The following is a 115,343-nucleotide window of genomic DNA, read 5'->3' on the forward strand; positions in this document are numbered from 1 at the left end:
GGAGGTCGCTACACACTCGGTCGTCGCCTCGGAAGCGGCGGTTCTGGGGCGGTCTACGCCGCGCGTGACGACAAGCTCGGTCGCGACGTCGCCATCAAGCTCGTGCGCGTCGGCGGCCTCGATGGCTTCGATGACTCGGCCTCCGAGGGTCGACTACGCCGCGAGGCGAGAGCCATCGCGCGTCTCGCCCATCCGAACATCGTCGCGGTGTTCGATCTCGGTCGCTACGACTTCGGCGAGCTCGGCTACGAGCTCGCCGACGCTCCGGCGCGCGGCCTGTACCTCGTCATGGAGCTCGTCGACGGTGGTGACCTCGCCGGGTGGGCGGCCTCGGGGGCGAGCTTCGCCGCGCGCATCGAAGTCTTGATCGGCGTCGCCCGCGGTCTGCACGCAGCTCACGGCGCGGGCCTGGTCCACCGCGACGTCAAGCCGGCGAACGTCATCATCGCCCGCGACGGGACGCCGAAGCTCGCGGACTTCGGTCTCGCGCGCCCCCCGGCGGAGACGACCCGAGATGCCGGGTCAGCGGACGATGACGAGGCGCCGCGCGACGACGTGACGGCACACGGCACGGTCGTCGGAACGCTGCCGTACATGGCGCCCGAGCAGTTCGGCGGCAGCTCGAGCGCCGCAAGCGATCAGTACGCGTTCTGCGTCACGGCGGTGGAAATCCTGCTGGGTGAACGGCCGTTCGTCGGTGACGCGAGCGAACAACTCGCGGCGAAGCGCGCTGGCCGAGCCCCCGCGCTCGAGCGACTGCCGCCGCGACTGCGCGCTGCGCTGCAACGCGGCCTGTGCACGGATCCCGCGGATCGATTTGGGTCGATGCTCGAGCTGAGCGAAGCGCTCGCCCCGGCGCCACAACGGCGCTTCGCACTCGTCGGCGCCGCGGCGCTCCTCGGCATCGCACTCGCAGGGTGGATCGCCACCCCCGACGACGCCTGTGCACCGCTCGCGCGGGCCGCCAGTGCGGTCGAGCGCATGCCGTCGGCGGCCGCACTCGCCGCGACACTCGAAGACGAGGCATCGCGCCTTCGCGCCACACATGCGGCCTGCCTCACCCTCGACGACCCGGACACGCGCGCGTGCATGGGCCAGCGTGGTCGTCAGCACGAGCGCCTGCTCGCGAGTCTCGGCGACATCGATGCCCCTGCGATGCTCCGAGCGTTCCACGCGCTACCCCCCGCCGACGAGTGTGTCGCGCTGCGTGCGGTCGCGTCGGCACCGCCCGAAGCGCTCCGCGACGGTGTCGATGCCGTGCACGAGTTCGTCGTCACCGCACGAGCACTCGCCGACGCAGGCGAGCTCGAATCTGCAGCGGTCCAGGCGGGTCACGCCATCGCGACCGCACGGCGCCTCGACTGGCCGCCGGCGCTCGTCGAGGCCAGCATCGTGCACGCGCACGTCGAGTTCGGCCTCGGCCGGGTCGACGCCGCAGAGATCGAGCTCGTCGACGCCTACTGGTCGGCGGTCGAGCTCGGCAATCTGCCGGAGACCGAGCGCGCGGCTGAGCATCTCGCCCACCTGCACGGCCGTCCTGGAGGCGACCGCGGCGAGGCGGAGCGCTGGGAGAAGCGCGCGAATGCCTCGCTCGACGGCATGGGCCGACCACCGTTCGTCGAGGCTCGCCTCGCCGCGATCCGCGGTGCGAACCGCAACGCGTGGCACGACGAGCCGGCAGCCATCGTCGAGTTCCGCCACGCGCTCGCACTGCTCGAAGCGCAGGGTCTCGACTACCGTCGACAGATCGCGACCCTGTCGAGCAACCTCGGCGAGATGCTCACACGGACTGGCCAGCACGCCGAGGCGGAGCGCATGCTGCTGCGTGCGATCGAGCTCGGCGACCCGGAGGGCATCGCATCGGTTCCCGCCCTGATGCACCTCTCGACCCTGCGACGATCGCAACAACGCCTCGACGAGGCCGACGCGCTGATCCGCGACGCGATTGCGCGGCTCGACACGGCGGCACCTGCCGGCCATCCATGGCGCGGGCAGATCTTCAACAACCTCGGGGTCATCGCAACACTGCGGCCGGACTTTGCGTCCGCGGCCGACGCGTTCGCGACCGCGGTGCGATCGCACGAGCAGCTCGGCCTGCGCGACGCAGCGTGGGCGGGGTACCACAAGAACTGGGCCACCGCGGCGGCGCGCATGCACGAGTGGAGCACGGCGATCGAGCACTTCGAGATTGCGCTCGCGGTGCTCACGAGCGCCGACCCTCGCCGCGACCAAGCGCTCGTCGGCCTCGCCGAAGCCAACCTCGAACTCGGTGACGTCTCGGCCGCCGCGACCCGCCTGCGCGAGGTCGACCCGTCCCTGCTGGCCCGCGATGCGAGCATGGTGGCCGAAGTCGACGCGCTGCGCGCTCGCATCACCGCCGCCGAGGCCGAGCGGATAGGATCCCCCGAGTGACGGAGATCGGTGACGAAGCGCTGCTCGCGGCATGGCAGGCCGGCGACAAGGCTGCCGGCGACGTGCTCGTGCGACGCTACTTCTCGCTGCTGTTCCGATTCCTCAAGCCGCGTGTCGCCGAGCACACGGCCGACCTCGCGCAGCGCACGTTTCTCGCCATCTCGCAGTCACACGAGCGGATCCCTGCGGGCGTCAGCTTTCGCGCCTGGCTCCTGGGGGTCGCGCGCAACCAACTGCTCGCGTTCGGGCGCGCGAGCGCAAGGCGCTCTCTCGTGGTCGGCGGCGCGCCGATCTCGGGGGTCGCAGGCGACGCGACGCCCAGCGAAGTCGTCGCGCACCGCGAGGAGCAGCGCGTCTTGCTTCGCGGACTGCGAACCCTCCCGATCGAGATGCAGCTCGTGATCGAGCTCTTCTACTGGGAGAACATGTCGCGGGAGGAGATCGCGGCGGTGCTCGGCGTCGAGACCAATACCGTCAAGTCGCGACTGCAGCGCGCCAAGGATCGCCTGCGCGAGCTGCTCCCGCGGCTCGATCCCGTGACCGGCAGCGTGACGGCGGCCGATCTGGAGCGCTGGGCGCAGTCACTGCGTCCGCCGGATTCGGCCTGACGCGAGTCCGTCGACGCCGCGAACCACTGCGCCCCCGTTGCGAGTGTTCTCCTCCGGCCGCACCCGACGGTCGGGACACCGGTCGAACGATCGTCCGCTGCGCGCTACCGATCGATCACGCGACCTCGGGTTGCATGCCCCGCGTCGTCCGGCACCCTGTCCGCGTTGTCGAACGAGACCACCGCGGTGCGCAGCCTCGTTCCCGCGCGGATGGACCGCCTGCCGTGGAGCGGGTTCCACTGGCGGGTCGTCATCGCGCTCGGCATCACATGGGTGCTCGACGGCGTCGAGATCGGTCTCGCGAGCGCGATCGGTGACACGCTGCGCGACGAGCAGACGCTTGGCCTCGACGCCCAGACCATCGGCTTCAGCGCGGGGTTGTACCTCGCGGGTGAGGTCACCGGCGCACTGTACTTTGGTCGCAAGGCCGACGAGCTCGGCCGCCGGCGATTGTTCATCGTCACGCTCGCGCTCTACCTGCTCGCGAACGCACTGACGGCGCTGTCGTGGACGACGTGGTTCTTCGTCGCGACGCGCTTCTTCGCGGGCATGGGAATCGGCGGCGAGTATGCGGCGATCCACAGTGCGATCGACGAGCTCACGCCCGCGAAGTACCGAGGCCGGGTCGACATCGCGATCGCCGGCACGTACTGGGGCGGCGCACTCCTGGCCGCGACGGCGCAGCTGCTGCTGCTCGATCCCGAGCTCATTCCGATCGACCTCGGCTGGCGCCTCGCGTTGCTGCTCGGTCCCGTGATCGGCCTCGCGATCTGGCCGCTGCGCAGGTTCATCCCCGAGAGCCCGCGCTGGCAGCTCACACACGGCTACGAACAGGAGGCCGAGGCCACCGTCGCGCGCATCGAGGCCGGCCTGCGCGACGCGGGCGTGCAGCTCGACGACGTCGATCCCGCGCACGCCATCGTGCTGCAGCGCCACGACCTCGGCCTCGTCGAGGTGGGCAGGATACTCGTGACGAAGTACCTGCGACGGTTGTGGCTCGCCGCGACGCTGATGATCACGCAGTCGTTCCTCTACAACGCGATCTTCTTCACCTACGTGCTGATCCTGCGCGACTTCTACGACGTGCCGAGCGCATCCGTCGGCTGGTACATCTTCGCGTTCGCCGGCGGGAATCTGCTGGGCCCGTTCGTGCTCGGGCCAGCGTTCGACACCATCGGGCGACGCAAGATGATCGCGGCGACCTACTGCACGTCCGCGCTCTTGCTCGCGATCACGGCGTGGCTGTTCGGCCGAGGCATGCTCACGGCGCAATCCCAGACGGTGCTGTGGTGCGTGATCTTCTTCATCGCATCGGCCGCGGCATCGTCGGCCTATCTCACCGTGAGCGAGATCTTCCCCGTCGAGATCCGCGCGCAGTCGATCGCACTCGTGTTCGCCGTCGCGCAGGGGGTCGGCGCCACGGCACCGGCGATCTTCGGGGCAATCATCGAGGCGGCAAAGGACCCCGCGACCGGTGCGGTCGTCTCACGTCTGCCGCTGGCGCTGGCGTACCTCGGCAGCGCGGCGATCATGGCCGGTGGTGGCGTGGTGGCGTGGCTGTTCGGCGTCGATGCCGAGCAGCGATCGCTCGAAGACATCGCGCCGCCGATCACCTCGGTCGCGGTGTCGCATGCGACAGCCGCCGATGCGCCGGCCGGTCCGCCTCCGCCCGGCACCGTCTGATCGCCCGCATCCGGGGTGGCGCGATGCCCTCAGCGTGGGCGATCGTGTCGATGCACCCGGTGCGGCCGATGCCGCCCCGGCGGCTGCGCGCTCGCTTCGGCGACCGCGTCCTCGGCGAGGAAGCGTTCGGCCACGTCGACGTGCTCGTCGAAGTACTGCTTCTCCTGCGGAGAGCAGAACGCGAAGGTCTTGCCTGCCAGCGTCGAGGTCAACGTGGGATCGGCGTCCATCCAGCACAGCGGGCACTTCGGTGCGGCCGAGCCGGCATCGGGCATGCGAGCGTACTCGCCGTTCGACGCAGCGTCGTGCCACCCCGGCCCTTGGTACTCCATGCCATCGGCGATCGAACGAGCGCTGGACTCTCCGAGATATCTTGCGACCACGCGGAGTGCGAGGTCGATCCCCGACGAGATTCCGCCGGACGATGCGAGGTTGCCCGACTCGGTGAAGCGCGCCCCCCGAAGCACGGAGACCGCTGGAAAGTCGCCTGCCAGGCGAAAGTAGCCCCCGTGATGCGCCGTCGTCGCCTTGCCGTCGAGCAGTCCCGCGCGGGCGAGCACGAAGGCACCGTTGCACACCGACATCGTGACGTCGGTCTCGGGTGAGACGGTGCGGAGCCACTCCAGCATGTCGGGCGTCTCGCCGGTCAACGCGGGGATCACGACGACCTTGGGTGGCGGCGCGTCGGCGAAGGTGTAGTCGGGGATCACCTGCATGCCGCCGAACACACGCACCGGATCGCGCGTCTGCGCGACGAAGTACGGCTCGAAGAGCGGATGTCCATCCTCCGTCCACGCCGCCGCGAAGACCTCGAGTGGCCCCGTGAAGTCGAGCACTTCGGCGTCGGGCCCGAGCACGATCGCCAGCGGCAACTCGCCGCCGGGCGGGACCGGCAGCGGCGAGGGGACCTGCGTGGCCGCTCGCGCGACCGGCTCGGCCGCCGCGTCGAGCGGTGCGTGGCGATCCGATGGGCCGCGCGCGCACGCGACGACAGCAAGTGTGAGCGCGAGCCTCATTCGCCCACGCCAGACGTCGATCACGGCGCCACCGTGAGTGTCACGTCTCGCAGCTGTGGGTCGGCTGCAATGTCGACCTCGCGGAAGGGGAAGTCGAACCACTCGCCCAGCGTCGAACAGAGCTTCGGTACGCACACGAGTCGTCTCACGCGATCGACATAACAGGGTCCGAACTCGACGAGGTGTGGTGAAACTTCGCAGCGTCACTTCGCGGCGGCCCGCAAGCAGCCCCCGCGCGAAAGCACCGCAGGTGCAGCCGCTCGACGCCCCAACGACGCCGCGGGTAGTGTCTGCGCGATGCTCGATGCGTCGTTGCGGATCGTTTGGATCGCGCTGCTCGCTGGTGGGTGTGCAGGCGCCATCCCGCCGCGCGAGCGCACAGCCCCGCCACCGCGCGACGAAGCCGACACGGCGGCAACCATCGCACGCACGCACGCGCTGTTCGACGCCATCGATCGCGGAGACACGGGCGCGGTCGATCGGCAGCTGGCTCCCGGCTTCTTCGTGCTCGACCGCGGCCGCCGCTTCGATCGACCGCTGTTCCTGACGGGGGTCGACCGGCACGACCGAGCCCCCACGAGCCCGCGAAGCTGCAGCCAGGAGGAGGTCCACACCCATGGCTCGACGGCAGCCTACGTCGCCGAGTGCAGCGAACCCGGTGCGCACTCCGATGGCCTTCGAGCGAGCCATCGCTACACCCTGCACTGGTCGCGCGACAGCGGCACGTGGCAACTGCTGAGCCTCCAGCTCGAGCGCGGCGGGGTCGAGGACGCGCGCGAGCTTTGGAATGACATCTTCTCGCAGCGAGCTGGCTTCTCCACCGAGCCCAACGCGCTGCTCACGAGCACCATCGCTGGGCGCACTCCCGGTCGAGCGCTCGATGTGATGATGGGACAGGGCCGCAACGCGCTCCAGCTGGCGGCCGCGGGCTGGGACGTGACCGGGATCGACATCTCCGACGAAGCGCTCCGGCAAGCCACCGAGGCCGCGCAGGCGCGCGGCCTCGCACTGCAAACCGAGCTCGTCGACACCTCCAGCTTCGACTTCGGCCACGCTCGATGGGACCTCGTCGCGCTGATCTACGCCGGCGTCGAGCCCGAGCTGTTGTCTCGCGTCGAGCAGGCAGTCGCACCCGGCGGCATCGTGGTGATCGAGTACTTCGCGAGCGAGTCCGTGGTCGGCGACAACCTCGGTGGCGCGACGCCAGGCCAGCTTGCGCGGGCGTTCCGCGGCTGGAGCATCATCCGCGACGAGCGCGCGGAGGACGTTGCGGACTGGGGTCTGGGTCGGACGCTCCTCGCGCGCTTCGTCGCCCAGAAGCCGTCGCCACCGCCACCGAGTTCCGGCCTTGGCGCCCCCACCGACCGCACGCACGGGGTGCGGCAAGATTGATCGCGTCGGCGAACGCGCGGTCGTGGTAGCGATCGAAGCATGCCGTTGCTCGCCCTGCTGCCGCTCCTGCTCGCCGCCGACCACGAGCTCTTCGGCAAGCCCGTCTTCCGGCCCGCACCGCCCGAGCAGCAGACCCTCGAGACGCGACGTGAGGGCTTCGAGCGCATGCTCGACGAGCGCGGCTGGGTGCAGATCGACGATCAGGTGCGCCCCGCCGCCGAGGACGGCAGCTTCGCGCAGCCGATCATGCCGCAGGCGGCGTGGAGCTCTCCGCCGCACCGCTCGACGATCTTCCTCAACTTCTTCGGCACCGAGAGCCTCAAGCCGGGCACGAACTCCGACCTCGACGAGTCGTCGTGCCTGCAGGGCGAGATGCCGTGGCCCGGGTTCGGCGGGACCGAGCAGCAGGCGCTCGCGCTCATCGAGATCTTCGAGGTCAAGATGGCGCCGTACGGCGTGCGCATCGCCTATGACGAGCGTCCGCCATCGCATCTGCCATACGCGATGGTGATGATGGGCGGCTCCCCCAACATGCTGGGCCTCGGCAACGGTGTGCTGGGCGTGTCGTGCAGCTCGGACTGCGGCGACTTCTGGTGGCGTGACACCACCTTTGCGTTCACCGATGCCATCAACCCCAACAACGCCGATGTGCTCGGCACCACGGCACTGCACGAGGCTGCCCACGCATTCGGTCTCGCTCACATCGACGATGCCACGCGGATCATGAATCCATTCGTCGGTAGCGGTGACGTCGATTGGGCCACCACGTGCACGCCCTACAACGACGCCACCGGCGGCATCAATTGCCAGCCGACCCACGACGAGTTCTGCGGCGGTGGTGCGCAGAACTCGGACGCCGAGCTCCTGGCCTACTTCGGCGAGAACAGCCCCGACATCGAGCCTCCGGTGGTCGAGATCCTCTCCCCGGCCGATGGCACCGAACTCGAGGTCGGTGGCAGCGTGATGGTCGAGGCCGAGATCACCGACGATCACGAGGGCGTGGGCTGGAAGCTCGTACTCCCCGAGGTGGGGCAGGAGTCGGTGGCGTATCAGTTCGAGAAGAGCTGGCCGCTCGGCAACCTCCCCGCCGGCGTGTACACGCTGCGCGTCGAGGCCATCGACCACGATCGCAACGAAGCCTTCGACGAGGTGACGATCTACGTCGGCGTGGATGCTCCAGCCGGGACCAGCGGCAGCGGTGGCGACTCGGAGGGCGGCGGCGTCGACTCGAGCGGGAGCGGCGGTGGTGAGGACGGCACCGGCTCGTCGGATGCAGGCGCGACCACCGACGTCGACGGCGGCAATCAGGATGCCAGTACCGTGGACAAGGAGGGCTGCGCGTGCGCTGCCACGACGCCCTCGCCGCGGACCCCCTCCGTGCTGCTGGCGGCGGGCTTGCTGATGCTGCGCCGCCGCCGACGCTCGTGCGTCGCGGCGCGGTAGCAGCGTCCGCGCGATCGAGCGTTGCGGCACCTGAGGCGGCGACGCATGCGTCCTCTCGCAGCCGGCTGCGGTGAATCACCACGGTCGTTCGACTCGCCCGCGCCATCAGAGGCTGCTAGACCGCCGTCGACCATGCGACGCACGCGGACCTCCGAGGATGCACACGACCAGACTCCGAACGCCGCTGCGCGCGATGCAGACCAGCCCCCCCGCGTCTCATCGCGGGTCCTCGCACGCATGGTCCCGATCGCGCTGGTGCTGTGCGCAGCGCTCGCGGGGGGCACGGCGATGTTCCTGCGACACTATCGTGCCGAGGCCAGCGATGCCGATCGATTCGCCTCGCTGCATGGCGACCACGCGCGTCTCGAGTCGCTGTGGTCACTCCCGCCGTTCCAGCTGCGAGACCAACACGATCGCCCGTTCGGCCTCGCGGCGCTCCGCGGCCGCCCGTTCATCGCCGATTTCATCTTCACGCAGTGCACCAGCGTGTGCCCCACGCTGACCTCGAACATGCTGCTCGTGCGAGATCGACTGCACGACCGCGATGTCCAGTTCGTTTCGTTCTCGGTCGACCCTGCCCATGACACACCGGCCGTGCTCTCCGACTACGCCGCACGCTGGGGTGCCGTCGGCGACGACTGGACGCTGCTATCGAGCTCGTCGGCGCAGCTGAGCGACGTGCTCGCCGGGTTCCGCGTCGCTGCGCGCCCCACCGACGATCCGAGCGAACCGATCGTGCACACCAACCTCTTCTTCCTGGTGGACGCCACCGGCACCGTGCGCGGCATCTACCACAGTGACATGACGTCCGATCTCGACGCGCTGGTCGAGGACGCCCGCGTACTGGCGGCACCGCGGGTCGGCAGCGACCCGGCCCCGCGCACCATCGCGAGCCTCGGATGCACCGGCTGTCACGCCTCACCCGCCATCGCACCACCGCTGGGAGGGTCGCTCGGCGAAACACGAATGACCGATGACGGACGACGGGTCACGGTCGACGCGGCGTACCTGCGGCGAGCGCTGCTCGATCCGCGCGCGGACGTCGTAGCGGGGTATCCCGGCGTCATGCCGAGCTACGCCGGTGTCCTCAGCGATGCGGAGGTCGACGAGATCCTCGACCAGCTGCGGTCCATGACCGACGCGGCTCCGCCAGCGACGCCAGCCGCCCTCGCGATCGATCCCGTGTGCGGCATGAAGGTGCGCGTCACCCCGGACGCGCACCACGCTCGCCACGACGGCGAGGATGTCTACTTCTGCGCCGAGGCGTGCAAGGACGCGTTCCTCGCTGCGCCGGCGCAGTACGAACGACACCGGCAGTGACGTTGGCGGCCTGACGTTCCGCATCCGACGGGGTGCGGTGTCGCGGCGGGCCCGTCAGATGCGCGGCCGACGGATGCAATGGTTTGCACGGCCCATGGCGTTCACGCGAAAGTTCATCCTCGTCGTCGTCGCGCTGGCGGTGGTCGCCGCGACCTGGATCGTCACGATCTGGCCGCGCGCGCGCGAAACGGAGCCCGACGGTCCTGCGCCCGTCGTGCGGCAGGAGCCGCGGAGCGCAGGCATGCACGGCACGACCGACGCCCACCCGCGTGCGAAGTCGGCCGCGCCCATCAGCCCAGCCGAAGCCGAGGCGCGACGCGTCGCGCGTGCCCGCTGGGAGGAGCGACGGGCCCGCATCCTCGCCGCCCACGCGACGCCGGCCGAGCGCGACGCAGCACCGGAGACACCGAAGTGTGTCGGCGAGGATTGCCCGCCCGATCCGGCCGACTTCGGCGGCGACGTCGTGTTCGCGTCGTTCGTCGGCGAGACCCAGACGCTCACACGTGGCTGCGAGGAGCTCATGGGTGAGAAGCCGCAGTCGGTGCGGATCAACGCGCGGCTCGTCGGCGCGCCCGGGGTCGGCACCATCGTCGACAATGTCACCGTCACCGGCCCCGGCGAATCCATGGACGAGCTCACCCAGTGCCTCCAGCAGGGCATGTACACCCTCGAGCTCGGCGACGCCGCGGCGAACTTCGAACGCGACGCGACGCTGGTGCTCGGCCTACTCGACGAGGTCGCCGGTCAGCAGTGGCTGTCGCCGGAGGAGCTCGCGGGGATCCGGCAGCAGATGATCGATGGCGGACTCGACCCGGCCGCCGATCCGATGGTCTCGGTCAACGCCGGCGAGCCCGCCGCCGAGCCGTGAGTGCCACGCTCGGCGCTTGGCCTCGCCTTCGCAGCGCGGGCGCGCCGCGAAGGCCGGGTCCGCATCTGCACTGCCCCCTTCCCGCGATTGGCGAAGTGCACGTATCCTCGATCTCGATGGTAGGCAGGACGTGGATGGTAGGGGTGTGCCCACTGCTGGTGATCGCATGCGGTCCGGTGGTCCTGGCCGGCGACGACTCGACCACCGGTGTGATCGAGACGACCAGCAACAGCGCCGGCCCGTCGACATCCTCCGATGCCCCGCCGACGACGACGATCGGCAGCACGTCGAGCGCAGACACCTCGGCGTCCGCGACCTCCGGCGTCGAACCCGACACCGGGCTCGACAGTGCCGACTTCCTCATCGAGTACGACGTCGCCCGGCCGATCGAGTGCGACCTGTGGAACGATGATTGCCCGCGCGGCGAGAAGTGCATGCCGTGGGCGAACGATGGTGGCAACGCTTGGAACTCGACCCGTTGCTCCCCGGTGGACGAAAATCCCCACGCGGTCGGCGAGCCCTGCACGGTCGAAGAATCGCCGGTCAGCGGGATCGACGACTGCGTGGCGAACGCGATGTGTTGGAACGTCGAGGCCGGGACGAACATGGGCACGTGCGTCGGCTTCTGCACCGGCTCGCGTGCGCAGCCGCTGTGCCCGGATGGCTCCTCCTGCTCGCTGACGGGCGACGGCGTGCTGATCCTCTGCATCCCCACCTGTAACCCCCTCGCAAGCGATTGCCCGGATGATCAGGGTTGCTACCCGTACGTCAACGGCGAGTTCGCATGCTTCCTCGACGAGTCCCATTTCGAGGGTTGGCCGGGCGCAGCGTGCGAGTACATCAATGCGTGTCAACCAGGCTTGTTCTGCGCCGACGGCGAGCTCGTACCCGGCTGCGCCGACACGGGATGCTGCTCGCCCTACTGCGATCGGAGCGACGGCATGGCGGACGCGACGTGCGATGCAGCGCTGCCGGGCACCACGTGCACCGCGTGGTACAGCGAGGGCGAGGCCCCACCCGGCCTCGAGAACCTGGGCGTGTGCGTGCAGGGCTGACGAGCTCGGCGCACGATTCGGGTCAAGCCAGCAGGCACCCGCCGAGCCAGTCGCCGTCGAGGACGCACGTCGTCGTCGGGTCGTCGCACGAGGACTCGTCTGCACCCGAATTCGTTGGCGCCCAAGTCACTCCTCGAAGTCGTCCACGCGAAAGGCTTCGCGCGCGCGCACCTTCTCCGCCACCCCCGGCGACAGCTCCACCGCTCGCGAGTACACCCGCGAGTCGCTCATGCAGCTCGCCGACTCGTAGCTCAGCTCGGCGATCCCGACGCCGGTCGCGTCGTCGACGAACACGCCCACCACCGCAGGGTCGCTGCGATCCAGCGTCATCTCTGGTTCTTCGCCGCGCCAGCCCGGCATGCGCGTCGACTGCAGCACCTGTGCACCCCGCACCCGCACGATGAAGTGGCCGCCGTGGTACAGCGCCTCGGCGGCTCGCTGGCCGGGCTCCGGCAGCTCATCGACGGGCGGCAGCTCGGGGCCGCTGCCGCGGTACCAGTACGGCTGCAGCGGCAGCGCTTGCATCGGTCGCCAGCCGATCGCGAGCTCGGCGTTGATCGACGCAATCCGCTGGGCGATCTGCTCCCGCTCGTCCCGGCACGGCCGACCCCAGGCCCCCTCGGTCGCCTCGTAGATCGCTTCGCCGTCGAGCACGATCGAGCGCGAGAGCACCGACTCGTCGCGGCGTCGCAGCTCGATCGCCAGCTCACCGACGAAGTCGGCGTTGCCACCATCGTCGCGGTCGACGGCCGCGATCGCACCGCCATCCAACCGCACCGCCGGAAAACCCTCGGCGAAGACCTCGTGCTCGCAGTCGCCGCTGCCGGCGGTTCGCGGCTCCAGCCGCAGTCGCGGTGCATCATCGGACGGGCGGATCGAACCCAGGGCGTCGATCACGTTGCCGTCGTCGTCGGGGATCGCAGCGCGCCGGACGGCGAGCTCCGTCGCCCGCGGCGCGACCTCCGGCGGCTCGTAGTGCGCCTCGACGGGCGGCGCCATGCAAGCACTGGACGAACCCAACACGAGCAGCACAGAGATCCGCCTCGGCATCGTCATCACTCGATGTGCCCGACGCGCGACCTGGCCGCTCGGATTCCCAACCCGCGCCCGGCCCGCGCAGCGCCGCACCGGGCGCTGGATTCACAGCGGCGCGCAGCCGTCGATGGCGCACGCGAGGCGCCGCCGCACCGACTTCGCCTGCACGGCCTCGTAGCTGTGATCGCCGGCCCGCGTGGTGCGGAAGCCGTCGATCGACAGGGCGCTGCCCGCGAAGCTCCCGTCGGCCTTGCCCGGGTAGACGTAGAGCACCTGCGAGGGGTGCACGGTCACGAGATCCGCACGACCGTCGCCGGTGACGTCGAGCGGCGCCAGCACGTCGAAGCCCTCGCCGTCGAACAGCGAGGTCGGCATGGTGCCGGCGAAGCTCTCGACGCGGGTGCCGAACACACCGGTGGTGGTGCCGAGGTACACGTAGGCGGTGCCGTCGGTGTGCAATGTGACGAGGTCGGCCTTGCCGTCGCCGTCGACGTCGCCGAGGCCGATCGGCTCGAAGCCCTCGCCGTCGGGCAACGCGGGATTCATGGTGCCCGCGAACGATTCCACCGCGCTGCCGAAGGTGCCATCGGGCTTGCCGGGGAACACGTAGGCGCTGCCGCTGGTGTGCAGCGTGACGAGGTCGGCGCGGCCGTCACCGGTGACATCGGCGACATCGATCGGGAAGTGCCCTTCGCCGTCGAAGGTCGCGGAGTCGAAGGTGCCGGCGAACGAGCTGCTCGAGCCGCCGAACCGCGCGTCGGCGAGGCCAGGGTGCACGAACACGGAACCGCCGCGGGCGCTCACGAGATCGCCGCGGCCGTCGCCGTTCACGTCGGCGACGGCGATGGGCTCCCAGCTCGCCGCGTCGGTCAGGCTCACCGGGTACGTGCCGGCGAACGACGAGACGCCGCTCGCGAAGGTGCCACCTGGTCGGCCGGGATAGACGTACGCGCTGCCGTCGTCGTATGCGGTGACGAGGTCGGCGAGCAGGTCGCCATCGACGTCCGCGACGTCGATCACCAGGTGACCGGGCCCGCCGAAGATCGCCGTCGGCATGGTGCCGCCGAAGCTGGGTGGCGCGGGCAGCAGCACGCCATCGGGCGCGCCGAGGAACGGATACGCCGTGCCGTCGACCAGCGTGACGACATCAGCGATCTGATCGCCGTTGATGTCGCCGCGGGTGGCCTTCGACGGTGAGCTGCCGGCGTGGCAGTTGCCGCTGGCCTGGCTGTACGAGTTGCTGCCGACGAAGAGGTTGCCGAAGAAGTAGCGCTGGATGATCGCGGTGCCGGCCCCCTGCGACTGTCCGAAGCAGTTGTCGTCGATGTACGCCCCGACCTTGGGCTTGCCACGGATGACGATGCCCTGCTCGGTGCCGAGGAAGGTGTTGTGGTGGATGTCGATCACGTCGCCGGCCCACGGCGAGCCGTCGCCGTCGGCCTCGTCTTGGCCGTGCATGTCGAGCGCGTGGCCGTTGCGCGTGGCGCCGATGTGATTGTGGCGAGCCTCGTACGAGATGCCGAGCCGGCCGGTGCCCGCGATCGAGTGGCGATTGGCGTTGTACTCGTTGTACTCGAAGATGCCGTCGGCCTCGTGTACGAGCACGGTGCCGTAGCCGAGGCCCGTGCGTCGGTTGTGGTGGATCGCGTCGTGGTCGACGCGCGCCCGCACGGCGTAGTCGAGCAGGATCGCGGCGTGCGACCAGCCCGAGAGCTCGCTGTGGTCGACGCGCAGGCCATCGGCATGCATCGCGCGCACGGCCCGACACAGTGGCTCGCCATAGGCCGACGCCCCGATGTCCTGGTCGGGGCCGAGCAGTCGCACGCCGGTGACGCGCACACCGTCACCCCCGGCGTCGAACAACGACGGCGTATCCTGGGTGTTGGTGCGAAGGATCGCTCCGCCTGCGCCGCCGTTGCCACCGCCGCCCGACAACGTGACCTGCGGCGGGATCACCAGACCACTCTTGCCGCTGAGATCGAGATCGGCACCGGCCTCGATCTCGATCACCGAGCCCGGGGTCGCGATCATCAGCGCGCTCTCGAGCTCGGCGACGGTGCCGACCGGGAGCACCACGACCTCCGACGGCGGTGGCTCGACCGGCGGCAGCCCGGCGTCGCCGGTCGACGCGTCACCACCGGAGCTGTCGGCCGCGGTGCCGACGTCGCTGCCCGAGCTGCCCTCGATGCCACCGCTGGTGCCGTCGGCGGCGGAAGATGCCTCGCCGGCGCCCGTGCTCAGACCATCGTCGGTGCTGCCGGACGACCCGTGCGCCGGCGCATCGGCGCACGCGACGAGGAGCGCGGTCGGAAGCAGGATGACGAGCGATCGCACGCGATCACGCTGGCACGCTCGCGACGCCGCCAACAAGCCCGCGGCCTACGCAGGAATGCCGAGCGCTCCGTCTTCGGGGCCGGCGTCGCGCGTCCACGCGCTCGGCGACCCGATGAACGGGTGAGCCCCGCCGCGCTCAGGGCAGCGTGTGCTCGGCAAAGAAATCGAGCATGCGCTCGGTGGCGTCGACGGTGTCACTGTAGGGGCCGATGAACGAGTAGCACATCTCCGGCGTGCGGCCGGGCCAGCAGTGGCCCATCGGATCGAGGGTGCACATGCGGACGTCGCCGTCGCCGTCGCAGTCGGTCCACGTGCGGCAGCTGCCGCCGTCGAGCTCCTCGACGATCGGCTCGGGATCGCAGCCGTCGATCTCGACCCAGCGATCGATCGTCGCGTTCGCGGCGGCGATCGGCACCAGGGGATCCTGCACGCCATTGAAGGCAAACACCGGCATCGGTCGCTCGGGTGTGCAGGTGTCGAGGGGGATCTGGAGCGACCCGACCACCGGCGCCACGGCGGCGAAGAGATCCGCGGCCTCGCAGGCGAGGCGGTTCGACATGAAGCCGCCGTTCGACAGCCCCGTGGCGTAGATCCGCTGGGGGTCGACGCACGCGGCCGACGCGATGTCGGCGACCACGGCGCGGATGAAACCGACATCGTCGACGCCGCCCGCCGACGAGTTGCCGCAGCACGCACCGGCGTTCCACGAGTTGTTCAACCCCTCGGGATGGGCGACGACGATGCCGCGAGGATCGGCGGCGTCGATCATCTGCGACCACTGCGACTGCATCGTCGGGTTGGACAGGAAGCCATGCATGTTGACGATGAGCGGCGCCGAGGACTCGGCGGTCGGCGAGACGTGGAGGTAGTAGCGTCGTTCGACACCGTCGAAGTCGAGCGTGCGCTCGTAGTCGCCGGGCGCCAGGGGCAGCTCCACGTCGCAACCCGCCGCCGGCGGGCCGCTGTCCTCCGACGAGCTGCCGTCGCTGTCGCCCGCGCCGTCGGTGGTGTCGGCCGTGGTGGGCTCGGCCGTGGTCGCGCCGCCGGTGGTCACGCCACCCTCGGTGGAGGAACCCGCAGTGCTCGCCCCGGCCTCCGAGGAGCCGGAGCTGCCGGAGCTGCTGCCGTCTTCGCTCCCGCCGCCCGAACCACCCGTCGAGCCACACGCACCAAGCACCAAGCAGATCGATCCGACGAGAGTCCGCATGAGGGTGCGCTTGGGTTGGATCCGAGGCGCGCGAGGTTCCGGCGATGCCCGCGACCACGGGCGACGCCGGCTCGGACCGCGTTCGTCGAGGCTTGTCCGGGGCGAGCGCAGTGCGATCGGGCACCGCGTCATCGCAGGCGCTTGCTCGCCTCGAGGCGCTCGCTCGCGTAGCCCCGCTGCAGCAGCCCGCGCACGAGCCGACTCCGGTAGATCCCGCTGCCGACCAGCACGTCCATCGCGTCCTGCACCGCCAGCCGCATGGCGCTGGGCACCGCGATGTCGGCGAAGCGCCGCCGCTTCATCTGCGCGAGCGCGGCCGCGGTGCCGCCGTGCAGCGCGGCCTCACCCGCGAGCATGCCGGTGTGCAGCGCCTGCCAGATACCCTCGCCCGCGAGCGGGTCGACGTTGTAGCCGGCGTCGCCGGCCACCAAGAGTCCGGGCACGGTGTGCGGCGCCGGTGGGACCGCCAGCGGCAACGCCCAGCTGCGCGTGCGACCGACCAGCTGCGCGTGTGCGAAGCGATCGCGGTGCGTGGCCTTGAACGCCTCGAACAACGCGACCAACGAGCGGCCGTGGGCGTGGAATCGATCCGCGCGCTGGTACACGCCGACGTTCGCGACGCCATCGACAGCTGGGAAGATCCAGCCATAGCCCGCCCGCAGATCGTGCTCGAAGAAGTGCTCGGCGGCGTCGGGCCACGCGCCCGGTTCCACGCCCGTCATGTACGCCGTGAGCGCGACCGCGAGGTGTCGGCCGCGACGGTACGGCTGCCCGAGCGCGCTCTGGGCCAGCGAGCCCGGCCCGTCCGCCGCGATCACGACGTCGGCATGCAGGCACTCGCCGCCGGCGAGCTCGACCCCGGTCACGCGCGCGCCGATGCGGCGCAACCCGGTCGCGCGGACCCCCTCGCGCAGCTCCGCGCCAGCGCGCTCGAGCCCGCCGCGCAGCGCGTCGTCCAACGCGAGCCGCGGCACGATGTAGCCCGGCCGCGCGCCGAAGCTGCGGACGATCGCACCGGCCTCGGGCAGCAACGCGACGCCGGTGTCGACCCGTGCGTGGGGCACGGCCGCCAGCGCGCTCGCGGCATCGCGTGCGCCAGTGAACTCCGCGAACAGCTCGGCGGCGCGGTTCGAGATCGCGTCGCCGCAGGTCTTCGGCCGCGGAAATCTCGCGCGATCGATCACGATCACGCGCGCGCCGGCGCGCGCGACCACCGTGCCCGCCGCGCAGCCGGCCGGCCCGGCGCCGATGATCACGACATCGATGGGCATGCGTCAGCGGGCCGCCACGCCGACGAGGCGATCGTTGGCGGTCGTGCGGTAGATCCACCGGTTGTCGGGGGTGGTGAACGACCAGATGCGCGTGGGGTCGTGGCTCTCGTCGAGCTCGCGCACGCGCGCGTTGACCTGGCCCTGGGCGCCGAAGATCGCGGCGTCGGTCACCAGCAGGTGGCCACCGGCGATGCGATCGGCGTCGCCGGCGAAGATCACCTGGAACGGTGGCTCGTCGTCCTCCCACGCCACGCTCGCGGTCATGCCGACGTCGTCGAGTGCGTAGCGGACCGCACGGGTCTCGACCGCCAGCGGCGAGATGTACGGGTTGCCGTTGCCGTTGTCGAACAGCAACAGCGTGCCGTCGTCCTGCCACTGCGGCGCGTGCTGGTGGAAGAACCACGTGTCGCCACCATCGAGGGCGAAGTCGCCTTCGTCACCCAAGCGCCACAGCACGTCGCCGGTCGCGTAGTCGATCGCGATGATCCAGTCCTGGTGACGCAGGGACATCGTGATCACACCGGTGGTCTCGTCGAGCAACACCGCGTTGGCATGGGTCCAGTCGAGCGCACTCTCGCCATCGACGGGATTGACGATGAGGTCCTCGCCGTTCTCGCGGCGCCGCTGCGGATCGAGGTGATCGAACGAGTTCCAGCTCCACACCACATCGCCGTCGAGGGTGAACTCGACGATGGTGTCACCGACGGTGTAGCGGGTGCCGAGGTCGGGGTAGTCGACGTCGCGGAAGTCCTGCGAGATGGCCATGAAGTTGCCGTTCGACAGCTCGATGACGTCGTGGTGCAGCGTCGGCAGCCCGAGGTCGACGGCGTGGATCTCGGTGAGCACGTTGCCGAGCTCGTCGCGGATCCAGAACGTGTCGCCGCTGATGCCGAGGATCGTGCCGTCGGCGCGCAGCCGCACGGCCACCCACACCGCCGGCGGACCCACCAGGGTCGTGGGCGCCGAGAGGTACCAGCGGGTGATGCCGGCCGGATCGATCATGATCGCACCCGCGAAGTCGCCGGCCGGCCACGGGTTCCAGTCCGACATGCGAAAGAGCGGCGCAGGCTCGACGTCGCTGGTCTCGAGCGCGAAGGCGCCGACGAAGCCGTTCAACGCCGCCGGCGTCTCGAACTCGACCTCACCGCTCGTAGCCGCGCCGCCCTCGGTGGCCGCGACCTCGAACTGCAGCGTGTGCATGGTCGCCGGTGCCAGGCCACGCACGCGGAAGTGCAGGTGCGTGTCGTCGCCGCCCTCGGTCGCCGCGATCACCACGCCCTGATCGGTGGCGTGTGCGACGCTCGCCGAGCCGGCCGCGCTCAGCGTCAGCACGAGATCGGCGACCATCGGCTGGCCGTCGTAGGTGGTGATCTCGGCCTCGACCTCGATCGGCACCACGCCGCTCGAGCTGTCGGCCGCGCTGCTCGAGCTGTCGGCCGACGTGGTCGTCGCGCTCGTCATCGTGGTCGATGCAGTGGTGGTCGCGGTCTCGCTGCCGCCGTCACTCGACGACGACGACGACGCGCCGGCCTCGTCGGCGGCGGCACCATCGTCGGCGCAGCCGGGGGCAAAGGGCACGAGCGCGAGCGAAATCCAAGTCTTCGTCAGGGCCTTCATGGGGGCCCTTGGAGCCTGCCACATCGGCGCGTGGCGAGCGTGGGACGGCGCTCGTGCGTTCTCACCCACCCTCGTCGATGCGTTCGTGGCACGGAACCACTGGTGTCGCGGCCAAGGCTACGAGCCTGCGTTGCAGCGACCCAGCACGCAGCGCGCCCCCGAAGGGCAGCCAGCATCGACGACGCACTCGCGGTCGCCGGACAGGCACGCCCCGACCTCGCAGCGGGTGCCGCCGGGGCAATCGCCGTCCTTCCAGCAGTGGCGCGCGCCGCCGAGGCAGCGACCGAACTCGCACCGCGCCTCGCCCTCGCAGTCGAGATCGCGCTCGCACTCGCGCTTGCCGGTCGCGCAGCGGCCCATCTCGCAGCGACGCTCGCCGCCGCAGTCGCGATCGACCATGCACTGCCTCGTGCCCTCGGTGCAGCGATTGAACTGGCACCGCTTGCCGGCGGCGCAGTCGGCATCGCGCAGGCAGTCGCGACCGCCCTCGACGCAGCGACCGAACACGCAGCGACGCTCGTTGCTCGCGCCGCAGTCGACGTCGAGCAGGCACTCGCCCGCGGTCGCGACACAGGCCCCGAACATGCACAGCTGATCGCTCTCGGGGCACGCTCGTCCGTCGCCGCAGCTGCGCACACCTGGCAGGCAGGTCGATTGCTCGCAGCGCGCAGCGGCGCCGCAGTCGTCGTCCTTCTCGCAGTTGTGCTCGCCGTCGACGCAGAAGCCCCCGTTGCAGCGCTCCCACGGACTGCACTCCGCATCACGCTTGCACGTGGTCAGCACGATCTCGCCGCCACCACCGGGCCCCGGTGGCAGACGGATCTCGTGGGGCAGCTCGGGCGGAGGTTGGGTTGTCGTCGCGTCGGGCGTCCCCTCGGATGCGACCGTGGGCGGCTTCGGACGCGGCGTCACGGGGCCGGGCGTCCGCGGCGGAGCGGGTCGCTCGACCCGCACCGCCGGCGTGGTCGTGCGCGGCCGGACCACGACCCACGCAGTGGTCCCGACCACCGTCGTCGCCGCCGCCACCAGGGCCCATCCGACCAGACGCATGCAGGTGAGCACGATGGTAGTGCATCGAGTGCGCCGTTGCGAACCCAACGCCCGGGCGTGGGTGCTCGCGATGCCAGTGTCACTGGTGTCGTTTGGGGTGTCGCTCGGGGCATCGCTCGGGGCGTCGCCTGGGGGTGCTACGATCGCGCGCCATGTCCGGTTCCGATCGCGTCCTTCTCACCGTGACCGAGCACGTCGCCCACGTGCGACTGAACCGCCCCGACAAGCGCAACGGTCTCGACTTCGCGATGTTCGACGCGTTGGTGCGCACGGGGCTGTCGCTGCGCGATCGCGGCGACGTGCGGGCGGTGGTGCTGTCGGGCGAGGGCAAGGCCTTCTGCGCCGGGCTCGATTGGATGGCGTTCCTCGGCGGTGATGCCTCGCGCCGCGCCGAGCTGTTGCTGCGCGACGACGACAGCCCGGCCAACCTCGCCCAGCGCGCGTGCTGGATCTGGACCGAGCTCTCGATGCCGGTCATCGCGGTGGTGCACGGCGCGACCTTCGGTGGCGGCCTGCAGCTGGCGCTCGCGGCCGACCTGCGGCTGCTCGCCCGCGACGCGCAGCTGTCGGTGATGGAGATCCGCTACGGCCTCGTGCCCGACATGACCGCGTCGCAGACGCTGCTCCGACTGGTGCGAGACGACCTGGCGCGCGAGCTGGTCTACACCGGCCGCGTGGTCGAGGCCGAAGAGGCGGTGCGCCTGGGGCTCGGCACCCGCGTGTGCGACGATCCGCTGGCCGAGGCACTGGCGCTGGCGCGCACCATCGCGGGCGCGTCGCCCTCGGCGATGCGCAGCGCCAAGCAGCTGTGCACGACCTCACCGCAGCTGTCGACCGCCGACGCGCTGCGGCTCGAGACCGAGCTACAGCTGGGCCTGCTCGGCACCGCCGAGCAGATGGAGGCGGTCAGCGCCTCGATGCAGAAGCGCGTGCCGGTGTTCGAGTAGCGACGGCGCACGCGGCCGAGCCTTCGGCCCGTGCTCAGGCCGGGCGCAGCAGCTCGACCGCGAACCACTGCCGCTCGTCGGTCCACGCGCGATCGACCCGCAGGCCCGCCGCGCGGGCCATCAGCGCGAAATCGTGGGGCCGGTACTTGTGCGAGTACTCGGTGACGATCGACTCGCCGTCGCGGAAGCGGAACCGCTGCCCGGCGACGGTGACGATCTGCGCGCAGGTCGATACCAGCGTCATCACCACCCGCGACTGTGCATCGTCGACGAACGCGCGGTGGCGGAAGCGCATCGGCTCGAAGTCAGCCCCGAGCTCGCGGTTGATGCGATGCAGCAGGTTGAGGTTGAACTCCGCGGTCACGCCGGCGGCGTCGTCGTAGGCGGGCTCGAGGATGGTCGGCGACTTCATCAGGTCGATGCCGATGAGCACCGCACCACCGGGGCCGGCCATGTGACGCATGCTCTCGAGCAGGGCGATGGCCCGCGGGCGCTCGAAGTTGCCGATCGTCGAGCCGGGGAAGTAGACCACCCGCGGGGCCGGCACCGCGGGCAACGGCAGCGGTCGCATGAAGTCGCCCGCGACCGGGAGGATCTCGATCGCGGGGTACTGTCGCCGCAGGCCGACCGCGGTGGCCTCGAGGTGCTCGCGCGAGATGTCGACCGGGACGTAGCTGCGCGGCCGATCGAGCGCATCGAGCAGCAGCCGGCTCTTGGTCGAGCTGCCGCTGCCGAGCTCGATGATGCTCGCGCCGGGGCCGATCGCATCGGCCATCGCGCCGGCGTACTCGGCCATCAGCGCCAGCTCGGTGCGAGTGACGTAGTACTCGGGCAGATCGCAGATCGCGTCGAACAGCGCCGAGCCGCGCTCGTCGTAGAAGAACTCGGTCGGCAGGCGCTTGTCGGGCCGCGCGAGCCCCTCGAGCACGAGCGCACGGAAGCGGTCGACACCGGCGAGCGCGTTGGCGGGCTCTTGATCGAGCACCGCCGTGGAGTCGGCGAACGCGTCGTCGCGGTCGAGGCCTTGCCGCGCGGTGCGGGGCGATGCTGGACGTGTCATGGATCCCTCACGAGTCGAATGCCCGAGAACTGCCAGCGTGCAGCCGGGTCGAAGAAGTTGCGGTACGTCGGGCGGACGTGCGAGCCCGGTGTGACACAAGATCCACCACGCAGCACGAACTGGTTGCACATGAATTTTCCGTTGTACTCGCCGAGTGCACCGGCGGGCGCGCGGTATCCGGGGTAGCCCCCATACGCGCTGGCAGTCCACTCCCAGGCATCGCCGAACAGCTGGGCGGGAAGCGAGGTCGCGGTGTCGCAATCCGTCACGGGGCACGGATGCAACCCGCCCACCTCGACGAAGTTACCGACCATCGGAGCGCCCGCCGCGATCGACTCCCACTCCTGCTCGGTCGGCAGGCGTGCGTCGGCCCAGCGTGCATAGGCATCGGCCTCGAAGTAGCTGACGTGGGTCACCGGCGCCGCGAGCTCGAGCGGGCGCTGGCCGGCGAGCGTGAACTCCTCGAAGCCATCACCGGTCGCGCGCCAGTACGCGGGCGCGTCCCAGCCGTGCGTCATCACGGTGTCGTAGCCGATCGACAGCCACAGCTCGGGCCGGCGATAGCCGCCGTCCTCGACGAATGCGAGGAACTCGCCGTTGGTCACCAGCCGCGAGGCCAGCGCGAACGGCTGCAAGAACGCGCGGTGACGCGGGCCCTCGTTGTCGAAGGCGAAGCCGCGGCCGTCATGGCCGATCTCGACCACGCCGCCGTCGTCGGGCAGCCATCGCAGCGGTGTCGTCGCGACCGCTGGCCGCGTCGGCTGTTCGCGGTACACCGGCGCGATCTGGTTGCACGCGAACGCATGCAGCAGATCGGTGAGGATCAGCTCCTGATGCTGCTGCTCGTGGTGCAGCCCCAGCTCCACGATCGCGAGCACTGCAGGCGGCAACGTGCCGGCCGCGAGCGCCCGATCGATCGCGTCGTCGACGTGGGCGCGGAACGCCAGCACATCGGTGAGACCCGGACGCGAGAGCACGCCGCGGGACGGCCGCGGATGGGCCGGACCGACCGACACGTAGTAGGAATTGAACAGCGCGGCGTAGCGTTCATCGAGCGGTCGGTAGCGCGGCACGTGGGGCCGCAGCACGAAGGTCTCGAAGAACCACGCGGTATGGGCGAGGTGCCACTTCACCGGGCTGGCGTCCGGCATCGACTGGATCTGCATGTCCTCGGGCGACAGACCTGCGGTCAGCGCCGAGGTGGCCGAGCGCACCGCTTGGTAGCTCGCGCGGGGATCGTCGGCGAAGGCCTGCGTGAGCGCGCGAGGAGGCGGCACGTGGGACGCATTCGTCATCGGGGCCCGCGAGGTTACCGACCGCAGTCGAAAGCCGGCGCAGCAATCGACCCCGCGAACACGAGCACGCTCACGGCGAGCGGTGCGATCCTGCCCTCGGCGCGATCACGGTTACACGCGTGCAACACCATGGCGGTGGACGTGGCGCGATCATCGACGCTCGTCGGCGTGCTCGTGCTCGCAGCCTGCGTGCCGCTCGTGGACGGCACGGTCGCGCAGTCCGAGCCGCAGAGCACGGGTGAGCTCGGCGGCGACGCGCTCGACCCCTCGGCCACGAACGCCGAGTCCGGCGCCACCACGCCGCCCGATGCCAGCACTGGCGATGGCACCGACGGCGCCGGCACCACCAGGGGCTCCGACGCCGAGGGCAGCACGGGCGTGCACGCCACCGACGGCTCCGACGGCAGCAATGACAGCAGCGGCAGCAACGGCGAGACGAGCGACCCCGACGGGTCGTCGTCGACCACCGCGTCGCCGCCCGCCGAGCTCGCGCACTATCGCATTCGCATCGACAACACATGGTCGGAGCGCACCCACCCCGGCACGGATCCCAGCTTGGTGCCCGAGTACGCGCACTTCTCGTGGCTCGGCGGCGCGACCCACGACGACGGCGCGGATTTCTGGGAGCTCGGTGCGCTCGCGAGCCCGGGCATGGTCCAGATGGCCGAGAGCGGCCTGACGCTGGTGTTGATGGACGAGGTCCAGGCTGCGATCGACGGCGGCCATGCCGACGCCGCACTCAGCTGGCAGCAGTGGTTTTGTCCGCCCGCGACCGACGTGCCCGGCTGCGGCGAGCCCGAGGTCGAGATCGACGTCACGCAGGCCTTCTCCCGCGTGACGCTGGTGAGCATGCTGGGACCGAGCCCCGATCTGTTCATCGGTGTCGACGGCCTGTCGCTGTTCGTCGACGGCGCGTGGGTGCAGACCCTCGTCGTCGACCTGCACCCCTACGACGGCGGCACCCGGAGCGACCACGACTTCACGATGGATGGCGCGCTGCAGCTGCCACCGCTGCCGATCAGCGTCATCGCGTCGACCGACGACCACATCCTGGGCCCCGGCTCGCTCGGCACGATGACGTTCGAACGGCTGTGGTGATGGCCCCCGCACGCGGGGATGGTTTCGAGCGGGCGCCGGCGGCACATCGTTTGGGTCGATCGCGGGATTTCTCGACCTCGACGGGGGCAACGACGCGTCGTCGGTGATACACCTCGGCCCACGATGGGGGGTTCGAGCAAGCTTCGCCGCACACTCGCAACGCATCGCTCGCAGGGCCGTGGGTCCACGCGCGGGTTCTCGCCGTGGCGCACGATGTCGATGGCGTTCGCGTTCGCGTTCGCGCTCGCTGGCCACGCCCATGCGGGCCCCGCGACCCCGGCGACCCCGTCCGAGAAGGCGGAGCAGGAGCCGATCGCCGCGCCCGACTCGCCGCAGGCGGTCGTCGACGCGTTCCTCGAGCTGGGCGATCGCGGCGAGTTCGAGGAGGCTGCTGCCTATGTCGATCTCGGGCGTGGCGACGCAGCTCAGGGCCCCGAGCTCGCGCGACGGCTGCACGCGGTGCTGTCGCGGTCCGCCTCGATCAACCCCGAGCTGCTGTCGGGCAAGCCCGAGGGCGATGTTGCCGACGGCCTGCCGCGCACGGTCGAGCGCATCGGGGAGATCGTCCCCGAGGGCGGCGACGAGGCCGAGGCGGTCGACGTGCTGCTGCAGCGTCGCAGCCGCGGGACCCCACGCTGGGTGTTCTCGCGCAAGACCGTGCAGAACGTCGATGCGTGGTACGAGTCGCTGCACGATCGCTGGCTGATCGACAACTTGCCCGAGCCGCTGCTGCGCACCGGCTGGGGCGGCCTCGCGTACTGGCAGTGGCTCGCGCTGCCGGGCTGGCTCGCGTTGGCGTGGTTCGCCGGCTGGGCGCTGGGCCGCATCACGCGACGCATGGTCGGACCGCTGGTCGCGCGCACGCGGACCGAGGCCGACGACATGCTGCTACGGCGGTTCTCTGGCCCGCTCACGCTGCTGTGGACGCTGGCGGTGTGCCGCGTGACGCTGCCGCTGCTGTCGCTGCTGCCGCGCCCGGAGGCGCTGATGCACGAGATCTTCGGCGCGGTGCTGGTGCTGCTGGTGTTCTGGGGGGCGCTGCGCGCGGTCGATCTCCTCGCCGACATGGTCAACCGCTCCAGCTGGGCCGCGGCGCGCAGCGGCACCAAGGCCCTGCTGCCGCTGGCCTCTCGCATCGTCAAGGTCGTGGTCGGTGCGCTCGCGATCGTCGCGGTGTTCGCCAAGCTCGACTACCCCATCGCGAGCCTGCTCGCGGGCCTCGGCATCGGCGGTCTCGCGGTCGCTCTGGCCGCGCAGAAGAGCTTCGAGAACCTCATCGGTGCGTTCGCGATCGGGGCCGATCAGCCCTTCCGCGAGGGCGACTTCGTGCGGGTCGAGGACTTCGTCGGCACCGTCGAGGCCATCGGCCTGCGATCGACCCGGTTTCGCACCCTCGATCGTACCGTCATCACGATCCCCAACGGCAAGCTCGCCGACATGCGACTCGAGACCTTGGCTGCCCGCGATCGCCTGCGCCTGGCGTGCACGCTCGGCCTCACCTACGGCACCACCGAGGCGCAGATCCGCGAGATGCTCGAGGGCCTGCGCACGATCCTCGCCGAGCACCCCAAGACGTGGAAGGACAACATCATGGTCCGCTTCGTCGGCTTCGGCGCCTCGTCGCTCGACCTCGAGATCATGGTGTGGTTCGCGACCTCGGACTGGAACGAGTTCGTCGCGCTGCGCGAGGACGTGCTGCTGGCGTTCATGGGCGTGGTCGAGCGCGCGGGCAGCTCGTTCGCGTTCCCGACCCGCACGGTGCACCTCGTGCACGATGCCGTGGGCGAGCGACCCGCCGGCCCGGGCTGACGACGACCCTCGCGGACGGCACGGACCGGCGGGCCCGGCTCGGGCACGGTTCTCCCGCTGGGTCACGTAGCCAGCGCTCACGTCGGTCGCGGAGTCGACGATGCGTCAGCCGGTCATGTCCGTGCGATGCATCGACGCGAAGGGTGCAACGAAGCGCCATCGCGAGCCGACCCGGGTTGCCGCAGCGGGACGACCCGCGCGGAGGATCCGTGATGAAGACGCGAGAGTGGTTGCTTGGAGGTCTGTTGGTCGTGCTCGGTGCGTGCGCGAGCGCGGGCGCGGAGGACAAGGTCCGGCATCAGGCGGGCTACGATCTACAATGTGAAGAGGCGAGCATCGAGCTCACCAAGATCAGCGACGATCACAAGTTCATGGGCGTGAAGAACGCCACGTGGGGTGCACGCGGCTGTGAGCGGCAGGCGTCGTACAAGACGTCGTGTGGGCTCGGCTCGTGTACCGTGCTCACGCAGTCGCAGGCCGCCGACATCGCCCACTGACCAATCACGGTGGGACGCCGGCAGCGCGCGGCCCACTTTGCATCGACGGCGCCGCTACGACAGCGCGAGCATGCGGTCGATCGGCGCCTTGGCGGCCTCGCGCAGCGCGACCGGCATGTCGAGCTCGGGCGACATGTCACGCAGGCACACGTAGAGCTTCTCGAGCGTGTTGAGCCGCATGAAGGGGCACTCGTTGCACGCGCACTGGGCCTGCGGCGGCGCGGGCACGAAGGTCTTGTGCGGGGCCTGCTTGGTCATCTGTGTGAGGATGCCGGCCTCGGTCACGACGATGAATGTGGCGTGCGGCGAGTTCACGGCGTACTCGAGCAGCCTCGTGGTCGAGCCGATGAAGTCGGCCATCGCCAGCACCTGCGGCTCGCACTCGGGGTGCGCGATGACCTGGGCGGTCGGGTGCTCGGCCTTGAGCGCGATCAGCTTTCGCTCGCTGAAGGTCTCGTGCACGATGCACGAGCCCGGCCACAGGATCATCTCGCGGCCGGTCTGCTGCATGAGCCAGCGGCCGAGGTTGCGGTCGGGTGCGAACAGGATCGGTGTGCCCTCGGGCACCGAGTTCACCACCTTCACTGCGTTCGACGAGGTGCAGATGATGTCGCTGGCGGCCTTCACCTCGGCGGTGCAGTTGATGTAGCTGATGGCGACCGCACCCGGGTGGCGCTCGCGCCAGGCCTTGAACCGATCGCCGGGGCAGCCGCTGGCGAGCGAGCAACCCGCGTCGAGGTCGGGCAAGAGCACCGTCCGCGTGGGATTGAGGATCTTCGCGGTCTCGGCCATGAAGTGGACGCCGCAGAACACGATGACGTCGGCGGTGGTGTCGCGCGCGGCCTGGGCCAGCTGCAGCGAGTCGCCGATGAAGTCCGCCAAGCCCTGGATCTCGCTCTCCTGGTAGTAGTGCGCGAGGATCACCGCGTTGCGCTCCCGCTTGAGGCGCAGGATCTCGTCCTCGAGATCGAGCCGTGGATCGACGTAGGGCTGTTCCATCTGCGCGGGCAGTGTACTACCCGCCGGGCACGCGGCCATGCGATCACACACGCGACGGCTCACCTCGTCGGGCGGTGGCGGGCGGGCGACTACGGATGCCCGTGGTTCAGCCGGCGCGGTGCCAGCGGCCGGTGACCCGACGCGCGACCGCAGCGCCCCGCTCGAAGGCCCGCGCGCACGGGAACCGTCCGGTATCGGCGCACGAAACATCCGGTCGCTCACCTCCGTACCTCGTCACGCGGCACGAGCGCGACTTGACGGGCAGCGTCGCTACGCTAAGGATTGACTGACCGTTCAACCAAAAACCCCCGCGCCATGCCCCGCTCCACCAAAGAGAACGCCGAGCTCCGTGAGGTGCGTCGCCGCCACATCCTCGATGCGGCGCTGCGCGTGTTCGCAGCCAAGGGCCTCGCACGCGCGAAGGTGGCCGACATCGCCCGTGAGGCGAACTTCAGCCACGGCCTGCTGTACCACTACTTCGCCGGCAAGGAGGCCGTGTTCGAGGCGCTGGTGGCCGAGGTCATGGAGCGCATCGACGCCGATCTGGCCCCCACCACCGAGCGGGCGATCGATCGCATCACGGCCTCGATCACGCGGCGCTGCGAGATGCTCGATGGGCCCGACCCGGTACGGGTCGTGATGCATGCGGTCTTCCAGGGCGAAGTCGGCACCCCCGAGCTCCGCGCGCGCCTGAGCAAGCACATGGTTCGCCTCCGTCGCCGCCTTCGCGACCTCATCGCGCGGGCGCAACGCGAAGGTGACATCGATCCGAACATCGACGCCGACGAGATCGGCCGACTGCTGATGTTCCTCTTCCGCGGCCTGTCGATCGACGTGCCGCACCATCCGCTACCGCGCCCGGCCGCGGAGACCATTCTGCACCTGCTGGCCCCCGGCCGGCGCGGCGCCCCGCGCTGGGCCGCGCAAACCACGACTCGTTCACGGCGAACCGGAACATGACACGCACGTTCACCCTCGCGAGCGCAGCTCTGCTGACGACGCTCATCCTCCCGCTCGGCGGCTGCACCAAGGCGAAGACCGCCGAGGTGGTCCAGCGCGACGAGGCCGCGCCGGTCGACATCCACGTCGCGGCGGTGCGCAAGATCATCCGCCCGGCCGAGCTCGTGCTCGACGGTACCCTGCTCGCCGACGAAGAGTCGCGTGTGACTTCGGTGGTCTCGGGCCGCGTGGTCGAGGTCTTCGTGGAGCGTGGCAGCCGGGTCGAGGCCGACGCGCCGCTCATCCGCCTGCGCGACGTCGACTACGAGCTCGCGGCCAAGGCCGCGCGGGACCAGCTCGCACAGGCGCGCGCGCGCCTCGGCATCAAGGCCAACGGCGGCGCCCCCTCGCCCGAGACCCTGCCCGACGTGCAGGCGGCCAAGGCCGAGGCCAAGCTGGCACAGAGCGAGCTCGAGCGCAGCGAGAAGCTCGTCACCAGCGGCGCGGTCTCGGCCAGCGATCTCGATCAGCTCCGCACGCGCGCGGCGTCGGCACAGGACCGCTACCAGAGCGCGCTGAACTCCGCGCGCGCGCAGGTCGCCGCGGTCTCCGCCGCCAAGACCTCGCTCGAGCAGGCGCAGACCCAGCGCGACGAGGCGCTGGTGCGAGCCCCGTTCGCGGGCGAGATCGCCGACCGCCTGGTCTCGGTCGGCGAGTACGTCTCGCCGCAGACCGCGTTGGTGCACCTGGTCCGCGTGCAGCCGCTACGCATCGAGCTCGCGGTCCCGCAGCAGCACCTGCAGCAGGTACAGCCCGGTCAGAAGGTGACACTGCGCATCGACGCGATCGCCGAGCGTACCTTCGAAGCCACCGTGCGCTACGTCAGTGCGTCGGTCGAGCGCAACACCCGTGCGCTCACCGTCGAGGCGGTGGTACCCAACGACGACGGCGTGCTGCGCCCAGGCCTGTTCGCCACCGCACGGCTGCAGACCGGCGAGCGGCAGACCGTGAGCGAGCTGCCCGCCGAAGCGGTCCGTACCGCCGCGGGCGTGTCGCGGGTGTTCGTCGTCAACGGCAGCAGCATCACCGAGCGTGTGGTCTCGATCGCCGATCGCGTCGGCGACAAGATCATCATCGCCGAGGGCCTCGGCGAGGGCGAACGCGTGGCGATCGACGGCTTCGACAAGCTGGGCGATGGCGTCGCGGTGAACGTGCTGGACGCGGAGTAGGAACCGAATCATGCAGTGGCTCGCACGCATCTGTGTTCGGCACCCCGTGTTCACGTGGGTGCTGGTGCTCGCACTCTCGGTGTTCGGCATCGCCAGCGTCTCGGAGCTCGGCGTCGACCGATTCCCCAAGATCGACTTTCCCGCGATCGTGGTGACCACGGTATTGCCCGGCGCGTCGCCGGAGCAGATCGAGACCGAAGTCACCGAGCGCATCGAAGAGCAGCTGAACTCGATCGCCGGTCTCGACGAGCTGACCTCGAACTCGTACGAGGGCTTCAGCGTCGTGATGGCGCGCTTCGACCTCGAGAAGAGCCTCGGCGAGGCCTCCGAGGAGGTCCGCGACCGCGTCGCCCGCGTGGTCTCGACGCTGCCCGAGGGTGTCGAGCAGCCCCGGGTCGAGCGCATCGATCCCGACGCGGCGCCGGTCATGTTGGTCGCCGTCCGCAGCACCCGCTCGCTGCTCGAGGTCACCGACTACGCCGACCGCGTCATCCGCCGACGCATCGAGTCGCTCGGCGGCGTCGGTGGCATCTCGCTCTCGGGCAGCCGTGAGCGCGAGATCCAGGTGGTGGTCGATCCGCGCAAGCTGGCCGGCGTCGACCTCACCGTGCGCGACGTCCAGCGCGCGCTGGCAGCCGAGAATGTCGAGATTCCCGGCGGCAACGTCGACCAGGGCGAGCGCACACTGCAGCTGCGCGTGGCCGGCCGCATCGCCGATCCCCGCGAGTTCGAGGCCATCCCGGTGGCGCTGCGCGGTGGCACCGTCATCCGCATCCGCGACGTCGCGGCGGTGCGTGACGTCGGCCGCGACCCGGAGTCGTTCGCCACCATCGACGGCGAGTCGGTGGTCGTGCTGAACGTGCGCAAGCAGTCGGGCGCCAACACCGTCGCGGTGGTCGAGGCCCTGCGCGAGCGCATCGCCGAGGTCGAGCGCGAGATCCCGCCGAGCTATCGGCTCGAGATCGTGCGCGACGAGAGCGAGTTCATCTCGAACTCCATCCACGCCGTCGAGGAGCACCTCGTCATCGGCTCGATCTTCGCGGCGCTGGTGGTGTTGGCGTTCCTGCGCAACGGTCGCTCGACCATCATCGCGGCGCTGGCGATCCCCATCTCCATCATCTCGACCTTCACGCTGATCAACGCGCTGGGCCTCACGCTCAACATGATCACGCTGCTGGGCCTCACGCTGTCGGTCGGTATCGTCATCGACGACGCGATCGTGGTGCTCGAGAACATCGTGCGGTTCATCGAGGAGAAGGGCTACTCCCCCAGTCGTGCTGCGGTCGTGGCGACCCAGGAGATCGGGCTCGCGGTGCTGGCGACCTCGCTGTCGCTGATCGCGGTGTTCCTGCCGATCGCGTTCATGAGCGGCATCATCGGCCGCTTCATGGGCAGCTTCGGCTTCACGATGTCGTTCTCGATCCTGGTGTCGATGTTCGTGTCGTTCACGCTGACGCCGATGTTGTGTGCGCGCTGGCTCAAGGGGCCCGTGCGTCCGCAGCACCCCGCCGGCGAGGCCGCACCGATGGCACCCCACGACGTCGGCCATCCCGTCGCCGCTGCGGTCACGGTGCCGCTCGACGACGACGACATGGGCTTCATCCCCGACCCGGCCCCGGGCGATCGCAAGCTCGAGCGGGCGGAGTTCCGCGCGTGGGCCCGAGGTGAGCGCACGGTCGCGCAAGTGCTCGCCGCCGGCGGCCACCAGGAGCACAACGGTCGCTTCTATCGCTTGCTCGAGACCGGCTACCTGCGCCTGTTGGCGTGGTCGATGCGCTATCGCTGGGCGGTCGCGATCGTGCTGGTCGCGGCCATGGCCTCGCTGGGCCCGCTCATCAAGGCCACGCCGAAGAACTTCCTGCCGAACGAGGACGAGTCGCGCTTCGAGATCACGATCCGCGCCCCCGAGGGCACCGCGCTGGCTCAGACCGCGCTGTTCGGTGAACGCCTGGCGCGGGCGGTGAAGACCCAGCCCGAGGTCACGACCACCGTGCTCACCGTCGGCGCACCCGCAGGTGACCTGTCGGGTCGCGGGCCCAACCAGGCTTCGCTGTACGTTCGCATGATCCCGGCCGACCAGCGCGAGCTCTCGCAGGACGAGTTCATCGTGAAGGTCCGCGAGGAGGTGCTCGCGGGCGTGCTGCCCGACGACGTGACCGTGCTGATCTCGCCGATCGCCCCGTTCGGCGGCTCCGGCCAGCAGGCCGCACCGGTGCAGTACATCATCTCGGGCCCCGACATCGCGAAGCTCGACGAGTACACGCAGGAGATGCTGCGCCGCGTGCGGGAGATCCCCGGCGTGAGCGAGGCCAGCACGTCGCTCATCACCGGCCGCCCGGCGTATGCGGTCCGGGTCGACCGTCGGCGCGCCGCCGACCTCGGGGTCTCGATCGCCGAGGTCGCCAACGCGTTGCGTCTGCTGGTCGGTGGCCTCGCGGTCAGCGACTTCAGCGAGTCGGGCGAGCGCTACGACGTCATCGTCCGTGCCGAGCTCGGCGCGCGCGGTCGGCCCGAGCAGATCGCCCAGATGACGGTGGCGTCGCAGACCGGACGTCCGGTGCGACTGTCCGACGTCGCGACCATCGAGGAGACCACCGGCCCGGCGGTCATCACCCACTTCGGCCGCGAGCGGCAAGCGACGATCTTCATCAACACCCTGCCCGGCTCTTCGGAGCAAGACATCATCGACGCGCTCGAGCGCATCCGCGTCGAGCTCGACCTCGAGCCCGGCTACCGCGGCCAGCTCTATGGTCGATCGCGCGAGCTCGGTCGCGCGATGCAGAGCTTCTTGGTGGCGGTGATCCTGTCGTTCACCTTCATGTACCTGGTGCTCGCGGCGCAGTTCGAGAGCTGGCTGCTGCCCGTCACGATCATGGCCTCGCTACCGCTGACGCTGCCGTTCGCGGTGTTCTCGCTGCTCGTGCTCGGACAGTCGCTGAACCTCTACTCGATGCTCGGCGTGATGGTGTTGTTCGGCGTGGTGAAGAAGAACTCGATCCTGCAGATCGATCACATGCGGACGCTGCGTCGCAAGGGCCTCTCCCGCGCCGACGCCGTGATGATCGGCAACCGCGATCGACTGCGGCCCATCCTCATGACGACGATCGCGTTCGTCGCCGGCATGGTCCCGCTGCTGGTCTCGAGCGGCGCGGGCTCGGGCACCAACCGTGCGATGGGCTCGGTCATCGCCGGCGGCCAGACGCTGTCGCTGCTGCTCACCCTGGTCGCCACGCCGGTCATCTACAGCTGGCTCGACGACCTCGCGCACTCGCGGGTCGCCGGCTGGATCGGCACCGGGCTGAGCTGGCCGTTGGTGCAGATCGATCGCCTGGTGAGTCGCAAGCCACAGCCGCACCCGGTGGTGACGCAGACGAGCAAGACCGTGCCGGCTCCCGCGGCCCCGCGGACGCGGGCGCATCGCCCCGAGCCAGACGATCGCGACGGCTAGCAGCGAGAAGCGGCGAGCGGCCGCGCGCTGCTAAGCCTTGCGCTTGCGGAAGATCGCACCCACCGCGGCGACGATGCCAGCGCCCAGCAGCAGCAGCAGCTTCTTGCCCGCGAGCAAGACCTTGAAGAGGCCCGCGAGCAAGCCGGTCTTGAGCAGCACCTTGCCGGCGATGAGCCCACCGATGCCGTACGCCGCGACCTGGTCGATGTCGGGATCGAAGTCGTCGTAGCGCGCGCCCTGCTCGAAGGTGACCTTGGCCAGCAGCGTCTCCATCGCGGGATCGATCTGCTCGAGCTGGTCCATGGTGCCGACCGCGTTCAGCGACAGCACGCCGGTGCGACCGAGCACGCGCACGTCGTAGTTGAGCGTCGCGGGTGCGTCGGGCGTGTGCAGCTCGCGGGCCCAGTACAGCCGGTGGTGCTCGGCGTCGTAGTGCGGCGTCTTGGCCCAGCCGGCGAGGGTCAGGGACGGCAGGCCGGCGGCCTCACGCGCGCGGTTGTCGGCGGCGTCCTGCGTGCGCATCTGTGCCAGGAGCTCGTCGTAGTCGATGTCCTCGGCGTCGTCGTCGTCGACGTGGCCGTCGGCGACGTAGGTCACGACCACGCCGAAGCCGTCGCGCGCCGACACACCCATGCCCGCGGGCACGATCATCCCGAGCGGCTTGGCGTCCGACGGCGGGTTCGACCACGCCTCGGTCAGCACGCGCTCGGCGTCGTCCGGCCCGAGGAAGCGAAAGCCCTCGCCGAGCTCGAGCGTGGCGCCGGCATCGGGCAGCGCGATGCTGCCGTGCTGGTAGCTCAGCTGGGCCTCGAAGGCAGCCCCGGCGGCGGCATCGAAGGCCTCGAGCAGCTCGCGGTCCTCCGGGCTCGCGGCGGCAGGGCCCTGCTCGATGAGCGCCTGCAACCGCGGCATCGGCATGGCCTCGATGCGGGCACGCAGCGGGGCCGGGAGCTGGGTCACCAGCGCAGCGAGCTCGGGGTTGGCACCGGCCGCCTCACCGACCGTCTGCACCGCGGTCATCAGCGCCACGACGGTCTCCTGCTCGTAGGTCCGGCTGTGCTCGGGCGTCATGAACGCGGCGTCGAAGGCCTCGGTCGTCATCGCCTCGATGCGCGTGCGCACCTCGGCGTCGAGCCGCGCGAGCTGTGCGGCGAGCACCGGATCCTCCTTGGCCGCCGCCGCGATGGTGCCTGCGGCGGGCTCCGGGGCCGCCTCGACGACCTCGGCCGGTGCCTTCGAACGCTTGGGCTTGGCCTGCGCGAGCGAACCCGCGGCGAGCACGAGGGAACAACCGACCATCCAGGTCGCGACGTTGCGCATGGTGCCGAGCATGGAGGATCGCAGCGGGCCTGACAACCTGACCCCGCGCGAACGAGCGAGGAACGTGGTCGACACGCACCCGTTCGTGTTCCAACCGAAGTCACGCGCGCGTCGGCCCCGGCTCGCGGTGTGGACAGTCGCCCGCGCGGGCGCGTAGCGTGCGGGACGTGCGTCTTGCCTCGCTCGCACTCGCTGCCCTCGCGCTGGTCGCCTGCCACCGCGCGACGGCGTCCCCATCGACCACCACGCCGTCGAGCATGGTGGTGGCCATGCCAGCACGCGCGACGGTGGACCCGACGCCGGCGCCCACCGACGCGACGCCGCAGCCGATCCGCGTGGCGATCACCGTCGACGATCTGCCCTCGCACGGCCCGCGTCCCCCCGGCGTCACTCGGCTGCAGGTGCACGAGCGATTGCTCGCGGCGTTCGCGGCCCACCACGTGCCGCAGGTGTACGGCTTCATCAATGGCGGTCGCGAGGCCGACGGCGACGACGAGCGCGCGTCGCTGGCCGCGTGGGTCGCCGCCGGCCAGCCGCTTGGCAATCACACCTTCTCGCATCCGCGGCTGCGCGACATCGGCCTGGCGGCGTACCTGAAGGAGATCGACGCCAACGAGGCCGTGCTCGCGCCGCTCATGGGCGACGATCGCTGGCGGGTGTTCCGCTATCCCTACCTCTTCGAGGGCACCGATCGCGCCACCACCACGGCGATCCGCGAGCACCTCGCGAAGACCCGGCATCGCGTCGCCGAGGTCACGATCGACTTCTACGACTGGGCGTTCAACCCGCCCTACGTGCGCTGTCTGGCCAACCACGACGACACCGCCGTGCAGGCGCTGCGCGACACGTTCCTGCGCCACGCCATCCGCGTGCTGCAGTGGAACGAGGCCGCGAGCCGAGAGATCTGGGGCCGCCCGGTGGCGCACATCCTGTTGCTGCACGTCGGCGCGTTCGATGCCGAGATGATCGAGCCGCTGCTGCAGGCGTACGAGGACCTGGGCGTGCAGTGGATCTCCCTCGACGAGGCGCTCGAGGACCCCATCTACGCGCACGTTCCGACCGCCGACGGCGTCACCCAGGGCACGCTGGTCGATCTGGCCATCGAGGTGGAGCACGCGCCGCATCCACCATGGTTCGAGCACCCCGATGCACTGCTGGCTGCGCTGTGCAAGGAGCCGCAGCCGCCCCAGCCGCGACCCTCGAGCCGGCGTCGATGAGCCCAAGCGCGGGGCTACGGCGCGTGGTCGGGATCCCCGGCGCCATCGCGATGGGCCTGGGCTCGATCGTCGGCACCGGCATCTTCGTGAGCATCGGACTGGCCGCCGAGATCGCCGGCGCGGCGGTGCTGCTCGCGGTGGTGCTGGCTGCGTGCATCGCCGCGGCCAACGGCCTCTCGAGCGCGCAGCTGGCCGCGGCCCACCCGGTCAGCGGTGGCACCTACGAGTACGGCCATCGCTACCTGTCGCCCGCCTGGGGCTTCACCGCGGGGTGGATGTTCCTGTGCGCCAAGTCGGCGAGCGCCGCCGCGGCTGCGCTCGCGCTCGCCGCCCACGTGCTGCAGCGACTCGGCCACGACGGCGCGCTGCCCCGCAGCGGACTCGCGCTCGGCGTCGTCGCGCTGCTGACCTTCGCGGTCGCCGGCGGCATGCGCCGCTCGAGTCGCATCAACGCGGTGATCGTCGGCACCACCGTGTTGGCCCTCGGAGCACTGGTCGCCACCGGCACGCCGGTCGCGCTCGCGCGCGGCGTCCATCCCGGCGTGCTCGACGATCTGCGCGCCGGCTCGGCGGCGTCGCTGCTGCACGCCACCGCGCTGATGTTCGTCGCGTACACCGGCTACGGCCGCATCGCGACCCTCGGCGAAGAGATCCGAGAGCCGGCGCGCGACATCCCGCGGGCGATCCTCGCGACCCTCGGGCTGTCGGCGCTGCTGTACACCGCCGTCACCTGGGTCGCGATCGCCACGCTCGGGGCCCCGGGGCTGGCGGCACACACCCGCGACACCGCGGCCCCGCTCGAGGCGGTCGCGGCCGCGATCGCACCGGCGTGGCTACCCACGGTGGTCGCCGTCGGTGCGGTCGCGGCGATGGCCGGCGTGGTGCTGAACCTGCTGCTCGGCGTGTCGCGGGTGGTGCTGGCGATGGCGCGGCGCGGCGATCTGCCGACCGGGCTCGCCGCGGTCGAGGGCGTCCACGCATCGCCGGTGCGGGCGGTGCTCGCCACCGGGTCCGCGATCGCGGTGCTCGTCGCGGTGGGCGATCTGCACGCGGCGTGGAGCTTCAGCGCGTTCACGGTGTTGGTCTACTACGGCATCACCAACCTCGCGGCACTGCGGCTGCCAGCCCACGAGCGTCGGTTTCCGCGGGCGATTGCGGTGTTCGGCCTACTCGCATGTATCGGTGTCGCGGTGTTCATCCCGTGGCACACCTGGCTCGTCGGCGTCGCGCTGCTCGGCCTGGGTGCGCTCGGTCGTCGACTCGCCCGTCGCACCTGACCATCCGATCATTTGACCCCGCGGGTCCGGCCGCGCGAGGCTTGGTGCAACCTGGGCATGGACGCACCGCGAACACTGCGATCACTCGCGAAGGACCTCGGGCTGGAGTGGATCGACGGGCCCGCGACCGCCACGCTCGAGGCCGACATCGCCCGCGCGAATCGAGCGTTCGACAGGAACGACCACGAGAAGATCGGCTTCGGCGCCAGGGATGTCAGCACGGCCGGTGCGCTCGTGGGCGCGCTCGCGTCGCTGGTGCGCAAGCCCAACCTCGCGCCGATGCTCGCGCGCGTGCGTGCTCGCGTCGACGAGGTCACGCCGGCCGAGGGCGAGCCCACCATCGACGTCGGCGTCGGCGAAGCCATCGCCCGGGCCGCCCGCGACGACACCGACCGCGTCTTCGACGACCTCTTCCTCGCCCGCGCGCTCCTCGAGCAACCCGGCGAGCTCGTGCACGGCGGTCTCGCGCCGTTCGGGCTCTCGGCCGAGGCGCTACGGCGCGGGCTGGACGATGCACTCGCGCTCGAGCTCGACGGCGAACGCGATCGACCGCTCGCCGACAACCAACGCGAGCTCGACGACGCGGTGTTCCGTGCCGCCGGCCGTCGGCTCGGCGACCTCGGCGAGGCCGCGCGGTGGCTCGAGCGCGGCCACGACGGCGACGAGGCGATGTACGCCGCCGGTAGCCCGAGCGCGCGACGCATCGGCTCGCACCGCGCGCTGCGACGACACGCGCGCAGCAACGGTGAGCTCCGCCTGGTGCCGCGGTTGCTGGCCGATTTCGCGTTCTCGGACGCGGCCCGCGAGGTGCTGGGGCTGGCCGATCGCTTACGCGGCGATGCTCGACACGTCCACGTCGAGCACCTGATGGTCGCGCTCTACGACGCCAAGGCGAGTCCCGCCCGCGCGGCGTTCGATCGAGCCGGCGTCTCGCGCGACGCCATGCTCGCGCGGCTGCACGGCAGCGAGCTCGCCGAGCAGCGCTCGGCAACCTACGTCGCCAGCGAGCGCGTACCGCCGCTGTCGTCCCATGCCGCGCTCGCGCTGGTCCACGCCGCGCGGCACGCCGCGAACCGCGGCGATGCGACCCTCCGCGGTCGCGATCTGCTCACCGGCGTGTTCGCGGTCGAGGGCTGCCACATCGTCGAGAAGTTCACCGACGTCCGCGTCGCGCTGGCCAGCGGACCCGCGCCCGCGCGCGAGCCCGACGAGACTCGGACCCCCGCCGCGCCGCAGCATCCGATGGTCGTCGCGTCGAGCGTGGCGCGCTTCGGCGGCGACGGCCTCGACGGCCCCGACGTGCTCGGCTTCACGCTCGAGGTCGATGCGCTCGCGCGCTTGATTGCCTCGGAGGGCATCGATCCGCCGCTGTCGATCGGGCTCTTCGGTGAGTGGGGCTCGGGCAAGAGCTACTTCATGCGACGCCTGCGCGAGCGGATCGAGCAGCTCGCGGCCGCCACCCGCCGTCGCCGTGAGCGCGACGACGTGCCGCCACCGGCGTACGTGGGCCACGTGGTGCAGGTCGAGTTCAACGCGTGGAACTACGTCGAGGTCGATCTGTGGGCGAGCCTGGTCGCGCACATCTTCGATCGGCTGCACGCCCACGTGATCGACGAGCCCGGCCTCGAGCAGCGCCAGTGGGAGAGCTTGCTGCACCGCCTCGACGACGCCGAGAACCGCCGCCACGATGCCAAGCAGGCGCTCGAGCTGGCGCAAGCGCGGCTCGACATGCGCCGCCGCGAGCAGGCGGCCCGCGAGCGCACGCTCGCCTATCAGATCGAGATCCTCCGCCGCCACGCCAAGCTCAAGCGACCGATCGCGGAGATCGAGGGCACGCTCGGCATCGCGGCCGCGCGCGAGTTGTGGGACGCGATCGTGCTCCGCAGCAGCCGCGCGACCGCGGTCATCAAGGCCATGCCCGACTCGCTGCGGGCGGCACGATCGCTGTTCACCGGTCCGGCAGCGTGGTGGCTCATGGCTGCGATCGTGCTCGTGATCGGCGGCTTGCTGCTGGCGCGCCAGCTCGAGTGGCTGCCCGATCTCGCGGCGGTGGCCGCCGCGATGCCGCTGCTGCTGGCGTGGGTGCGCAAGGCGCTCGGCCGTAGCGACGCGCTGCTCGCCGCCATCGAGGCGTTCCAAGAGGGGCTGCTCGAGCTCGAGCGCTCGAAGCAGGAGGTCGATCGTGAGGCACTCGAGCGCCTGCGCGACGACGCGATGGCGGTCGAACAGGCCCGCGCCGAGCACGACGCCGAGCGGGCGCGCGTCGACTCGTTGCGCGACGAGATCGCGCGGCTGTACCCCGGTGAGCAGCTCGCCGATTTCCTGGCCGATCGCGCGGCCAGCAGCGACTACCGCCGCCACCTCGGCCTGCCCGCGCTGGTGCGACGCGACTTCGAGCGGCTCGGCCGACTGGTGCGGCCGCACACCCACCGCCTACCACGCGATCACGTGACCGGCCTCGCACTGGCCCAGGCGCCGCAGCACCTACTCGACATGCTGCATCGCCTCGAGCCCGACGCGACCGAACCGTTCGAGGTCGTGCGAGTCGAGCGGTCCGGCGACCGCGTGCGAGCGTTCGCACCCGACGGGCGCTGCGCGATCTTCAGTTGCTGCGAGCCGATCGAGGGTGACGAGCACCCTGCGCCCTACGAGATCGATCTGCGCTCCGTCGACGACGAGCCGCTCGGGGGCCCCCGCGACGAGCTGGGCCGCCTGGGTCGGCGCGTGCCGGAGCGCCTGGTCGACGGCCTGCGACCCGCGATGATTCCCGCGCGTCTCGCCGAGCTGCTGCGCCGCGATGCGCCGCTGCGGGGCGAGCGACTCGTGCACGACACCACCCTCGACCGCTGGGTGCTGACCGATCACGACGGCGCCCGCCGGGTCGAGATCGGCTTCGACGGCGAGCTCGCGATCGTCGAGATCGGTTGGCCGATGCACCCGACGATCGAGCGCATCGTGCTGTACATCGATGATCTGGATCGCTGCCCGCCCGAGCGCGTGGTCGAGGTGCTGGGCGCGGTGCACCTGCTGCTGGCGTTCCCGCTGTTCGTGGTGGTGGTGGCCGTCGACGAGCGCTGGCTGGTGGGCTCACTCGAGGATCAGCACGCCCAGCAGCTGCGACCCGCCGCGGCCCCGAACGCCGGCAACACGCTCGCGATGGGCGCGTTCGACGGTCTCGCGACCCCCCGCGACTACCTCGAGAAGATCTTCCAGATCCCGTACTGGGTGCCGCGCATGACCACCGCGTCGGCGCGCGACCTCATCGCCGACATGGTCGCGCAGGGCGAGCGCATCGAGCTGCCGCGCGCCGACCCGACCCGCGTGGTGTGGGTGGATCGCCCGCGACCGAGCTCGACGCCGCCGCCCGCGGACGGCCCCCTGCCCGAGGCCGAGACCGCGCCGGCCGAGGTCCCGGGCCCCGACGTGGAGGACGAGCCGAGCGGTGGCAGCGTCCCGGGACCCGACGTCGAGTCCAGCGAGGGTGACGACGGCGGCATGCCGGGCTTCATGAGCCTCGCCGGTACCGCGGTGAGCAACGCGGTCGAGGCGATCTCGGAGGCGTTCTCCGGCGCCGCCGAGCCCACCGCCGCGCCGACGACGGACGACGAGTCGGGCGCCGACGACGAGCTGCTCCGCGTGCAGCCGATCTCGATCGGCGAGCGCGAGCGACTGGCGCTGCAGGCCCTGGTGCCGTTGGTGCAGAAATCGCCGCGCGCGGTGAAGCGCTTCGTCAACGTCTATCGCGTCATCCGCAGCACGCTCGGTGATCAGGCCGACGTCTTCATGCAGCACGACGACGACGAGGTGCCGTTCGGACCCGCGACCGTGCTCATCGCGATGATGGTCGGCGACCCCGAGGCCGGCGCCTCGTTGATCGCCGCGCTCGAGCAGGACGGTGACGACGACGGCTCGCTGCACGACAGCATGCAGCGGTGGATCGACGCCAAGCCGACGCTCGGCGAGGCCACGAGCATGGCGCTCACGCTCGCGCTGACTCGCGCCGGCTGGGCTCGGCAGCGTCGGGTCGATCTGCGGGGCGTGGTCGGTCGCGTGCGCCGCTTCTCGTTCGGCGCGCGCAACCTCGGCGTCGGCCAGCAGCGACACTGACGCTGGCGTCACGCGCCCGGATCGAGCTCGCCGGGTGGCGGATCGGTGCCCGGCGGCTTGCTCGGCCCGCCTTCGCTGGGATCGAGCTGACCGGGGGCGCCGCCGCCGGGCGATGGCACCTCGACGGTGTGCAGCTGACACCCGCCGCAACTCTGGCCGTCGTCGGAGATGCCCGAGCACTGACCGCTGCAGGTGAGCACGCGGTCGCTGCCGCCCGCCTCGCAGGCCTGGGCCTCGCTGCACCCACTGGCGCAGCGACACTGGAAGCCGGTCACGCCGTCGTCGAGGTAGACGACGCCGTTCTTCGGATCGATTTCGTAGTCGACGCCATCGGCGAGCACGATCTCGGTGGTGGACTTGACGGCGTAGGTCTTGGTCTGGGAGCCGACCTGCACGACGTCGTCGTCGCTGCACTCGGTGACGTCGTCGAGCTTGCCGCCGCGTAGCTCGAGACTGTCGTCGTCGTCGAGCGCCGCGCAGCCGAGGCCGCCCAAGAACATCGAGAGGAGGATCGAGGTGGTGTAGCGCATGGGTGCTGGCTCCGCTTCAGAACGTGGGGTCGACCGAGCCGGGTCCGGGGTCGCTGCCCGGCGGCTTGGGGTCGGGGGTGTTGGTGGGGTCGAGCTGGCCCGAGCCGGGATCGGCCGGATTGGGCGGTGGATCGGCGCGGTGCCAGCCGCAGCCCCAGCACGGCCGACCATCGCTGCTGATGGTGCCGTCGCAGGTGCCGGTGCAGATGGCGTCGATCGGGCCGGCGCTCACCTGGCAAACGCTGCCACCGCAGCCGCCGTCGCAGCGGCAGACGTACGTCGCCGCCTTGTCGATCGTCACGGTGGTGCCGCCCTTGTCGAGCTCGATCTCGTCGCCGAGCGACTCCAACCGCGATGGCGAGCTGATGCGCGCGTATTCGTCTTCGTAGGTCTGATACGCCGCGCCCGGATCGACGCACTCGAGCGCCTCCCCGCGGAACTCGTCTGCATCGCCGCGACTGCGTGCGACCGGATCGCAGCCGATCGCGAGCGCCAGCACCCCCCACGTCCATGGTCGTCGATTCATGCGCAGCTAGACCCGGCGGCGAGGATTTCGATCGTGCAAAGTGCCCGCGACCCGCGGGGCCGAGAGAACCTTTGCCGCCAGCCGCTGTCCTCGCTTCGTGCGTCTTCGCCTGGCCACCTCGATGCTCCTGCTGCCGTGCTGCACGCCCGTCGTGGCCGCCCCCCGGTCGACCACCCCCGCGCAGACCACTCCCGCGCAGACCACTCCCGCGCAGACCGAGGCTGCTCCGATCGCGGCCGCCGACGACGACCCCGCGACGCCGCGCTGGTGCATCCCGAGCGCTCCACCGCCGACGCCACCCGGTCCGAGCGTCGCCCACTACGATTGCCAGCGTCACGCCACCGCGGTGGTCCGCGCGGTCGATGCCCGACTGCGCAAGCTGTGGACTCCCGCGCGCTCGCCCAGCCGGCTCGAGATCCATCGCACCTGCGATCCGCTCGCCGACACGATCACCCGCGTGGTGATCGAGAGTGGCTACGGCCACGGCTTCAGCCTGCACCTGTGGCAGCTCGAGCGCACCGACGACCGCGACTGGGCGGTATCGCGGCTCGACTACCGCGGCGACAGTGCCGATGGCGTCGCGAGCGTCGGTCGCGTCGGCGCACGCGTGATCGATCCGCTCCTCGCGGCCTCGCGCGTCGCGTTGGTGTCCGACGCGTTCGAGGTCACGCTGCCGTCGGAGGGACTCAGCCTGACCGCGGCGATGGGCTCCGGCGACTTCCATCGCGTCGTGCGCCTCGAAGACGACGACGGCGACGTGCTCGAGCGCCGCTTCACCGGCTACCCCGGCAACGGCCTCGAGGAGGCGCCCGTGGTGGTCGCCAGCGACGCGCTGCTCGAGGTGCTCGAGGCGGTGCCGCTCGCCGAGCGCCCCGCCGAGCCAGTCGATCGCGGGTTCTTCGTCGAGCGCTACGCCGCCGCCGCGCCCCACTTCGACGACGAGTTCTTCTGGTGGGTCACCGAGCGCTACATCGTGATGGCGCGCTCGTTCGGGCAGGCCTCGCTGATCCCGAGCCTGGTCGAGCGCGCCACCAAGCCCGGCGAGCACTCGGTCGCGCGCGCGCGTGAGACCGCCGTCGCCGCGCTCGCGGCGGTGACGGGCCACGACCTGCGTGTCGGTGCCGACGGCAAGCCCCGCGCGCTCGAGCTCGCGGCGGCCGACTACGCCGCGGCATGCCTGCCGGTTCGCTAGTGACCCACCACAATCGCTGTGTCGAGGTACTAGTCGGGCTGCACGCGCGTCGATGGTGCGCCGGGCGGCGTGTCGGCCAAGCCGTGGGCCATCGGCCAATCTGCTGACCACTCGGCTGCCGGGCTGGCACCGCAGCACCATCCTCGTCTCGAAGGAGAGAGACGATGACCATGGACATGCACGACGAGATCGCGATCGTCACCGGGGCGAGCCGCGGGCTCGGGCTGGCACTGTCGCACGCGCTGGCACGACGCGGAGCGAAGGTCGCCATGCTCGCCCGCGACGAGGACGCGCTGGCACGGGCGGCGCGCGAGGTCGGCGAGTTCGGCGAGGTGCTGGCGATCGCCGCCGACATCGGTGATCCCACCCAGGCGCCGTCGATCGCCGCTCGCGTCGCGGCGCGCTTCGGGCCGGCGACCCTCGTGGTGCACAACGCCAGCACGCTGGGCGCGGTGCCGCTGCAGCTGCTGGCCGACACCGACCCGCGGATGTTCGCCGCGACGATGGCGACCAATCTCATCGGCCCGTTCGCGCTGTCCCATGCCGTGGTCGGATCGATGGTGCTGCGCGGGCACGGCACGCTGGTGCACATCAGCTCCGACGCAGCGGTCGAGCCGTATCCGCGCTGGGGCGCCTATGCGGTGTCGAAGGCTGGCCTCGATCACCTCGCGCGCATCTGGGCCGCGGAGCTCGACGGCACCGGGGTGCGAGTGCTCGCGATCGACCCCGGCGAGATGGACACGCAGATGCACGCCGACGCGATCCCCGACGCCGACCGCGGCACGCTGGCACGCCCGAGCGACGTGGCCGCGCGCATCGTCGCACTGCTCGGCCGAAGCGAGCGCGCCTTGCCCGTGCGCTTGCAGGCCGCCGACATCGAGGTGACGACATGAAGGCCCGCGGTACCCCCGACAAGGGTGGCGACACCCAGCGCCTGCTGGCGATCGACAGCGCCAGCGGCGAGGTCTTCGAACGCACCGTGGGCGAGCTGCCGCAGCTGCTGCGCGCCGGCGATCTGGTGGTGCTCAACGATGCCGCGACGATGCCGGCCTCGCTGCAAGCTCGGGCCAACGGTGCCGCGATCGAGCTGCGCCTGGCGGGCCCGCCCGAGCAGGGTCGCTGGCTCGCGGTGCTGTTCGGCGACGGCAGCTGGCGCGTCGACACCGACGCCCGACCGGCACCGCCGCGGCTGGAGCTGGGCGCACGCATCGAGCTCGACGGGCGCGTGCAGGCCCACGTGGTCGCGGTCGATCCCACGTCGACGCGGCTGGTGTGGCTGGCGTTCGACGTGCCGGAGGCAGCGGTCTGGTCGCTGCTGTATCGACGGGGTCAACCCGTGCAGTACTCGTACCTGGCGCACGCGCTCGCGCTGTCCGACGTGCAGACCAGCTATGCCGGGCGACCGTGGTCGGTCGAGATGCCGTCGGCCGGTCGACCGCTGACGATCGCCACACTGTTGGCGCTGCGACGTCGTGGCATCGAGGTCGCGATGCTCACCCACGCCGCAGGGCTGTCGGCGACGGGTGATCCCGCGCTCGACGCCCGGTTGCCGCTGCCCGAGCGCTACGACCTGCCGGCGAGCACCGTCGTTGCGGTCGCGGCCGCGCGGGCACGGGGCGGCCGCGTCGTCGCGGTCGGGACCTCGGTCGTGCGCGCGCTCGAGGGCAGCGCGGCGCAGCACGGCGGCGTGCTGCGGGCCGGCTCGGGGCTCACCGATCTGCGGATCTCGCCGACGTTCACCCGTCGCGTCGTCGACGGCGTGCTCTCGGGCGTGCACGAGCCTGGCAGCAGCCACCACGCGCTGCTCGGAGCGTTCGCGGATGCATCGCTGCTGGAGCACGCCCACGCGTGGGCGCTCGCCCACGACCTGCAGGTGCACGAGTTCGGCGACTCGACGCTGGTGCTGCCCGGCCTCGCCCACCGCGATCGGCTCGCGGCCTGACGTCACTGCACGTCGAGCGTGTACATGCCACCGGCGGCCGCGGTGACGAACACGAACGCATCGTCCTGCGCGCCGACCTCGAGCGAAGCACCGCCGACCGGATCGACCACCGTGATGGTGTCGGTGATCGTGAACGCGCGCGCGCCGATGCCCGCGCCCGTGGCGGTGATCGTCAGCGGGCCGGGACCGATGAGGCGGTACACGTCGAAGCCACCGGGGTACACCGCGCCCGTGGCCCCGTCGCCCGCCACGAGATCGCCCTCGCGCGCGACCTCGCCGACGTCGAAGGTCTCGAAGCCGTAGCCGAGCTCGGGGCGGTCGGCGATCATCGCGACACCCATGTCGAGGAACACCGTGAAGGCATCATCGTCACCGACACTGGCGAGCGCGGCGTCGAGGCCGGCCCAGTCGTTGGCTGCCTCGGCCGTGATCGCGGTCATCAAGGGCGCGCCGCCGCGCTCGTAGAGATACGTGCCCCACAGCAGCCCCGCGCCATAGTTGAAGGTGCCGAAGTCGACGCCACCGGGGCCCCAGTCCTGGTCGGGGTCGAGGCGGAAGTCGTCGAGCCACTCGTCGTCGGTGAAGAAGCCGTTGGCGCTCATCGCCGCCTCGGCCATGCTCTCGTCGATCCACGCCACCTCGTCGGCGTCGTAGCCGCGATGGATGATGTGGTAGCTCTCGTGCGCTGCGATCGACAGCGCGTCGTCGCCGTCGAGCGGCGTGAGCACGGTACCGTCGAGGTGCAGCTGGGCATAGTCGCACCAGCTGCACAGGTAGCCATCACCCCCGCCGTTGGTGTCGACCACGAAGATCGCGACCTTGCCCCCGGGCAGGCCCGCGGCATCGAGCGAGCCGAACACCGCCTCGTCGTTCACGATCACGCCCCTCTCCGGATCGATCGATCCCGCGGGCGTGAAGAGCTCGTAGCGATGCATGAAGCCGGCGACGTCACTCTGATCGATGCCCTGCTCCCAGAGGTCGTCGGCGACGATCAGGAAGGTGCGCTCGCCCTCGGCGCGGCAGGTACCGCTGACCGACGAGATCTGGTGGGTCTGCCCATCGTAGACCTGCGTCGAGGCCGGCATGCCGTAGCACGGCGAGTCGGTGTAGTCGGGCAGTCCGCCGGTGGTCGTGCCGCCGCTCGAGTCGGCCGCACCACCGGACGATCCGCCCGAGCTGCTACCGGTGCTGCCGTCGTGGCCGCCACTCGACGACTCGCCCGTCGTCGGGCCCGAGCTGCCGCTGCCGACGTCACCCCCACCTCCGGTGTCCGCGCACGCGAACAGCAGCATCGACACCGGCACGCCCATCATCCGTCGCATGCCGCGAAGCCTACGCCGATCGCCCGTGCCTGCGCGATCGGATTGCTCCGCGCGTGCCAGGGGGCTAGCGTTACGACGCGAACGACCTCGCGCGCGGGCGCGAAGTCACATGTCTCCGAGATGGCGCGCGCGCGACAGTTCGACGTCGAGATCGCGACCGATGCAGCGGTCGAGCTGTTCTGGGACCGCGGCTATACGGCGTGCTCGGTCCGCGATCTGTGCGAGGCGATGGCGCTGCAGCCCGGCAGCTTCTACGCGGCCTTCGGCAGCAAGCAGGCCTGCTTTCGTCGTGCACTCGAGCGCTACCTCGCACGGGAGGCCGAGCGCAACGGACTGCTGCGAGGCCCCGGGCCCGAGGCCATCCGCGCGTGGCTCGACACCATCGCGTCGCCGCGCCGACGCCACCGCGGCTGCCTGCTGGTGAACACCGCCGTCGAGGGGCCCCACCTCGACGCACCGACCCGCGCGTTCGTGGCCGCGCGCATGGCCGCGATGGAGCACTTCTTCACCGCGTGTCTGGGCGGCGGCCCCGACGCCCACCGCGGCGCGGCCCTGGTGTCGAGCACGGTGATCGCGATCCACGTGCTGGCCCGCGCCGGCACCACCGCCCCCCACCTGCGCAGCCTCGCCGACCAGACCCTCGGCACGCTGCAGCTGCCGCTGCTCGGCGGTTCGCGACGCTCGGCCCGGCGGGCTTGACGATTCTTGAGCGATCGCTCAAGAATCGTCGCCGATGGCCGCCACCGTGATGACCCTGCTGGTCGCGTTCCTCCACATCGTCTTCATGGTGTTCGAGACGTTCCTGTGGACGACGCCCGGCGTGCGACGCCGCTTCGGCCAGAGCGCAGAACAAGCCGAGGCCACCCGCGTGCTCGCGGCCAACCAGGGCGTGTACAACGGCGCGCTCGCAGGCGCGCTGGTGTGGGCCACCACCGCCGGCGACGTGCCGGCGACCCGCGTGCTGCTCGGCTTCGTGATCGTGGTCGGGCTGTACGGCGGCTTCACGGCCAAGCGCAGCATCTTGGTGCTGCAGGCGCTGCCGGCCGCGATCGCGCTGGCGCTGACGCTGGTCTGACGAGCGCAGCCGCGAGCCTGCTCGCGACGGCCCAAATCGGTCCGCGGCTTGCCGCCCATGGCCACCGCGTTATCTCTCGATCGCGGCCATGGCATCACTCGTCCAGCTCCAGCGCCGCCCCGGCGATTCCCCCGCGTCGTCACGTCCGGCCAAGGTGCTGCTCGTCTCGCCGCGCTACAGCTCGTCGTACTTCCCGATTGGCTTGGCCTACGTCTCTTCGTACATCCGCCAGTGCGGACACGAGGTCGTGGCGTGCAACCTCAACCACCACGATCACGACGCAGGTCGGGCCGAGCTGGCCCGGCTGCTGCGCGAGCACGCATTCGACGCCATCGGCATCACCGGGCTCACCGTCGCGTTCAACGCGATCGAGTCGTTGATCGAGTTCCTGCGCCCCCGCTGCGCTGCGCCCATCGTGCTGGGCGGCGGCATCACCTCGTGCGAGAGCGAGCTGGTGATGCGGACGCTGCGACCGGACTACATGGTCGTGAGCGAGGGTGAGCTGATCTTCCGCGATCTGCTGGCCGTGATCACCGCTGCGGGCGACCCCGCGAGCGTCGCCGGCATCTGGTACTGGGACGGCGAGACCCCCCGCGCGACCGGTGACGGGCCCTCGATCGCCAACCTCGACGAGCTGCCGTTCCCCGACCTCGAGCTCTTCGGCATCGCGCGCGAGATGGAGCTGCAGTCGACGATGCAGGTCACGTATCACGAGACCCGCTTTCACGCCGGCAAGACCGTGCCCATCACCGCCAGCCGCTCGTGCCCGTTTCGCTGCACGTTCTGCTACCACGCCGGCATGGGCAAGTACCGGCGACACTCGATGGAGAACGTCGTCGATCACATCGAGTCGATCCTCGCCCGTACCGACGCCACCCACATCTCGATCTACGACGAGCTGTTCTCGGCCAACAAGAAGCGCATCGTCGAGTTCTGCGACCTCCTCGAGCAGCGCGGCATCCAGGTCTCGTGGTTCTGCCAGCTGCGCGTCGATCAGCTCGACCAGGATCTGCTCCACCGCATGCGCAGGGCCGGCTGCCGGCACATCTCGTTCGGCTTCGAGAGCGGCAGCGATACCGTGCTCGACAGCATGGACAAGAAGATCACCGCCGCGCAGATCGCCCGCGCGGTGGAGCTCACGCGCAACGCGAAGATCGGCATCCAGGCCAACTTTCTGTTCGGCGACCCGGCCGAGACCGAGCAGACGCTGCAGGAGTCGCTGGCGTTCCAGCGCGAGCACGACCTCATGTTCGTCGACTGGTCGGCGGTGATCCCCTACCCCGGCACGCGGCTATACGCCCGCGCGCTGGAGCGGGGGCTGATCGGCGATCGCGTCGAGTTCATCCGCAGCATGTGCGACATCTCGAGCTACCTGTGGCGCGGGCAGGTCAACCTCACCGAGCTATCCGACGAGCGCTTCCTCGAGCACTACGTCGCGCTGCGCGAGCTGAACGACCGCAACCACCGCACGCGACCGGCGATCGTCCGCCACGGCCGTGCGACCGGCCCCCAGCACTCGTGCATCACCGTCGAGTGCCCCAGCTGCAACCACGCCGAGACGCTCGAGCTGCCGTATCCGCCGGGGCCCGGCGACACGCCGATCTCGACGCGGGCGATCGTCGGCGTGCAGGGCTACAACATCGTGTGCGATGCGTGCAATCGCAAGATGCACCTCGCGGCGCGACGCATCCCCCACGTCGCGTCGTTCTACGCCGACTTCCAGGCCGCGCTCGATCGCTGCAAGGCCGCAAGCACGCCGGTGGTGATCGTGCCGGCGATGGACCGCTACTTCGGCGTGTTCGCGCAGGATGTGGATCTCGAGGGGCTCGACGTGGTGGCCGCGCTCGACTGGCGCGCGCACCGGGCCGGCGCCGCCTTCATGGGCGTCACCGTCGAGAGCCTCGACCACGCGCATGTGCAGCGTCACCGTGACGCCACCTTCGTGGTGCTGCCGTGGGTCGAGTCGGACGATGCGGTCGCGCTGCTGCGCGCCGCCGGCGTACAGGATGACGCGATCCTTTGTTGGACCGATCGCTTCGCCACGCACACCCGGCCGCAGCCACGCCTGCTGGCGCGCGCTTCTGGGGCTCGCGCGGCCAGCGGGTGCTAAGACTTGGGTCGCTGCAGCACGCGGTTCTTCGTGATCCAGTAGAGCGAGGCGTCGTCGACCGCGATCGACCTCGCTTCGTTCTGCTGCGTCGCGAGCACGACCGGCGCACCACCTCGGTGTGGCGCCGACTTCACCTCGGTCGAGTCGGTCCAGTACACCGAGCTCGCGTCGGCAGCCACACCCCACGGTGCCATCTGACCGCTCGCGAGGACGCTCGCTTCGCCGCCGACGGTGGCCAGGCTCATGATCGTGTTGGGGTTGTTCGCGGCCGCGCCATCGCCGTGGGCCCAGACGAACGAGTCGCCGACCGTCGCGAGTCCCCAGGGTTGCGCCAGCCCAGTCGCGAGGATCTGCATCTGCATGCCGTCGGGATCGCCCGCGAGCGGTACCGACACCAACGCGCCCACCGAGTCGTCCGGCGGAGGGGGCTCGATGAACGTCACGCCGCCATTGCCGGGCTCGGGATCGTGTGACGTGACGTAGAACCTCGTGCCGTCGAGCACGATGTCGGCGATGCCGGCGTACGCGCTGAGCAGGTTCTGCGAGCTGCCGCCCGCGAGCGGCGCGCGCCAGACTCCGCCGCTCCCCGAGCCGAAGGTGGTCCAGTACACGTGCGTGTCATCGACAGCGAGCGCGCGCGGGCGGTCGGTGGTGTCGTCGAGGACTTCGCTCGCACCACCCGCGATCGGCATCCGAGCGACGACGCCATCGTCGACGAACCCGGTCCAGTAGACCCACGCACCGTCGACGACGACGTCGTAGGGGGCCTCGAGCCCGGTCGCGAGCATCTCGATGTCGCCACCACCCTTGGCGACGCGCGCCAGCGTGCCGGCGCTCTGATCGCTGAAGTAGACGTGGGTGCCATCGACGGCGATGCCGCGCCCGCCGGTGAGTCCGTCCGCGAGCACGAGGCACTCGCCACAACCGGCGTCGGTCGGCCCGCCGCCGGTGCTCCCACCCTCACTCGACGACGTGCCGACGCCGCCGGTGCTGTCGACCGCCGCGGTGCTGCTGTCGCTGGGCGCGGTGGTCGACGACGGACTCGCCGTGGTGCTGCCCGAGCCGCCGGTGGAGCTCGTTCCACCCGCGGTGGTGGTATCGCCCGCCTGCGAGTCGCCACACGCGGCCATGCAGATCCACCCTACCAACATCCGATGACGGCATTTCATAGGCGCCCAGTGTGCCCCACCGATGCGCGGGTGGGGCAACCGCGAGATCGCCCACCGCCAGAACGCGCGTCGACGTGGGTTCTGGCGGGCGAGCGCCGGGGTCCGCGGCTACTTCTCGCCCATGAACTCGAGCGTGAAGCGACGCAGCCGCAGCACGCTGGGAATGCCCTCGCCGCTGGCAAAGCTGAGCGACTCGGCGAAGTGCACGTTGTCCGCGGCCTGCCACGCGATGAAGGCCCGCCCCGCGGCGGTGCCGAGCAACGCGTTGCGCTTGGCCTCGAACTCGGCGCGGACCTTGGCCAGCAGCAGCTCGCTCTGCGCCTCGAGGCGCGCGCTCACGCCGTCGGCCTCCGCACGCAGGCGCTGGTCGTACTGCAGGGTCTCGGCCTGCACGTTCTTGATGCCCAGCAGGTAACGATCGTCGAGCTTGCTGTGGTCCTCGACGTCGAGCTCGAGCGCGGCGGCGGCCCTGGCGATGAGCGCGGTGCGATCATCCGCCGACAGCGCCGTCAACATGGTTCGTGCGCCACCCGGGGTCGTGTCGTCGCCGACATCGACGAAGCCGACCTGGTAGGCGCGCTCGAGATTGGCACGGCGTTGGATCCACGCCTGCTCGCTCGAGGCCGCACGGGCCTGCGTGCCCTGCACGAAGTTGTCGAGCTTTTGCTGCTCGACGGCGACGGTCTGCACCGCGGCGTCGAGCAGCTTCTTCTGCTCGTTGAGCTGGATCTGCTGCAGCTGCTGCTCGTACTCGGGGCGGAACGCGACCGCACGAATCAGCACGGTCGAGGCCTCGAGGTGCAGCGTCGCCAGCTCCTCGTTGAGCACGCGCAGGGTGTCGTCGGACACCGCGAGTCGGCGGTCGGTCGAGTAGAAATCCGCCGAGGTCAGCTCGGCCAGCCGCTCGCGCAGCACGCTGACGGTGGTCTCCTCGGCGAGCCGCTGGTAGCGGAAGGTGCCATTGGCGTCGACCTGATGGTTGCCGGCCTGCACCACATTCCAGCCCTCGCCGAGCTTGATGCGGTAGGGCACCGACACGTCGAGCATGACGATGTTGTTGTCCTTGGTGCGGATCTGCAGCGGCTGCTGCGGGCCGGCCTCGTCGCTGGTGTAGTCGAGGTACGCGAAGCGCTTGGGCAGCACCAGGATGCGGTGCATGCCCGGTACGCGCCACGCCCAGCCGGGCTCGATGTCGGTCTCGGACACGCCCGAGAAGTTGCTCTGCCGCACGCCGATCTCATCGGGGCGGACCGTCACGGTGCACATCAGCGGCACCAGCCACAACAGCAGCGTCGCGACGACCGCGATTCTGGCGAAACGTCCGATCGCGTCCATCACTTGCCTCCCCCGATCTGCTCGAGCTCGATCCGCGACGGGCGACCGTCGTTGGCGTAGGGCTGGATGCCGATCGTCACGCCGGCGAGCTTGCTGCCGAGCCGCTCCATCACGCGCTCGACGGGTTGGTCACGAAAGGCCTCGATCGAGGCCTGCTGGGCGCCGAACTCGGCCTCGAGCTGGCCCCGCAGCTCGTCGGCCTTGCGCTGGGCGGCGGCCACGGCCGCCTGACCCTTGGCGACGGTGTCGATGCGGTAGCTGTCGACGATGCGGATGGTCTCCGCCTGCTCTGCGATGGCGGTGGCGAGCGTGGTCTCGAGCTCGGCCCGCTTCTCCTGGATGATCTTGTTCTGGTCGCGATCGACCTCGGCCAAGCGGCGGCTGCGATCGGTGCCGGCACGGGTGAGCTCGGACTGGATCACCGCCAGCTGGTTCTCGGCGCCGTTGCGCGACTCGATGAGGTTCTCGTACTCCTCCGAGAAGCGCGGCCGCGGCGTGACGATCTGCGTGACCACCAGGCCGTGGGCCTCGAGCACCTGGTTGAGCCGCGCTCGCGCGCGCTCGGTGGCGGCGCCGAAGTTGGCCGGGTTCGACACGCTGATGGTCGACTCGCGACCGAACTCGTCGCGCAGGATCGAGCGGGCGTAGGGTCGCATCCAGCGGCGGAAGGCCCCCTCCACGCCGGCGTCACGGATGGTGTCCTCGGCGCGGTCGCCCGCGACCTGGAAGATGATGGTGGTGTCGTTGAACAGGAAGTTCGAGCCGTCGCTCGCGCGCACCGTCAGCTCGACGACGTGGAGATCGTCCGTGTTCTGCGTGCCCTTCATGACGAAGGTCTGCGGGCTCGCGTCGAGCACGTAGATCGAGTGCAGGCCGAAGGGCGCCCGCAGCACCAGCCCCGGCTGCACGATGGTGTCGCGCGCCCCGGTGAGGTTGTTGACCCGAACGGCGACCTGACCGGGGTCGATCACCGTGAAGGTCGACATCAGCGTCACCGTGAGGACCAGCAGCGCGACCCCGAGCCACACCAACGGGCCGATACCCCGCTTGCGGAAGTTCTCGAGGAGCACGACCACGGGATTGCCGGGGGGGCGGCCCTTGCTTGTTGCCATTGCAGCCAGAGTAACCCCAAGGGCGGCGGTGGCCGCTCGACCCGCCGGGCGCGGGTACTGGCGTGCGCGTCGGGGTCGTGCTGAACTGCTGTGGCGCGTGAAGACCCGCCGGCCCTGGCTGCTGCTGCTGTTCGCGACCCTGTTCGCGATCGTCGGCGTCACGCGGCCGGTGACCGCGGCCCAACGCGAGGCGGCGAGCTCACGGCTCGACGCGTCGCTGCCGGTCGCTGCCCGCCAGGACGCGCCCGATCGTCCGACCCGTGATCCGAGTCGCCCCGATCCCGACGTGGGTGAGGCCGGCTCGCTCGGCAGCGAGACCCCCGCCGCTGCGATCCACGTCGCGTCGCTGCTCGACGCACACGCTGGCTCGCCCGCGATCTCGCCGTGCGATCGACCGCGCGCGCGCGGTCCACCGACGGCCTAGCCACGCGCCAAGGCCCGCCTGTGCGCGCGCCTCCGTCGTCCTGCAGCGGTCGAGCACACGATCGCAGGACACCAGGAAGGCACGCACCTGCACGGCGCGACGATGCTCGGCTGCGTCGTCGGAACTCCATCGATTTCCCAGCGTGCTCCGGCGGCGGGCCCGATTGCCCGCGGATTCCCCGTGGAGAAACCACTCACCCATCCGTTTTTCACCCGCGCCGTCTCGTGGCTGCGCAACACCATGAATCTCAGCACCGCAGTCCTGCCGGGCGATGCCATCGGCGATCCGCAGGACCCCTCTCGTGCGCGAATCGATGGCTATCTCGACGACAGCGAGTCGCGCTCGTTCGCCTCGCTGGCCATCGTCTCGTTGGTCTGCGCCGGCGTGATCGCCCTGGCGGCGTCACGCCCGGGTCTGTCACCGACGCAGTGGACGCTGACACACTACGGCAGCATCACGTTGGCGATCTGCGGCTTCGTCGGCCTCATCGTCGAGGTTCGACGGGCACGCATGCGTCGGCTCGAGGTCTCAGTGATCGTGTTGGCCGGCGACGCCGCTGCGCGCATCGAGCCCGAGCACATCGAGCGTTGGCAAGCTCGACCCGACCAGCGGCTGTGGCTGGTGAGTGAAGCGGGCCTGCCGAAGACCTCGATGGCCCGCGCCCGCGAGCTCGGCATGCGCTGCTTCATGGCCGGCGAGCAGGGCATCAGCGAGCGCGCCTAGCCGCTCGACTCCGCCGCCGCCACACGCTCGCGCAAGCGCGTGAGCACGGCCGCCGGCGCGCGCAAGGAGTAGCGCGTGCCGGTCTCGCCGTGGTGCTCGGCGAGCACGGTCGCGTCGTCGTACAGCTGCCCGATCACGCCGGCGGCCTGGTACGGCACGAACAGCTCCTCGTCCTGCATGTCGCCGTCGAAGAACGAGACCACGAGGTCCCGCACGCGACGAACGTCGGCGGGATCGTGCGCACTGACCAAGATGGCATCGGGGAACTCCTGCGAGAGCGCGGTGGTGGCCGCGTCGTCGAGGCGATCGCGCTTGTTCAGCACCAGGCGCGAGGCGACCTCGCCGGCACCGATGCCGGCCAGCACCTCGCGCACGACCGCGAGCTGCTCGCGGAAGGTCGGGTCGGCGGCGTCGACCACGAACAGCAGCAGCGAGGCCTCGAGCGCCTCGTCGAGGGTGGAGCGGAACGACGCCACCAGCTCGTGCGGCAGCTTCTTGATGAAGCCGACGGTGTCGCTCACGAGGATGCGCGGCTCGGTCTCGGGCCGCAGCGCCCGCACGGTGGTGTCGAGGGTCGCGAACAGCTTGTCGGCGACGTAGACGCCACTCGAGGTGAGACCGCGCATCAGCGAGCTCTTGCCGGCGTTGGTGTAGCCGACCAGGCAAACCCGCCGCTGCGACTGCCGGCTCGCGCGTCGCGTCGCGCTCTCGCGCTCGATGGCGACCAGCTCGCGTCGCAGCTCCGCGATGCGGTCGCGGATCTTGCGACGATCGAGCTCGAGCGCCGACTCGCCGGCCCCCTTGCCGCCGATGCCACCGCGCTGACGATCGCCTCCGGCACCGGCCTCGCGCAGGCGGGGTGCGACATAGCTCAGTCGGGCGATCTCCACCTGCAGGCGCGCCTCGCGACTCTTGGCGTGACGGTGGAAGATCTCGACGATCACGTGGGTGCGATCGAGGACCTCGGCACCAGTTGCGCGCTCGAGGTTGCGCTGCATGCGGGGCGAGAGCTCGTGGTCCACCACCACGACCTGCGCGCGTTGCTCGGGTGGACGCGGGCCGTCGTCGTCGCCGTCGTCGCCGTCGTCGGGATCGTCGGCGCTCGGCGCCTCGGGCCCATCGTCACCCTCGAGATCGTCGTCACCCTCGAGCACTCGATCGTCGCGCAGGCCCATTCGCTCGCGGCGCTCGAGCGCCTTGTCACGGCTGGCGATCGTGGGATCGGTGTGCCCGTCGCCGCCGGTCCAGCGCGCCAGCTCGCGCAGCTTGCCCTCGCCGAGCACGGTCGCGGGCGACACCGAGCCGCGTCGCTGCGTCACCCGGCCGATGACGTCGAGCCCGAGGGTCTTCACCAGCCGCCCCAGCTCGGCGACGTCGGCCTCGTGCTGCGCGTCGGAGACGGTCGGCAGCTGCACCGCGACCAGCACGGCGCGCGGCGTCTTCTCGGTCGTCGAGATGGTCATCGGCGGCGCAGCTTAGCCGCGACCGCGCCGTCGCGCCGCCTCGAACCCGGCCGGAGTGGACCGCCCTCGCCGTGAGATCGACGCGGATCGACGGCGCGGGCGACCCGCGGCGCTACCGCACGACGCGGATGATGGTCTTGCGCGGCCGCAGACCAAGCTCGCTGCGGATGCACGTGCGCGCGGCGGGTTGACCGATCGCGCGCCACCCCGGCGCAGGCTCGAGCACGACCGGGGCCCCGCGCACGGTGATCTCGATCGTCTCGCCGCGGGGCAGGAACACCAGCGCGCCGTGGTCGGTCGCCCGCACCGCGAGGCCGCCGGCGACGAACCACCGCAGGATGCCAGGCACCACCGGCGGCGCGAGCTCATCGGTGATCTCGAGCGCGTCACCGCTCCACTCGATGCGCCGGCGATGGGTCGCGACGCCGCGCCAGCCGCGGACCTCGGCGACGATGCGCTGCTCGCCGAGTTCGAGCAGGTTCGGTACGGCACGACCACCGATGCGGTGGCTCTTCCAGAGCTCGTGCTGATCACGATCTTCGACGGTGACGGTGTTGTGCGCGTGGGTCGAGCGGGCGTAGTCGCGATCGAGGCCCGGCACGTAGGTGCCGACGCCCGCGTCGACCAGCACGCGAGTGCGGCCGTGGGAGAGCTCGAGCGCGAGGCAATCGCCGTGGATGTGGCCGACCTGCTGCGGCAGCCCCACGCCGCCGCGGTTCCACAGCAACGTGAAGGGGCCCCAGCTACGCCGCGAGAAGCCGCTCTCGCGGGCGTCGTCGTTGCCGAGCACGAGCTTGGTGCCCACGCGATCGCACAGCCGCGCCGGCGTGGCGGGTGCGGCGAGCTGGCTGTCGCCCCACAGCGCGACATCGCCGTCGGGGTGGGTGAACGCCGGCAACGCGTCGACCATGCGCCGCAGCGCGACCCGCAACGGATCGGCGAACCCTGGCAGTCGCGGCTGTGCCAGCGCCACCACCTGAGCCAGCTGCTCGGCCAGCAGGCAGTGGTAGCTCGGCGTGCGCTCGGCGTGCACGCCGTCGCTGGCCAGCTGATCGCGCACGCACGCCAACAGCCGCGGTGCGCATCGCTCGAGCACCATGCTCGGAACGTGCCCCGTCAGCCCCAGCCCGCAGGCGACCAACGCGGCGAGGTTGGTCCACACGTGATTGCCGTCGAGGTGCAGCTCGACATGACGCTCGAGGTGCAACAGCTGTGCGCACATCGACGCCAACATCAGCTCGAGCTCGGGCGCCGACAGCTGCAGGCCCTCGCGCGCGAGCCAGCCCAGCCAGTGCAGCAGTCGCATCGAGGTCGGGTACGGCTCCCAGCCGACGCCCTCGCGGTGCTCCTCGATCCAGTCGAAGATGCAGCGACGGGCCTGCGCCGTCGGACACTGCGGGTCGCTGATCCAGCCGTGGTAGTGGAGCGTGTACGTCCACAGCGGATCACCGCCCTGCCAGCCGGCCCGCAGGGGATCGTGGGCGGGTTGCCCGAGCAGGTGCACGCCACCGTCCTCGTCGATGCGGCCCTCGGGCGAGGGGCCACGAAATCCCTCCGGCAACGCCAGTGCGTCGACCCCGGGCGCCCGCGACTGCGCGGGCGTGCGCGCGGGGCCGCGGGTACGCTGCAGCGCGAACGCGGCCAGCTGCGACGCGCGCAGGTGACTCGCCGCGCGCAGCGTCGGGCCGAGGCGATCGAGTGCGCGTCGCAGCCGGGTCATCGGGTCAGCAGGCCCACGGTATCCACGACCGCGTGCCGATTGAACCACGCGCGCAGGAATTCCGCGAAATCACCGGTGCGGGCGCAGGATCGTCGATGCGCCGCCGCACGTCCACTGACCCCTTGGGCAGCGCGCGCTCGGCCACGCAGCCGTGTTCGGCGCGATGATGCATCATGGCCTCGGCGATGGGTCACGCACGACGGCGGTGGATCGCGGGCGCGGTGAGCCTCGGCCTGCTCGCGGGCGCTGGCATCTACGTCGCGCGCCGCTGGCGAGGCCCGGTGGTGACGACCATCCAGCCGCGACGTGGCGCGCTCGCGCAGACCCTGGTGGCGATCGGCCGGGTCGATGCCCCGGCCGAGATCACCTTCGCCGCACGTGAATCCACGAAGATCACGCGCGTGGGCGTCGAGGAAGGCGAGCACGTCGTCGCGGGCGAGCTGATCGTGCAGATGGACCAGGCCGAGGCCGAAGCCATGGTCGTCCAGGCCCAGGCCTCGCTGCAGCAGGCACGCGCACGCACGAAGCAGGTGTCGACGATCTCGGCGCCTTCGGCGGCCGCGGGGCTGCGCGAGGCGAAGGCCAACCTCGCGGAGGCGCAGCGCGCATTCGATCGCAGCGAGCTGCTGTTCGGCAGTGGCAACCTCAACGCGGCCGATCTCGATCTGGCGCGCACCGAGCTCGCGGTCGCGCGTGCGCGGGCGCGAACCGCCGAGCTACAGCAGGCAGCCGTCAGCAAGTCGGGCGCGGACTGGCAGGCCGCCATCGCCGCGGAGATGTTCGCCGAGGCTGGACTCGCAGCGGCCGAGGCCCGACTCGATCGACTGCGCATCGTCGCGCCCTCGGCGGGCACGCTGGTGGAGCGCACCGCCGAGGTCGGCGACATCGTGCAGCTCGGCACCCGCCTCGGCCGCATGACCCTCGACGGGCCGACCCGCTTGGTGATCGAGCCGGACGAGAAGAACCTCCGCTTGCTCGCGGTCGGCCAGCGGGCGCTGGCGTCGGCCGAGGCGTTCCCCGATCTCCAGTTCGACGCGACGGTCGACTACATCGCGCCGGCGGTCGACGCGATGCGCGGGACCATCGAGGTGCGGCTGTCGGTCGCCGACCCGCCGAGCTACCTGCGCACGGACATGACGGTGTCCGTCGAGATCGAGGTCGGTCGCGTCGACGAAGCCATCGTCGTGCCGCTCGAGGTCGTGCGCGACCTGGCCTCGCGCGCGCCCTGGACCCTCGCGATCGAACACGGCGTCGCCGTGCGCCGTGAGCTCACGCTGGGGCTGCGCGGCGACGCCGACGTCGAGGTCGTCGAGGGCTTGCGCGGCGACGAAGACCTCATCCCGCTCGATGCGCGTGACATCCAAGCCGGCGACCGGGTGCGGTGAGCCGATGCCGATTGCGCTCTTCGTCGCGCTGCAGTTCCTCCGCGAGGGCAAGACCGCGTCCTCGTTGGTGGTGGCCGCCGTCGGGGTCGGCGTGACGGTGATCGTGTTCCTGTCGGCCCTGATCGGCGGGCTGCAGCAGAGCCTCATCGACAAGACCCTCGGCACGCAGGCCCACGTCGTGGTGCGACCGCCCGAGGAGGCGCCACGTCGGCTGCGCGCCGAGCCCGACACCATCATCGCTCCGAGGGTCCAACGACCGGCGCAGCGCGTGCGCTCGATCGTGGGCTGGCAGCGCGCGATGGCGGAGCTCGCCGACGACCCCGAGGTCGAGGTCGTCACGCCGGTCGTGACCGGACCGGGCTTCGCGGTGCGAGGGACCGCGTCCAAGGCCGTCACGGTGCTGGGCATCGACGTCGCGAGCTACGTCCGCGTGATCGCGATCGACGATCGTCTGGTCGCAGGCGAGCTCCCCCGCAGCGGCGCGGAGGCGGCGATCGGCAGCGAGCTCGCGACCGACCTCGGCATCGAGGTCGGTGACAAGCTCCGTCTCCAAGCTGCCGGTGGCCGCACCGAGCTGTTCACCATCTCGGGCGTGTTCAGGCTCGGCAATCGCGAGGTCGACGAGCGCTGGGTGTTGCTGACGCTCCGTTCGGGCCAGACCTTGCTCGATCTCGTCGGCGGTGTCTCGAGCCTCGAGCTCCGCGTCGCGACGCTCTTCGATGCCGAGCGCACGGCATCACGGCTGGCGTCGGCGACGGGGCTCGTGAGCGAGAGCTGGATGACGACCAATGCCGAGCTGCTCACCGCGCTGCGCTCGCAGGGCGCGTCGAGCCTGCTGATCCAGGCCTTCGTGGTGCTCGCGGTGACGATCGGCATCGCGAGCGTGCTGGTGGTGTCGGTGGTACAGAAGCGTCGCGAGATCGGCATCCTGCGGGCGATGGGCCTGTCGCGAGGGCGGATCGTGCAGGTCTTCATGATCCAGGGCGGTGTTCTCGGTTTGCTGGGCTCCGTCGTCGGCGTCGCGGCCGGCATCGCCGTCGCGATGGCGTTCCGCGGCGCCGTGGTCGACGCCCGCGGGGCGCCGTTGTTTCCCATCTCGGTCGAGCTGCCACTCGTGCTCACCGCCGCCGCCACGGCGATCGCCACCGGCCTCGTGGCCGCCCTGCTCCCGGCCCTGCGCGCGGGTCGACTCGATCCCGCAGTCGCGATCCGCCATGACTGACGCCGTCATCGAGCTCATCGGGGTCACCAAGGACTTCGGCGACGACGTCGTGACCCGGGTACTCAAGGGCATCGACCTGCGCGTCGAGGCGGGGGAGTTCACGGCGCTGGTCGGCCCCTCCGGCTCGGGCAAGAGCACGCTGCTGAACCTGCTCGGCCTGCTCGACCGCCCCACCGGCGGCGTGCTGCGGGTGCTCGGCCGCGACATCGCGGGCCTCGACGACGCCGAGCTCACCGCGCTGCGCGGTCGATCGATCGGCTTCGTGTTCCAGTTCCATCACCTGTTGCCCGCGCTCACCGCGGTGCAGAACGTCCTCCTGCCCCTGGCGATCACCGCTGGTCACGTCACCGCCGAGCAGCGTGCCGCCGCCATCGAAGGCCTACGCGAGGTCGGCCTCGAGGGTCGCGCCGACGAGCGCACCACTCGGCTGTCCGGTGGTCAGCAACAGCGCGTGGCGATTGCCCGCGCGCTGATCGGCCGACCACCACTGGTGCTCGCCGACGAACCCACCGGCAACCTCGACACCGCCACCGCCGACGAGGTCTTCGAGCTGCTGCGAACCTTCAATCGCCGCTCGAAGATGGCCTTCCTCGTGGTCACGCACTCGCCGGAGCTGGCGGCCCGTTGCGACCGCGTCGTCACGCTGGTCGACGGTCGGATCGTCGACGACCGACGCCCCACACCATGAACCCGCGTCGCCGCGGCGTCATCGGGTCAGCAGGCCGACGGTATCGACGACCGACGGTCGATTGAACCACTCGCGACGCAGGCGCGCGAACACCCGGTGGGCCACCAGGATCACCACGATGTCAGCGCTACGCAGGGCCTCCTCCGGGCTCTGCAGCGGCACGCCCTCGATCGGCGAGCTGCGCAGGTGCGGCTCGACTGCGACCACGTCGCCAAAATCCGCCGCCGCCAGCTCGCGCACCACCTCGAGCGCGGGGCTCTCGCGCACGTCGTCGATATCGGGCTTGTAGGTGAGGCCGAGGCACACGATCTTCGGTCGCTTGAAGCGCTCCGCGATCGTGCGCACCTGCGCGACCACGCGGTGGGGCCGCCCGTCGTTCACGCGCCGCGCCGCATTGATGAGCGGCGTGTGCTCGGGCGCGACCGCGACGATGAACCACGGATCGACCGCGATGCAGTGGCCGCCGACGCCCGGGCCCGGTCGCAGGATGTTGACGCGGGGGTGACGATTGGCCAGCCGAATCACCTCCCACACGTCGAGGTCGAGCGCGTCGCAGACGTTGGACAGCTCGTTGGCGAACGCGATGTTCACGTCGCGGAAGGCGTTCTCGGACAGCTTCACCAGCTCCGCGGCGTCGGCGGTGCAGCGCAGCACCTCGCCCGCCACGAAGCGCTCGTAGAAGGCCGCGGCGGCCTCGGTGCACGCCGGCGTCACGCCGCCGACCACGCGATCGTTCTCGACCACCTCGCGGATCACCGCGCCCGGCAGCACCCGCTCGGGCGCGTGCGCCACGAACACGTCGCGCCCGGCCACGAAGCCGCCCTGCTCGAGGATGCCCGCAACCAACGCACGGGTGGTGCCGGGCGGACTGGTGGACTCGAGCACCACGAGGTTGCCCGGCCGCAGCACCGGCAAGAGCGCGCGGGTGGCCGCCTCGACGAAGCGCATGTCGGGGCTGTGCCCGGGGCCGAAGGGCGTGGGCACGCAGATGAGGAACGCGTCGGCCGCCTGCGGCGCGTCGAAGGCCCGCAGGTTGCCGGCCGCCACCGCAGCGCGCACGAGCGCATCGAGCTCGGGCTCGACGATGTGGATGCGGCCCTCGTTGATGGTCGAGACCACGTCATTCCGTGTATCGACCCCGGCGATTTTCATCGGCGGCGATGCGGCACTGGCCCCACCGCGGGTCGCGAGCACCGCCGCGGTCGGCAGACCCACGTAGCCGAGACCGATCACACACACATCCCACGTGGCACGGTCACTCGAAGACTGCGACGAAGTGTTCATCCAACGAACTCCATGTCATGCTAAGGGCAAAGTCGTGATTGCGTCCACGGTTGGTCCGCTCGAATTCGTGGTGGCGGGGGTCGGAACGCATCGACCACTGTCAGCGCATGCACGCTCGGGGCAAGTGACAGGGGGATGACCGCGTGAACGCCTCGCTCGGCACACTCTGGCTCGGCGCGATCGCGGCCTTCGCGGTCGTCGCGGGGCTGATGCCGCTGGTGCTCCGGGCCTGGCGGGCGCTGGGTCACCGCGACGACGAGGTCAGCCTCCGCAAGGTTCACACCGGACAGATCCCGCGGGCAGGCGGCCTGGTGATCCTCTTCGGTTTCGGCGTGATGCTGGTGATCGGCCTCGCGGGTGTCAGCTCGCTGTCGGCGACGCACGAGCTCTTCAGCGTCTCGCCGCTCACGGGCGCGCTGCTGGGTGCGCTCATCGTGGGGATGACCGGCGCCTACGACGATCTCGTGGGCCTGCGTCCGCGCACCAAGCTCGCGATGCAGCTGGTGGCGGCGAGCGTCGCCGTGCTCTACGGCCTGCACTGGCCCGCGCTCGAGCTACTGGTCGGCTGGGAGTACAACTGGCTCGCGACGCTGCTCACGATTGGCTTCTTGGTCGCCGGTGTGAACGCGGTGAACATGATGGACGGGCTCGATGGGCTCGCCGCCGGCATCGCGGTGGTGGGCTTCACGACGGTGGTGCTGGCGATCTTCGCCGGGCCCACGCTCGTGCCCGGCACGCTCGCGGTGGGTTGGGCGGCCGCATGCGCGCTCGGAGCCACCGCGGGCTTCCTGCTGCACAACCGCCACCCGGCCAAGGTGTTCATGGGCGACGCGGGCAGCTACTTCGTCGGCTTCCTGCTGCCGGCGCTGCTCGTGCAAGTGTCGCCGGTGCGCTGGCGCGTGCCGGAGATCCAGCTGTCGATCGCGGTCCTGCCCCTCACGGTGCCACTGTTCGACATGACACTGGCGATCGTGCGTCGCACGCTGCGGGGTCAGCCGATCTTCAGCGGTGACTCCGACCACGTGCACCACCGCCTCATGGCGGCCGGGTTCTCGCATGCGCGCGCGGTCACGGTGCTGTGGCTGTCGTCGATGATGTTCGCGGCGCTGGCCTACCTCAACGTCATCGGCATCGGCGGCTGGTGGACGCTGCTCGGCACGCTGGTGGCGGTGGCGATGGCCTCGGTGCTGCTCGGCTACCACCGCATGCTCGCGCGCCTGCCAGCCTTCACCGGCGAGCGGTTCCTCGGCTGGCGCGATCGTCGGCGCGAGGTGATGGAGCTGCTCGACTCCCTGGAGCGCGTGCGGCTGTCGGGCAACGACCGCGGCGAGGCCCGCTGGCGCCGCGTCGCGCCCGAGATCGCACTGGTGCTGGGTCGACTCGGCATCCCCGCGTTCCAGATCCGCCACCGCGAAGAGGTCGTGGTCGGCAGCGGCGATGCCCGCGACGCGTGGGCGTGGCTGGGGCTGCCACTACCGGGGCAAGACGGCGCCGAGCTGCGACTCGCGCTCGCGGTTCGCCTGCCCGAGCTGCAGCAGGAACGCCTGATGCTGATCGAGCGCGCGGTGCTGGCGGTCGCGGGCGAGGGGTCGGCGGCGCGTCAGCTCGCGGTCGTGCGGGACGATCGCGACGCCGCGGTGAGCTGAAGGCTTGGGGCCGCTTGCGGGCGGCGCCTTCGCACGCCCACGCCCGAGCGAAGACCCGCGCGGCGGCGCGTCGCTCCCCACGCGCGCGCGAGTCAGCGACCGGCGGTGCGCGGCGGCCGAGCAGTCGACGCAGCGACCTTCGGCACCGGACCCGTGACGTGCACGTCGAAGGCCTCGCCCTTGCGGGTCACCACCGCCTGGGTGGGTGCTCGCTGCGCCTGCAGGCCGAGCAGCGGCGCGAGCGACTGCACGCGGTCGAGCTGCGCGAGCGACTCGCCGTCGATGGCCACGGTCGCGGCCAGTAGGTGATCGGTGCTCTTGTTGCCCGGCGTGGCGCCCTTGGTCTGCTCGAGCCAGTCGGCCAGCGACTCCGCGGCGGTGGGTCCGATCGCGACGGCCACCGCGCCGGCGTGGGGACTGCCCGCGAACGCGACCCGCAGAGCGCCCTGCTCGTCGATCAGCGAGGCGAACTCGGGCGGCAGCAGCTTGCGTGCGTTGTCGACCGCGAGCACATGCACGTTCACGCCCGCAGCGGTGCTGCGGTTGCGCTTGAAGCGGAGCTTGGGCACCGAGACGCCGAACGTGCGCGCGAGATCGAGGTTGCCGAGCACCGCATCGATGAGCCCGATGACGGAGTTGCTCGCCCGTGCGGGGTCGTCGGCGCCGAGCGCCAGCACGATGTGATTGCGCGGCCCCAGACCCACCAGCACGCGGCCGTTCCAGCTGCGCAGCACGGTGTTGTAGCGCTTGAGCATGTCCTCGAGCACGCCCTTGACCAGGAAGTTCTGCTTGTTGACCTCGCGCGTCGCGGTCGAGATCAGGTCCTTCACCACGGTCTGGTACTTCGCGTAGCGCGACGACGCGCCGGCCACGATGCTCGGCGACGACAGCAGGCCAGTGAGCGCCCCCTCGGTGATCTCCGACAGGCCATCGATGGTGCCGTCACCCTCGGCGGTCACGCGGAAGTCGCCGATGTTCTCACCCTGCGCGACCACCCGGGCGAACGGGAACGTCGGCACAGCCTTGCGGATCTCCGCGCCGTCGATGGTCGCGAACACGCCGTGCTTGCCGTAGCCGTGGGCGAGCTCGCGGGCGGTCGCGAGGCCACGCTCGTCGCTCGCGAGCGCGAGCACGCCGTTGGCGGTGTCGAGCCACGCCAGCTTGGGCGGCACCAACGCGAGGCCAGCGGGCGCACCGGCGGGCGTGGTCGCGCCGCGCTGCAGATCGACCGCGCCGAACTTCCCGACCTTCGGACGACTGCCCAGCATCGAGGCGACCTCGGCCAGACGCACGCGCTCGATCGGCACCTGCACGATCAATTGTCCTTCGACGAGCGCCGCCGACCACGGCCTGGCGAGGTCGAAGCTGGGCACCAATGAGGCCTCGAACGGCAACCCCACCTGGGTCAGCAACGTGCGCAGCACGCCGCGTGGATCGACCCCGAGCCCGGTCGTCTGCCCCAGCGCCACCAACGCGGGGGCGGGCGCTGCGAGGTGGGCGGCGAACTGCGGCTTGGCCGGCAGTGCGTAGGGCCGCGGCATGCTTGCCGGCGGCTTGGCCTCGCGTCGCTTGCCCTCGGCGGTGCGCCGCTCCGGCGCCGCCGTGGTCTCGGCCCCATCGTGCTTGCACGCCGTCAGCGGCGAGAGTGCGAGAGCAGAACCGAGGAGCAGGCGTTGCCAGCGTCGCATGCGTGGAGTGGAACCTATCAGGAAGCGCGGGGGTCGGCACGTGCCGCGCAGTGGGCAGTGACGCCGCGCTCACACGCATGCTTCATGGTCCACGTGATCACGGCGACACGCGCTTGGTTTGCGCCAGCGTGCGCTCACGTCAAGGACGCGCGGTGGGATCGAGCACGCAGCGGAACCCGATCACGACGTGGCGCAGCGTAGGCGCGACCAAGCGCCGCGACGACGCGCGCGCGCGCCACGATGGGTCGCTCCATGCGGCGCCCTTCACGACCGCATGGCCGCGCTCGAAGCTCGCCGTCCACTCGGCGGCGTTGCCCGCGAGATCCTGCACACCGTGCGGGCCCGCGGTCGCTGGCCGCGCTCCGACCGGCTGCAAGTCACCCGCACCGCCCTCGCGGGTGTTGACCAGCGACGCGACGAAGCGGTCGCCCCACGGATACACGCGGGCATCGTCGCCACGGGCCGCTCGCTCCCACTGCGCCTCGGTCGGCAGCGAGCCGAAGCCGCGATGCTGCTCGCCCCACCACTCGCAGTAGGCCGCGGCCTCGGGTTGGCTCACCAACACGGCCGGTGCGTGCTCGCGCTCGCGACGAGGACGGCCCTGCACCCACGTGAACGTGCGCGGGTCGCCGCCCGGCAGCTCGTCGTCGAGCGCCTGCGTACGCGCCCACGTCTGCCGGTCGACCCATGGCTCCGCGGCACCGGTCGCGTAGACGTAGCGGGCGTACTCCTGCTGTGTCACCGGGTGCACCATCATGTGATAGGTGCCGATGCGCGCACGATGCCGTGCGAGCTCGCGTCGCACCGAGGTCGCGGCCGCCCGCGCATCGCCGCCGAGCTTCACGGCGTCGTCGATCGCCGCCGTGCGCTCGTCGAGCGAGGCTCCCATCGCGAACCATCCGCCCGCGATCGTGACGGTCTCGCTGGTGTCCACGCCGGCGTGGACGCAACCGCCGAGCGCCAGTGCGAGCAACCAGCCTGAGGGCGCCTGGATCGCGGTTGGCATCGTCTCGCGTCATCGTCCGCGCGGGCGAGGTGCTGCAGGTCGGGTGCGCGGCGGCGATGGCCCCAAAGTTGGGCCCCACGTGGATCGCGGCGGCCCGTCCTGATACGACTGTGCCCAGGCGATGACGACTCCGTTCTACTGCGTGTTGGTGGCGTGGGTGTTGATCTACCTGCCGAAGGTCGGCACCAGCATCGGCATGGCGCGGCAGCCCGGCGGCTACGACAACAAGCATCCTCGGGCCCAGCAAGCGCAACTGAGCGGGTGGCCGGCGCGCGCCCACGCGGCCCACCTCAACTCGTTCGAGACCTTCCCTGCCTTCGCCGCGGCGGTGATCGTCGCCCACCTCGCGGGCGCCGACCCCAGACGCGCGTCCCTGCTCTCGCTCACCTTCGTGATCACGCGCGCGCTGTACTTCGTCGCGTATGTTGCGAACGTCGACAAGCTGCGATCCACGCTCTGGGGGATCGGGATCCTCGCGACGTTCGGGCTGTTCGTGATCGGGGTCTGATCGCCGCGCGCCGAGGTGGACGTACTGCGCGCGGCTAGAACTCGATGCGCCAGGCGATCGCGAAGCCGCGCCCACGCGAGTAGGCACGAAGGCTGTGGCGCTGCCGCAGCCGACCGTCGCGCCAGATCCCGAGCACCGGCAGGCCGGCGGCGGCCACCGAGCCGAGGGCCGTGAGCGCCGAGGCGCCCGCACCCGGTCGCTGCAGCAACGTATCGCCGCGCATCTGCGCGAGGTCCAACACCAGCTGCTCGGCTCGCTCGCGGGCATCGGTCGGCTGCGTGTTGATCGAGTCACCCGCCATGAGCCATCGCGCCCACGTCAGCTCGCGGCCCAGGCGATTCTCCTGTCCGAGCCACGGCCGCAGCGTGCCAGGGGTCGCCGCGGCATCGGTGCGGAGCAACACCGCGCCGTCGGACGGCGGCTCGCCCTCGTCGGCGTGGGCCGGACGCCCGAGCATCGACGCCAGCGCGCAGCCGAGCCCGAGGGCCGCCGCGCGGTGGAGCCGAATCCCGGCCATGGGACGAGCGTGCGTCACGTCATATCAAGCTAACCGCAGCCGCACCCGCTTGGGAAGCCCGTCGATGACGCGACCGGCCGGTCGAGCGGCGGCGCGGGCGGCCAACCCACACCGAGGGGTCGCCCCTTTGGTGCTCGGCCGGATGGCGGCTCACACAATCGGCAGCGGCGGCCTCGCCGGCGCGCGATCCAGCACTACGCGGGCGAGCCGTCGTCGCGGCCGAAGTCTCGCTGGAGCGCAGCCGCCCAACGCTCCAGGTCGTCGACCGTGCTGCGAATCAGCTGATCGGAGACATGCATGCCCTCGATCCGGTCGCGCAGCATCTGTCGCGCGCGGAACAGGCGGCTCTTCACCGTGCCCGGCTGAACCCCGAGCACGGTCGCGATGTCGGCCACGCCCATGCCCTCCCAGTAGTGCAGCTCGACGCAGATCTGGAAGTCGATCGGAATGCTGCGCAGGCCCTTGAGCAGCAGCTTCTTCTCCTCGTGCAGCGCCCGCAACTGCGACGGCGTGCCCATGAGGTCCTCGACCGAGAACTCGAGGAAGTCCTCGAGCTTCCCGTGGGTGCGCTTGCTGCGGTACTGGTGGAACAGCAGGTGCCGCGCGATGCCCAGCAGGTACGCGCGGAAGGTGCCGTCCTTGATGCGATCGAAGCCCTCGAGGCTGGCCAGGAAGGTCCGTTGCGTGAGGTCGTCGACGTCGTTGTCGATCTTGCTGCGGAAGAAGCGATAGACGCTGCTGAAGTGGCGATCGATGAGCTCGTTGCCCGCCGCCTTGTCGCCGTCCTTCCAGCGCTTCAGCAGTTCGAAGTCGTCACTCAAGGTGAGTCCTAGCGTACGCCGTCGCGTCGCGCCGCACCACCCCAGCGCGCGCGCAGAGGCCAGCGCGCGCGCACGAGGCCAGGGCTCGCGCACGAGGCCGCCATGGCGGGGGACCGGCTACCGATGCAGCACTCGGGCGGGTTCTCGAAACGCACGCAGGAACCACAGCACACCCGCGGCGAGCACCGCCAACGAGAACAGCCCGCACACCAGCCCCCAGATCCAGTACGTGCCCCCGAGTGCCTGCGCGATCACGGCGGTGTCCGACGGCATGTTGCCGACCGCGGTCGCGGCGACGTCGGTGAAGAGGTAGTCGGCCCGCGAGAACACCGACAGCGCCAGCTGGGTCGCGAGGAACACCGCGCCCAGCTGGGCGGACGCCGCGTTGCCGCGCACCGCCAGCCACACGAGCACGCCAGCGACGACGGCAGTGAAGCCGATGCCGAAGCCGTTGCGCACGAACAACGCCAGCGCGAGCACCAGGCCGATCGCAGTGAGCCACAGGAACGCCCGCGCGCCGCGTCGCGAGCGACCCGAGGCGAACGCGATCGCGGCCACGATCGCAGGCCCGAGCAGTCCGCCCGCGGCGGTGATCGCATGGGTGACGGCGCCGCCCGAGCCGCTGTGACTCGCGACGCCGGAGCCGTCGGCATACATCACCAACGACTCGAAGCGCCCGCCGGTGAGCATCGCGGCGACGCCGTGCCCGAGCTCGTGGAACAGCGTCGACAGCAGCAACAGCGGGTAGGCCAGCAACGCGCCGAACGGAATCAGATACAGCGCGAGCGTGAGCACCACGCTCCACTTCAGGGCGGCGCGCGCACGGCGGCGCGCTGCCGCGTCCTCGAGCCAGTCGGACAATTGTCGCGATCCCATGCGCAGTGCTCCCCCCGAATTGCTGCACCCTCCAACGGCCCGGCGCAACCCGAGGTCTGCACGGGAATGCTGCTACACTCGCGCGCGTTTGGAACCCGCACGACGACGGACCCAGGCGACCGCCGCTGCATCGCGAACTTCCATCGCGATCGCGCTGGTCGTGGCACTCGCGTGGGCGTGCGGCAGCGTCGAGCCCGATGACGGCGGCGCGAGTCATGGTGGCGCGACCGCGGGCAGCGACGGCTCGGGCGCCGACAGCTCCGCAGGCTGCACACCAGGCGCAGAGGGCTGCGCATGCACGCCCGGTGGCGCATGCGACGGCGTGCTCACCTGCCTGTCGAACCTCTGCGTCGACGCCGGACCGATGTGCCCCGTCGGTGAAGAGGGCTGCCCCTGCACCCGGGGTGGCACGTGCGATCCCGGCCTGCAGTGCGTGTCGACGACCTGCGTCGCGCCGTGAAGGCGCACCGCCGCCCGCGTCAGGGAGCCGGTGCGACGGCGCCGTCGGGCGCTGCCTTCGTGGGCTGCACGGCCTCGGCACCACCGGTCGGCATCGCGAACTTCGTGCCGTCGACGGGCACGTTGAACTCGACCACCGTGAGCGTCTGCGTGGCCTTCGCGATGCTGATGTCCATCACTTGCTGGTAGGGCAGCTTGAAACCGTCGACCTCGCGATAGTCCTCGAGCTTGACCGACACCGGCGTGTCGCCCAGCGGCGAGGCCTGGCTGAACGCGTGGGCGACCTGCAGGCCGGACGCAGCATCGAAGCTGAGCGTGACCTTGGTGCCGCTCTTGGCCGCGAGCTCGACGTCGTAGACCTTCTTGCCGTCGAGGTCGCGCTCGCCGACCGTCTTCGCGGTCTCGAAGTAGCGCTGCCACTGGGCCGGCAGCGACGGGCTCGAGGCCCACGCCTGCTGCTCGGCCTCGACGCCGGTCAGCTTCCGCAGGCCGCTGATCGGGTCTTCGGACCAGCTGACGTCGCCCTGCTTGCCGGCGCGCACGGTGCCGATGCCGACCATGGTCTGCTCGCTGTAGAAGTCGCCGTTCTTCCACCACAGCTTCATGTCGCCCGTGATGTTCTGGCCGCTGACCGCCACCGTGCCCTCGAGGTGAAGGCTCTCGAGCGCGTCGACCTTGGCCTTGCCGCCCTGGGCCTCGACGGCCTTGGCGAGCAGCGTCTCGGCGCTCGGGAGCCCGGCCGCAGCGGCGTCACTGCCACCGGCCTCGGCCTTGCCACCGTCGGCCTTGTCGGTCGCAGCCTTGCCGCCGTCGGCCTTGGCGGCCGTCGCCTTGCCACCGTCGGTGGTGGCGTCCTTCTTGTCGTCGCAGCCGGCCGCGAACACGAAGCTCGCGAGCACGAAGGTCAGCAGCGCTGGGGCACGCATCAGTGGGTTTCTCCTGCGGGAGGGGTCGGAGCGGGGGTGGCCGTCGAGCCGCCCAGCGACGCCACCGCGGCGTCGAGGACCGGATCGTGGCCCGCGGCGAAATCGGCACGATGCTCGGGTACCACGACATCGGGCACCACGCCGACCCCCTCGACGAGCTCGCCCTTGGGCGAGCGGTAGTCGCCGACGACGTACTGCAGGATCGCGCCGCCCGGCAGCTCGTCGATCACCGACGGCAACGCGGCGCCGGCCGAGGGGCGCGCCCCGAACACCTTCACGCGATCGAGGTCGCGGAGGCCGGCCGCAAAGATCTCCGAGGTGCTCGCGGTGCCCTCGTCAACCAACAGCGCGATGGGGCCGGCGAACGCCAGCGGGTTGCCCTCGACGTTGAACTCCTGGGCGAAGTCGCGAAACTGCAGCTTGCCGAGGCTGCCGGGCGACTGCAGCAACATGCGTGCGACCGGCACGCTCATCGCACCGACGCCGCCAGGGTTGCCGCGCAGATCGAGCACCAACGCGGTCATGCCCTGGCTGCGCAGCTCGTTCATGCCGGTCTCGACGCGCTTGACCATCGGCAGCATCCACACGTTGAACGCGAGGTAGCCGACGGTGGTGCCCGGCACCATGCGGTGCTCGACGCGGGTCGGGATGTTCTCGAGGTTGCCGAGCGTCACGCGCTCGCCCTCGGGATCGGTGCAGGTCAGCACGCGCACGAGCTTGCGCTCGCTGCCGGGCTCCGCGACCTCGAGCTTCTTGGTCTGTCCCGGGCGCGCGCACGACAGCCGCGCCTCGGCGACGCGCGCGATCTCGAAGGCGAACGCCGACTCGCGCTCGGCGTGTCCGCGCACGCGCGTGATCGCGGCGCCGAAGTCCTGCCCGTCGATGGCCAGCAGCGCGGCCCCGGCCGCGACCGGTCCGAGGTGTCCGGTCGCGTGGCTCTCGACCACCACCAGGCTGTCGTCGACCCAACGCACGCGCAACGGTGGCGTCGCGGTGCCCTCGCGCTGGTCTTCGTCGGCCGCGCCGTCGGGCGGGAACAGCCGGAAGTGACTCTGCCCGAGCTCACCGAGCATCTCGTTGATGATCGCGTACGCGCGCGTGGCATCGTCGACACCGACGAGCCGCTGGGCGTACTGCAGGCGCAGCGCGGGCCAGTCCTTGCAGCCGAGCTTCGGGTCGTAGTGCTTCTCGAGCACCTTGAGCCACACCTGCTGCAACACCTCGACGAACTTGCCCTCCGGCAGCGGTGGCAGCGACGCGGGATCCAGCGTGGAGTAGTCGGTGCAGGCGGCCGGGTCGCGCACCGGGGCACCGCTGCGGTCCTTCTCGGCCGCGTGCGGATCGGCCGGCGCCGCGACGGCCGCCGGGGTCGACACCGGGCTCGACTCGCCGCACGCGGGCGCAGCGATCGCTGCACACCACCACCATCGAAGGTGCCCTCGACGACGCGCGATCATTCGTAGGTGACGCGCTCGAGCGCCGACAGATCCAACACGACGATCTCCTGGCGGCTCAGGTTCAGGATGCCGTTGCGCTGCATCCGGTTGAGCGCGCGCGAGATCTCCTCGCGGACGGTGCCCAGGCGCGCCGCGACGGTGTTCATGTCGAGCTGGCGCGGGATCACGGTCTGCTTGCCGGGCTCGGCCCCGTTGCGCACCGCGAGCGTGAAGAGGAACGAGGCCAGCCGACGCTCGACCGAACGCAGCGACAGGTCGAGCACGAGATCGATGAGGCGGTTGGCGCGGAAGGCCATGTGGCGCATCAGCGCGAACGCGAGCGCCTCGGATCGGGCGGTGAGCTTGACGACCGCGTCGGTCTCGAAGCGATACACCTCGGAGTCGGCCATCGCGAAGGCACTCGCGGCGCACTGCACGTCGCGGGGCAGAAAGCCCTCGCCGATCATCTTGCCGGGCTCCGCGAGGTAGAGGATCTGCTCGCGACCCTCGCTCGAGATCAGGCTCAGCTTGAACTCGCCCGACTTGACCAGGAACAAGCCCGGGCCGGGCTCACCGCGGCGGAACAACGAGCGCTTGCGCTTGACGTCGAGCAGCTCCGCGATCTGGTTCAGTTGTCCGAGCACGTCGTCGGGCACGCGGTCCCAACCTGCCCAACGCTTGAGCATCTTCGAGACCAGCTCGGCATCCGCGGCGTCGACAGCCATGCGCGGAGTGTAACCCCATGCGCACGCGCACGCGACACTTCTCACGCGCGATCGCGGGTCTTTCCTGCCCCTCGCAGGGCCCCGCCGCCACCGGGCGCCGGCGGCCCCGGGCCCTCGAGGCCGGCGCCTGTTGGGGGCACCCGCAACCCTACGCGGGGTCGGGCACGGGCTCGAAGCGCCCACCGCGAAAGCGGCCCCGCTTGGGGCCGAGCGGCTCGGCCTCGTGCGAGAGCTGCCGCAGCCAAGTCCACGCGTAGATGCCAGCGTCGTGACCGTCCGAGAAGCGGATGCCGAGCGCGTACGCGCCCATCTCGTAGAGTCCGACGGCGGCGATGTCCGGCGCCACCTCGAGCTGGCGGACGACGTCGCCGTGGCCCTGGCACTGCGCGCACGGGCACCAGCTGCGAAGGTAGGGGATCGCCAGCTCGCTGTGGCTGCCGTCGTCCCACGTCACCAGCAACGCGTTGCGTCCGATCGAGTGCGCGATGTCGGTCGGTGCGCCCATGGCCTCTCGCCGCACGAGACTACCACGCGCGCTTGAACGCGGAAGAGCCCCGCGCGACGATGCCGCGGTGCAGCGCCTGACCGTCCTCACCCTGGTGTCGTGCCTCGCGATCGCGTGCAGCCGCGAACCGACGCAGGCCGGCGAAGGCGGCGGCGAGGGCGGGGCCTCGACCGGCAACTTCGACGACGAGCTCGAGCAGAGCTGTCGACCGTGGTGCATGCACAACGCCGACTGCAACCCCGGCTCGACCGACCTCGAGACCTGCACCGCGTCGTGCGTCGAGATGAACTCGCACTACGAGGCGCAGGGCCCGGCGTGCCGCGATGCCGTCATCGCGCTGTACGACTGCCTGGCCGACGCCGCGTGCATGGACACCAGCGTGTGCCAGGGCGCCAGCAACGCCCGCACCGCGGCGTGTGGCGCGTAGGCCCACGCGCGCGTCAGCTGCCCATCGCCCGCAACACGCCGTCGAGGCGGTGACACAGCTCGACCGGCACCCACAGGCGCCGGCCCTGCGCGTCGCCGCGAAACGCCAGCCCACAGTGCTCGAGCTCGGTGCACGGCGTGGTCGGCTGTGCCGCGTCGCCGACCGCGAGCGCCAGGGTCGGCTGCGACAACACGGCTTCGATCGCACGCTCGTCGAGGCGATCGCGAACCAGCACCGCCAGCAGCTCGAGCGCCGCGGTCGACAGCGTCGCCACCAGGATCCCCAGCAGGTGATCGTCGCGCAGCACTCGCTCGACGTCGGCGGCGAGCAGCATGCGGGCCTCCGGATCGCCGTCGGCGCCCAACCGGCGCGACAGGCCCAAACGACGCGCGATGGCGCCGAGCGTGGCCTCGTCGGCGTCGCCGAGACCCGTCCGCAGCGAGCGTGGGCGCAGCTCGTTGGCCGCGGGGGCTTCGTCCTCGGGCGCGCGATGGGGATGAACGAGCGGTGCCGACAGCTCCGAGGGATCGACGCGGATCGCGAGCTCGAACGAACGCAGGCGCGCGCGCTCGTGGCCGTTGAGACCGGCCACCACCGCACGCACGACCGCGTGCAGCGCCCGCGTGGCCTCGAGCACACCGGCGTCCGGGGCCGCGGCGTCGTCACGCCCGAGATAGCGGGCGGTCACGGCATCGGCATGGGCCAGGCGCGACACCAACTCGCTGGGCCAGCTCGCGAACGCATGCCCGCTCGCCTGCAAGGCACGCAGGAACCGCGCGACGCTTCGCCGCGTCGCACGGACCTCGTCGACCGCCATGGTGGTCGGCGGCAGCTCGGGTTCGGACGCGACGAGCCGCAGATGATGGGTCGACTCGGAGCTCATGCTTGCTCTGCATCGCCGCACGAGCGCGGGTCCTTGAAGCCCGTGGCGCGCAGCCGTAGCCCGATCCCGGCCGCACGGAGCACCGCTTCGGCCGGAAATTTGTTCGGCCGCTGCCTACATGTAGGATAGTGGCATGGACCCCGAGAACCCCCGTTTTCACGGTCAGAAGAGCTTCCGCGTGCAGCCGCTCCCGCGCCCGGGCGGACCCCTCTTCGACCGTCGCAAGCGGCGGTCGAGCTCGACGGCGGTGGCGATCGAGCTCGCACTGACCAGCGCCGCGGCGCGGGCCAAGCTCGACGCGCTGCTGGTCGTCGACGACGACGGCATGCTGGTCGCACGCTCGCGGGGTTCGCTGGATCTCTCGATGCTCGCCGCAGTGACGCCCATCGTGGGCCGCGGGCAGGCCATCCCGCGCATCAAGCGGGACGGTCGCGCGCTCGATCTGAGCGTCGAGACCATCGAGATCGACGGTGAGCGCTTCTATGTCGCGGCGCTCGGCGGCCGCTACCTCGAGCGCAAGCGCGAGCTCGACTCCGGCGCGCTCGCGGCCCGCCGCATCCTCGCGTGAGCAACGGCTACGGAGCCCCGAGCGCCCGGATCGCCGCGGTGACGCCGACGTCCTTCTCGCCCACGACCGGCATGTCTCCGGTCAACGCGACCGCGACGTCGGGTGTCACGCCGCTGCCGTCGACCAGGCGATCGTCGGGCGAGTAGTAGCGCGCGATCGTGAAGGTCGCGACCGAGCCGTCGGGCAGGCCCATCACCTCCTGCACGGTGCCCTTGCCATAGCTGCGCTCACCGACGACGCGCGCACGCCCGCGATCTTGCAGCGCGGCCGCCAACAGCTCCGATGCCGACGCGCTGTGGCGGTCCTGCAGCACGACGATCGGCGTGGCGAGATCGGTGCCAGGGGCGTGTGCGGACTCCTCGCGCAGGATTCGCCCGCCACGTCCGCGGGTCCGCATCAACACCCCGTCGGCGACGAAGGTATCGGCGATGACCAGCGCCTCACCGACCTCGCCGCCGGGGTTGCCGCGCAGGTCGATCACGATGCCGGCGAGGTCCTTGCCGAGCGCGTGGCGTCGGGCCTCGATCGCGCGCTTGAACGCGTCGCCGCTCTCGGCCCCGAAGCGCCGCAGGACCACGTGCACGTAGCTGCGCCCAGCCTCGTCGCGCACGACCGCGGTCTCGAGCATCTTCGTGCTGGGGCGCGCCAGCACCAACTCGACCGCACGGGGGCCGTTGCCGTCGACGGGCTGGACCAACAACGCGACCTCGTCGCCGATCGCACCGACCAGCAGGAGCTCGGCCTCGCGCTGCGACGCGAGCGCGTCGACGGACTTGCCGGCGATCTCGACCACCGCATCGCCCGGGCGTAGGCCCTCGCGCGCCGCCGGGGAGTCGGGCGCCACCGCCAGCACCTCGAGGCGACGCGCTCGCGAAGCAGCTTCGGTGCGCATCGCGACTGCAAGCCCGGTCTCACCCGAGTGCTTGTGGCGGCGCAGCGCCTTGCGATCGGCGGCGCTCAGGAAGTGACTGTGGGGATCGAGCTCGCCCAACATCGCCGAAAGCCCCGCGGACAACAACGCGGCCTCGTCGACCGGCTCGTAGTAGCGGGAGAACACCGCCTCCACCGCCTGGTCGAAGCCCGCACGATCCAGCCGCGGCGCCGATGCAGCCCGCAGACCGGGCTCCAGCGCCGCAGTTGCGACCAGGGTGCACACCACACCGAGCGCAAACCCCACGGCGCCGATTCGACGCTTCATCCCAACCATCGTGGCGTATCCTCCGCGCGAGGTCAAAGCACCCCATGACACCCATCGAGAACATCCGCTCCGATCGTTCCATCGTCGCGCGTCCCCGCGGGCTCGCTCGCTTCGCGCCGCTCATGATGGTCGCGTCGCTGGCGATCGCGTGCAAGAAGGACGACGCCAAGCCCGCGGATGCCAAGGGCACCGAGAGCAAGGACGGCAAGGTCGCCGACGCCGACACCAAGGACGGCAAGGCACCCGACGCCAAGACGCCCGACGCCAAGGCGCCAACGCCGACGGGCGACGCGCCGGTGGTCGCGCCTTCGCTCACCCGCGGCGACGTGCTCGCGCACGTCATGTTCGCCAACCCGTCGGTGCTGCTCGGCGAGATCAAGACCCAGATCGTGCCCGAGTCGGCCGCGCAGTTCGTCGACGAGTCGTTCCTGCGCACGATGGGCGGCGGTGCGCTGGGCTCACGCAGCGCACTCGCGACCAACCTCGACCTCGCCAAGCCGATGGGCTGCGCGCTGGTCGACAGCACCACCACCAAGGCGCCGCTGGCCTGCGTGATCGGCTACACCGGTGGCTCGAAGCAGCTCGTCACCGACCTCGGTGAAGAGGGCAAGCAGACCGACGCGGGCTCGCACATCGCGAAGTACTCGGTGAACGGCCAGGACCTCTTCATCGACGACCTCGGCGGCGAGGTCATCGTCAGCAACGCCGACGAGCTGTTCGGCAAGGCCCGGAGCTACCTCGCGGACTCCATCATCGGGCGCGCCAGCGCCATGAAGACCGACGTCGAGATCGTCGCCTACCCGGCCGACCTCATGCGTCGCTACGACGCCGAGCTCCGTCCGGTGTTCGACGCCATGGCCAAGCCCCCGACGCTGCCGACCGGCGGCAGCGCGGGCGAGAAGTTCGCCGGCGCCATGGCCGAGTACGGCATGAAGTCGAACGAGCGCACGCTCAAGATGATGCAGGAGATGCAGCAGTTCTCGATGGCGATGTCGGTCGACGGCGCCGGCCTCGAGCTGACCTACGCGCTGCAGCCCACGCCCGGCACCGAGCTCGCGAAGCAGTACGAGATCACCTCCGCCGGCCCGGTCGATGCCGCGTTCGTGTCGTCGCTGCCGCGCTCGAGCTGGGGCGTGATGGGCTTCAACGCGCACATGTCCGAGGCGCTCGACACCGGCCCCGTGAAGGAGCTCCGCAGCGCGCTCGTGAAGGGCTATGCCGAGGCACTCGGCAAGGATGCCGCGCAGACCGAGGCCGCACTCGTCGAGTTCGCCAACGAGGCCCGCGCGACCTACTCCGGTCACTCCGCACTGGCACTCATGCAGGAGCCCGGTAGCGTCGGTGCGCTCGCGGCCGTGTTCGGCCTCAAGGACGGCGTCAACGCCCGCGAGGCCTGGAAGACCTGGTCGGGTGGATTCACCGTCGAGTCGTTGCTCGGCGCCGACGCGGCCAAGAAGGTCACGTGGAGCTTCCAGTTCGACGCCGCGAAGGTCGGCGAGGTCGCCGTCGATCGCTGGGTCATCGAGCCCACCGACGAGGTGAAGGCCGAGATGCGCAAGGACGGCGGCGCCAAGCTGGCCGAGTGGGAGACCAAGCTCGGCGGCCTCAAGCTCGTCGTCAACCGCGTCGAGCGCGATGGCAAGGTCGCGTGGATCATCGGCTCGGCCGCCGACGAGGCCTCGACCAAGGCGGTCGTGGACGCGATGGCGGGCAGCGCCTCGCTGGCCGGTGATCCGGGCCTCGACAGCGCGCTCGCACGCACGCCGGGCGCGTCGGCCATCATGGCCCTCAACGTCAAGGGCATGCTCGCGTGGATCGCCACGCTCGCGCCACCCGAGGAGGCCGCGAAGATCCCGACGGGCATCGGCAGCGATCTGAACGACGTGGTCATCACGACCACGTACTCGCCGTCGGGTCCGCAGGTCGGCGAGATCGCGTTCTCGCAGAAGCTGGTCGACGGCGTCCGCGCGCTGGCGAACAAGTAGCCCTCGCGTCGGGGCGACGACGGCGTCCATCACCGCCGTCGTCGCGCCCACGGGCGGCCGACGCAACCGCGTCGGCTCCGCCTCACGCTGCGCGCTTGACCGCCACCGGCACGGTGCCGCTGGCGTCGTCGAGCGACCGACGGGCCCTGTCGAACAACCGCGCCTCGCGGACGCGCTGCACCTCGTTCGCCATCGCCTCGGTCGTCACCGCATCGACGAAGCGCGACACGAAGGCGTAGTAGCGGATATTCGGAGCTTGCATGGTCGTTCCTCCCGTCCTGCCAAACCCAACGGAGCTCGGGTGCTGGCCTGACACCCGAACAACGAGTGCAGGCGCCGTACCATATCGAGGCACGTCCGATCGCGGTCCGGTGTTCCCGTCGATCGTCCCAGGGCGGGCCGCAGGGGTCGCGGCGGGGACCGTGGCCGATCGCCCGAAACGCGGCGCGACGGCCCGTGCTTTCGCGTAGTTCGGTCGGTCCGGTGCGATCCCCGAGCGGACGGGAACGGACCCGCGCGTGTCGAAGTTGTGGCCCCGCCCGCCAGATTGCCGACGGTGCAGCGTCGGAGTTCCATCATGCGACACGTGGACGAGCCGCACACTGGTCGAATCGCGCGCAGCTGCGAGGCCTGCGGCGCGGTGGTGTCGCTGCCGGCGGAGCGGATCGCAGACCAATGTCCTTGGTGCGGATCGCGGCTCGTGGATGCCAGTGCCGCGGCCCACATCGATGCGGTGTGCCCCTTCGTCGTGTCCGAGCGGGCGGCGACGACACGGCTGCGCGAGCACGTCGCGGACGCGTTCTGGGCGCCCCGGGAGCTGCGGCAGCTGGCCCGCAGCGGGCAGCTGCGACCCGAGGCCCTGCGCGGTGTGCTGGTGCCGTACTACGCGTTCGATGGCGTGACACAGTCGCGTTGGCAGGCCCGCATCGGGATCGATTGGTGGCGCACCGAGATGGTCCGCGACGAGCAGGGCCGGGCCCGCAAGCGACGGGTGCGTGAGACCGAGTGGCACGAGCTGCGGGGCACCGCAGTGGGTGAGTTCGTGGCGCAGCTGCAGTGCGGCTCGACCGCGCTGCGCGAGCACGAGATCGCGGGCCTGGGCCGTTTCGATCTCGGCACCGCGGTGGCCTTCGATCCGCGCGTGCTCGCCGGCTTCGCGGCCGAGCTGCCGGCGCTGCGGGCCGACGAGGTCGCCCACGCGGCGGTGACGGCCGCACGCGCCGCCGCCACGCGCCGCATCGAGACCGAGGTGCTCCCGGGCGAGCATCCGAGCCTCACATCGATTGCGACCGAGGTGCGCTTCGCCGCGCCCAAGCTCGCGCTGGTCCCGGTGTGGATCGCGAGCTATCGCCACCGCGGCCGCACGCATCGACTGCTGGTGCACGGCCAGTGCGGGCGCTGCGTCGGCCGGCCGCCAATCGATCGTGGCAAGGTGACGATCGCCGCGATGACGATCGCCGTGGTGGTGGTGGCGTGGCTGTGGCTGGCGGGGGTGTGGTCGTGATCGTCGTGCGTTGCGATGCATGCGGCGGCACGGTGACGTTCGATGCCGATCACGCGCGGGCACAGTGCCGCTTCTGCGCCGCGGTCGCGCTGGTCCCGGTGCCGCTCGACCGCCCACCGCCGCCGCCGCGTGAGGTCATCCCCTTCGCGATCGACGAGGCGCTGGCCCGGGAGCGCTTCGCGACGTGGACCCGCAGCTCGTGGTGGCATGCGCGGGACCTCGGCGCGGCGGTGGTGCAGCTGCGACCGCTGTGGTTGCCGGCGTGGCGGGCCCGTGCCGAGGTCGAGCTGCACTGGGCTGGCTTGGTGCGCGCCGACACCCGCAGCGGCCGACGCCCGCGCAGCGGCATCGATCGAGCGCCCGCGCAGGCCTTGGTGCCGGCCTCGCTGGGCATCTCGCAGCGCGAGCTCGACGCGCTCGGCGGCTTCTCGACCCGTCGGCGTCCGTGGCTCGACGACGACGCCGAGATCACGCGGGAGCTGCCCAATCTCAGCGAGGCGGGTGCGCGGGCGCAGATCCAACGGGCGCTGCAGGCTGAGCGGCTGCGCGAGGTCGCGGCACGCGAACACCTGCACGATGCAGGCGCGACCGCACGCCTGCACGGCGTGGCGCTCGAGCTCGATGCACTGCCGATCTACATCGGCGCGTTCGCGTACCGCGGTCGGCCCTGGCGCATCGTCGTGCACGGCGAGTCCGGTCGCCTGGTCGGACGCGCACCGCTCGACCGTGTGAAGGTCACGATCGCGGTGGTGCTGGCCGCGATCGTGGCGCTCGCGGTGGCGCTGTGGCTCGAGCGGCGCGAGCCCGGCCCGCCCACGCCGAGCCCCGCGTCGGCGTCCGACCGCCGCTGACGCGTCAGTCCTCGACGCCGAGCTCGCGCATCAGGAACGAGAAGGTGTCGACGGACTGCGCGATCTCCTTCTTGGTCATGTCCGCGCCGCCGTGCCCCGAGTTCTCCTCGATCCGCAGCAACACTGGCTTGGACGAGACCGCCTGCATCGCGCCGACGAACTTGCGCGCGTGCATCGGATCGACGCGGTCGTCACTGTCGGCCGACAGCATCAGCAGCGACGGATAGGCGGTGTCCTTCGCGACGTGGTGGTACGGCGAATACGCGAACAAGGTCTCGAACTGCTTCGGGTCCTCGGCCGAGCCGTACTCGCTGATCCACGTGCGGCCGGCGCCGAAGCGGTGGTAGCGGACCATGTCGAGCAGCGGCACCGCACAGACCACGGCGCCGAACAGCTCGGGGTGCTGCGTCATCGCGGCGCCGACCAGCAGGCCGCCGTTGCTGCCACCCATGATGGCGAGCTTGTCGGGCCGCGTGATGTCGTTGTCGATCAGCCACTTCGCGGCGCCGGCAAAGTCGTCGAAGACGTTCTGCTTGTGCTCGCCCATGCCGGCGCGGTGCCACGCCTCGCCGAACTCGCCGCCGCCGCGGAGGTTCGCGACCACGTACACGCCGCCCCGTTCGAGCCACAGCACCGCGCGCGAGCTGAAGCCGGGCTCGAGGCTGACGTTGAACCCGCCATAGCCGGTGAGCAGCGTGGGGTTGTCGCCGCGACGCTCCATGTCCTTGCGATGGACGACGAACATCGGGACCTTGGTGCCGTCCTTCGACTGGAACCACACCTGCTCGGTGACGAACTTCGAGGTGTCGACCGGCAGCTCGATCTTCTGCCACAGCTCGGTCTTGCCGCTCGCAATCGAGGTTCGATAGATCTGCGGCACCTCGGTGAACGAGCTGAAGTAGTAGTAGGCATCGTCTTCGTCGGGCTCGCCGAGCATGCCCGACGCACTGCCCAGACCCGGCAGCTCGACCTTGCGCACCAGCTTGCCGTCGAGCGTGCGGACCTCGAGCTCGGAGTGGGCGTCCCGCAGGTACGACAACACGAGATGGCCGCCGATGATCTGCATGCCGTCGAGCACCGCATCGCTCTCGGGCACCAGCTCCTGCCAGTCCGCGCGCGCGGGCTTGGCCGGATCGACCCGCATCACGCGGTACCGCTGCGCGCCGTCGTTGGTGTAGACGTAGAACTTGTCCTTCCACGCCCCCGCGCCGTAGACGGCCGGCTGGTCCTTCACCAGCGGCTTGAACTCGGGCGCCGCACGACGCTTGGGATCCGGCTTCCCGCGCTTGCCGTGCAGATCGGCGACGTACACGTCGGTCGCGGCCCAGCCCCGCTGATGCGTGACGAACAACCACCGGCCGTCGCGTGAGACGCTCGCGTTCACGAACCGCGTGGGATCGTGGGCCGCGGGGTAAACCACCGGGTCTTTGCTGGGGTCGCTGCCGAGCGCGTGGAAGCGGACCTCCGCGTGGCCCGGCAGCTGCTCGACCGGGATGCTCGGATCGGTCGGGAGGTTGACGTAGTAGAAGCCCGAGTCGTCGGGCAACCACGCGGCGTAGGCATAGCGCGCGCCCTCGATGGTGTCGGTCGGCATCTCGGCGCCGGTGTCGAGATCGCGCACGTACATCGTCGAGGCGTCGGCGTTGTTGCGCGACAGCTTGTAGGCGAGGTAGCGACCGCTGCGGCTGGGCATGATGCCGTGCACCGACACGCTGCCGTCGGGGCTGAGCGTGTTCGGGTCCATCAGGACCTCCTCCTTGCCCTGCTCGCCCTTGCGGACGTAGTAGATGTCCTTCTCCTTGTCGCGATGGCTGCGGGTGTAGAAGTACCGCTCGCCGCGGCGGGTGGGCGGCGACACCGAGTCGATGTACGACAGCTCCGCGAGGCGCTTCTCGAGCTCCGCGCGCCCGGGCAACGCCTCGAGCCGCGCGCGCGCGTGGGCGTCCTGCGCCTTCATCCAGGCCTTCACCTCGGCGTTGGCGACGTCCTCGAGCCAGCGATAGGGATCGGCGACCTCGCGCCCATGGATGGTGTCGACCACATCCTCCCGGCGGGTCGGTGGGACGCCGGGGGTGGCGCCATCGGTGCTCGTCATCTTGCCTCCGCCACCGCCGGCGACCTCGGGTTCGGTCGTCGCGGTCTCGCGGCAAGCGGCCAGCGCGAGGACGAACAGGGGAACGCGGGACCAGCGATGCATCGCGGCGGATGGTAGCAGCCCCCGTGGAGGTCTCGCGGCGGAACGGATGAACGGCATGATCCGGCTTCGATCCCCGGCGCCCCCTCGCAGGTTTCGCCGCATCCGCGAGTGCCCATGCGTGGACAATCACACCGCGACGGCGACCCCATCGAGGCCAACCACCGCCGGCCTTCGAGGACGTCGCCGGGGCGCCGCACGCTTCATCGTGGGCTCGCGCGCGCGCGCTCTACTGCCCGGCCCTGCGCGCCAGGTGCTCCGGCACCATCGCCTGCGCAGGCGTGAGCACCTCGCCGGCGTAGTGATAGCCATCGTGCTCGGCGTCGGCGTAGTACGTCGAGCCATCGTCGGCGACGTAGAACAGCATCTTGCCACCGTCGTCGGAGGTGTCGAATGCCGGGAAGTCGGCGGTGATGGACTCGCGGGTGCCGTCGGGCGCGAGATAGTCGATCGTGGTCGAGAACGCCGTCTGCGCGCGGGCGCCGAAGGTGTGGCCGACCATCAGCCAGCCATCGTAGCTGGCGCCGGGATAGTCGTAGGTGGAGCCGGTCGCACCGAGCAGATGCACCGCCTTGCAGTTGTTCCACGCGGCGCTGGACTGGGCGCAGAAGTACTGCGTGCGATCGACCGCACCGTCGCGTCGCACTGCAGTGACGTCGCGCAGGCGCAGGGGCGCCTCGGCGTCGGCGCAGCGTAGACGCCCGAAGAACATCTCCTCTGCGCCGTTGCTCGGGCCGAACTCCGAGTTCCCGCGCCAGCCGCCCATCACGTAGACCTCGTCGTCCTCGTTGACCGCGACGTCGCCGAGCGTCGCGTAGCCCGGGCCCGTGGCGATCGGAACCAGCCCGGTGGCGATGCCGGCCGCGTCGAAGTACGCCAACGCGACGTCCCAGCTCCCGGCGGAGACCCGCGAGAACGGGCCCGAGGCGGTCTCGGCGTCGAAGACCATGCCGACGATCACGTCACCCTGGCCGTCGACGTCGAGCGAGTGCACGAACTCGTCGGAGCTGCCACCCAGCGACCACGCGCGCAGCGGCTCACCCTGCTCGGACCAGGCGGCGACGAAGAGGTCGTGGGCCCCGGCGGCGACGAGGTCGTGGCCCGCGACCACGGCATTGCCGGCGAAGCGGCCGGCCGCGAGCACCTCGCCGGTCGGCGAAGCCGCGACGTGATAGACGGGTGGGTCGACGCTCGCGTCGCCCGCGGCCCACAGCACGCGGCCGTCGTCGGGATCGAGGCGCGCCACGGTCGCGTGCCCGGTCGCAGTGGCGATGTTGCCACCGGCGACCAGCGTGCCGTCGCTGGCGATGCGCAGGTCGTAGATCACGGTGTCACTCGCGCGCCGCCATCGCACCTCGCCCGCGGCGTCGAGCTGCACCAACTCGGTGTCGCGAGGCGACCCGAGCCGCTGCACCGCAACGGTGGTGTTGCCGAGCGCATCGACGACCATTGCCGTGGCGTAGTCCGAGCTGGTGTTGGTCCCGAGCACGCGCGTCCACAGCACGTTGCCGTCGAGATCGAGGGCTCCGAGGAAGACGTCGCCGAGCGCGGCGGGCTGGCCCTGTACCGGCGGCAGCGCGTAGGTCTCGACGCCGTCGATCGCCGCGCCGACATTGATCGTGCTCGCGATCGCGATCACGCCGCCGCCCTGGGCGAGCGCCTCGAAGCCATTCATGTTGCCGTCGATGAGGGTCTTGGCCCAGACGAAGTTGCCGGATCGATCGAGCCGGGTGATGGCCGCTGGGTAGATCGACTGCGGGTGGCTCGGCAGGCGGATGTCGCCGAACACGGCGTCGCGCCCGAAGCCGACCACGCGGGTGAAGGCCGCGATCCCGCCGTCGGGCAGCGCTGCGCTCGCGACGGCGTTCTCGACACGCACCTGGAACGGCAGGTCGCTGCCGGCGTGGCGGTTCCAGCTCCGCACCGGCACGCACGCCGCCTCGTCGACGCGATCGCCCTGCGCCGTGGGCCCTAGATCGCGTGTGCCTTCGTCGAGGGCACATGCAGACGCCAGTGCGAGCATCGACGCCAGCACGGCGATCGAGGTCCCCATCCACGCGCCCGCTTGCCCATGCGATCCACTGCACCCGTTCATACCCTCCACCTTTCGCGATGCCCAACGGTGCATCGCCCTCGGTAGGGGTCTGTAACGCTCGGCCGAGGTTGGTTCGGTCGGCCCGGTCGGTCGTGCTGGGGCGCGCGGGCCGGCCTCAGGTGAGCCCGACGATGGTGCCGTCCTTCAGGTCGATCTTGCCGGCCTGCGGGATCTTCGGCAGCCCCGGCATGCGCATGATCTCGCCGGTCAACACGACCACGAAGCCGGCGCCGGCGTTGAGCTGCAGGCCGCGCACGGTGATCTCGAAGTCCCGTGGTCGCCCACGCAGCTTGGGATCGTCCGACAGCGAGTTCTGCGTCTTGGCGACGCAGATCGGCAGGTTGCCGTAGCCCAGGCGCTCGATCTCCGCGAGATCGCGCTCCGCGGTCTTGGTCAACACCACACCCTTGGCGCCGTAGACAGCACGGGCAACGGCCTCGATCTTGGCGGGGATCGGCGCCTCGAGCGGGTAGAGCGGCTCGAACGGCCGCGAACCCTTCGCCACCGCCTCGACCACCTTCGCCGCCAGCTCGGTCGCGCCCTGCGGGCCCTTGCCGAAGTGCTCGCACACCGCCACGCCCACGCCTCGCTTGGCGCAGGCCTCGACGACCACCGCGAATTCTTCGTCGGTGTCGCTCGCGAAACGATTGAGCGCGACCACGGCCTGCTTGCCGAAGCGCGCGACGCTGTCGAGGTGCTGCTCGAGGTTGGGCAGGCCGGCCGCCACGGCGGCGGGGTTCGGCGTGTTGAGGGCATCGAGCGCGACACCGCCATGCATCTTGAGCGCGCGCACGGTCGCGACCAGCACCACCGCGTCGGGATCGAGACCTGCGGTGCGGCACTTGATGTCGAAGAACTTCTCGGCGCCGAGGTCGAAGCCGAAGCCGGCCTCGGTCACCACCCAGTCGGCCAGCTGCAGGCCCGCACGGGTCGCGATCACGCTGTTGCAGCCGTGCGCGATGTTGGCGAAGGGCCCGCCGTGCACGATCGCGGGCGTGCCGTGCTGGGTCTGCACGAGGTTCGGCAAGAGCGCGTCGCGCAGCAGCGCCAGCATCGCTCCCGTCACGCCGACCGCCCCTGCGGTGACCGGCGCCTTGCTGCGCGTGAAGCCGACCAGCGTGCGATCGATGCGGCGCCGGAGATCGTCGGCGTCGTCGGCCAGGCACAGCATCGCCATCAGCTCGGAGGCCGCGGTGATGTCGAAGCCGGCCTCGCGCGGCATGCCGTTGCTCTCGCCGCCGAGCCCGACCAGCGTGTTGCGCAGGCTGCGGTCGTTCATGTCGATGACGCGGCGCCACGTCACCCGTCGCGGGTCGAGCCCGAGATCGGTGCCGAAGTGCACGTGGTTGTCGATCGCCGCCGCCAACAGGTTGTGCGCGCTGGTGATGGCGTGGAAGTCACCGTTGAAGTGGAGATTGATGTCGTCGGACGGCGACAGGCGGCTCTCGCCACCGCCGGTGCCGCCGCCCTTGATGCCGAAGCAGGGCCCCAGCGACGGCTCGCGCAGCACCACCGCGGTGTCGTGTCCCAGCAGGGTCAGCGCGTCGGACAGCCCGATCGAGGTGGTGGTCTTGCCCTCGCCGGCCGGCGTCGGTGTGATGGCCGAGACCAGGATCAGCTTGGCCTTGCCGCTGCGCGTGCGGCCGCGGGTGAGCACGCTGCGATCGAGCTTGGCCTTGTCGCGACCGAAGGGGATCAGATCGTCGGTGGAGAGTCCGAGCTTCGCGGCGATCTCGTGCATCGGCTTCATGGCGGGCCGAAGCGTACCGCGGCCGTGGTGGCCGCGCCAAAGCGGAGCCGACGCGGCCGCGCGCGCAGCCGCGGGCCCGAACGTGACGGGCGCGCGGATTCCCCTACGGCAGCCCGATGCCGTCGTAGGCCGAGCCCGGGGTCGCGCGCAGATCGTCGGGCGCCGCGGGCACGAGCGCCCACGAGGCCGGGTGATCGGGCGGGGTCTCGTTGGTGTTGCTCGCGAGCGCGCGGTACATCGTGCCGTCGTACATCACGAGCTCGCCGGGCTCGTACTGCCGCGGCGGATCGCCGGGCGACAGCGGCGAGCTCGCGACCCACGACTCGAGCGCGAGCACGGGCGCATCGTCGGGATAGCCGCTGTCGACGAACGTGATCGGTGCGACCGCGGCGTTGACGTTGCCCGACTCGGTCGGCGTGCTGCCGCCACCGCTGAACAGCGCGAGCTCGCCCTCCCAGGTGTTGTCGGTGAAGTCGATCGCGTCGACGATCTCCGCGGCGATGCGAAACGCACTGGTCGGCGCGGTCGCGGCAGGATCGAGCTCGTCGAAGGTGAAGTCGAGCCCCCGCAGGGTGTTGCGCACGAACGAGAAGCTCGAGCCGTCGTCGCTGCTGCCACCGATGTAGACCGCGAGGTTGCGCACCTCGGCGATGTGGTTGTCGGTGAAGCTGACGTGGCGGGGACCGTCGCCCGCCTGCGGCGCGCTCCAGAAGCTGACCAGCGTGCCGGCGGCGCCGAGGAACACGTTGTCGTGGATGTCGATCGTGCCCGCGCGCGTGGAGATCTGCGCGTTGTTGTCCTGGAACGAGCCGAGGCCGTTGTCGCGCCAGTGCAGGCCCGCGAAGGCCATGACGTTGTGGTGGATCTCGGTGCCGTCGCCCAGGTCCTGCACCTGCAGCGCCTCGTTGCCGGTCCGCACCAGGCGATTGCGATAGACCTGCAGGCCCGGCATCGGGTTCGACGGCGGCGCGCCGGTCCAGCCGAAGTAGTAGCCCTCGGCGGCGGTGTCGTGGACGTAGGTGTCGTGGACGCTCACGTCCGCCATGGGGAACTCGGGGTCACCCTCGGCACGGCTGTTGAGCAGGCGGATGCCGGCGAAGCCCGAGCGCTCGACCTCGATGAACTCGATCTCGAACGCAGTCGCGTCGCCGACCGCGAGCCCCATGTGCAGGTACTGCCGCATCGCGTAGTCGTCGTCGCTCCAGAAGCCGTAGCGCCCGCGCGCGTTGGCGTAGTCGCCGCAGCGGTGGCCCGGCGCGTCCTCGGAGCCGGTCTGGGCCTCGGGGTCGTAGCGACCGGTGAGGATCCAGTGCGAGCCACCGCCCATCGACCACAGGTAGTTCGCACCCGCGTCGGGCGGGCCGATGCGTACCTGGCCGTCTTGGTTGGTGATGACGAGCGGATCGTCGGCGGTGCGCTCGGGCAGGTTGCCCAGCTGCAGCTGCGTGTAGCTGCCGCCGGGAATGTAGAGCCGATCGACGTCGCTCCAGTCGACCTCGGGAAACGCGGCCTGCACGTCGGCATACGCGATCGCTTGTCCCTCCACCGCCGGCAGCGTGAAGCTCGTGGTCGGCGGCGCAAAGGCGCCGAAGGGCTCGCAGGGATCGGTGCCGGTGTCGCTGGTGTCGTCGCCGGTGCCGCTGCTGTCGGCGGGCGGCACGAAGGTGTCACCGGTGAGCGTCGGCGCGGTCGCCTCGGCGGTCAGTGCGGTGTCGACATCGGCGTCGGTGCCATCGGTGCCGCCTTCGGTCGCACCGCCACCCGTGGTCGGGATGCTGCAGGCTGCGGTACCGAGCGCAACGAGCAGGTTGGCCATGCCGACGCGTCTCACCGCGCCACGCCGCTCTCGCCGTTGCTGCCGGCCGGGATGGCGCGCTGCGCCAGCTTCTTCGCCAGCGACTCGAGCGGCGTGCCCGCGAACACGCGGTCGAGCACGTCGGTCAAGGTCTTGCCGCCGACGAAGTTCTGCACACTCATCGCATCGGCGATCTTCACCAGCGCCTCGTGGCTCGACAGCGCCAGCAGGGCCTCCGAGAAGCCTGGTTGCGCGGCGCCGAAGCGTGCGACCGCGGCCTCGACCTCGGCCTTCAGCGCCTCGAGCCGCAGCGCCTGGGTCTGCGCGTCGATCTGCGTGGTCAGCTCGGCGGTGGCCTTGCGACGCGCGAGCTCGGCGGCGTGGCCGACATCGGAGGCGGCGTTGCGGGCCTCGACCGCCGCCTTGCGCTCGTGCTGCTCCTTGATCTCCGCCTCGATGCTGGCGAGCACGACGCCGAGCTTGGCCTTGACGTCGTCGGTCTCGAGCGACGCCAGCTTGCCGGTGGTGGCCGAGCGCGCCTCGGCATCTTGCTGGCGGATGACCTCTTGCTCGCGCACGACCTCGAGGTTGCGCCGCGCGCGGGACAACGTGATGTGGCTCTGCATCGCCTCGAGCTCGGCGGCGCCGAGCAGCTCGGAGATGCGGGGGTCGCCGATCTCGACTCCGAGCACCTCGACGTCGGTCACGTGCATGCCGTTCTCCGCGAAGCGCATGCCCGGTCGCTGCCCACCTTCGATGGGCTTGCCGAGGATGGTGTCGCGCACGAGGTCGACCGCGTCGGCGTAGAACGCCTCGATCGCAAACTTCTTGATGGTGCCCTTCAACACCGAGCGCACGTGGTCGCACAGGAACTTGACGTAGTTCTCGACCTCGAACCACTTGGTGGGCTCGCCGGTGAAGTTCACCCGCATGGAGTAGCGCAGCTCGACATCGACGTGGTCGCTGGTCTCGACCTCGCAGTAGTCGGAGACCTTGTTGTTGAGCACGCGCAGGTACACCGTGCGCAGCAGCGTGTCGGTGGTCTTGGGCTTGCCGGTCGAGAGCTCGAGGATCTCGAGCGCCTCGTCGTACTCGAGCAGCACGGTCTGCGGGCCCAGCTCGACCCGACGATTGCCCTTCTTGTCGATCACCAGCATCGCGTAGCCGACCCACAGGTTGAGCGTCGGCACGCCCTCGTACTTGGTGTTGAAGACGATCGTGCGCGGCTGATTGAAGTTGCTGCCGCGCTCGAGCACGTCGCCGACCATCGCCGCGGTGTCGCGCGACACGCTCGACTGATCCATCGCGACCGCCTGTGCGGGCGAGGGTGCCGCACCCCGCGGCCGCTTCTGGCTGCGCTCGTAGTCGCCCTCCGAGACCACGCCCGCGCGGGTGGTCGGCGCGGTCGCCATCACCTGTCGCAGGCCGCGGTTGTAGAGCAGCGCCTCTTCGTTGCCCGGGTACCACACCGCGCACTCCTTCTCGGACAGCACGCGACGCACGATCACCTCGTCGACCGGGTTGGGCAGCAGCATCGCAGGGCCGCGGGCCATGCGGATCTCACCGGTCTTGCGGTTCATGACGTAGCGGGCCTCGCCGGCCGGCACCGCCACTGCGAAGTGCTTGTCCTTGCCGTCGTAGCGCACCAGCGAGTGTTCCTCGCGCGGGAAGTAGATCGCAGTGTGCTTGCCGGTGATGAAGATCTCGTCGCCCTCCTTGTAGGTGGTGCCGGCCTCGGTGTACGGCGCGATGACCTTGATGTGCAGGCCCTGGATCTCGTTGAGCTCGAGCGCGCGGAACTTGCGGTGGCCGTCGCGCTGGATGAACGACTCGGTCGGCTCGGGGAACACCACCTGCGGGCCCCGCTCGTAGCGCTTCTTGCCGTTCTGCTCGACGAGGATGCAGTACTCGAGCCGCTCGAGCGTGAGCGCATCGCGGACGTACTGGCCCTGCTCGTCGGGCACCACGCCGACACCGGTCGGCGGGATGTAGAACGACACATCGGTACCCTTGATGATGTAGAGCTTGCCGACCGTGAGGTCGGGCGGCGCGACGAAGGTCTGCTCGCCGGCCCCCTCGGCCGCGGGCTTGATCACCGCTGCGCCCCAGCTGCGGCGGGCCTCGTCCTCGTTGTACACGCGCACCAACAGGTACTGGTTCGAGCGCAGGTGGTGGCCCTTCACGAGCTTCACGATCTGCCCCGGCCACAGCGCGAAGTTGCATGGACCGGTGATGTTGATCTTCTTGCCGACGTCGAGGTCGGGGCTCGGGTGCACCCCGCCCGACGACGGATGATCGCCGCGGACCGAGGGATTCTTGAGCACGAGGTAGTAGCCCTCGGGGGCGATCGCACTGACCTTGACCGCATCCTCGAGACCGCAGGGCTCGAAGCGCTTGGTCTCGGCGTTGAAGTAGACCGGCCGTTCCTGCGCGGTCGGGTTGATCACGGTCGGACCGGTATAGGTCTTCACGACGCCCTTGGTGACGTCTTGCATGTACGCGTACTCGCTGGGGGCGAGCACCAGGTCGCGCTTGTTGCCACGGTCTTCCATCGTCGGTCGCTTCGTCCTGTCGGGGGGTCGATAGCGTAGCGCCTCGCGAGCGCTCGCGATCGCGCGCGCCGACATCGCGCCGCATTGCCACCGACGGCGACGATTCCAGCCGCGCGGACCTCGGGTGCGCGGCGCGTGACAGTCGTGGCATCAGGTCCAGCGCGCACGCGCAAGCCGAACGCAGCGAACGGCCGTGCTACCGTCGCGCGCCCGGAGCCCCGATGTTCGCCGAGACCCTGCGCGCCTACTACGATGCCTTCAACGCCGGTGACCGCGAGCGCATGCTCGCGCAGCTCACCGACGATGTGATCCACGACGTGAACCAAGGCGGTCGACAGCTCGGCAAGCCCGCGTTCGCCGAGTTCCTGGCCCACATGGACCACTGCTACCGCGAGCGCGTCGAGGACCTCGTGGTCATGGTCGACCCATCGGGCACCCGTGGCGCTGCCGAGTTCACCATCGTCGGCGAGTACCTGCGCGACGACGACGGCTTGCCGCCGGCGAAGGGCCAGCGCTACCGCCTGCCGGTGGTGGCTGCCTTCGCCGCCGACGGCCATCGCATCGCCCGCGTGAGCAACTACTACAACCTGGCCGACTGGATCCGCCAGGTCGGCGGCTGACGTGACCGAGCTGGTGGTGCGCCGCTTGGTCGGCGACGCCCTGCTGCCGCAGCTGCCCGCGCTCGCGGGCCTGCGGATCGAGGTGTTCCGCGCCTACCCGTACTTGTACGAAGGCTCGCTCGCGTACGAGCAGGACTATCTGCGCGGCTACGCCGAGACCGAGGGCAGCGTGATCGTCGGCGCCTTCGATGGCGACACGTTGGTCGGTGCTGCCACCGGCGTGCCGCTGCGGGCCGAGCCCGACAGCATCACTGCGTGCTTCCGCGAGCACGGCGACGACCCCGAGCGGTGGTTCTACTTCGGCGAGTCGGTGCTGCGCTCGCGCTACCGCGGCCGCGGCATCGGAGTCGCGTTCTTCCGCGAGCGCGAGGCCCACGCGCGCGCGCTCGGCTACGCGGCGACCTGCTTCTGCGGCGTGGTGCGCCCGGGCGATCATCCGCTGCGCCCGGCCGACTGGCGACCGCTCGACGCCTTCTGGCGCCACCGCGGCTACGCGCCCTTGCCCGGCCACATCGGCAGCTTCGAGTGGCGCGACGTCGGTGCGTCGATCGCCACCGCCAAGCCCATGCAGTTCTGGGGTCGACAGCTGCCGTGAGCGCGGCCACGACGGCCGCCTACTCGCCGTGGCACATCGCGCAGTTGTAGACCCCCGAGCCGATCTCGGCGTCGTTCATCGGGTCGGCATCGGCATAGGAGGCCGCCCGATCGACCACGTCGGCCAGCCGCTCGTCGACGAGGTCCTGGTGCGGCCAGCTGCGCCAGTCGAGCAGCTGCGCGTCCTCGTAGAGGATGCTCGCGACCTCCGCGTCGCCAGTCTTCGCAATCACGTCGCCGGCGTGCAGCAGGAAGCCCTGCCAGTTGTGAACCGCCTTGGGGTGGAGGTTCCAGCACACGCGCTTGGGCCCCGCGTCGGTCTGCTGGTCGAGATACGCCGACAGCTCGGGGGCTTGGCGATCGACCGACTCGCCGAAGCAGAGGTCGAGGGTCTGCCACAGCGCATCGACGGCGAGCTGGAACTCGGCCGAGTCGTAGGGCTCGTTCTCGTACTCGAGCATGCGACAGAACAGGCTGAACTCGGGGAAGCTCTCGACCGACGCGTCGACGTCGGCGTGGCCCTGGGCGATCATCGCCGCATCGCCGATCACGGTGCCGGTGTTGATCTCGACGATGCCGAGCCAACACGGGATCCTGCCGTCGTCGGGCGCGAGTGCCCGCGCGGTGGTGAAGGCCTCGATCGCGGCCATCGCCGACATGGCCTGCACCGCGCCGCCCTGGCCGGGGTCGCGCTCGAACTCGGCGAGTCGCCAGAGGTTCGCGTGGGCGCGGATGAGCGCGATCTCGGGGTCGTCGGGGTGCTCGAGCGCGGCGGCATCGAGCTGCGCGATCAGCTCGGGCACGGCGGCGTAGTCCTCGGCCAGGAACGCGACCCAGAACGCCGCCACCGCCGGGTGCTGCTCGACGCCACCGCTGTCGGAGCCACTCGAGGTGCCGCTGTCGCCATGGCTGCCATCGACGCCGTCGTCGTTGGTCCCGGTCGAGTCGGCGCTGCCGTGGCCCTCGCTGCTGCCCGCCGCCGTGGTCGCGGCGCCACTGCTGCTGCCGTTGCTGCTGCTGGTGGTGGTCGGGGCCGCGGGGGCGGCCGTACATGCAGCGACGAGGAGTCCGAGCAGCGACACCCGCAGGCGTGACGACGTCATGGCAGCGGGAGCGTAACACCCTGGGGCACCGCCGCCCTCGCACGCGCCACGGGCGGTGGCGCTACGGCATGACCGAGGGCGACAACAAGAACGCCCGCAGGCCTTGGCGCTCGCCCTCGCGGGCGCGCTGCTGGGCGGCCTCGAGCTCGTCGGGCAGGCGCAACCCGATGCCGTCGACGCCCTTCGGATCGCTGGTGAAGCAGGTGATGTGGGGCGGCGGCGGCCGCCAGTCGGCGCTCGCCAGCGACGGCGCGAGCTCGGGCAGTCGTGCGGCGCAGCGCGCGAAGAACTCTGCGATGCCGGGTGCGTCGACCAGCATGACCACGGTCTCGAGCTCGCGCGGTTTGTCGCGCGCGAGCTGGTACCAGCGCGACGTCGTCGCGAACCCGAAGTCGGTCGCGGCGGCGAGCTCGTCGATCGCCGCTCGCACATCGGCGATGCACGGGCCGATCACGCGACCGATGTCGAAGCCGAACACCGTGATGTGGTGCTCGCGCTTGCGCACGAAGGCGCGGGCACCGAGCGTCAGGGTGTCCGGCAACGGCAGGGCCTCGTGGGCGACGGGGACGAGCAAGGTGCCGCGATCGGAGAGGCTCACAGACATGACGGGGACGATCGTGCACGAACGGGGTGGCCGTTGGCGACGCCGAACCTGCGGCCCCTAACGTCGGAGGGGAGGCGGCCGGCGTCGCCCCAGCGTCACGGCTTGGCGCGCGCCCGCGCGAGCCACGGATCGTCGGCGCTGGCCATCGCACGCACCGCAGGCACCCGCTCGAAGAAGCCGCGCGCTGCCTCGGCATCACCCCGTGCACGGGCCGCCTCGCCCGAGAACACCAGGCACGGCGAGATCGCGGCGGCCCAGCTCCAGTCGAAGTTGCGGGGTTCGACGATCGGCCGGCACGCCGCCAGTACGCCGTCGTGGTCGCCCGCGTCGTGCAGCAGGCGCGCGCGGTGGAAGTGGGCGGCGAAGATGAAGCGGGCGTCGAGCGCCAATGCAGCGACCTCGTGCCAGTGGGCCGCCGCGGCCTTCGGGTCGCCCTTCGCCTCGGCCGCGAAGGCGGCCGCGACCTCGCGCACCGGTGCGAACTCGCTGGTCGACGTGGCCGCGGCCGCAGGCCCCTCGAGCGCGGCGGTCAGCAGCGCAAGGGCGATCTCGAAGCGCACGTCGCGACGCAAGGTGGCCTCGACCGCGTGCTCGCGCAGGCGCTCCAGCTCGAGCAGCCGCGTTCGGTCGCCGCCGATCGACTCGAGCGTGGCCAGGGAGATCCACGACATGCTGCTCGAGTTGGTCAGCGCCCCCCGCAGCAAGCCCGCGCGCGCGCGCTCGAAGCTCGCCCGGCCGCACGCCGCATCGCCGCGTGCGGTGCACAGACCGAGCTCGTGCAGTGGATCGAAGCTGGGATCGCGATCGGTCCGCTGTCGCACGCGCGCGAGCGCGAGCGCGTAGTCGCCCGCGGCCGCGTGCCAGCCCAGCGCCTGCACGAAGGCATAGCCGTCGTCCTCCGCGAACGGCGACAGCAGCTCGAGCGCGCCACGGTAGTCACGCTCGAGTCCGCGTCGGCGTGCGCGCCAGAACGCGAGAAACTGCGGCGCTTGCTCGGCGCCGGCGGCCGCGTCGAGTGCCCAGTCGACGGTGGGCAGGTCCTCGATCGCGGCCGCGCGATCGAGCACGTGGCTGAGCCCACTGCCGAAGCCGGGCGAGAGCGCGTGCAGACGTCGGAACTCCGCCACCGCGCCCGCGCCGTCACCACCGTGGTAGAGGCACTCGAAGAGCCCGTAGGCGAGGTAGACCTCGCGGGGAAAGGCCGCCGTGGCCTCGCGCCAGCGGGGCAGCGCGGCGGCGGGACCATCGCGCAGCTGTACGAGGTTGGCGTCGACATAGCGGCGCTTGGGCTCGGAGAGCTCGCCGGCGCCGGCGAGCTCGAGCTCCGCGCGGGCCTCCTCTTCGAGCCCGAGCCAGCCGGCGAGGATGCCACCGTAGAAGTGGGCGTCGACGGCATCGGGCTGCAGGCGTCGGGCTTCGTCGAGGTAGCCCAGCGCCAGCGCGAGGTCGTGCCGCTCGAGCGCAGCGACCCCGAGCGCGAGGTTCTGGGCGTAGTCCGTCGGCCGCGGCGCAGCGGCGGGCCCCTCGAGCGGATGACCGAGCACGTGCACCGCGAGCTCGCGCGCCAGCTCTCGCACCGCCTCGGCGAGGCCGTTCGCATCGGTCGACCGATGCTGCTCCCACTCGACCTCGCCGTCGGGGGTGCGCAGGCGCAGCGTGACCTCGTAGCCATCGCCGTGGGCCGCGACGACCCCCGAGACCAACGCGGTGGCACCGAATGCGGCGACGACCTCGGGCAGCTCCGCCGCCGGGCTGCCACCGAGGGCGGTCTTGAGGCGGTGGTAGCGAACGACACGGATGCCCTCGCGGTCGCGCAGCTCCTGCTCGACGAGCTCGGGCAAGCCGTCGACCGCCCACGAGAGCCGCGGGTCGTCGACCACGTCGAAGGGCTGGAACGCGAGCACCGGCGGCCCCTGGACCGGGGCAGCGGCAACCACCGCGACTGGCGGCTCGGCCGGCATGCGACCGACCGCGAGCCCGATGCCCACCGCCACCGCAATCGCGCCCCCGATCACGGTCGCACGCACGCGGCGACGTCGGCGACCACGACGCTGCTCGATCGCCTGCAGCAGCGCGTGCATCGACGGCCAGCGCCGCGTGCGATCGGGCGCGAGTCCCCGCGCGATGATCGACGACAGCCACTGCGGCGCGCCGGCACCATCGGCCGGCGCCTCGAAGCTGCCCGCGGCCTTGAGCTCGGCGAGGGCCTGGAGCGGCAGCCGCGGGAACGGGCCGCGGCGGTAGATGCCGCCGAACAGCGCCACGCAGAACGCGTACTGATCGCTGCTCGCGTCGGCCTCGTCGCCGCGCATCTGCTCCGGTGCCATGAAGTACGGCGTGCCCATCACGATGCCGGCCTGGGTCTCGAGCTCGCCGGCCGACAGTCGCAGCGCATGTGCACTGTCGCTGGCCGACTCACGCGGCCGACCGTCGCTCACCGGATCGATGCCGCGCGCGAGCCCGAAATCCGCCACGCGAACCCGACCATCCCGGCCGCGCAGCACGTTGGCGGGCTTGAAGTCCCGGTGCAGGACGCCGGCCGCGTGCGCCGCCGCGAGGCCGTGCCCCGCGGCCAAGAAGGCGTCGAGCACCTCCTCCCACGACCGCGGCGCCGCGGCCAACCACGCATCGAGGTCCTCGCCCTCGACCAGCTCCATCACCACGAACACGTTGCGTCGCTCGGCGTCGGTGCCCGGTGCCGCGTCCGCGAGGTAGTCGCCGACGTCGTAGACCGGCACGACGTTGGGGTGCGAGATGCGAGCGATCGCGCGGGCCTCTCGCAACAATCGCGCGGCGCCGTGGGAGCCGACGTCGGCGACATTGACCAGCTTGATCGCAACCTTGCGACGCAGCTCGGGGTCCCAGCCCCGGTACACCACGCCCATGCCGCCGCGGCCGAGCGGCTCGCCGAGCTCGTAGCGATCGACGCGCAACGCCGTGGCGCCGCCGCCGAACATGCGCTGTTCGAGCCGCGCGAGTGACTGACGCTCCTCGGGCGCGAGGTCGCCGAGCGGCTCCTCGCGTTGGGTCGGGTCGTCGTCGTCGCGCTGCATCGTCGTTGGTGGCACGCACGGACACGCGGGCGACGGCTGCTCCGCGCCGTTGCACCGGGAACGTCGCCAGGCACATGCTATCGCAAGCGAGCGAGCGTCGTCGCGCCGGGCTTTGTGGCATGATCGCGCTCGACCGCGCGCATGGCCGAGATCACCGACTTCGAGCTGCTCGGCCAGTGGCGCGCCGGCGACACCGCGGCGGGCAACCGCCTGCTGCGTCGGCACTTCCAGAGCGTGCATCGCTTCTTCCGCAACAAGGTCGACGGCGACATCGACGACCTCATCCAGCGCACGTTCCTGGGCCTCGTCGAGGCCTTGCCGCGCTTCCGCGAGCACGCGCAGTTCAAGACCTTCTTGCTCGCCGTCGCGCGCAATCATCTGCTGCTGCACTACCGCGAGCGCGCGCAGCTGCAGAAGCGCAACGCCGAGGACGTCTCGGTACACGACCTCGGCGTCGCTGCGGCGCCCAGCGGGGCCATCGCGCTGCGCGAGGAGCAGCAGCTCCTGCTGACGGCGCTACGCCGGCTGCCACTGGCGCTGCAGCTGACCGTGGAGCTGTTCTACTGGGAGCGGCTCGGCGTCGACGACATCGGGCTGGTGCTCGAGATCCCCGCCGGCACGGTGAAGAGTCGGCTCGCGCGCGCGCGCGACAACCTGCGCGCGACGCTGCAGCAGCTCGCGACCGCGCCCGAGGTCCGCACCAGCTCGATCTCCGACCTCGAGCAGTGGGCACACTCGCTGCGCGACGTCGTGGCCGCACTCGACGGGGCCGTCAGCGGCGACGCGCAGTAGCTCGGCCCGCGCGCGCGACCGTCGGCGCCGGGGCCCGCTCGATCATTGCACGCACGAGCGCGTCGAGCTGCCGGCGCTGCTGCTCGACCGTGCTCGCACCCCACCCGGCACCGTGGCCCGCCTGCATCAAGAGCTGGGTCAGTACCGCCGGCTTGCCGCCAAAGCGATCGAGCGAAAGCTCGCCGGCGCGCGCGGCCGCCTTGAGCGTCGAGGTCATCAGCTCGACGAAGATGCGATCGCCATCCTCGATGATCTCGCGGGCGCGCGCGTCGCTCGACTCGAGCAGCTCGCGGGCGTGGGGCGAGGCATCGACGAGTTCGTACACGGTGGTGAACTTCGCGGACAACATCGCCACCACCCGCTCGATGGGGTCGGGCAGCTGCGCGGCTGCACGCGCGCCGTCGACGATGCGCGCGACCACGGCCTTGCACACGGCGACGAAGATGGCGTCCTTGTCCTCGAAGTGGGCATACAGCGTCGGCTTGGCGACGCCGGCCTCCTGGGCGATGAGCTCGACGGTCGTGCGCCGGTAGCCGTAGCGCTGGAACAGCCGCGTGGCGGCGCGGACGATGGCGTCGTGCTTGGACGTGCCTGGGGTGCCACCCGGAGCCATCGATGCCGCCGCAGGGTACCACCAACGCACGTACGGCCGGGTCGCGTGCGGGACGGTGAAACCATTTGAACCGTTCTGACGTTTGTGGTTCAGTTCGGAAGCCACCCATGACCACCGCAGACTCCACCCCCGCCGTCCTCGTCACTGGCTGTTCCTCTGGCATCGGTCGCGCGACCGCGCTGCGGTTGGCGCGGGCCGGCAGCGGCTGGCGGGTGTGGGCCACCGCGCGGCGGCCGACCGAGCTGGCCGAGCTGGCCGCGGCCGGCTGCCGCACGCTCGCGCTCGACGTCTGCGATCGCGAGTCGATGGCCGCGGCGGTCGCGGCCGTCGAGGCCGAGCACGGCCACGTCGCGGCGTTGATCAACAACGCCGGCTACTCGCAGACGGGCGCGTTCGAGGCGGTGCCGCTCGAGGCGGTGCGCCGTCAGTTCGAGACCAACGTGTTCGGCGTGATCGCGCTGACGCAGCTGGTCCTACCGGGCATGCGCCGCGCCGGCGCCGGTCGCATCATCAACCTGAGCTCGATGGGCGGCAAGCTGGTGTTCCCCGGCGGCGGCTACTACCACGCCACCAAGCACGCGATCGAAGCCCTGAGCGATGCGCTGCGCTTCGAGGTGCGCAGCTTCGGTGTCGAGGTGGTGCTGATCGAGCCCGGCCTCATCAAGAGCGGCTTCAGCGAGGCCGCGGTGTCGAGCATGCAGCACCGTGAGGGCGTCGGTGCGACGTACGACGTGTTCCACGACGCGGTCGCGCGCGCGACCAAGGAGATCTACGACAAGGGGCCGCTCGCCGCGTTCGCCGGCGTGCCCGACGACGTCGCGAAGGTCATCGAGCGCGCGCTCGCAGCCAAGCGTCCACGTGCGCGCTACACCGTGACGATGTCGGCCAAGCTCTTGCTCGCGCAGCGGCGATGGTCGAGCGATCGCGTGTGGGACTGGTTCCTGCGGCAGAACTTCCCCTCGCCCGCACCGCTCGGCGCACTCACGGCGGCGGCGGAGCCCCGCGACGCTTGAACAACGCCTCGAGCCGCACCCAGCCCCAGACGTAGCGCCAGTCGTCGCGGTGGATGACGCGCAACACCGTGCCGAGCGCCGCAAAGGTGCCGAGCAGCAGCGCCGCCTCGCCGGCCAGCATCCACGCCGCGGGCCCGCTCATCTGGCGCTTGAAGCCCCACGCGATCGCGGCGCCGACCAACGCGATGCCGACCACCCGCGCGTAGGCGCGTAGCGGCAGGATGTCGCCCATCGGCAGCCCCGAGGCCCGCGCGATGCTCCAGCTGTAGAACACGACGATCGGCACGAACGCGATCGCGGTGCCCATCGCCGGGCCCTCGAAGCCGACCCACCACAGCAGCGGCAGGCTGATCACGAGGTTCGCCACCAGCGACAGCACCGAGGCCTGGAAGACGTAGCCCGGGCGGCCTGCGGCCACGATCACGGTGCCGAAGGCCGCCACGCGTCCGGCCGTGAGGATCGAGTACCAGCGCAGCACCGGCGCGGCACCGGCGTACTCGGGCGTGAACAGGATCTCGACCAGCTCCTCGGCGGCGACCACGAACACCATCGCGATCGGCACCACCAGTAGCGAGACCTTCTCGATCGACCCGCGCCACAGCGCGATCGCCTCGCGCGGGAGCTTGTCGCGGAACATCGCCACCAGCTGGGGCGCCATCGCGGTGCCGACGATGTACGGTACGCGCGTGATGATCGGGATCTGCCACGCGCCGGCCTGATACTCCGCGAAGTACACGTCGGCGAACGCGAGCATGATGAGGAAGCGGTCGAGGCTGTTGTTCAGCACCGCGACGACGTCGGTGAGCCCGAGCGGGAGACCGAAGCGAATCATCTCGCGCAGCGAGGTCGGCGACGGCACCCGCTCGGCACCGCGATACAGCGAGCGCAGGCTCGCCAGCACCCACACACCCTGGGCCACGCCGACCAGCACGAGGCACTGCGCGACCGTCCACGCGTCGCCACCGAGCGTGATGGGCACCAGGGTCGAGCACGACAGCGCCAGCGAGCGGAACACGCCGTAGGCCGCGGCGCCGCCTGGCCGGTGCTCGGCGACCAGCAGGTTGGGCAACACGCGACCGGGCAGATCACCGAGCGGCATCAGGGCGATGACCACGAGCGGACCGAGATCGACCGCAGCGTCGGAATCGACCGACGACAACATCGCGACCAGGTCGCTGCCCCAACGCCCGATGAACAGCAGCAACAGCCCCGCAGCGGCCCCCAACACCAGCAACGTGCGGCAGATCCGTCGCGCGATCGCGGCACGCTCGGCCAGCGGACGGCCGGGCAGGTGGTACATGACGGCCTGCGGAAAGCCGGTCGCGACCACCAGCGCGACCGTGTTGTAGACCAGCAGCAACGCGGTGAGCGTCGCAACATCCGCTTTGCCGAGCAGGCGCACGACCAACAGCGGCACCACGATGTCCGCCAGCGTCGCGAGCACGTTGCCGAGCACGAGCACACCCGCCGCCTGCGAGGCGAGCTTGCCGGCGGATGGCGGCGGCGCGGCGGGAGACTCGGCGGTCATGCTGGGCGCACTCGGGCGATCCGACCGGGGTCGCGAACCCGCGCGCCGTAGGTATAGCGCAGCCCCGCGCGCCGCGGCTGCTCGCCCGTGCGACGTTCGCCACGCGTCGGCGACGCGCCGCCGTTCGTCACGCGGTGCTCGGCAGGTAGCCGGCGAGGTAGCGCTCGAGCATGCGCTTGGTCTCGGTGACGATGGCCGCGGCGAGCGAAGGATCGGTCTCCCGCGCCAGCACCAGCATCATGGTCGCGACCGTGTTGACGACCATCGTCGCAACCACGCGGCGGGTCGCCTCGGGCAAGCTCGGGGCCCACGCGCCGAACAACGCCGCGGTCGCACCGATGAGCTCGCGCATCAGCGCCTGATCGGCCTCGGCGTACTCGCCGTACAGCTCGAGGTTGCGCCACACCGCCTGCATCACGGTGCTGCGGCCGTGCAATCCGACGAAGCCATCGATCACGCGCGCCAGCAGATCCGGCCACGGCGTCGCCAACGCGTCGGCACCCACCAAGGTCGCATAGCCCGTGCTCGCCTCCAGCAGACACCGCTGCGCAATCTCGCGGAAGACGGCGTGCTTGTTGGGGAAGAACTGATAGACCGAGCCGATCGAGGTGCCCGCACGCGCGGCGATGCCCTCCATCGTGGTGTCTGCGAAGCCGAAGCGCGCGAACGACTCGGCGGCCGCCTCCACGATCCCCTCGAGGCGGCGTTGACTCCGCACCTGGGTCGGACGCCGCCGCGCCGGGCCCTCGACGACCGCCGCCGCACGGGCGCTTTTCCCCGTGGTCTTGGAGGCTTGGCGCTGTTTCGCCGGTGTGCTGCGAGGCGGCAACTTGCCAAAAAATGAGGCTCGCCTCAGATATTGTCAAACATGAGGACGCCCTCACATTTGGTCGAGCTCCCCGACACGCATGAGGGTCTGCCGCCCGGTCCCGGCGGCCTGCCGTGGAGCGGCCTCGCGCTGCTGCGCGACCCGCTCGGCAACCTGACGCAGGCCCACGCGCGCTACGGCGATGCGATGACGTTCCGCGTCGGCCCGCTGCGCTTCGTCGCGGTGGCCGACCCCGCGCTCGCGCAGCACGTGCTGGTTCGCAACCATCGCAACTACGTCAAGAGTCGCAGCTACGCGGGACTCCGACTGGTGCTCGGCAACGGCCTGGTCACCAGCGAGGGCGAGGTGTGGCGACGGCAACGCAAGCTCGCGCAGCCGGCATTCCACCGCCAGCGCCTCGCCCGTCTCGCCGAGACCATGGCGACCTGCGTCGACGAGCGCATGGGCGAGTGGGCCGCCCGCAGCGACACCGCGATCGACATCCACGGCGAGATGATGCAGCTGACGCTGCGCATCGTCGCCCGCACGCTCTTCGGCACCGACCTCGCGGCCGACGGCGGCGACGTGCTGGCGCAGCTCGGCCCCGCCGTCACCGAGGCCCTGCACAAAGCCGAGCAGTATGCAGAGTCGTTGATCCGCTTGCCGCTGTGGCTGCCGACCAGCTCCAACCGCCGCTTCGCCAAGGCCAAGAAGCTGCTCGACGGCATCGTGCACGGCATCATCGAACGCCGCCGCAGCGGCGGCGAGGCCCACGACGACGTGCTCGGCATGCTCATGTCTGCGACCGACGAGCACGACGGCGGCGGCATGGACGACGCACAGCTGCGCGACGAGGTGATGACGTTGTTCATGGCGGGGCACGAGACCATCGCGACCGCGAGCACATGGACGCTGCTGCTGCTGCACCAACACCCGGAGATCGCTGCGCGCGTGCGCGACGAGGCCCGCAGCGTGCTCGCGGGCCGCCCCCCGAGCTTCGACGACCTGCCGCGACTGCCGTACCTCGGCCAGGTCATCGACGAGTCGATGCGTCTCTACCCGCCGGTGTGGATCGTCGAGCGCCAGGCGCTCGCGGAGGATCAGCTGGGCCCGTGGCGCATCCCCAAGGACACCATCGTCGGGGTGTCGCCGTGGCTGATGCATCGCCACCCTGGGCTGTGGGACGAGCCGCTGCGCTTCGACCCCGATCGCTTCGCACCCGAGCGCCTGCAGGAGCGCGCCAAGCTGGCCTACCTCCCCTTCGGCGCCGGCCCGCGGATCTGCATCGGCAACCACTTCGCGCTGATGGAGGCCAAGATCATCCTCGCGACGATCGTGCAGCGTTGGTCGATCTCGGTCGACGCGCCAGAGGCGGTGCGCTTCGATCCCAGCGTCACGCTGCGCCCAGCCGGCGGCTTGCCGGGTCGGCTGCACGCGCTGGCATGAACCCGCGCGCGCCGGCGAGACCGGCGCGCAAGCGGCCGTGAACCGAGCGCGTGCTACTCGAGCAGGCTCCGCAGCATCCACGCGGTCTTCTCGTGCACCTGCATGCGCTGCGTGAGCAGATCGCAGGTGGGCTGGTCGTTGGCGTCGGCCGCGGTCTGGAAGATCTCGCGGGCGGTGCGAGCCACGGTCTCGTGACCGTCGACCAGGCGACGAATCATGTCCTGCGCCTTGGGCACGCCGTCGTCCTCCTGGATCGCCGACAGCTTGGCGAACTGCGCGTAGGTGCCGGGCGCCGGCAGTCCGAGCGCACGGATGCGCTCCGCCACGAGGTCCACCGCGAGCGCGAGCTCGTTGTAGTGGGTCTCGAACATCAGATGCAGGGTCTGGAACATCGGGCCGGTGACGTTCCAGTGGAAGTTGTGGGTCTTGAGGTAGAGCGTGTACGTGTCCGCCAACACGCGCGCGAGGCCGTTGGCGATGGTCTCGCGCTTGGCCGCGTCGATGCCGATGTCGATGTTCATCGTGATCCTCCGGTGGGGTGTCCGATCTACCGCATTTTCGCGGCGATCTGACGCTCAATAGCTGTGCTCGTCGAGCTTCACCTTGCCGCGGAACACCCAATAGACGATGACCGTGTAGGTCGCGACCAGTGGCATGCCGACCACCGCGATGACGAGCATGCGCCCGAGCGTGCCTTCGGAGGCGGCCGCGCGGTGGATCTCGAGGCTATGGGCCGCATCGATGCTCGAGTGCACGAGGTTCGGCGCCAACGCCACCGCGACGAGGCCCGTCAGCGCCGCGATCGTGCAGCACGACGACACGAACGCCGAGCCGGCGCGGCCCCGGTGGATTGCGCGGGGAATGTTGGCGATTGCGAGCACGTGCAGGACCACGAGGATCCACGCGACCGGCCAGCGCGAGAGCCCTGCGGTCGCGTGGGGGATCCCCAGCACCGCGCTGAGCGACACCGCCAGCCATGCGGCCAGGAACGCGACGAAGCTGCGCCACATCCAACCCACGGTGCGGCGCTGCAGTGCGCCCTCGGTCTTCAGGTGCAGGTAGATGCTGCCGTGCATCGCCGCGGTCGCGAGCGCGAGCACGCCGACCAGCAGCGGGAACGGCCGCACGAGATCGCCGAGTGTACCGACGAACTCTCGATCGGCGCCGATCGGTACCCCCTGCACCACGTTGCCGAGCAGCACGCCACCGACGAATGTCACCGTCGCGCTCGATGCGAAGAACGACGCGTCCCACCAGCGGCGCCATCCTCGACGATCGACCTTGCTGCGGAACTCCAGCGAGATCGCGCGACCGATCAACGCGAACAGGATCACCATCACCGGCAGGTAGAAGCCGGAGAACAGCGTCGCGTAGGCCTCGGGGAAGGCCCCGAACAGCGCGCCGCCGAAGGTCACCAGCCACACCTCGTTGCCGTCCCACAGCGGCCCGATGCTGTTGAGCGCGAGCCGGCGCTCTTGCTCGTCGCGCAAGAACACGTGCAGGATGCCGACCCCGAAGTCGAAGCCGTCGAGGATCGCGTAGCCCATCAGCAGCACGCCGACGAGCGCGAACCACACCCACGCGAGATCCATCAGGCACGCCTCCGGCCGGCGTGCGCGGTGCGTGGGCTAGACGCGGTTCCAGATCGCGAATTGATCCTCGACATCGGACAGCGGCATCGCCATGGTCGCGTAGCCGTCACCGAAGTAGATCACGTCGCAGACGAGATTGCAGCCGTTCGACTCGCAGTCCCCCGCCAGGGCGCAGGAGAGCTCGAGCTCCCAGCCCGCGCAGTCGAGCGGGGTCCACGGGGTCTCGCCGTCGGCCGCGGGCGCACGCGCAGCGTTGCTCACGAGCCGCGCCTCGGCGCAGGTCAGGGACAGCGACAGCTCACCGTTGCCGCGGTGGAGCTCGCCCTCGACCTCGTAGTTGATGCCGTAGGTCTGCACGCCGCCGACGAACTCGACCTCGCCGAGCGTGCCCTCGAGGTCGTCTCGCAGCAGCATCACCGGGGCGCCCTGCGGCGCATCGGAGTCCCAGCCGCCGGCGAACCGGGTGGCCGTGACCCCTTGATCGCTGCTGTCGGATCCCTGGCAGCTCGGCATCGCAGCCGCGATCGCGAGGAGGAGTGTGGCTCGGCGCATGGTCGTGATCCCGCGCCCGAGAGATCGGCGCGCAGCCCGGGATATCGCGGGGCCGCCATGGCCGGCAAATTCCCGGCGGATCCGGGCGGCTACGCCGCAGGCGACGTACGAGCCGTGCACGTCGCCTGCGGGCGGGGACTTCACGGCCGCTGTTCGGCCGCGAGCACCTCGGCGAGCTGCCGCTCGGCCTTGCCGTCGGGCATCGACATCACGCCGATCGACACCTCCGGCGGCTCCGGCAGCGGGGACATGGGGTCGACGTCGCCACCACCCTCGGAGCACATGCAGTCGAACCCACCTGCCCTGGCGAGTAGCGCGGTCTCCGGGCACATCGCATCGACACGCGCGAGATCCCCGAGCGGCGGGCCGCCCCACGTGTTGGTGCTCGAGCACCCACAGTCGTCGTCCATGAACTGCCCGAGCGGACACGTCACGGGGGTCTTGCACTCGCTCCCGGTCGGTGCACCGCCGCCGAACTCCCCGCACATCTCGTCGGCGGCCGTCGAGTCGTGGTCGTCGGGCACGGGATGCGACTTGCGCGGATCCTCGCCGGGCTTGCGCTTGAACAACGCATCGAAGAACGCTCCGCGGTCGGCAAACCCATCCTTGGTCAGCACGCCCATGCTGAGGAGCTCCTGACACGCGGGGTTCTTCGGATCGAAGCCCCCGGGCTCGAGGCCGCCCGCCGCGTCACCGCCGTCGGCTGCACCCGTGGCCTCACCTTCGTCACCCTCGCCACCGGTATCGCCACCACTGGCGCTCGTCGTGGTGCTGCTGCTCGACGTCGTGGTGCTGCTGCTCGTGGTGCTGCTGCTCGACGTCGTGGTGCTGCTGCTCGACGTCGTGGTGCTGCTGCTCGACGTGCTGCTGGTCGTTCCGCTGCTGCCGGGGCAACCGCTGACGCACACGGGGTCGCCCGCCGCGTTGTTCTCACACTTTGCGCCCGGCTGATAGCACCCCGCCTCCCGCGCACGATCGATGTAGTCCATCCCGGTCGTCACCAGCTCGACCGCTTCGATCCATTTCTTCACCGCGTAGACGATCCCCTGTTGACCAGGGTTGGTGATCCAGCCCGACCCCGGGATCCAGCCCGTCGGATTGAGGGCCGGGCCGTCGGCGAGCGGATTTCCCTCATCCGTCGCAAGGCACTCCTGCATGGACGTCAGCAAGCCCATGCCGTCGGCGATCTCCTGCGCCATGCTCGCGGAGCAATCGTCTTCGGTGAATCCATCGAGCGGGCTGGTGCTACCCGACATCGCACCTCCGCTGGCGCGATTGTCACAATAGTCGCTCAGCCACGAGATCTCGTCTTCGCTGAAGCCATAGCTTCCCTGGAGTTCGTCTTGCAGCGGCGTCGCCCCGCCGGGCATCTTGCCGCCGCTCTCGGCGGCGAGCTGCTCGCACATTTCCTCGATCGTTCCCCAGCCGCCGGGCGTACCCGTGGCCGCACAGCTTCCGCCGGCAACGATGGAGGCCGGCGCAAGCACACCGCTCTTGTACGTCGGCCCCGCCAGGTCGCAGAGCGCGTCATTGACGAGCACGTCGCCCATGATCGTCGCAAGATCACTGCGTGCGATCACGTCGGCGTCGAGGCCGATCATCTGCTCCACCACCACGCGCGCAGCGGCTCCTCGAATCGCTCGCTCGGCGAGGTCGTTCCGGTACGCGACCCGGACGTGGACGCTGGGCGCAGGCTCGTCGGCGAACCACACGACATCACGCATGCGATTGGCGTTGGCCGCCGACACCGCGACCACGGCGGGATCACGCGACCATGCGGTGCAATCCTGGTAGCTGAGCAGCAGACCTTCGAGCCCATCGGCGCCCGCCTCTGCGACGTACTCGAGGAGGTCGTCTTGACGCACGGCGCACTCATCGGGCGTCAGGTAGCGCAGCACTGCGAGTTCTGCACGCGTCACACGGGCGTACGCCTTGCCGTCGCGAATCGCGTACGAGTGTTGAATTGCGGAGAACATCTCGCCTCCCGCGTAGCCCGTGCCACTGACCCACTCGGAATGGCGAGAGCGGAACTCCGCGAGCGCCGAGTTCGCGTTCACCGGATTCTCGGCAGCGTTGGCCTGCGGCACGAAGTACGTGGAATCCGGTAGCTGCCCGACGGCGGCGACCAGCAATGGCGTGGCGATGCATGCGGTGATGAATGTGCGCTTCATGGCAGCGCCCGATTCATCAAGTTGCGTGCCAACCCGAACGCAACGCCGTCATCGTGGATTCATGTGAGGCGCTCGCACGACGCGTCGTGAGCCGCACAGCGGGACAGGTGCCGGTGTCCCCGGTGTCACCAGGGCGACGCCTCAGGCGACGTACGCCACGATCGACTCGATGGTCCGGCTCGCGCGACTCGCCGGCGTGATGCGCACCAACAGATCGCGGGCCCAGCACGCGAGCGGTGACTCCCACTGTGCGATTGCACCGAGGCGACGGGCGCCGCGCTGGATGTCGTCGACGCGTGCGCGCCGGCGCTGCGCCCAGGCATGGAAGGCATCGGCGGCGCGCACGTGGGCGACCAGCTCGCGGGCGAGCACGACGGCGTCCTCGATCGCCATCGCGGCGCCTTGCCCGAAGTTCGGCGTCATCGCGTGGGCGGCATCACCGATGAGCCCGACCGGGCCGTCGTGCCAGCGCGGCAGCTCGATCTCTTCGATGTCGTGGTGCAGCAATCGCTGCTGGCCGTCACCCATCGCGGCGGCGACGGCGGTGAACGGCCCCCCGAAGGCCGCGAAGCGCTCGCGTACGCTCGCAACCGTCGCAGCCCCGTGCTCGCCGGCGGTGCCGCGGGGCGCGTTGGCGACCATGAACGCGTAGACCTGCTCGCCGACGAGCGGCACCAAGCCGACGCGCTTGCCCTCGCCCCACATCTCGACGGCGCGCTCGAGCCCGCCCGCGACGGCGCCGGTCCAACGCCAGCAGGTGTAGCCGGCGTAGCGCGGCTCGATCGCACCGAACGCCAGCGCACGCACGGCCGAACGGACACCGTCGGCACCGATCATCGCGCGGTGCTGTCCGGTCACGCCGTCACTGCGCACCACCTCGACGCCGGTCGGGGTCGACACGAAGTCGCGCACGGTCGTGCCGCAGGTGACGCGCACGCGCGCGCCGTGGAGATCGCCGGCGTGCTCGAGGCCCTGCGCGAGGACTTCGTGGAGATCGCCGCGGTGGATCGCATACGCGTCGCCGTGTCGCGCCGCGATGCCGGCGAGGTCGGTCATCGACAGCACGCGGCCGCTCGCATCGGTGATCGCCGCAACCCCCATCGCGCGACCACGCGCGGCCACGGCCGCACCGACGCCGATGCCCGCGAGCGCCCGCATGGCGTTGGCCCCGAGCGTGATGCCAGCTCCCTCGGCGCGCAGGCTCGGCGAACGCTCGAGCAGATCCACGTCGATACCCTCCTGCGCCAACGCGCGCGCCAACACCAGGCCGGCGATGCCACCACCGACGATCAGAACGGACTGTCTCATCTGGACTTCACTCCCTCGCGACCAAGCCACCTGCGCGGCGTCGGCTTGGTTATGATGCGAGCGCCGCGATTGCGGCACTCGCAACTGCGCATGGCCGTCGACCCTCGCAAGTCCCCGAAACAACGGCGTTCTCGGGTCACCATCGACGTGATCCTCGAGGCCACGGCTCGCATCGTCGGGCAGGTCGGGCTCGATCGCGCGACCACCAATCGCATCGCGGAGGTCGCGGGCGTGAGCATCGGCTCGCTGTATCAGTACTTCCCCGGCAAGGAGGCACTGCTCGCCGCGCTGATCGAGCGCGAGGCGAGCGCAGACCTCGAGGCCCTGCGCGTGCACTTCGAGGCCAGCGCTTCGTTGCCGCTGGCGGTCGCCATCGATCGCGCGTGCGAGGAGCTCGTGGCCCGGCACGCGCGCAACCCGGGGCTGTACCGATGGATGCTCACCTACGTGCCCGCGCTCGGACAACACGCGAAGATCCGCGCCATCGCGGCGCAGGGGCGCGCGCTGCTGCGGGACATGCTCGGACGCCGTCGCGGCGAGCTCGATCGCGAGCTCGAGCCGGCACTCGCCGCGATGATCCTCGGCAGCGCGATCGAGGCCGCGGTGCACACCGCGATCTTCGAGCGCCCCGAGACCCTCGGTGACGGCACCCTCGCGCGCGAGCTCGGCCGGCTCTGCCGTGGCTACCTCGGGGTGTCGTCCGACGATTGACACCAGCGGTGCAGGTCACCGCTGGCCAGGCGGCGAACGAAGCTGACGCAAACACTGCCAACCGTGAGGGGGCGCTCCGGTTTCGTCAGGCATCCGGGTTCCCAGGCACTACACTCATCGAGTCGTGCGTGGGTCCGTCGCTACCATCGCCTTCGCGAGCACTGCGTCGTTCGCCTGTGCAGACGCGCGCCCACGCGTTGCCACCGACGACACGGTCGCGCCCGATCCTGCCGTACCCCGGCTGGTCCGTGCGACGCCACGGCGAGCGTTCCCGACCGATGGGCTCGACATCGTGATCGCCCGCGATCGCATGCTGCTGGGTGACGTGCGGGTCGCGAAGATCGTCGCGGGGCGCGTCGCGGCCGACGAGGTCGAGCACCATCGTGTCGCTGCGCTGGCGCAGCAGCTCCGTGATGCCCCACCGACGGTGCCCGTGGTGATCCGCGCCGACGAGCTCACGCGCTTCGGTGCGGTGATCGACGCGATGTACACCGCCCACGGTGATGGCCGCGACGAGTTCGCCATCGCCGTGGCACCCGTGAACGCCGATGGCGTGGCCGGTGTCATCAGCGTGATTCCGTCGCGGACGTGGGACCACGACATCGACGAGGGCGTGCACGACCTCGTGTGTTTCACGGTGGCACGCGTCGCCGACGCCACGGTCGAGCTCGAGGTGTGCGGCGAAGCGCCGAGCCGTTTCGCGCTCGATGACGCCGAAGGCATGCGCGGTCACCTCACAGGTCCCGGCTGGAACCACCACGTGCGGGTGGTCGCCGATGCGGACGCGCAGTGGTCGAGCATCGTACGCGTCATCGATGCCCTCGGTGGTCCGCCGTGGGACCACGATGCCATCGACGCGCGCACGATTCGCCCGCACTACATCGTGCTCGACCTCGATCCGCGGATCCCGTGGCGCGCAGGCCGATGGGATCAGCTGCGCGTGCGGCTCGCGGACATCGAGCTGATCGAGTACGCCGATCGCCGCCGCGATCGCGCAGCGCTCGAGACACGGGCCACCGCCATGATCCCCGCGCTCGAGCGCTGTCTACGGGGCTCCGACGAGCTGCGATTGCGCGTGCCCGACCGCATCACGATCGTCCTGGCGACCCATCCCGAGCTGGGCGACGTCGCGTTCACGGCCGATCGCAGCGCGCCCGCGTGCGTCGCGACGCTGGTGGCCCCGCTCGCCCCGCGCATCGTCGAAGTGGTGCCCGGCGACGCCGAGCTACACTTCGCGATCGACGTGCCCCCCGAGTGACCTCCGCCCGAGGCGCCTCCGATCAGAACCAGTAGTCCGCCACGCAACGACCATCGCGCGGTAGGTCGTCGAACGTGTCGAGCCCATCGAAGTGATCGATCGGGATGTGGCCGACCGCCTCGGGCGCCGCGAGTCGAAGATTGACGGCAAGGCGCCGGCGCCCCTCGCCGTCGAGCTCGCGCGCACGCCAGAAGCCCACGCATCCGCACGCTCGACAGAAGTGGAACTCGATCGCGCGGCCACGCACGTAGGCCTGCGTCTCGCCCTCCACCGCGACCCCCTCGCCCTCGAAGTCGTAGCCCCAGAGCGCGCCGTAACGCCGACACACGGTGCAGTTGCACGCCGTCGCGCCGTCGACCTCGGCCGTGAATCGCCAACGCACCGCGCCGCAGTGACAGCTCCCCTCGATCATCGCCAATCCTCGTCCGCGACCGCGCGACGGCGCCGCGCCGGCACGCTAGCGCGCGGTCCTGTGCGAGTGCAACCGTCGGCGACGCGCCCCGGCTGGCTGGCTCAGAAGCGGATGCGAATGCCGCCCGGCCGAAGCGCGACACGTCGACCCGCTGCTCCGGCGAAGCTCGGTCGCCGCGATCGATGCGCCCCGAGGAACGACCCGGCGACGATCGTCCCGACGCCACGCGGGGTCGGCGTCGTGCGATGCTCGGGCTCCGCACCGTGCTCCACCTCGTCGACGTCGCCGATGCCCGATCCGCCGAGCGCTTCGTCGATCGTTTGCTCGTCGCGGGCATCGATTCGACGGTGCGCGAGGGTGCCGATGGTGGACGCGAGCTGTGGGTGGTCGACGACGATCGGCTCGAGGCCGCGCAAGCGGTGATCGCTCGCGACGACGACGACGAGCGCGAGACTCGGCGCAAGGCCAAGGCGCTGCGCGCCGAGCAGGCCGCGAGCCATCGCGATCATGCCAGCCGCTCGGTGGATCTCCGCAATCGTTGGCGCAGCGCCACCGGCACGGAGCTGTCGCCGCTGACGACGATGCTGGTGGTCGCGAGCGCGATGGTGGCGTGGTCGACCTCGCTGGGAGATCCTTCGACGCCGACGCTGCAGGCGCTGTCGATCGAGCCATGGCTCTCGAGCGAGCGCTTTGGGCAGGTGATGCAGGGTGAGATCTGGCGGTTGTTGACGCCGATGTTCATCCACTTCGGCTTCTTCCACCTGCTGTTCAACATGTCGTGGGTGCTGACGTTCGGGCCGCAGATCGAGCGCAACCATGGCTTTGCGACCATGCTCGCGCTGGTGGTGCTGAGCGAGCTGGCGGGCTCGATCCCGCAGTACTACGCGACGGGACCGAGCTTCGGCGGCATGTCGGGCGTGGTCTATGGCCTGTTCGGGTTCGTGTGGATGCACGCACGCTTCGGGCCCTCGGGCCGCTATGTGCTCACCGATCGCGAGGCCGTGTTGTCGATCGTGTGGCTCGTCGCCTGCGGTAGCGGTTGGTTGGGCCCGATCGCGAACCTCGGGCACGCCGGCGGTCTCGTCGTCGGCCTGCTCATGGGCACGCCCGCGTATGTCCAGCACCTCCGCGCGCGCCGCAGCGGGCTCGCAGCGGTCGAGCACAGCTGGGCCAACACCTACGGCACGCCGTGGCTGCGGTTCCGCCACCGCGTCATCGCGGGCTACGTGCCGCTGTGGCTGTTGTTGATCGCGATCGCCGTCGGCATCACGGACGTGCTGCGTTGACAGCCCTCATCCGCGATGCCACGCGGACGACAACAGGCCGTACACGTAGAAGTCGCGCCGCTGCCCGCGGCACACGCGGAAGCTCCGCAGGCAGCCCTCGCGCTCGAAGCCCAAGCGCTCGAGCAGACGCTGCGATCGAAGGTTGTCGTCCCGGACGTAGGCCTGCGCGCGATCGATGCGATCGTGGGCGAAGGCCCACCCCAGCACCGCCGTTGCCGCTGCACCCATCAAGCCGCGGCCCCACTGCGGCTGCGCCAGATCGAACGCGACCTCGGCCCAGCGGTGGGCAGCCGAGTACTCGTTGAAGCCGCAGGTTCCGACGAGCACGTCGCCGTCCCGTACCACCAGGCCCCACTTCGATGGCTCCCCCGCGGCCCAGCGCGCGTGCGCCCTCGCGATGATCGCCTCCGCTAGCGACAGCGACGGCTCGGGATAGCTGGTCCGCTCGGTCACTGCGGGGTCGCGGAGATAGTCGAACAGCGCCGCCGCGTCCGAGGCCCGCAGCGGGCGGAGCACCGCCGCTTCGAGCTCGAGCGTCGGCGCAACGTCCACTGCATCGACCACGAAAGCCACTCCCTCTCGCCGCCGGCAGCGGCAACACGAGCGTAGCCCGGCCGCCGCGGGCGTGACAACGATCAACGGGGGCACGAGGCCCGTGCGCACCGCTCGTTACTGCTACGCTCCGCGCCAACATGCGTGCCGCCGTGATCCACCGCTACGGCGGTCCCGAGGTGTTGTCGCTCGAAGATCGACCCGATCCGAGCGTCGGCGACGACGACGTGCTCGTCGCCGTGCACGCGGCAAGCCTGAATCCCATCGACTACAAGCTGCGCGAGCGCAAGGCGTGGCCGCTGCTTCGCCCGCGCTTTCCGGTCGGCCTCGGCTGCGACGTCGCTGGGGTGGTGCTCGCCACCGGCTCGCGTGTCGAGGGCTTCGCGGTCGGCGACGAGATCTTCGCGCGACTCGAGAAGGACCGCATGGGCGGCCTGGCCGAGCGCGTGGCGGCGAACGCCACCGTCGTGGCGCGCAAGCCCACGCGTTGCGACTTCGTGCAGGCGGCCTCGATCCCGCTCGCGGGGCTCACCGCCGTGCAGGCGCTGCGCGAGCACGCCGCGCTACAGCCGGGGCAACGGGTATTGATCCACGCGGGTGCCGGTGGGGTGGGCTCGCTCGCGATCCAGATCGCCAAGCTGCTCGGAGCGCACGTGCTCACCACCTGCAGCGAGCGCAACCGAGAGCTCGTGACCGAGCTCGGCGCCGACGAGGTCATCGACTACACCCGCGAGGACGTCGCCGCACGCGCGAAGGACGTCGACGTCGTGTTCGACACGCTCGGCGACGCCTCCGAGGTACGCTCTCTCGGCATCGTGCGGCCGGGGGGCGTGGTGGTGGGCGTGAGCGGCATGCCCGATCCCGACTTCCCGCCGCTGCCGTGGTTCGCGCGGCCCATCGTTCGTTGGCGCACGCGCGCGCGTCGGAACGCCGCCACTGCGCGCGGTAGCCGATTCGCATATCTGTTCATGCGTCCCGACGGTCGGCAGCTCGCCGAGCTCGCCGCGTGGATCGACGAGGGCCGAGTGCGACCGATCATCGACCGCGTGTTCCCGCTCGCCGACGTGCGCGAGGCGTTCGCGGAGCTCGAGCGCGGACGCGCGCGCGGCAAGATCGTCGTCACGATCGCGTGACGTGCGGTCAGGCGTACGGCGGCCTGCACCGGCTCGGGCCGCGCCGCCAACATCGCCCAAGTCGCGGGGACGCTCGCAGCCTACACTGGTGGTCCTTGCAAGCCACCGACGACCGACGATGCCTGCGCTTCTGGCAACCCGACACGCGCGCCGTGATCGGCATGCTGCGGCTCGAGCACGAGGACCGCATCAAGACCACCTGCGCGGAGCACTTCTCGGTCGTCGTGGTCTACGAAGGTGCGTTCGATGGCTGGTACGGTGGCAGCGTGCAAACCCACGTACCGGGTGCGCTCAAGCTCAAGGAACCCGGCGAGGTCCACCGCGGCGTGCGGGTGCACGCCCCCTTCACCCTGCAGGGCGCCGCGATCGCAGCCGAGCAGATCGCAGCAGCCGCCGACGCGCTCGGCGTGCGTGGAGCCCCTCACTTCCGCGCCCACGGCTTCGCCCCCGACACGCGCGCCGCCGGGTTCGCTCGCGCGATGCACGAGGCGCTGACCTCGGCGC

General features: G+C 70.8%; 97 protein-coding genes (2 of these 97 running past the window's edge). 47 read left to right on the top strand and 50 right to left on the bottom strand.

The features are described 5' to 3' along the window. From IPH07_33760 to IPH07_33770, 3 genes are all read left to right on the top strand, one after another. On the top strand, positions 1-2,412 hold the 3' portion of the coding sequence (locus IPH07_33760; protein ID MBK6922405.1) for a serine/threonine protein kinase. It extends 165 nt beyond the left edge of the window; the window shows 2,412 of its 2,577 coding nt (coding positions 166-2,577); the start codon falls outside the window, past its left edge; it ends in the stop codon at positions 2,410-2,412. After that, positions 2,409-3,020 carry a sigma-70 family RNA polymerase sigma factor gene (locus IPH07_33765; GenBank protein ID MBK6922406.1) on the top strand — a complete coding sequence of 204 codons (612 nt, stop codon included), beginning with the start codon at positions 2,409-2,411 and terminating at the stop codon, positions 3,018-3,020. The genes IPH07_33760 and IPH07_33765 overlap by 4 nt, the downstream gene beginning before the upstream one ends. Positions 3,021-3,230: 210 nt before the next feature. Then, positions 3,231-4,703: an MFS transporter gene (locus IPH07_33770; GenBank protein MBK6922407.1), complete on the top strand. Its 1,473-nt coding sequence runs from the start codon at positions 3,231-3,233 to the stop codon at positions 4,701-4,703. 29 nt (positions 4,704-4,732) lie between these two features. On the opposite strand, the gene IPH07_33775 is transcribed toward IPH07_33770, so the two are convergent. Next, positions 4,733-5,743 carry a DJ-1/PfpI family protein gene (locus tag IPH07_33775; GenBank protein ID MBK6922408.1) on the bottom strand — a complete coding sequence of 337 codons (1,011 nt, stop codon included), beginning with the start codon at positions 5,741-5,743 and terminating at the stop codon, positions 4,733-4,735. A gap of 288 nt (positions 5,744-6,031) precedes the next feature. Between IPH07_33775 and IPH07_33780 the strand changes: the two genes are divergently transcribed. From IPH07_33780 to IPH07_33800, 5 genes are all read left to right on the top strand, one after another. Then, positions 6,032-7,111: a methyltransferase domain-containing protein gene (locus IPH07_33780; protein MBK6922409.1), complete on the top strand. Its 1,080-nt coding sequence runs from the start codon at positions 6,032-6,034 to the stop codon at positions 7,109-7,111. A gap of 39 nt (positions 7,112-7,150) precedes the next feature. Beyond that, on the top strand, positions 7,151-8,554 hold the full coding sequence (locus IPH07_33785) for a hypothetical protein (GenBank protein ID MBK6922410.1): 1,404 nt from the start codon (positions 7,151-7,153) through the stop codon (positions 8,552-8,554). Between the two features lie 237 nt (positions 8,555-8,791). After that, positions 8,792-9,874, top strand: coding sequence for an SCO family protein (locus tag IPH07_33790; protein MBK6922411.1), 1,083 nt, complete (start codon positions 8,792-8,794; stop codon positions 9,872-9,874). 94 nt (positions 9,875-9,968) lie between these two features. Then, a complete protein-coding gene (locus IPH07_33795) occupies positions 9,969-10,742 on the top strand; it encodes a hypothetical protein (GenBank protein MBK6922412.1) in 774 nt (257 codons plus the stop codon). Positions 10,743-10,876: 134 nt separating this feature from the next. Continuing rightward, a complete protein-coding gene (locus tag IPH07_33800) occupies positions 10,877-11,797 on the top strand; it encodes a hypothetical protein (GenBank protein MBK6922413.1) in 921 nt (306 codons plus the stop codon). A 126-nt stretch (positions 11,798-11,923) separates the two neighbouring features. On the opposite strand, the gene IPH07_33805 is transcribed toward IPH07_33800, so the two are convergent. The 6 genes from IPH07_33805 to IPH07_33830 form a co-directional block, all read right to left on the bottom strand. Next, the gene (locus IPH07_33805) at positions 11,924-12,796 is read right to left on the bottom strand and encodes a hypothetical protein (GenBank protein MBK6922414.1); all 873 of its coding nucleotides are present in this window, start codon (positions 12,794-12,796) and stop codon (positions 11,924-11,926) included. A gap of 141 nt (positions 12,797-12,937) precedes the next feature. Further along, the gene (locus tag IPH07_33810) at positions 12,938-15,166 is read right to left on the bottom strand and encodes a VCBS repeat-containing protein (protein MBK6922415.1); all 2,229 of its coding nucleotides are present in this window, start codon (positions 15,164-15,166) and stop codon (positions 12,938-12,940) included. 136 nt (positions 15,167-15,302) lie between these two features. Further along, positions 15,303-16,373, bottom strand: coding sequence for a prolyl oligopeptidase family serine peptidase (locus IPH07_33815; GenBank protein ID MBK6922416.1), 1,071 nt, complete (start codon positions 16,371-16,373; stop codon positions 15,303-15,305). Between the two features lie 128 nt (positions 16,374-16,501). Then, on the bottom strand, positions 16,502-17,644 hold the full coding sequence (locus IPH07_33820) for a geranylgeranyl reductase family protein (protein ID MBK6922417.1): 1,143 nt from the start codon (positions 17,642-17,644) through the stop codon (positions 16,502-16,504). A 3-nt stretch (positions 17,645-17,647) separates the two neighbouring features. Further along, a complete protein-coding gene (locus IPH07_33825) occupies positions 17,648-19,261 on the bottom strand; it encodes an aryl-sulfate sulfotransferase (protein MBK6922418.1) in 1,614 nt (537 codons plus the stop codon). A 117-nt stretch (positions 19,262-19,378) separates the two neighbouring features. After that, positions 19,379-20,311: a hypothetical protein gene (locus IPH07_33830; GenBank protein MBK6922419.1), complete on the bottom strand. Its 933-nt coding sequence runs from the start codon at positions 20,309-20,311 to the stop codon at positions 19,379-19,381. A 152-nt stretch (positions 20,312-20,463) separates the two neighbouring features. Here IPH07_33830 and IPH07_33835 point away from each other — a divergent pair, with 152 nt between their 5' ends. Further along, the gene (locus IPH07_33835) at positions 20,464-21,258 is read left to right on the top strand and encodes a crotonase/enoyl-CoA hydratase family protein (GenBank protein ID MBK6922420.1); all 795 of its coding nucleotides are present in this window, start codon (positions 20,464-20,466) and stop codon (positions 21,256-21,258) included. Positions 21,259-21,292: 34 nt separating this feature from the next. On the opposite strand, the gene egtD is transcribed toward IPH07_33835, so the two are convergent. Further along, positions 21,293-22,318 carry an L-histidine N(alpha)-methyltransferase gene (gene egtD / locus IPH07_33840; protein MBK6922421.1) on the bottom strand — a complete coding sequence of 342 codons (1,026 nt, stop codon included), beginning with the start codon at positions 22,316-22,318 and terminating at the stop codon, positions 21,293-21,295. Then, on the bottom strand, positions 22,315-23,613 hold the full coding sequence (locus IPH07_33845) for an ergothioneine biosynthesis protein EgtB (GenBank protein ID MBK6922422.1): 1,299 nt from the start codon (positions 23,611-23,613) through the stop codon (positions 22,315-22,317). Before IPH07_33845 ends, egtD begins: the two co-directional genes overlap by 4 nt. Positions 23,614-23,742: 129 nt before the next feature. Here IPH07_33845 and IPH07_33850 point away from each other — a divergent pair, with 129 nt between their 5' ends. The 3 genes from IPH07_33850 to IPH07_33860 all read left to right on the top strand — a co-directional run bounded on the left by IPH07_33850 (position 23,743) and on the right by IPH07_33860 (position 27,017). Beyond that, on the top strand, positions 23,743-24,711 hold the full coding sequence (locus IPH07_33850) for a spondin domain-containing protein (GenBank protein ID MBK6922423.1): 969 nt from the start codon (positions 23,743-23,745) through the stop codon (positions 24,709-24,711). 219 nt (positions 24,712-24,930) lie between these two features. Next, positions 24,931-26,520, top strand: a complete 1,590-nt coding sequence (locus IPH07_33855) for a mechanosensitive ion channel family protein (GenBank protein MBK6922424.1) — start codon at positions 24,931-24,933, stop codon at positions 26,518-26,520. A gap of 212 nt (positions 26,521-26,732) precedes the next feature. Next, positions 26,733-27,017 (top strand): hypothetical protein, encoded by a 285-nt coding sequence (locus IPH07_33860; protein MBK6922425.1) that lies wholly within the window; start codon positions 26,733-26,735, stop codon positions 27,015-27,017. 54 nt (positions 27,018-27,071) lie between these two features. Here the strand turns inward: IPH07_33860 and nadA are convergent, their stop codons facing one another. After that, positions 27,072-28,016 carry a quinolinate synthase NadA gene (gene nadA, locus IPH07_33865; protein MBK6922426.1) on the bottom strand — a complete coding sequence of 315 codons (945 nt, stop codon included), beginning with the start codon at positions 28,014-28,016 and terminating at the stop codon, positions 27,072-27,074. A 315-nt stretch (positions 28,017-28,331) separates the two neighbouring features. Between nadA and IPH07_33870 the strand changes: the two genes are divergently transcribed. Genes IPH07_33870 through IPH07_33880 form a run of 3 tightly spaced genes read left to right on the top strand, consistent with a single transcriptional unit; the run spans position 28,332 to position 33,632 of the window. Beyond that, positions 28,332-28,976, top strand: a complete 645-nt coding sequence (locus IPH07_33870; protein MBK6922427.1) for a TetR/AcrR family transcriptional regulator — start codon at positions 28,332-28,334, stop codon at positions 28,974-28,976. Next, on the top strand, positions 28,973-30,184 hold the full coding sequence (locus tag IPH07_33875; protein MBK6922428.1) for an efflux RND transporter periplasmic adaptor subunit: 1,212 nt from the start codon (positions 28,973-28,975) through the stop codon (positions 30,182-30,184). The genes IPH07_33870 and IPH07_33875 overlap by 4 nt, the downstream gene beginning before the upstream one ends. Before the next feature lie 10 nt (positions 30,185-30,194). Continuing rightward, on the top strand, positions 30,195-33,632 hold the full coding sequence (locus tag IPH07_33880; GenBank protein MBK6922429.1) for an efflux RND transporter permease subunit: 3,438 nt from the start codon (positions 30,195-30,197) through the stop codon (positions 33,630-33,632). A 30-nt stretch (positions 33,633-33,662) separates the two neighbouring features. Here IPH07_33880 and IPH07_33885 read toward each other — a convergent pair whose 3' ends face one another. Further along, positions 33,663-34,964, bottom strand: a complete 1,302-nt coding sequence (locus IPH07_33885; protein ID MBK6922430.1) for a DUF2167 domain-containing protein — start codon at positions 34,962-34,964, stop codon at positions 33,663-33,665. Between the two features lie 155 nt (positions 34,965-35,119). Between IPH07_33885 and IPH07_33890 the strand changes: the two genes are divergently transcribed. From IPH07_33890 to IPH07_33900, 3 genes are read left to right on the top strand one after another with little or no spacing between them, the layout of a single operon-like run. Further along, a complete protein-coding gene (locus IPH07_33890) occupies positions 35,120-36,169 on the top strand; it encodes a polysaccharide deacetylase family protein (protein MBK6922431.1) in 1,050 nt (349 codons plus the stop codon). Beyond that, positions 36,166-37,446 (top strand): APC family permease, encoded by a 1,281-nt coding sequence (locus IPH07_33895; protein MBK6922432.1) that lies wholly within the window; start codon positions 36,166-36,168, stop codon positions 37,444-37,446. Before IPH07_33890 ends, IPH07_33895 begins: the two co-directional genes overlap by 4 nt. A 57-nt stretch (positions 37,447-37,503) precedes the next feature. Then, on the top strand, positions 37,504-41,553 hold the full coding sequence (locus IPH07_33900) for a hypothetical protein (protein MBK6922433.1): 4,050 nt from the start codon (positions 37,504-37,506) through the stop codon (positions 41,551-41,553). Between the two features lie 8 nt (positions 41,554-41,561). On the opposite strand, the gene IPH07_33905 is transcribed toward IPH07_33900, so the two are convergent. Both IPH07_33905 and IPH07_33910 read right to left on the bottom strand, forming a co-directional pair. After that, a complete protein-coding gene (locus IPH07_33905) occupies positions 41,562-42,083 on the bottom strand; it encodes a hypothetical protein (GenBank protein MBK6922434.1) in 522 nt (173 codons plus the stop codon). 16 nt (positions 42,084-42,099) lie between these two features. Then, positions 42,100-42,609, bottom strand: coding sequence for a hypothetical protein (locus IPH07_33910; protein ID MBK6922435.1), 510 nt, complete (start codon positions 42,607-42,609; stop codon positions 42,100-42,102). A 151-nt stretch (positions 42,610-42,760) separates the two neighbouring features. Here IPH07_33910 and IPH07_33915 point away from each other — a divergent pair, with 151 nt between their 5' ends. The 3 genes from IPH07_33915 (at position 42,761) to IPH07_33925 (ending at position 45,743) form a co-directional block, all read left to right on the top strand. Further along, positions 42,761-43,801, top strand: a complete 1,041-nt coding sequence (locus IPH07_33915; GenBank protein ID MBK6922436.1) for a hypothetical protein — start codon at positions 42,761-42,763, stop codon at positions 43,799-43,801. 170 nt (positions 43,802-43,971) lie between these two features. Next, entirely contained in the window at positions 43,972-44,694 is a 723-nt protein-coding gene (locus IPH07_33920) for an SDR family oxidoreductase (protein ID MBK6922437.1), read from the top strand. Next, entirely contained in the window at positions 44,691-45,743 is a 1,053-nt protein-coding gene (locus IPH07_33925; protein MBK6922438.1) for an S-adenosylmethionine:tRNA ribosyltransferase-isomerase, read from the top strand. The genes IPH07_33920 and IPH07_33925 overlap by 4 nt, the downstream gene beginning before the upstream one ends. A 2-nt stretch (positions 45,744-45,745) precedes the next feature. Here IPH07_33925 and IPH07_33930 read toward each other — a convergent pair whose 3' ends face one another. Further along, the gene (locus IPH07_33930; protein MBK6922439.1) at positions 45,746-47,065 is read right to left on the bottom strand and encodes a hypothetical protein; all 1,320 of its coding nucleotides are present in this window, start codon (positions 47,063-47,065) and stop codon (positions 45,746-45,748) included. 120 nt (positions 47,066-47,185) lie between these two features. On the opposite strand from IPH07_33930, the gene IPH07_33935 reads away from it, so the two are divergent. The 3 genes from IPH07_33935 to IPH07_33945 all read left to right on the top strand — a co-directional run bounded on the left by IPH07_33935 (position 47,186) and on the right by IPH07_33945 (position 50,250). Beyond that, entirely contained in the window at positions 47,186-47,764 is a 579-nt protein-coding gene (locus IPH07_33935; protein MBK6922440.1) for a helix-turn-helix transcriptional regulator, read from the top strand. 34 nt (positions 47,765-47,798) lie between these two features. Continuing rightward, entirely contained in the window at positions 47,799-48,140 is a 342-nt protein-coding gene (locus tag IPH07_33940) for a DUF1304 domain-containing protein (GenBank protein ID MBK6922441.1), read from the top strand. An 88-nt stretch (positions 48,141-48,228) separates the two neighbouring features. Beyond that, positions 48,229-50,250: a cobalamin-dependent protein gene (locus IPH07_33945; GenBank protein ID MBK6922442.1), complete on the top strand. Its 2,022-nt coding sequence runs from the start codon at positions 48,229-48,231 to the stop codon at positions 50,248-50,250. Here IPH07_33945 and IPH07_33950 read toward each other — a convergent pair. The 3 genes from IPH07_33950 to IPH07_33960 all read right to left on the bottom strand — a co-directional run bounded on the left by IPH07_33950 (position 50,247) and on the right by IPH07_33960 (position 53,866). Beyond that, positions 50,247-51,380 carry a hypothetical protein gene (locus IPH07_33950; GenBank protein ID MBK6922443.1) on the bottom strand — a complete coding sequence of 378 codons (1,134 nt, stop codon included), beginning with the start codon at positions 51,378-51,380 and terminating at the stop codon, positions 50,247-50,249. The two genes, IPH07_33945 and IPH07_33950, sit on opposite strands and share 4 nt — an antisense overlap. Before the next feature lie 147 nt (positions 51,381-51,527). Continuing rightward, positions 51,528-52,754 (bottom strand): SPFH domain-containing protein, encoded by a 1,227-nt coding sequence (locus tag IPH07_33955; GenBank protein MBK6922444.1) that lies wholly within the window; start codon positions 52,752-52,754, stop codon positions 51,528-51,530. Beyond that, positions 52,754-53,866, bottom strand: coding sequence for an SPFH domain-containing protein (locus IPH07_33960; GenBank protein ID MBK6922445.1), 1,113 nt, complete (start codon positions 53,864-53,866; stop codon positions 52,754-52,756). Before IPH07_33960 ends, IPH07_33955 begins: the two co-directional genes overlap by 1 nt. A 97-nt stretch (positions 53,867-53,963) precedes the next feature. Between IPH07_33960 and IPH07_33965 the strand changes: the two genes are divergently transcribed. Beyond that, positions 53,964-54,290, top strand: coding sequence for a hypothetical protein (locus tag IPH07_33965; protein ID MBK6922446.1), 327 nt, complete (start codon positions 53,964-53,966; stop codon positions 54,288-54,290). A gap of 180 nt (positions 54,291-54,470) precedes the next feature. Further along, positions 54,471-55,013 carry a hypothetical protein gene (locus IPH07_33970; GenBank protein MBK6922447.1) on the top strand — a complete coding sequence of 181 codons (543 nt, stop codon included), beginning with the start codon at positions 54,471-54,473 and terminating at the stop codon, positions 55,011-55,013. On the opposite strand, the gene hflX is transcribed toward IPH07_33970, so the two are convergent. Both hflX and IPH07_33980 read right to left on the bottom strand, forming a co-directional pair. Further along, the gene (gene hflX, locus IPH07_33975) at positions 55,010-56,476 is read right to left on the bottom strand and encodes a GTPase HflX (protein ID MBK6922448.1); all 1,467 of its coding nucleotides are present in this window, start codon (positions 56,474-56,476) and stop codon (positions 55,010-55,012) included. The two genes, IPH07_33970 and hflX, sit on opposite strands and share 4 nt — an antisense overlap. A 112-nt stretch (positions 56,477-56,588) precedes the next feature. After that, positions 56,589-58,196, bottom strand: coding sequence for an alginate lyase family protein (locus tag IPH07_33980; protein ID MBK6922449.1), 1,608 nt, complete (start codon positions 58,194-58,196; stop codon positions 56,589-56,591). Between the two features lie 173 nt (positions 58,197-58,369). Between IPH07_33980 and IPH07_33985 the strand changes: the two genes are divergently transcribed. Genes IPH07_33985 through IPH07_33995 form a run of 3 tightly spaced genes read left to right on the top strand, consistent with a single transcriptional unit; the run spans position 58,370 to position 61,491 of the window. Further along, positions 58,370-59,581: an efflux RND transporter periplasmic adaptor subunit gene (locus IPH07_33985; protein MBK6922450.1), complete on the top strand. Its 1,212-nt coding sequence runs from the start codon at positions 58,370-58,372 to the stop codon at positions 59,579-59,581. A 4-nt stretch (positions 59,582-59,585) separates the two neighbouring features. After that, entirely contained in the window at positions 59,586-60,803 is a 1,218-nt protein-coding gene (locus IPH07_33990; protein ID MBK6922451.1) for an ABC transporter permease, read from the top strand. Next, positions 60,796-61,491, top strand: coding sequence for an ABC transporter ATP-binding protein (locus IPH07_33995; GenBank protein ID MBK6922452.1), 696 nt, complete (start codon positions 60,796-60,798; stop codon positions 61,489-61,491). The genes IPH07_33990 and IPH07_33995 overlap by 8 nt, the downstream gene beginning before the upstream one ends. An 18-nt stretch (positions 61,492-61,509) precedes the next feature. Here the strand turns inward: IPH07_33995 and wecC are convergent, their stop codons facing one another. After that, complete coding sequence (gene wecC / locus IPH07_34000; GenBank protein ID MBK6922453.1) at positions 61,510-62,775, bottom strand: UDP-N-acetyl-D-mannosamine dehydrogenase; 1,266 nt, start codon at positions 62,773-62,775, stop codon at positions 61,510-61,512. A 143-nt stretch (positions 62,776-62,918) separates the two neighbouring features. On the opposite strand from wecC, the gene IPH07_34005 reads away from it, so the two are divergent. Continuing rightward, positions 62,919-64,421: an undecaprenyl/decaprenyl-phosphate alpha-N-acetylglucosaminyl 1-phosphate transferase gene (locus IPH07_34005; GenBank protein ID MBK6922454.1), complete on the top strand. Its 1,503-nt coding sequence runs from the start codon at positions 62,919-62,921 to the stop codon at positions 64,419-64,421. 92 nt (positions 64,422-64,513) lie between these two features. Here IPH07_34005 and IPH07_34010 read toward each other — a convergent pair whose 3' ends face one another. Both IPH07_34010 and IPH07_34015 read right to left on the bottom strand, forming a co-directional pair. Continuing rightward, positions 64,514-66,109, bottom strand: a complete 1,596-nt coding sequence (locus tag IPH07_34010; protein ID MBK6922455.1) for a hypothetical protein — start codon at positions 66,107-66,109, stop codon at positions 64,514-64,516. A gap of 139 nt (positions 66,110-66,248) precedes the next feature. Then, positions 66,249-67,115, bottom strand: a complete 867-nt coding sequence (locus IPH07_34015) for an SUMF1/EgtB/PvdO family nonheme iron enzyme (GenBank protein ID MBK6922456.1) — start codon at positions 67,113-67,115, stop codon at positions 66,249-66,251. 121 nt (positions 67,116-67,236) lie between these two features. On the opposite strand from IPH07_34015, the gene IPH07_34020 reads away from it, so the two are divergent. Further along, positions 67,237-67,623, top strand: a complete 387-nt coding sequence (locus IPH07_34020; GenBank protein ID MBK6922457.1) for an MAPEG family protein — start codon at positions 67,237-67,239, stop codon at positions 67,621-67,623. 34 nt (positions 67,624-67,657) lie between these two features. On the opposite strand, the gene IPH07_34025 is transcribed toward IPH07_34020, so the two are convergent. The 3 genes from IPH07_34025 to IPH07_34035 form a co-directional block, all read right to left on the bottom strand. Continuing rightward, positions 67,658-68,140: a hypothetical protein gene (locus tag IPH07_34025; GenBank protein ID MBK6922458.1), complete on the bottom strand. Its 483-nt coding sequence runs from the start codon at positions 68,138-68,140 to the stop codon at positions 67,658-67,660. A 194-nt stretch (positions 68,141-68,334) separates the two neighbouring features. After that, positions 68,335-68,961, bottom strand: coding sequence for an RNA polymerase sigma factor (locus IPH07_34030; protein MBK6922459.1), 627 nt, complete (start codon positions 68,959-68,961; stop codon positions 68,335-68,337). 117 nt (positions 68,962-69,078) lie between these two features. Further along, positions 69,079-69,837, bottom strand: a complete 759-nt coding sequence (locus tag IPH07_34035; GenBank protein MBK6922460.1) for a M50 family metallopeptidase — start codon at positions 69,835-69,837, stop codon at positions 69,079-69,081. Between the two features lie 88 nt (positions 69,838-69,925). On the opposite strand from IPH07_34035, the gene IPH07_34040 reads away from it, so the two are divergent. Next, positions 69,926-70,297: a hypothetical protein gene (locus IPH07_34040; GenBank protein MBK6922461.1), complete on the top strand. Its 372-nt coding sequence runs from the start codon at positions 69,926-69,928 to the stop codon at positions 70,295-70,297. Positions 70,298-70,316: 19 nt separating this feature from the next. Here IPH07_34040 and IPH07_34045 read toward each other — a convergent pair whose 3' ends face one another. The 4 genes from IPH07_34045 to IPH07_34060 form a co-directional block, all read right to left on the bottom strand. Further along, positions 70,317-71,222 (bottom strand): hypothetical protein, encoded by a 906-nt coding sequence (locus IPH07_34045; GenBank protein MBK6922462.1) that lies wholly within the window; start codon positions 71,220-71,222, stop codon positions 70,317-70,319. Continuing rightward, on the bottom strand, positions 71,222-72,598 hold the full coding sequence (locus IPH07_34050; protein MBK6922463.1) for a hypothetical protein: 1,377 nt from the start codon (positions 72,596-72,598) through the stop codon (positions 71,222-71,224). The genes IPH07_34045 and IPH07_34050 overlap by 1 nt, the downstream gene beginning before the upstream one ends. Before the next feature lie 77 nt (positions 72,599-72,675). Then, a complete protein-coding gene (locus IPH07_34055) occupies positions 72,676-73,383 on the bottom strand; it encodes a Crp/Fnr family transcriptional regulator (GenBank protein ID MBK6922464.1) in 708 nt (235 codons plus the stop codon). A gap of 148 nt (positions 73,384-73,531) precedes the next feature. After that, complete coding sequence (locus tag IPH07_34060) at positions 73,532-73,888, bottom strand: DUF971 domain-containing protein (protein ID MBK6922465.1); 357 nt, start codon at positions 73,886-73,888, stop codon at positions 73,532-73,534. A 67-nt stretch (positions 73,889-73,955) separates the two neighbouring features. Here IPH07_34060 and IPH07_34065 point away from each other — a divergent pair, with 67 nt between their 5' ends. Continuing rightward, a complete protein-coding gene (locus IPH07_34065; protein ID MBK6922466.1) occupies positions 73,956-74,315 on the top strand; it encodes a hypothetical protein in 360 nt (119 codons plus the stop codon). 13 nt (positions 74,316-74,328) lie between these two features. On the opposite strand, the gene IPH07_34070 is transcribed toward IPH07_34065, so the two are convergent. Next, positions 74,329-75,198: a hypothetical protein gene (locus tag IPH07_34070; GenBank protein ID MBK6922467.1), complete on the bottom strand. Its 870-nt coding sequence runs from the start codon at positions 75,196-75,198 to the stop codon at positions 74,329-74,331. 133 nt (positions 75,199-75,331) lie between these two features. Between IPH07_34070 and IPH07_34075 the strand changes: the two genes are divergently transcribed. Continuing rightward, positions 75,332-75,766: a hypothetical protein gene (locus IPH07_34075; GenBank protein MBK6922468.1), complete on the top strand. Its 435-nt coding sequence runs from the start codon at positions 75,332-75,334 to the stop codon at positions 75,764-75,766. A gap of 7 nt (positions 75,767-75,773) precedes the next feature. Here the strand turns inward: IPH07_34075 and IPH07_34080 are convergent, their stop codons facing one another. Beyond that, on the bottom strand, positions 75,774-76,964 hold the full coding sequence (locus IPH07_34080; GenBank protein MBK6922469.1) for a PDZ domain-containing protein: 1,191 nt from the start codon (positions 76,962-76,964) through the stop codon (positions 75,774-75,776). A 44-nt stretch (positions 76,965-77,008) separates the two neighbouring features. On the opposite strand from IPH07_34080, the gene IPH07_34085 reads away from it, so the two are divergent. Further along, positions 77,009-78,949, top strand: a complete 1,941-nt coding sequence (locus tag IPH07_34085; protein ID MBK6922470.1) for a hypothetical protein — start codon at positions 77,009-77,011, stop codon at positions 78,947-78,949. 82 nt (positions 78,950-79,031) lie between these two features. Here IPH07_34085 and IPH07_34090 read toward each other — a convergent pair whose 3' ends face one another. Next, positions 79,032-79,211 carry a hypothetical protein gene (locus tag IPH07_34090; protein MBK6922471.1) on the bottom strand — a complete coding sequence of 60 codons (180 nt, stop codon included), beginning with the start codon at positions 79,209-79,211 and terminating at the stop codon, positions 79,032-79,034. A 438-nt stretch (positions 79,212-79,649) separates the two neighbouring features. On the opposite strand from IPH07_34090, the gene IPH07_34095 reads away from it, so the two are divergent. Both IPH07_34095 and IPH07_34100 read left to right on the top strand, forming a co-directional pair. After that, a complete protein-coding gene (locus IPH07_34095) occupies positions 79,650-80,453 on the top strand; it encodes a hypothetical protein (GenBank protein MBK6922472.1) in 804 nt (267 codons plus the stop codon). Continuing rightward, on the top strand, positions 80,450-81,304 hold the full coding sequence (locus IPH07_34100) for a hypothetical protein (protein ID MBK6922473.1): 855 nt from the start codon (positions 80,450-80,452) through the stop codon (positions 81,302-81,304). The genes IPH07_34095 and IPH07_34100 overlap by 4 nt, the downstream gene beginning before the upstream one ends. Before the next feature lie 4 nt (positions 81,305-81,308). Here IPH07_34100 and IPH07_34105 read toward each other — a convergent pair whose 3' ends face one another. The 5 genes from IPH07_34105 to IPH07_34125 all read right to left on the bottom strand — a co-directional run bounded on the left by IPH07_34105 (position 81,309) and on the right by IPH07_34125 (position 91,690). Beyond that, positions 81,309-83,399 carry a S9 family peptidase gene (locus IPH07_34105; protein ID MBK6922474.1) on the bottom strand — a complete coding sequence of 697 codons (2,091 nt, stop codon included), beginning with the start codon at positions 83,397-83,399 and terminating at the stop codon, positions 81,309-81,311. Positions 83,400-83,727: 328 nt separating this feature from the next. Continuing rightward, positions 83,728-85,551 (bottom strand): PQQ-binding-like beta-propeller repeat protein, encoded by a 1,824-nt coding sequence (locus IPH07_34110; protein MBK6922475.1) that lies wholly within the window; start codon positions 85,549-85,551, stop codon positions 83,728-83,730. A 157-nt stretch (positions 85,552-85,708) separates the two neighbouring features. Further along, positions 85,709-87,343 (bottom strand): formate--tetrahydrofolate ligase, encoded by a 1,635-nt coding sequence (locus IPH07_34115; GenBank protein MBK6922476.1) that lies wholly within the window; start codon positions 87,341-87,343, stop codon positions 85,709-85,711. Between the two features lie 103 nt (positions 87,344-87,446). Then, positions 87,447-89,159 carry a carbohydrate-binding protein gene (locus IPH07_34120; protein MBK6922477.1) on the bottom strand — a complete coding sequence of 571 codons (1,713 nt, stop codon included), beginning with the start codon at positions 89,157-89,159 and terminating at the stop codon, positions 87,447-87,449. Positions 89,160-89,170: 11 nt separating this feature from the next. After that, the gene (locus IPH07_34125) at positions 89,171-91,690 is read right to left on the bottom strand and encodes a hypothetical protein (protein ID MBK6922478.1); all 2,520 of its coding nucleotides are present in this window, start codon (positions 91,688-91,690) and stop codon (positions 89,171-89,173) included. A gap of 221 nt (positions 91,691-91,911) precedes the next feature. Between IPH07_34125 and IPH07_34130 the strand changes: the two genes are divergently transcribed. After that, the gene (locus IPH07_34130) at positions 91,912-92,310 is read left to right on the top strand and encodes a nuclear transport factor 2 family protein (GenBank protein ID MBK6922479.1); all 399 of its coding nucleotides are present in this window, start codon (positions 91,912-91,914) and stop codon (positions 92,308-92,310) included. Between the two features lie 10 nt (positions 92,311-92,320). Continuing rightward, positions 92,321-92,905: a GNAT family N-acetyltransferase gene (locus tag IPH07_34135; GenBank protein MBK6922480.1), complete on the top strand. Its 585-nt coding sequence runs from the start codon at positions 92,321-92,323 to the stop codon at positions 92,903-92,905. A gap of 19 nt (positions 92,906-92,924) precedes the next feature. Here IPH07_34135 and IPH07_34140 read toward each other — a convergent pair whose 3' ends face one another. The 3 genes from IPH07_34140 to IPH07_34150 all read right to left on the bottom strand — a co-directional run bounded on the left by IPH07_34140 (position 92,925) and on the right by IPH07_34150 (position 97,664). After that, positions 92,925-94,007 (bottom strand): hypothetical protein, encoded by a 1,083-nt coding sequence (locus tag IPH07_34140; protein MBK6922481.1) that lies wholly within the window; start codon positions 94,005-94,007, stop codon positions 92,925-92,927. A gap of 61 nt (positions 94,008-94,068) precedes the next feature. After that, a complete protein-coding gene (locus IPH07_34145) occupies positions 94,069-94,611 on the bottom strand; it encodes a hypothetical protein (protein MBK6922482.1) in 543 nt (180 codons plus the stop codon). A gap of 95 nt (positions 94,612-94,706) precedes the next feature. Continuing rightward, positions 94,707-97,664 carry a protein kinase gene (locus tag IPH07_34150; protein MBK6922483.1) on the bottom strand — a complete coding sequence of 986 codons (2,958 nt, stop codon included), beginning with the start codon at positions 97,662-97,664 and terminating at the stop codon, positions 94,707-94,709. A 150-nt stretch (positions 97,665-97,814) separates the two neighbouring features. Between IPH07_34150 and IPH07_34155 the strand changes: the two genes are divergently transcribed. Further along, positions 97,815-98,456, top strand: coding sequence for a sigma-70 family RNA polymerase sigma factor (locus tag IPH07_34155; GenBank protein ID MBK6922484.1), 642 nt, complete (start codon positions 97,815-97,817; stop codon positions 98,454-98,456). Here IPH07_34155 and IPH07_34160 read toward each other — a convergent pair. Beyond that, the gene (locus tag IPH07_34160; GenBank protein MBK6922485.1) at positions 98,437-99,174 is read right to left on the bottom strand and encodes a TetR/AcrR family transcriptional regulator; all 738 of its coding nucleotides are present in this window, start codon (positions 99,172-99,174) and stop codon (positions 98,437-98,439) included. The two genes, IPH07_34155 and IPH07_34160, sit on opposite strands and share 20 nt — an antisense overlap. A gap of 2 nt (positions 99,175-99,176) precedes the next feature. Here IPH07_34160 and IPH07_34165 point away from each other — a divergent pair, with 2 nt between their 5' ends. Continuing rightward, positions 99,177-100,082 (top strand): SDR family NAD(P)-dependent oxidoreductase, encoded by a 906-nt coding sequence (locus IPH07_34165; protein MBK6922486.1) that lies wholly within the window; start codon positions 99,177-99,179, stop codon positions 100,080-100,082. Here IPH07_34165 and IPH07_34170 read toward each other — a convergent pair. Both IPH07_34170 and IPH07_34175 read right to left on the bottom strand, forming a co-directional pair. Continuing rightward, complete coding sequence (locus IPH07_34170; protein MBK6922487.1) at positions 100,051-101,610, bottom strand: polysaccharide biosynthesis protein; 1,560 nt, start codon at positions 101,608-101,610, stop codon at positions 100,051-100,053. The genes IPH07_34165 and IPH07_34170 overlap by 32 nt on opposite strands. A 127-nt stretch (positions 101,611-101,737) precedes the next feature. After that, entirely contained in the window at positions 101,738-102,298 is a 561-nt protein-coding gene (locus IPH07_34175; GenBank protein MBK6922488.1) for a TetR family transcriptional regulator, read from the bottom strand. A gap of 180 nt (positions 102,299-102,478) precedes the next feature. Between IPH07_34175 and IPH07_34180 the strand changes: the two genes are divergently transcribed. Continuing rightward, positions 102,479-103,864 carry a cytochrome P450 gene (locus tag IPH07_34180; GenBank protein MBK6922489.1) on the top strand — a complete coding sequence of 462 codons (1,386 nt, stop codon included), beginning with the start codon at positions 102,479-102,481 and terminating at the stop codon, positions 103,862-103,864. 53 nt (positions 103,865-103,917) lie between these two features. Here IPH07_34180 and IPH07_34185 read toward each other — a convergent pair whose 3' ends face one another. The 5 genes from IPH07_34185 to IPH07_34205 all read right to left on the bottom strand — a co-directional run bounded on the left by IPH07_34185 (position 103,918) and on the right by IPH07_34205 (position 109,487). Then, positions 103,918-104,385, bottom strand: coding sequence for a DNA starvation/stationary phase protection protein (locus IPH07_34185; protein ID MBK6922490.1), 468 nt, complete (start codon positions 104,383-104,385; stop codon positions 103,918-103,920). 54 nt (positions 104,386-104,439) lie between these two features. Then, a complete protein-coding gene (gene cydB, locus IPH07_34190; GenBank protein MBK6922491.1) occupies positions 104,440-105,456 on the bottom strand; it encodes a cytochrome d ubiquinol oxidase subunit II in 1,017 nt (338 codons plus the stop codon). 36 nt (positions 105,457-105,492) lie between these two features. Beyond that, complete coding sequence (locus tag IPH07_34195; protein ID MBK6922492.1) at positions 105,493-106,008, bottom strand: hypothetical protein; 516 nt, start codon at positions 106,006-106,008, stop codon at positions 105,493-105,495. 140 nt (positions 106,009-106,148) lie between these two features. Continuing rightward, positions 106,149-108,179, bottom strand: a complete 2,031-nt coding sequence (locus IPH07_34200) for a hypothetical protein (GenBank protein MBK6922493.1) — start codon at positions 108,177-108,179, stop codon at positions 106,149-106,151. Between the two features lie 141 nt (positions 108,180-108,320). Then, positions 108,321-109,487, bottom strand: a complete 1,167-nt coding sequence (locus IPH07_34205) for an FAD-dependent monooxygenase (protein MBK6922494.1) — start codon at positions 109,485-109,487, stop codon at positions 108,321-108,323. Between the two features lie 69 nt (positions 109,488-109,556). Between IPH07_34205 and IPH07_34210 the strand changes: the two genes are divergently transcribed. Further along, on the top strand, positions 109,557-110,198 hold the full coding sequence (locus tag IPH07_34210; GenBank protein ID MBK6922495.1) for a TetR/AcrR family transcriptional regulator: 642 nt from the start codon (positions 109,557-109,559) through the stop codon (positions 110,196-110,198). 124 nt (positions 110,199-110,322) lie between these two features. Then, positions 110,323-111,456, top strand: a complete 1,134-nt coding sequence (locus IPH07_34215; GenBank protein ID MBK6922496.1) for a hypothetical protein — start codon at positions 110,323-110,325, stop codon at positions 111,454-111,456. Positions 111,457-111,478: 22 nt separating this feature from the next. Here the strand turns inward: IPH07_34215 and IPH07_34220 are convergent, their stop codons facing one another. Then, positions 111,479-111,868 (bottom strand): GFA family protein, encoded by a 390-nt coding sequence (locus IPH07_34220; protein MBK6922497.1) that lies wholly within the window; start codon positions 111,866-111,868, stop codon positions 111,479-111,481. 263 nt (positions 111,869-112,131) lie between these two features. On the opposite strand from IPH07_34220, the gene IPH07_34225 reads away from it, so the two are divergent. After that, positions 112,132-113,154: a rhomboid family intramembrane serine protease gene (locus IPH07_34225; protein ID MBK6922498.1), complete on the top strand. Its 1,023-nt coding sequence runs from the start codon at positions 112,132-112,134 to the stop codon at positions 113,152-113,154. Positions 113,155-113,160: 6 nt separating this feature from the next. Here the strand turns inward: IPH07_34225 and IPH07_34230 are convergent, their stop codons facing one another. Further along, entirely contained in the window at positions 113,161-113,718 is a 558-nt protein-coding gene (locus IPH07_34230) for a GNAT family N-acetyltransferase (protein MBK6922499.1), read from the bottom strand. Positions 113,719-113,846: 128 nt separating this feature from the next. Between IPH07_34230 and IPH07_34235 the strand changes: the two genes are divergently transcribed. Together IPH07_34235 and IPH07_34240 are read left to right on the top strand one after the other, a co-directional pair. Next, positions 113,847-114,839: an NADP-dependent oxidoreductase gene (locus IPH07_34235; GenBank protein ID MBK6922500.1), complete on the top strand. Its 993-nt coding sequence runs from the start codon at positions 113,847-113,849 to the stop codon at positions 114,837-114,839. Between the two features lie 95 nt (positions 114,840-114,934). After that, positions 114,935-115,343 carry the start of a helix-turn-helix transcriptional regulator gene (locus IPH07_34240; GenBank protein MBK6922501.1) on the top strand. It continues 449 nt past the right edge of the window, so only the first 409 of its 858 coding nucleotides appear in the window; it begins with the start codon at positions 114,935-114,937; its stop codon lies off the right edge, out of view.

Source organism: Deltaproteobacteria bacterium, assembly GCA_016709225.1.
Classification (GTDB): domain Bacteria; phylum Myxococcota_A; class Polyangia; order Nannocystales; family Nannocystaceae; genus Xiheibacterium; species Xiheibacterium phototrophicum.

Bases quoted from the DNA above. Each gene is read 5' to 3' on its own strand.
- IPH07_33770 (MBK6922407.1), top strand. From the start codon at position 3,231: ATGGACCGCCTGCCGTGGAGCGGGTTCCACTGGCGGGTCGTCATCGCG.
- IPH07_33785 (MBK6922410.1), top strand. From the start codon at position 7,151: ATGCCGTTGCTCGCCCTGCTGCCGCTCCTGCTCGCCGCCGACCACGAG.
- IPH07_33790 (MBK6922411.1), top strand. From the start codon at position 8,792: ATGGTCCCGATCGCGCTGGTGCTGTGCGCAGCGCTCGCGGGGGGCACG.
- IPH07_33795 (MBK6922412.1), top strand. From the start codon at position 9,969: ATGGCGTTCACGCGAAAGTTCATCCTCGTCGTCGTCGCGCTGGCGGTG.
- IPH07_33800 (MBK6922413.1), top strand. From the start codon at position 10,877: ATGGTAGGGGTGTGCCCACTGCTGGTGATCGCATGCGGTCCGGTGGTC.
- IPH07_33805 (MBK6922414.1), bottom strand. From the start codon at position 12,796: ATGGCGCCGCCCGTCGAGGCGCACTACGAGCCGCCGGAGGTCGCGCCG.
- IPH07_33815 (MBK6922416.1), bottom strand. From the start codon at position 16,373: ATGCGGACTCTCGTCGGATCGATCTGCTTGGTGCTTGGTGCGTGTGGC.
- IPH07_33820 (MBK6922417.1), bottom strand. From the start codon at position 17,644: ATGCCCATCGATGTCGTGATCATCGGCGCCGGGCCGGCCGGCTGCGCG.
- IPH07_33825 (MBK6922418.1), bottom strand. From the start codon at position 19,261: ATGAAGGCCCTGACGAAGACTTGGATTTCGCTCGCGCTCGTGCCCTTT.
- IPH07_33830 (MBK6922419.1), bottom strand. From the start codon at position 20,311: ATGCGTCTGGTCGGATGGGCCCTGGTGGCGGCGGCGACGACGGTGGTC.
- IPH07_33835 (MBK6922420.1), top strand. From the start codon at position 20,464: ATGTCCGGTTCCGATCGCGTCCTTCTCACCGTGACCGAGCACGTCGCC.
- egtD (MBK6922421.1), bottom strand. From the start codon at position 22,318: ATGACACGTCCAGCATCGCCCCGCACCGCGCGGCAAGGCCTCGACCGC.
- IPH07_33845 (MBK6922422.1), bottom strand. From the start codon at position 23,613: ATGACGAATGCGTCCCACGTGCCGCCTCCTCGCGCGCTCACGCAGGCC.
- IPH07_33850 (MBK6922423.1), top strand. From the start codon at position 23,743: ATGGCGGTGGACGTGGCGCGATCATCGACGCTCGTCGGCGTGCTCGTG.
- IPH07_33855 (MBK6922424.1), top strand. From the start codon at position 24,931: ATGGCGTTCGCGTTCGCGTTCGCGCTCGCTGGCCACGCCCATGCGGGC.
- IPH07_33860 (MBK6922425.1), top strand. From the start codon at position 26,733: ATGAAGACGCGAGAGTGGTTGCTTGGAGGTCTGTTGGTCGTGCTCGGT.
- nadA (MBK6922426.1), bottom strand. From the start codon at position 28,016: ATGGAACAGCCCTACGTCGATCCACGGCTCGATCTCGAGGACGAGATC.
- IPH07_33870 (MBK6922427.1), top strand. From the start codon at position 28,332: ATGCCCCGCTCCACCAAAGAGAACGCCGAGCTCCGTGAGGTGCGTCGC.
- IPH07_33875 (MBK6922428.1), top strand. From the start codon at position 28,973: ATGACACGCACGTTCACCCTCGCGAGCGCAGCTCTGCTGACGACGCTC.
- IPH07_33880 (MBK6922429.1), top strand. From the start codon at position 30,195: ATGCAGTGGCTCGCACGCATCTGTGTTCGGCACCCCGTGTTCACGTGG.
- IPH07_33885 (MBK6922430.1), bottom strand. From the start codon at position 34,964: ATGCTCGGCACCATGCGCAACGTCGCGACCTGGATGGTCGGTTGTTCC.
- IPH07_33895 (MBK6922432.1), top strand. From the start codon at position 36,166: ATGAGCCCAAGCGCGGGGCTACGGCGCGTGGTCGGGATCCCCGGCGCC.
- IPH07_33900 (MBK6922433.1), top strand. From the start codon at position 37,504: ATGGACGCACCGCGAACACTGCGATCACTCGCGAAGGACCTCGGGCTG.
- IPH07_33905 (MBK6922434.1), bottom strand. From the start codon at position 42,083: ATGCGCTACACCACCTCGATCCTCCTCTCGATGTTCTTGGGCGGCCTC.
- IPH07_33910 (MBK6922435.1), bottom strand. From the start codon at position 42,609: ATGAATCGACGACCATGGACGTGGGGGGTGCTGGCGCTCGCGATCGGC.
- IPH07_33920 (MBK6922437.1), top strand. From the start codon at position 43,972: ATGGACATGCACGACGAGATCGCGATCGTCACCGGGGCGAGCCGCGGG.
- IPH07_33925 (MBK6922438.1), top strand. From the start codon at position 44,691: ATGAAGGCCCGCGGTACCCCCGACAAGGGTGGCGACACCCAGCGCCTG.
- IPH07_33930 (MBK6922439.1), bottom strand. From the start codon at position 47,065: ATGCGACGGATGATGGGCGTGCCGGTGTCGATGCTGCTGTTCGCGTGC.
- IPH07_33935 (MBK6922440.1), top strand. From the start codon at position 47,186: ATGGCGCGCGCGCGACAGTTCGACGTCGAGATCGCGACCGATGCAGCG.
- IPH07_33940 (MBK6922441.1), top strand. From the start codon at position 47,799: ATGGCCGCCACCGTGATGACCCTGCTGGTCGCGTTCCTCCACATCGTC.
- IPH07_33945 (MBK6922442.1), top strand. From the start codon at position 48,229: ATGGCATCACTCGTCCAGCTCCAGCGCCGCCCCGGCGATTCCCCCGCG.
- IPH07_33950 (MBK6922443.1), bottom strand. From the start codon at position 51,380: ATGGCCGCGTGTGGCGACTCGCAGGCGGGCGATACCACCACCGCGGGT.
- IPH07_33955 (MBK6922444.1), bottom strand. From the start codon at position 52,754: ATGGACGCGATCGGACGTTTCGCCAGAATCGCGGTCGTCGCGACGCTG.
- IPH07_33960 (MBK6922445.1), bottom strand. From the start codon at position 53,866: ATGGCAACAAGCAAGGGCCGCCCCCCCGGCAATCCCGTGGTCGTGCTC.
- hflX (MBK6922448.1), bottom strand. From the start codon at position 56,476: ATGACCATCTCGACGACCGAGAAGACGCCGCGCGCCGTGCTGGTCGCG.
- IPH07_33980 (MBK6922449.1), bottom strand. From the start codon at position 58,196: ATGACCCGGCTGCGACGCGCACTCGATCGCCTCGGCCCGACGCTGCGC.
- IPH07_33985 (MBK6922450.1), top strand. From the start codon at position 58,370: ATGGCCTCGGCGATGGGTCACGCACGACGGCGGTGGATCGCGGGCGCG.
- IPH07_33990 (MBK6922451.1), top strand. From the start codon at position 59,586: ATGCCGATTGCGCTCTTCGTCGCGCTGCAGTTCCTCCGCGAGGGCAAG.
- IPH07_33995 (MBK6922452.1), top strand. From the start codon at position 60,796: ATGACTGACGCCGTCATCGAGCTCATCGGGGTCACCAAGGACTTCGGC.
- wecC (MBK6922453.1), bottom strand. From the start codon at position 62,775: ATGAACACTTCGTCGCAGTCTTCGAGTGACCGTGCCACGTGGGATGTG.
- IPH07_34010 (MBK6922455.1), bottom strand. From the start codon at position 66,109: ATGCGACGCTGGCAACGCCTGCTCCTCGGTTCTGCTCTCGCACTCTCG.
- IPH07_34015 (MBK6922456.1), bottom strand. From the start codon at position 67,115: ATGCCAACCGCGATCCAGGCGCCCTCAGGCTGGTTGCTCGCACTGGCG.
- IPH07_34020 (MBK6922457.1), top strand. From the start codon at position 67,237: ATGACGACTCCGTTCTACTGCGTGTTGGTGGCGTGGGTGTTGATCTAC.
- IPH07_34025 (MBK6922458.1), bottom strand. From the start codon at position 68,140: ATGGCCGGGATTCGGCTCCACCGCGCGGCGGCCCTCGGGCTCGGCTGC.
- IPH07_34035 (MBK6922460.1), bottom strand. From the start codon at position 69,837: ATGGGATCGCGACAATTGTCCGACTGGCTCGAGGACGCGGCAGCGCGC.
- IPH07_34045 (MBK6922462.1), bottom strand. From the start codon at position 71,222: ATGCGTGCCCCAGCGCTGCTGACCTTCGTGCTCGCGAGCTTCGTGTTC.
- IPH07_34055 (MBK6922464.1), bottom strand. From the start codon at position 73,383: ATGGCTGTCGACGCCGCGGATGCCGAGCTGGTCTCGAAGATGCTCAAG.
- IPH07_34060 (MBK6922465.1), bottom strand. From the start codon at position 73,888: ATGGGCGCACCGACCGACATCGCGCACTCGATCGGACGCAACGCGTTG.
- IPH07_34070 (MBK6922467.1), bottom strand. From the start codon at position 75,198: ATGAGCTCCGAGTCGACCCATCATCTGCGGCTCGTCGCGTCCGAACCC.
- IPH07_34075 (MBK6922468.1), top strand. From the start codon at position 75,332: ATGGACCCCGAGAACCCCCGTTTTCACGGTCAGAAGAGCTTCCGCGTG.
- IPH07_34080 (MBK6922469.1), bottom strand. From the start codon at position 76,964: ATGAAGCGTCGAATCGGCGCCGTGGGGTTTGCGCTCGGTGTGGTGTGC.
- IPH07_34085 (MBK6922470.1), top strand. From the start codon at position 77,009: ATGACACCCATCGAGAACATCCGCTCCGATCGTTCCATCGTCGCGCGT.
- IPH07_34090 (MBK6922471.1), bottom strand. From the start codon at position 79,211: ATGCAAGCTCCGAATATCCGCTACTACGCCTTCGTGTCGCGCTTCGTC.
- IPH07_34105 (MBK6922474.1), bottom strand. From the start codon at position 83,399: ATGACGAGCACCGATGGCGCCACCCCCGGCGTCCCACCGACCCGCCGG.
- IPH07_34110 (MBK6922475.1), bottom strand. From the start codon at position 85,551: ATGGGGACCTCGATCGCCGTGCTGGCGTCGATGCTCGCACTGGCGTCT.
- IPH07_34115 (MBK6922476.1), bottom strand. From the start codon at position 87,343: ATGAAGCCGATGCACGAGATCGCCGCGAAGCTCGGACTCTCCACCGAC.
- IPH07_34120 (MBK6922477.1), bottom strand. From the start codon at position 89,159: ATGGCCAACCTGCTCGTTGCGCTCGGTACCGCAGCCTGCAGCATCCCG.
- IPH07_34125 (MBK6922478.1), bottom strand. From the start codon at position 91,690: ATGGAAGACCGTGGCAACAAGCGCGACCTGGTGCTCGCCCCCAGCGAG.
- IPH07_34130 (MBK6922479.1), top strand. From the start codon at position 91,912: ATGTTCGCCGAGACCCTGCGCGCCTACTACGATGCCTTCAACGCCGGT.
- IPH07_34140 (MBK6922481.1), bottom strand. From the start codon at position 94,007: ATGACGTCGTCACGCCTGCGGGTGTCGCTGCTCGGACTCCTCGTCGCT.
- IPH07_34145 (MBK6922482.1), bottom strand. From the start codon at position 94,611: ATGTCTGTGAGCCTCTCCGATCGCGGCACCTTGCTCGTCCCCGTCGCC.
- IPH07_34150 (MBK6922483.1), bottom strand. From the start codon at position 97,664: ATGCAGCGCGACGACGACGACCCGACCCAACGCGAGGAGCCGCTCGGC.
- IPH07_34165 (MBK6922486.1), top strand. From the start codon at position 99,177: ATGACCACCGCAGACTCCACCCCCGCCGTCCTCGTCACTGGCTGTTCC.
- IPH07_34170 (MBK6922487.1), bottom strand. From the start codon at position 101,610: ATGACCGCCGAGTCTCCCGCCGCGCCGCCGCCATCCGCCGGCAAGCTC.
- IPH07_34180 (MBK6922489.1), top strand. From the start codon at position 102,479: ATGAGGACGCCCTCACATTTGGTCGAGCTCCCCGACACGCATGAGGGT.
- IPH07_34185 (MBK6922490.1), bottom strand. From the start codon at position 104,385: ATGAACATCGACATCGGCATCGACGCGGCCAAGCGCGAGACCATCGCC.
- cydB (MBK6922491.1), bottom strand. From the start codon at position 105,456: ATGGATCTCGCGTGGGTGTGGTTCGCGCTCGTCGGCGTGCTGCTGATG.
- IPH07_34195 (MBK6922492.1), bottom strand. From the start codon at position 106,008: ATGCGCCGAGCCACACTCCTCCTCGCGATCGCGGCTGCGATGCCGAGC.
- IPH07_34200 (MBK6922493.1), bottom strand. From the start codon at position 108,179: ATGAAGCGCACATTCATCACCGCATGCATCGCCACGCCATTGCTGGTC.
- IPH07_34205 (MBK6922494.1), bottom strand. From the start codon at position 109,487: ATGAGACAGTCCGTTCTGATCGTCGGTGGTGGCATCGCCGGCCTGGTG.
- IPH07_34220 (MBK6922497.1), bottom strand. From the start codon at position 111,868: ATGATCGAGGGGAGCTGTCACTGCGGCGCGGTGCGTTGGCGATTCACG.
- IPH07_34235 (MBK6922500.1), top strand. From the start codon at position 113,847: ATGCGTGCCGCCGTGATCCACCGCTACGGCGGTCCCGAGGTGTTGTCG.